The sequence below is a fragment of the Paraburkholderia sp. BR10937 genome (genome assembly GCF_040965695.1).
Taxonomy (GTDB): domain Bacteria; phylum Pseudomonadota; class Gammaproteobacteria; order Burkholderiales; family Burkholderiaceae; genus Paraburkholderia.
The window spans coordinates 1-112,712 of sequence record NZ_JBFRCL010000025.1 but is presented as its reverse complement, the minus strand read 5'-3'; the positions used below and the strand labels follow the sequence as shown (position 1 = coordinate 112,712).

The following is a 112,712-nucleotide window of genomic DNA, read 5'->3' as shown; positions in this document are numbered from 1 at the left end:
CGATTTTCCGCACGACCGAATCGGGATCGTTGACGGTGCCCACCCGAATCGCGAGGTCGATTCGATCCTCCACCATATCGCGGACGAAATCCGACAACACGAGATCGACCCGAAGCCCAGGATGCTGCGACAGCAGGTCGGGAATGAGCGGGAGAACGTGCAGGCGGCCGAACGTCGAGGCGGCGGCGATGCGGACAAGGCCCGAGACATCGAGCGTGCTGCTGCTCAGTTCGTTGTCGGCTACCTCGAACTCGTCGAGCAGCGGCTTGGTGCGCTCGTAGTATTTCTGCCCCTGATCCGTCAGGGTCACGCTGCGTGTGCTGCGATTCAATAGCTGCACGCCGAGGCGTTTTTCCAGCGCACCGATCGCCTTGCTGATGGCGGACTGCGAATCGCCGGTTCTACGCGCGGCGGCGGAAAAGCCGCCCGCTTCGACAACGGCGATGAAGGCGTTCAATTCGTGAAACCGGTCCATTGCATGTCTCTCGTGAGACCCATTCCCTCGAAGAATAGATCTCATGATAACTCCGCTAATTATCATTCGTCGGGGCGGCAATTACGATGTCTCTACCATTCACCACGAGGCAGAAAATTCCCATGTCCACTCTCACAGGCAAGGTTGCCGTCATCAGCGGCGCAACGACGGGTATCGGCTTGGCGATCGCCCAGCGGTTCGTCGCCGAAGGCGCGCACGTCTTTATCTTCGGCCGTCGGCAAGGCCAGCTCGACGAGGCCGCCAAACTGATCGGACGCAACGTGACTGCGATCCAGGCCGACGCCGCGAATCTCGATGACCTCGACCGCGTCGCCGCGGCAGTCAGGGACGAAAAGGGTGTCGTCGACATCATCGTGTCGAACGCGGGCTTTACCGAGCAGGCTTCGATCGACACCATCACGCCAGCGCATTTCGACAAGGCATTCAACCTGATGGCGCGCGGCCCCGTCTTTCTGGTGCAGAAGCTGCTGCCGATGATGACGGGCGGTGGATCGATCATCCTGGTTTCTTCGGCCATGCACGTGATGGGCATTCCCGGGCACACCGCCTACGCCGCGACCAAGGCCGCGTTGCGTTCCTATGCGCGCACCTGGGCTGCCGAATTCAAGGATCGCGGCATTCGCGTCAACATGCTCAGCCCTGGCGTTACCGACACGCCGATCCTCGACGCCCAGTCGGCGACGCGCGACGATCTGGTGAGCATGTACCAGAGCATGGTCCCGCTCGGTCGACTCGCCCGGGCCGAGGAGATGGCCAGCGCCGCGCTCTTTCTCGCCTCCGAACAGAGTTCCTATATGACGGGCGCGGATCTGATGAATGACGGCGGCATCGGCCAGGTCTGAGGCCGAGCGCACCGTCCGCCAAAGTGATTTTTGGGTTACTTAGGAAAACGAATGGAGAGTTCAGTGAGCTACGCAATCATCGGGCTTGGGAAGATCGGCACGGCCATCGCGCAGGCATTCGCCGGCCAGGGCATCAAGGTCGCCGTGGCAGGCCGGCGGCCGGTCGACGCGCTCGCCGCGCAGATCGGGCCGTCGCTGGTTCCGCAGCGGATCGAGGACGCGGTCGAGGCTGACGTTGTCATCCTGGCTGTGCCGTTCGGCGCTCACGAGGACGTCGCACGGGCCGCCGAAAGCTGGCAGGGGAAGATCGTGATCGACGCCATGAACGCTTACGGCGTGCCTGTGAAGGAGCTGGACGGTCTGCCTTCTAGCGCGGCCGTTGCAACGGCGTTTCCGGGCGCGAAGCTGGTGAAGGCTTTCAACCACCTGCCCGCAGGCACACTGGCACAGGGGCCAACGACGCCGCATGGCGGCCGGCGCGTCGTGTTCGTCTCTAGCGACGACGAGGCGGCAAGCGCTTCGGTGTCAGGCCTCGTCGAGCGGCTCGGGTTCGCGCCGGTCGAACTCGGGAAGATCGGCGAGGGCGGTCTCCTCGTCCAGGCACGCGGCAGCAGGTGGGCCCAGCTGGTTTTCCAGGATCTGGTCAAGTTCGACTGACCGGCCGCGCGGTACTCGCTTGCGGCGAGAGCGCTTTCATGGCGGGCATGGCGTAGCTGGTGGACGTACGCTGCCCGTTCGCCATGCGGGAGTATGGCTCACTGTACCGGCGCGGGCTGGGCCCGAAGCTTGTCCTTGATTGCCGTGAGGCAGTTCGTGAACTGGGTGCGAAGCCCCACGGAGTTGCCGCTCGGTGCGGAAAGACTGTCGGTTGTCACAGTCCATCCGTCAGACGTGCGCGAAACATCGAGTTCGAAGTACTCGGCCGATTCGCTATCGAGGACCACCGACTCGCGAAAACTGCCCTTCGCCGCACGAACGACCGCCTCGCAGCCCTGCTGGAGCCGGGCTGGCGCATGAGCGGACAAACCGGGTGAGCCGTCGCGAAAGGGGACCGCGCCGTACATGCGGAACGCCTCGAACTGCGACGGCATGGCGGCCGTGACGAACTGGATGTCCGAATCCGAAACGGCATTTCCGCATCCCGCGAGGATGGCGACATAAGCTGCGAGCGTGATGCGGGCGCAATGACTCCGGAAAGTGAGTTCGTGGTTCCTGCCTGCTCGTAGTCTCTGCGCAAACGTTAGCGTTCTCATCTCCAAGGGGCAGCCTCGATGTAAGAATTAGTATTACGGCGTGCGTTATGCATATATTTATCGAGGTTAACCCTGGGATGGCACGTGTCGAATCGGCGAGTGGGCGTCAACGGAGTACTTTGTCCAGTCGACGCCGGTGCCGGCTGCTGCGCGATCTCTTGGAGCCAGTCCCGCAGTAGACCTTCCGCCAACAACGCTCCCCGTACATGCGGACGCTCACCCACGCGTTGCTGAAACGCCGATATGGCGGGCAACCGTGATATATCCAGGCCAGCATGCGGGGCCCGGCTTGTCACTGTGAAAAGATAGGCGTCCGCTACCGAGAAGCGCTCCCTCAGCAACCATGGCTGAGTCGTCAGCAACTTCTCCAGCAATCCATAGTATCTAGAAAGCGCCCCTTGTCTTTCTCGGCGGACCAATTCGGGCGTCGCGGAATTGAAAAGCGGGGAATAGCCTTTGTGCAAATCTGAATTAACGAAGCCGAGCCACTCCTGCAGGCGGTAGCGCGCCATCGTCCCGTTCGGAGGCGCGAGTTCGCATTCTGGCTTCAGGTCTGCCAGGTACTGCATGATTGCAGGGCTTTCCGTAAGCAAATCCTTGTCGTCCAGTTCGAGTACGGGTACGTTTCCTTTTGGATTGACTGTGAGAAAGTCGACTCCGGTTTGTGTGCGCTTTGACGCTATGTCCACCCGTTCGAGTTCGATGGCGATACCGGCTTACCCGATGAATTTGAGCGCAATATCTGGAGTGCTGAGCGCAGGCCACATCCGTCATAGTTGGGCTTCCTCACTCAGGAGTCGACATGTTGCGCTTATACGACTGTCTGCCCTCCCAGAACGCCTGGAAGATCCGGGTTCTGCTTCGCCTTCTCGGCATTCCCTATGAGACCCAGGAGGTCTCCATTTTCGAGGGCGCGGGGCAGACCGACGCCTTCCTCAAGCTCAACCCCTCAGGCGCAGTGCCAGCGCTCGAACTGGAAGACGGGCGCGCTCTGTCCGAGTCGAATGCGATCCTTCAGTTTCTTGCTGATGGAACCGACTTCCTGCCTTCTGATCGCTTCGGGCGCGCCAAGGTTGCTCAATGGCTCAGCTTCGAGCAGTACTACATCGAACCGGTCATCGGCTCCTTGCGTTTCTGGACATTGACGGGGCGCTTAAAGCGTAATGCTGCGATGGTCCCAGACAAACAGGAGACCGCCGCGAAGGCGCTGCGAGCCCTCGATCGGTCCCTGACGGATGCGACCTTCCTGGTCGGTGATTGCCTGTCCATTGCCGACATATCGATCTACGCATACACCCACCTCGCAGGCGACGTCGGTATCGACCTGGCAACCTACCCTGCACTCGCTGCCTGGCTGTCGCGCGTCGCTGCCGGGATTGGTCCCAACCATCCCGTGCATCCTTACACCATCGATCCGCACGCCATCGTGCGTGACTAGCGGGCGCTCGAGGTGACATCCGCGGCTGTGTCTGCCTTGAATTGTCGGAGCTGGGCGGAGCCCGGGGTTGGGAGCGAACAAGGTAGGCGTTCAGTGGCGCCATGCTTGCGAGCGGACGAATCGCCCGACCAGCGATTGAGCGTCTGGTCTGCCTCCGGAGTCGGCCAGCAGCGGTCAGTCGTGATTTGCTTCAGAATACCGGTGGATGAAGCGACTCCACGGTTTGTACAACCACAATTCACTGAGGCTACAAATGGTTAATGCGTCTGCGATTGCGACAGTCTTTTCTGTCTATGCGGCAGCTGTCGTCATACCCGGGCCGAACTTCGTCGCAATCACCCAGAAGGCGGTAGCCGGCAGACGCTCCGATGCGCTCGCGCTTGTCGCCGGGATCGTGACGGTGAATCTGTTCTGGGCGACTTGCGCCATCCTTGGTATCGGCATGGTGTTCGCTATTTTCCCGTGGCTCGCTGTCGGTATCAGGCTTGCTGGCGCGGCCTATCTGATCTGGTTCGGGCTGCGGCTCATTGTGTCGGCACGGGCAACCCCGTCAGAAGCACGTCACCCAACGAAGGCGCCTCTGTTTCGTGCCGCGTTCCTGCAAGGTATCGCGACAAATATCGCGAATCCGAAGTCCATCGCCTTTTATGCGGCGGTGTTTTCCTCAGCGGTGCCCAGCCACGTTTCCACGCCGACGTTCTTCGCGATGCTTGCTACTGTCGGTGTATCAGCGACGTGCTGGTACGGAGCAGTCGCGCTCGTTCTATCGCACGCGGCGATTGCGACGGCGTATCGTCGCGCGAAGGCATGGATCGACCTCACATGTGGAGGGCTCATGATTGCGCTGGGAATCCGGCAGGCATTGCGATAACAAAGCGCCGGGCGGCGCCTGGCTGAACGGCACACGGCTTGCGCGCTTTGAACATTACAGGTCTTGCAGACGGATTTTCTGAAACCGCCTTGCCGAAACAAGGCGCCTCAAGTGCAGTCCGACAGGGACCGTCTCTAGTAAAGGATTGTCCCTTGTGGTCTCTACGCCATGGACACCCCCAATGCGGTGTCGGAAGAGGACTTCCAGCTCCTCTTCGAATCCACGCCCACACCCTTGCTCCAGGACCTCCAGAATGTTCTGAATCACAGCGGCCATTAGCTCCGGGGGCACGGCATCCTGTCGACTGCGCCCGCTTCGGCTCGAGGTTGACGGATTCGATATCTCTGACTAAAGTCAGAGATATGAGTGCGTCCTCCATTCCCCAGATTCGTCGCTTTAACCGCATAGTCGCCGAAAGCATCGGCGCTATCGACGATCATTTCCTCGGACGAGGCCGCCCGATGGGCGAATCGCGCCTGCTCTGGGAGATCGGTGTCGAAGGCGCGGATATTCGTACGCTTCGCGCGCGGCTAAGTCTTGATTCGGGTTATGTCAGCCGTACCCTGGCGTCGCTTGAGCGGCAAAAACTTGTCGCTGTCCTCACTGATTCGAACGACCGCCGGGTTCGCCGGGCTTGCCTGACTGAAGCAGGTCTCATCGAGAGGGCCGAACTCGAACGGCTTTCCGACGCGGTCGCGTTACGCGTGCTCGAACCGCTCGGCGACAAGCAGCGTCGGCGACTGATCGAAGCCATGTCCGAGGTCGAACATCTGCTGCAGGCATCGCTTGTGCATTTTGCGCTTGAGGACCCTGAGACCGAGGATGCGCGCTGGTGTTTTGAGCAGTACTTCAGCGAACTCGACCAGCGCTTCGAAGCCGGATTCGACCCGTCCATAAGTCTGTCGGCAGATGCGCTCGAACTGACGGCGCCGGCGGGCGCGTTAATCGTCGCGAGACTCCATGCAAGCCCGATCGGCTGCGTCGCGCTGAAGTTTCACAAGAAGTCCCCGGCCGAACTCAAGAGAATGTGGGTGAGTCCTTCCGCGCGCGGTATGGGCGTTGGCCGCCGGTTGATCGTCGAGGCGGAGAAGCGTGCCCGGCAGGCCAAAGCGCGCGTGATTCGTCTAGAGACTAACCAGACTTTGCGTGAAGCGATATCGCTATACAGGCAATCCGGATTCGTTGAAGTCGATGCCTTCAATTCCGAACCGTATGCCCATCACTGGTTTGAAAAGCGCCTGGACTGAAAGGCCGCCCCCGGCAACGCTTTGCACACGTATCGGACCTTGGTCCAATAGAACGAACACGCCCAGCCCGCTAATCTAAGAGAGGCCAGTCGTTTCAATCGAGAACAATCCCGGAAGGCCACAGGGGAGTTCGTTATGAAACGTCATCCTCTAGTAACTGCACGTGCAACGCGACATCACTATCCCGCGCGGACTGCATTCGCTGAGCTTCGCGGCGAACTCGCGCGGCCGGCGTCTCCCACGCGACGCACCGTGGTGGCCGTGATTTCCGCAGTACTGCTTGGCGGCTGTGGCGGCGGTAGCAACAACACGAGTACAGCATCCGCACAGCCTGTTTCAGTGCCGTTGCAGGCGGCTTTCGCCAATGAGGTCGATAACGGCGACACCGCGAGCTTCTCTGTCTCCGGCACGATAGACAACGTTTCCGTCACCGGGTCGGGGACGCTGACGGACTCGCCACCCGTTGTGGCCACATTCAACGGTGCGACTGTCCTTGAAACCAGGCAGACCATCACCGACACCGTGGTCGAGAACGGTGTGCCCATTACCGTGACAGAGACGAAAGCGATCTTCAGCGATCCCGGGACATCCGCTGAAGTCGGTCAGATCAATGATGACGGGTCGGTCGATGTCATCACTCAAATCGATCCCATTCCCGCTTCCGCACCGGTGGGCAGTTCCGGGGTGCTTGGCGAGGGCATAGAGTACTCAAACTCGAGCGAGCAGACGACGGTCGGTACTGTCGAGGAAACCTATGCCGTGGGATCCGGCGCAGGGAGCGCCGGAGGTTCCAGCACCGCGACCTGTGACGTGGTGGACGTCGTGAAGGAAGTGAAAGACAACAACAAAAACCAGATCAGGAAGTCTGAAAAGAAGACCTGCGTCGACGATAGAGGTAATTCCAGGTTCGTGTCGGGGGAAGAGCATGAGCGCGACAACGGGCGCGACGACGACCTCAACGAAACCGGACATTAGGCGGCGAACTACAGCACTCAACCCGCGCGCCGCCCCTCCACCACACGCGTTGCGGGCGCAACATCCATCACCGCGAGCCGGATCGCGTCGATCAGCGCGCGTGCCGCAGGCGAGGGAGAACCCTGTGCGCGCAGCGTGAGCCCGATATCGCGGCGCGTGTGCTGCAGCGGCACGTCGAGAATCACCAGTTGCCCCGACTCGATTTCGTAGTGCAACTGCTGCGCCGAGAGCGCCGTGATCATGTCCGTGCCGAGCAGCAGCCCGCGAATCACGGCGAGATCGGCGGTTTCGACGGTGGGCAGGGGCGGCTTGAGCTTCACGCGGCGGAACTGCGCTTCGAGCAGACCGCGCGAGGGCGAATGCGTGCGCGAAAGTATCCATTGCGCATCACGCAGATCGTTCAGCGTGAGGCCATGCTTTTTCGCGAGCGGATGGTCGCGCCGCGCGAGCACGATCATGTCTTCCGACATCAATCGTTCGTTGCCGAGGCCGCTCGCCGCATCGTTTTCGCGCAGTGCGCCGAGCACGAAGTCCACGTCGCCGGCGCGCAGGCCTGCCACGAGCAGTTCATAGGCGCTTTCGTCGGTCACCACGCGCACGCCCGGATGCTGCGCGGAAAGGCGCGCGATGGCGGCCGGCAGGATCAGCGTGCGGCCCAATGGCAGCGCGCCGACCGTCACCGCGCCCTGGATATTGCCGTGCAGCGCCGCGATATCGTCGGGCACGTGACGCAGTTCGTTGAGCGCGCGGCGCACGTGCAGCAGGAAAGTTTCGCCCTCGGCCGTGAGCAGCACGCCGCGCGGCCCGCGATGGAAGAGCGTGACACCCGAGCCGCTTTCGAGCACGCGCATGGCGCTGCTCACGGCGGGCTGGCTGATGCCGAATGCATTGGCCGTGCTCGGCATATGGCGGTGCCGCGCGAGAGCAACGAACAGCTGCAGCCGCCGCGTGTTGAGCAGATACGCGGGCAGCGTGCCTTCGCTCAACGCGCGCCGGCGCGCCTGGCGCGCGGCGCACCACTGCGCGAGTTCTTCCAGTTCGCCGAAAATGCGCGCGCAGCGCTCGAGCACCACGCGGCCCACGGCCGTGGGCAGCATGCCCGACGGCTTGCGCTCGAAGAGCGGTGCGCCCAGCGCAGTCTCCAGTTCCTGCACCGAGCGTGTGACGGCCGACTGGGCGCGATACAGGGCCGAAGCGGCGCGCGTGGCGCTGCCCGTGTCGGCAACGAGGCGAAAAGCGCGCAGGTGCGCGAGGTTCAGGAGTTCGGGCTGGCTCACGGCTCGATCATGTCTTTTTGGGTGGGATACGCGCCGTGTCTCATGCGGCGACCGTGGCAACCGTGCCAACTGCGGCGGCGTCGCCGACCGTGCTCAGATGCAGCCGGTCGACCGAGAGATTGAGGCTCTCCTTCGAAATATGCGTGTGCTCTTTCATCAGCGCCTCGACGCGCGCGCCTTCGCCGTTCACGAGCGCGCCGACAATGGCGTGATGCTGGCGGTGCGCATACGAGAGCATCATGAACTGACGCTGCTGCGCGGCCTTGTCGAACACCACCGTGCCCGGCGAGACGAATGGAATCTTGTCGTTGAGCCCGAGCGCGGCGCTCACCGCAAGATTGTGCGCCGCTTCCACAATCAGTGCGTGGAAGCGGCCGTTCATCGTGGCGTAGCGCGTTTCCGCTTCGCTGTCGAGCACGCCGGCCGCGAAAATCGCGTCGCCTTCGCGCAGGCAGTCTTCGAGCGCGCGCGCGAGCGCTGCGTCCACGCCGCGCTCGGCGACCGTGCGTGCGGCGAGCCCTTCGAGCACGCCGCGCACGTCGATGGCGTTGAGCACGTCGGTCACCGAAAAGCGCCGCACGGTGTAGCCGCGCGCGCCCGAACGCTCGACGAGGCCTTCGGTGGCGAGCACACTCAGCGCATAGCGCAGCGGCGTGCGCGAAATGCCGAGGCGCTCGGCGAGCTGCGCCTCGACGAGCCGCTCGCCGGGCTCGAGGTCGCCGGAGAGGATGCGCGTGCGCAGCGCCTGCACGATGGTTTGCTGGGTCGTCCCGTTCATGTCATGTGTGAATCGCAGCGGGCGCGGCGCGCGGCGCATGGCGCGCGCGGCCCTTGCGAGTTCGTTCTTTTGATATCTGTTTCGCTTATGAGGGGGTTGCCGGGGCGGATCGGCCGCAGTTCCCGCAACAGGGTTTCAGGATACCAAAATCCTTTGCGGCGCGCGGGTTTGCGCGATCGGCCAAGTGTGCGCAAGCGCGCACAAGCCTTGAATTCAAGAGGGAAAGAGAAAAATTCGTGGTTAACCCTTGCTTACGGTTTGGGCGGCGTTTTTGTAATTTCGTATCCCAAGTGATGGATCGAAGGCGTCTGCCGACGCATCCGGTCCAGCGCGGCGCGAGTGCGCCGCATGAACAGCAGCAGAGGGCAAGATCATGGCAAGAATAGTGGGCGGCATCGGCACATCGCACGTGCCGACAATCGGCATGGCATACGACAAGGGCAAGCAGAACGAACCCGCGTGGGCGCCGCTCTTCCAGGGGTACGAACCGGTCGCGCAGTGGCTCGCCGAACGCAAGCCGGACGCGCTCGTGATGTTCTACAACGACCACGCCAACAGTTTCTTCTTCGACTGCTACCCGACGTTCGCGCTGGGCGTTTCCGCCAGGCACGAGTTCGCCGACGAAGGCGCGGGCAAGCGCGCGCTGCCGGACATCGCGGGCCACCCCGATCTCGCGATCCATATCGCCGAGCAGCTCGTCAACGACGAGTTCGATCTCACGATCTTCCAGGACAAGCCGCTCGACCACGGCTGCAACTCGCCGCTCTCGCTCATGCTGCCGCACGAAGGCGGCTGGCCCGCGGCGCTGGTGCCGATCCAGGTGAACGTGCTCCAGTATCCGCTGCCCACGGCCAACCGCTGCTACCGGATCGGCCAGGCGCTGCGCCGCGCGATCGAATCGTTCGAGCAGGATCTCGACGTGGTGGTGGTCGGCACGGGCGGCCTTTCGCACCAGGTGCACGGCGAACGCAGCGGTTACAACAACACCGAATGGGACATGGAGTTCCTCGATCTGATCGTGAACGATCCGGAGCGCCTCGCACGCATGAAGCACGTGGACTACGTGCGCCTTGGCGGCGCGGAAAGCGTGGAGACGATCATGTGGCTCGCCATGCGCGGGGCGCTGGGCGGCAAGATCCGCGAAGTCCATCGCAACTACTATCTCGCGACCAGCACGGCGATGGCGGTCACGGTGTACGAAGAAGAGGGCCGGCAATGAATCCGCAACTGGTTGGCATCGAGGAACTGACGGGCACGTACCCCTTCGACATTCGCCAGAGCATGAAGGCCATGCGCCTGAATCGCTTCTTCTGGGAAATGCGCCTGCCGCAGGCGCGCGACCTGTGGCTGCGCGACCGCACGGCCGCCTACGACGCCGCCGCGCTCACCAGCGAGGAGCGCGCGCTCGTCGATGCGACAGACTGGCTCGGCCTCATTCAATACGGCGTGTGCTTCTTCGTGCTCGAGAAGTTCGCGCGCGTGGTGAAGATCACGAATCTCGGCATGTACGCGAGCATGCGCGGCGAAACCCTCGAAGCGTTCCTGAAGACGCGCAAGGTGCCCGACGCGGTCTGAGCGTTTGCCTGGCCGTTTGATTTCCTGAATCGCTTTTGCGTTCGGGCGGGCGCTTCGCCCACCCGAACGCGTTTGACCCGCGCGGCCCCACACGCCGCGCGCTTCTCTTGCGTCTCGCCGGATCTCGGGGCGGCGAGAGCGCTACCCTTCGATGCTCGAAAAACAGGTTTGTTCAAAACAGGAGACTTGGAGAATGCAGGATCATAAGCAGTACAAAAAAATTGCATTGGCGATTACGGGGGCCATCGGTGTGATGGCGTGTGCCGCACCGGCGTTCGCGCAAAGCAGCGTGACGCTCTACGGCATGATGGACACGGGCATTACCTACGTGAGCAACCAGGGCGGCAAGCACAACGTCAAGATGGACGACGGCGTGAACGGCCCGAACCTCTGGGGCATGACCGGCACGGAAGACCTGGGCGGCGGCACGAAGGCCTTCTTCCAGCTCGTCAACCAGTTCCAGGTGGACAACGGCGCGTTCATGCCGAACAAGAGTCTCTTCAGCCGTACGTCGATTCTGGGTCTGAGCAACGACAAGCTGGGCAAGCTCACGCTCGGTAACCAGTACGACTTCATGACGGACTCGCTGTATTTCGCGGGCAACGATCCGGCGGAGCTCTCGGGCCACTTCTACGATTTCCGCGCGGGTCCGTTCCAGAAGCTCGCGCTGCCGAACAACCCGACTGGTTCGTTCGACTGGGACCGCATGGCTGGCGAAACCGTCAACAACTCGGTGAAGTATCTGTCGCCGACGTTCGGCGGCTTCAGCGCGGGCGCGATGTACAGCTTCGGCGGCGTGGCCGGTTCGATCGGCACGGCCAATGGCACGAGCTTCGCGCTGAACTACTCGGCACATGATTTCGGCGTGAACGCGGCCTATACGAACCTCAAGACCGTCGTGACGGGCGAAGGCGACGTGAGCGTGCGCAACTGGGGTATCGGCGCGCACTACCGTTTCGGCGGCTGGATCACGAACGCGCTCTTTACCACCGTGCATAACTCAGCCAACGGCGGCTCGGTGTATCAGGGCTCGGTGGGCGCGCACTACAACTTCACGCCTGCACTCAGCGCCGGCGCGTCGTACATGTACATGAAGGGCAACGAGGTGGTCGACAACAATCACGCGCACCAGGTCGCAGCGATCGTCGATTACGCGCTTTCCAAGCGCACCAGCGTGTACGTGCTGGGCGTGTACCAGCGCGCCAGCTCGGGCGGTCTTGCGCAGATCAACGGCATGAACTCCTCGGATGGTGCTTCGAGCGGTCAGAGCCAGGCGGTTGCTCGCGTGGGCCTGCATACGCACTTCTGATGCCCCTCTAGTTTCATCATCTCCGGTAGTTGTTTGACGCCGCCCGATCGGCTGATCGGGCGGCGTTTTTTCATGGTGCGCATCCTTTCACGAAAGGCTCGCGAATTGGGCAAAATAATGCCAGTCGCAACAGCACTCGCGTGACGAGGAAGGAAGTCTCATGACGGATACCGTGGATTGCGTCGTAATCGGCGCGGGTGTGGTCGGGCTCGCGGTTGCGCGCGCGTGCGCCCAGCAGGGCTGGGAAACCGTCCTCGTCGAGGCGGAAAACGCCATCGGCACGGGCACCAGCTCGCGCAACAGCGAAGTGATACACGCGGGCATTTACTACCCGCAAGGCTCACTCAAGGCGCGCTTGTGCGTGCAAGGAAAGCACAAGCTGTACGCGTATTGCGAAGAGAAGAGCGTGGAGTTCAGCCGTTGCGGCAAGTTCATCGTCGCGACGCACGAAGGGCAACTCGACGCGCTGCGAGCGATTCGCGCGGCGGCCGCCGCCAACGGCGTGAACGACCTGCGCTGGCTCGACCGTGGCGAGGCGCGCGCACGGGAACCCGCGCTCAATTGCGTGGCGGCGCTCGAATCGCCCTCCACGGGCATCGTCGACAGCCACGGTTTGATGCTCGCGCTACAGGGCGACTTCGAAGCGGCGGGCGGCATGCTCGCGTTTTGCTCGCCGGTCACGGGGGGCCTCGTGCGGCCGGGCCAGCCGACGCTCCTCAAGGTAGGCGGCGACGAGCCGATGGAGTTGCTCGCCACGCGCGTCGTGAACAGTGCGGGCCTCTACGCGCAGCAGATCGCGGCATGCATCGAAGGCGTGCCGGCGCGATCGATTCCGCCGGGGCGCTACGCGAAGGGCAATTACTACTCGCTGGCGGGCGCGGCGCCGTTTTCGCGGCTCATCTATCCGGTGCCGGAGGAAGGGGGCCTGGGCGTGCACCTGACGATCGACCTTGGCGGCCAGGCGCGCTTCGGTCCCGACGTGGAGTGGATCGACACGATCGACTACACCGTGGACCCGGGCCGCGCGGCGAAATTCTACGAGGCAATTCGCACCTACTGGCCCGCGCTGCCTGACGACGCGCTGCAACCGGGTTATGCTGGCATTCGCCCGAAGCTGGCCGAGGGCAAGCATGGCGGCGACTTCGTGATCCAGGGCGCGCGCGAGCACGGCGTGAGCGGGCTCGTGAACCTCTACGGCATCGAGTCGCCGGGGCTGACGGCTTCGCTCGCGATTGCGGACGAAGTGATCGAACGCCTGAACACACATTGACTGCAGTGGCGGATCAAACGCGAACCAACGCGAATCAACGCGAATCACAAGGAGAACAGGATGGTCTATGAGATGGCGCACATCACGGTGAGCGCAGGCAAGAACGCCGAATTCGAGGCAGCCGTGGCGCAGGCGCTGCCGCTCTTTCACCGCGCACGCGGCTGCCACGGCGTGGAACTGCAGCGCGGCGTGGAAGAGCCGAACCAGTATGTGCTCGTCGTGCAGTGGGATACCGTCGAGGATCACATGGTGCACTTTCGCGAGTCGGACGACTTTCAGGAATGGCGCCGCCTCGTCGGCCCGTACTTCGAGAAGCCGCCTGTCGTGGGGCATACGCAGGTCGTCGTGAAGTAAGCGGCTGAGCGCGGCCAGCCGCGCTTACGCCTTGATGCCGAACCCTTCCACATACCCCACCGCGTCTTCTCCGTCCCAGACGCGTCCATCGACGAACGGCGCGGTGGCCGTCTCTGCCGGCAGCGCGATTCCCATCGCCGCCGCCGCTTGCCCGTACAGCGCCGTCTGGTTCAAGCCGCGCGCGATCTCGCGATAGTCGCTTCGGCGCGCGATCATGCCCCATCGTTCGAACTGCGTCAGAAACCACACGCCTTCGGATTCGTGCGGATAATTCACGCGGCCTTCCTCGAAGAACTTCATGCCTGGCGCGCGCAATGCCGCGTCCGCTTCGAGCCGTGCCGCGATCAGCGCGGCGTCCACATCCAGCATCTCCGGGCGTGCGAGCCACTGCGCAATCTCGCGTCGATTGCCTTCGCCGTCCAGCCAGCGGCACGCTTCGAGCATCGTCTGCACGAGCGCGCGCGCGGTGTTCGGATGGCGTTGCACGAAATCGCGCCGGCAGGCGAGCACCTTCTCGGGATGATCCGGCCAGATCGCCCCGCTCGCGATGAGCGTGCGCCCCACGCCGCGCTGCTGCGCGAGCCCTGGCCAAGGTTCGCCCACGCACAGGCCGTCGAGGCGATCTTCGGCGAGTGCCGCCACCATCTGCGGCGGCGGTATCACCACGCTCTCGATGTCACGCAGCGGATGCACGCCCTGCGAAGCGAGCCAGTAGTACAGCCACATCGCGTGCGTGCCGGTGGGGAAGGTCTGCGCGAACACGGGCTTGCGCGCCAGCGTGGCGAGCGCGCGAGGCAGCGAGCCGTGTTCGGCGAGCGCATCCGCGAGACGGTTCGAGAGCGTAATGGCCTGGCCGTTGCGGTTGAGTACCATCAGCACGGCCATGTCGGTCTGCGGGCCACCCAGGCCGAGCTGCACGCCGTAGACGAGCCCGTAGAGCGAATGCGCGGCGTCGAGTTCGCCGGACAGCAGCTTGTCGCGCAGCGCGGCCCACGAGGGCTGGCGCGAGAGCTCGAGCGTGAGGCCGTGCGCGTGGCCGAACTCCAGCAGCTTCGCGGCGACGAGCGGCGCGGCGTCGGCGAGCGGCACGAAGCCGATCTTCAGATGGGTTTTCTCGGGCGCGGCGAGGGTAGGGGTGGCGTTCATGGGCGAGCTTCGTTCCTGCTCAATCGGGTCGTTCCTGCGCTTGCGCGAGCGCGACGATCTGGCGGGCGACTTCGGCGAGCTTCACGCTCTGGTTCATCGCGCGCTTGCGCAGCGCCGCGTAGGCAGCGGGCTCGGTCAGTTTCTGTTGCTCCATCAGGATGCGCTTCGCGCGGTCGATCAGCTTGCGCTCGGCCAGCTCGTTTTCGGCCTGCGTGAGACGCTCGCGCAACTGCGCTTCCTGGGCGAAGCGCGCGAGCGCGACTTCGAGGATCGGCGCAAGGCGCTCGCTCGCGAGCCCTTCCACGAGATAGGCGGTCACGCCCGCGTTCACGGCCGAGCGGATCAGCTGCTGGTTGGCGTCGTGGCTGAACATCAGTACCGGGCGCGGCGCGGTGGCGTTCATCACCGCGAGCTGTTCGAGCGTGTCGCGCGAGGGCGACTCGGTGTCGATGATGATGACGTCGGGCCGCTCGCGCTCGACGACGCGATGCAGCGCCTGCGGCGTCGCGGGCTCGGCGAGCATGTCGTAGCCGAGCCTGGCGAGCGCGTCGCGCAGGTCGCCGATTGGCTTGTCGGTGTCGGTTACGAGCAGTACGCGCAGCATGGAGATTCGGTGATCGTCGGCATGAAGTCTTCGACGGTTAATCGGTGCATTGCGCGCCATCGCTGGGCGCGCTGGAAAGTTCAGCAAGGTGCGTGCCAGTTTGTCAGCTGGCCGCAAAGCCTTGCTGGATGGGGTTTTGGGCGCGCCGCGCGGAAACGCGGCGCGCAACCCGTTGTGCACCGCAGCAGTGCAGAAGCGATACGTCGCACCCGGTTGGCACAGTGGCTGCGGGCGATGCCCGAAAAAGTGCGGGAAGGCGGTGTGAAACCGTGTTCAGGATTCCCGAGTCGGGACGGGCGAACGCGGCTTCTTTTGTGACACGCATATTTCACCTATTCTTTTTAGCGCACGCCGTCGGCTCCACGATTCCCAGCGCCAGCATTCTCATGACAATTAACCGGCCAATGGAAATGGAAAGACCTGCCTCTCCCAACGCACAGCCTGCCAGTGCGACCGCAAGCCAGCCCTGGCTGCGCTGGCTGCCCGGCGTCACGTTGCTCAAGACTTATCAACGCGGCTGGTTGCTCAACGATCTCGCTGCGGGACTCGTGCTGACCACCATGCTCGTGCCGGTCGGCATTGCTTATGCGGCGGCGTCCGGTGTGCCCGGTGTCTATGGCCTCTATGCCACGATCATTCCGTTGCTGGCCTATGCCATTTTCGGGCCCAGCCGCATTCTCGTGCTCGGCCCCGACTCCGCGCTTGCCGCGCCGATACTCGCCGTGGTGGTGCAGGTCGCGGGCGGCGACCCCGCACGCGCCATTGGCGTGGCGAGCATGATGGCGATCGTTTCGGGTCTCGTCTGCGTCGTCATGGGGCTGTTGCGCCTCGGCTTCATCACGGAGCTGTTGTCCAAGCCCATTCGATACGGCTACATGAACGGCATCGCGCTCGCCGTGCTGATCAGCCAGTTGCCGAAGCTCTTTGCCGTTTCCATCGACGAGCAGGGCCCGATGAGAGACCTGCTCAGCCTCGCCCAGGCGCTCGCGCGCGGCGAGGCAAACTGGTACAGCTTCGCCGTGGGCGCGGGAAGCCTCGTGCTGATCCTCGTGCTCAAGCGCTTCGACAAGGTGCCCGGCATCCTGATCGCCGTGATCGTGGCCACGCTCTCGGTCAGTCTGCTTCATCTCGACACCCTGGGCGTGAAAGTGCTGGGCACGATTCCCCAGGGCTTGCCTGGACTTTCGCTGCCGTGGGTCGCCAACGCGGACTTCGTCAAGATCGTGCTGGGCGGCGCGGCCGTCGCGTTGATCGCCTTCGCCGATACGAGCGTGCTTTCGCGCACCTATGCGGCGCGCTTTCATGCGCGCGTCGACCCGAACCAGGAGATGGTGGGCCTCGGCGTGGCGAACTTCGCGGCCGGCTTGTTCCAGGGCTTTCCGATCAGCAGCAGCGCCTCGCGCACGCCGGTTGCCGAAGCCGCGGGTGCCCGCACACAGCTAACCGGCGTAGTCGGCGCGCTCGCCGTGGCGGCGCTGCTCATGGTCGCGCCCAACCTGTTGCGCTATTTGCCCAATAGCGCGCTCGCCGCCGTGGTGATCGCCGCCGCGCTCGGGCTGTTCGAAATCGCGGATCTCAAACGCATCTACCGGATTCAGCAGTGGGAGTTCTGGCTGTCGATCGGTTGCTTCGTGGCAGTCGCGGTTTTCGGGGCGATTCCCGGCATTGGCCTCGCCGTCCTGATCGCCGTGATCGAATTCCTCTGGGACGGCTGGCGGCCTCATTTCGCGGTGCTCGGCCGCGTGGAAGGGTTGCGCGGCTATCACGACATCGAGCGCTATCCCGAAGCCGTGCGCACGCCGGGTCTCGTGCTGTTTCGCTGGGACGCGCCGCTGTTCTTCGCGAATGCCGAGTTGTTCCAGCAGCGCCTGATGGAAGCGGTGGAAGCGTCGCCCACGCCGGTGCGCCGGGTCGTGGTGGCGGCGGAGCCCGTGACGAGCGTGGACGTCACGTCCGCCGACATGCTGCGCGAACTGACCCATGCGCTGCGCGAGCGCGGCATCGTGCTGCATTTCGCGGAGATGAAGGACCCGGTGCGCGACAAGCTCAAGCGCTTCGATTTGCTCGAAGACATCGGCCCGGACCGCTTCGATCCGACCGTCAGCAGTGCTGTCGATCGCTATGTCGACGAGACCGGCCTCGCAAAGGACGAAGCCGGGCCGCAAGCGGGACGGTAGCGCAAAGCCGATGCGGTGCCGGCCTCGCAGCGCCGCATCGCAACGCACTTCGCCTCGATGCGCGTCAGGCGCCGGGCTTGAGCACCACGCGAAAGCGCGCCTTGCCGCTCATCATCCGCTCATAGGCTTCTGCCGCGCGCGACAGCGGATATTCCTCGATCATCGGCTTCACGCCCGAGAGCGCGCTGAATGCCAGGGTCTCCTGAGAATCGGCGGCGGTGCCCGAGGGCCAGCCCTGCACCGAGTGGCGGCCCATGATGAACTGCGTGATCGGCACTTCCACGGGTTCCTCCGACACGCCGATCATGATCAGCTTGCCGTTCAGGCCGAGCCCGCCCAGCGCAGCGCTCATGGCTTTGCCGCTCGTGGCCGTGGCGAGGATCACGCGCGCGCCGCCCAGCGCAAGCAGGGCTTGCGCAACGTCCTGCGAGGAACTGTCGATGTAGTGATGCGCGCCGAGTTGTTTCGCGAGCGGCGCCTTGTCCTGCCCGCGCGCGATGGCGACGGTGACGAAGCCCATTTTGCGGGCGTACTGCACGCCGAGATGGCCGAGACCGCCAATGCCGAGAATCGCCACGACATCGCCCGCGCGTGCGCCGCTGTGGCGCAGCGCGTTGAAGGTGGTGATGCCCGCGCACAGGAGCGGCGCGGCGTCGACGTCGGCGAGGTCGTCGGGCATGCGTGCGAGCGCTTCCTGCGGCGCCACCATGTAGTCAGCATAGCCGCCGTCGTAGCTGATGCCGGGAATCTGGCCGTTCTTGCAGAGCACGAAGTCGCCGTGGCGGCAGTGTTCGCAATGGCCGCAGTGGCCACCGTGCCAGCCCACGCCGATGCGCTGCCCGACCTTCCATTCGTCGACGCGCGCGCCGAGCTTTTCGATCACGCCTGCAATCTCGTGGCCGGGCACGCGAGGAAACTGCAGGCCGGGCCACTGGCCTTCCTTCGTGAGCGAATCGCTGTGGCAGATCCCGCAGGCCTGCACCTTGACGAGGACGTGTCCCTCGGGCGGCTCGGGAATATCGCGCTCGACCAGTTCGAGAGGGGCACCCGGTTTTGCTACCTGCACTACGTGCATCTTTGGCATCGTCTGCTCCTTGGATAGTGAGGTTTCCGCCGATGATGTCGTGGCGACGTGTGGCTACTGCGACATTGTAGGACGATGGTGCGGGCGCTTCGCGCTGCGCGGCGTGGGGGAAGTTTGTTAGCGTTTGGCGCCCGCTTTTACGCGAACTTTTCCATCGCCCGCCGTGCGGCTCTTCATATGATCGATGAACGCCCGCAGTTTCGGCATGACCTGGCGGCGGCCCGGATAGCAGAGAAACACCCCCGGCCTCACCGGCGCGTAGGCCTCCAGCACCTCGATCAGTTCACCCGCTCTCAACCCGACAGCGGCCAGCGGCTCGGGTACCTGGGCGAGGCCCAGGCCTTCCAGTGCGGCGCCGAGCACGGTGGGAAAGTCACTGGCGATGAGGGGGCCGGATACGGCGATCTCGAGCGGCTGGTCTTCGTCGTTGAACGACCATAGGGCGAGCGCGCCATTGGACCGCCGCCATCGCAAGCAGGCATGCTGGCGCAGGTCGTTCGGGTGAGCGGGCGGACTGAAGCCGGCGAAGTAGCCAGGGCTGCCGACGACGATGAGGCGGAATGGCGGCGTCATCGGCACCGCGACCATATCGGGAGCAACGAGATGCCCCTGCCGGATGGCGGCGTCGAATCCTTCGGCAGCAAGGTCGGTCACCTCCTTGCTCGCGGCAAGCTCCACCTCGACCTCGGGATAAGCCTTGCAGAACGATGTGACCAGCTCCAGCAGCGTGGGGATCACCGCGCGCGGCGCCGAGAGCCGCAGCAATCCAGCCGGGCGCTGGCCGAGTCCACGCGCAACCTCACTGGCGGCGACCAGTTCCTCGAAGGCGGGCCTGGCGCGCGCGAAAAACTGTTCGCCGGCTTCGGTCAAGCCGACACTGCGCGAGTTGCGGATGAAGAGCGCTGCGCCAATGCGCGCTTCGAGGACACGCACCGTCTGGCTGATCGCCGAGGGCGTCACACCGAGTTCCGCGGCCGCCTTGCGAAAACTGCGATGCTGGGCCACGCGCAGGAACACCTCCACGCCGTCCAGCGCGCCCTGCCTGACTGTGAAGTTCTGCTTCATGGCCCGTCAACAATGTGATGAATAGGCGCTTGCGAATAGCGATGATACCTTGGCACCAGCCATTGGGCCGGAGCATCAGCGGCTCACACCACAGTCACTGGACGCGGAATGAAACGCCTTCTTCCCAATTTGACCATAGCCTCTGTGCTGGTCGCTTCTGCTGGAGTTTCCATGTCGCAAACCACGCCTATGCCTGCCACGCCAACCACGAAGATTCTGGCGATTGGCACTTTTCCGCCGGGCACGGACATGCAACTTGCCCAGCACACGCTTCCGACCGAAGTGCGCGAGACGGCGCAGCTCTACCTCGAGGGCAAGATTGACCAGTGGTATTCACTGCAAGACCGGGCCGGGGTGGCGTTCATCCTGAACGTAACGGACGTCGATCAAGCGCATGACATGCTCGAGGCACTGCCCTTGGGGAAAGCGCATTTGATGACGTTTTCGCTCTTCCCGATTGGCCCCCTCAAGCCGTTGAGCAAGCTCTTGAATCCGCCTTCGCCCCAGTAGCAAGCGCTTGAGCGTGCCGGGCTGCAGCGCCGTTGGTTAATGATTTAACTCGTTGTCGGGATCGAACATGAAGCTTTATTACTCGCCGGGAGCATGCTCGCTTGTGTCGCATATCGTCGCACGCGAAGCGGGGATCGCAATTGAACTCGAGAAGGTGGACATGGCGTCGAAGCGCACGCAAGGCGGAATCGACTTTCTCACCATCAATCCAAAGGGAAACGTGCCGGTGCTCGAACTCGACGACGGAGCATGGCTTACGGAAGGTCCCGCCATCATGCAGTTTCTCGCGGATCTGAAGCCGGAACGCGATCTCGTTCCCCGTAACGGGACGATGGCGCGGTACCGTCTGCAGGAATGGCTTGGCTTCATCAATTCCGACTTGCACACGAGTTACGCGCCGCTCTTCAATCCAGCGATGCCCGGCCAGCACAGGCGTGGCCCCGACGGTGTATGGGAACTGGACGAAACGCTCGTGGATGAACGATATGTTGCCGTGCATATCGCTAACAAGGGTTTGTTCGTGTTTACAGCCTGTTCACACGCAGGTCTCATCAACGATTTGACTCACGCGGGCAATCGCTTTCCTGATGTGCCGATCTACGGGGTGCTGGGCGGCTTCCATTTGTCAGGTGCAACGGAAAGCATCATTCCGGACACTGTCGAAGCGCTGGAACCGTTCAATCCTGCTTTGATCGCCCCTGCGCATTGCACCGGCTGGCGGGCAATCGGCGCACTGGCAACACGGTTCAAGGATCGAGTCGTCTCGTCGGCGGTGGGCAAGCGCTTCGTCCTTTGACTAACGATCTATTCAACCTATTCCACTCATGACTGGACACGCCTTCATCTCGACCAACCTGCTGCTTGCCTACACAGCGTATTTCGTCGGCACGGCGAGTCCCGGGCCGAGCAACCTTGCAATCTTGTCCATCGCGGCCAGTCACGGCCGTAAAGCGGCGATGACGTTCGCGCTCGGTGTCATCTCGGGATCGATGTTCTGGGCGACGGTGGCGGCGCTGGGCGTGTCGGCAGCCTTGATTGCCTGGTCTCAATTCATCGTTGCAATCAAGATCTTCGGTGGTTTCTATCTCCTGTGGCTCGCCTTCAAATCCGGACGCAATGCGCTTTCGAGCGCCGCCACCTCGGCAGTGGAAGTGGAACGCGCACCGACACTGACGAGCGTCTACCTCCGCGGCGTGACGCTCCACCTCACCAATCCCAAAGCGATCCTCGTCTGGGTTTCCATTGTCGCGCTGTCGTCGAACGGCACGGGGTCTGCCCATAGTGCGGTCATTGCAGGCTGTGCGGCCATCGGATGCCTGGTGTTCGGCGGTTATGCGGTCGTGTTTTCGACGGCTTCGGCTCGCAGGCTGTACGTGCGGACCCGTCGCGCGCTGGAAGGATGCCTGGCCGTGGTATTCGGGATCGCCGGGATCAAGCTTCTCGCGACGCGGGTCTAGCTTCCGGTGTCGCTCGGGCCATTCGCGTTCGCGTTGAACTGGCGTTCGCTCTTCGGAGCGCGCCAGCTACCCACGCAACGTCGCCACGGGAAGTCTGGCGACCAGCTCGTCGAATACGACACGCACTCGCCTCGATACCGGGCCGCGTTGGGGACGGTAGACGGTTAGCTTCCAGGGCTCGGGATCGAGGCGGGGTAGAAGCCGGACGAGTTGACCTCGCTGAACATAAGGCCGAATCAGGTATTCGGTGCATTGGCTGAAGCCAATGCCCGCGCAAGCCGCTTCGATCTCCACGGAAGTGTCGTTGGTTACGAATGCGGGCGCGGCGGGCTGGAAGTGACGTTCTCCGCGGAACATCCATGGCCACGGTCGACCGCTCGCGGGGTCGATCAGGCACGTCACTGGTAGTGCTTCCAGGTCCTTCAGGTTCTTCGGTTCTCCCACCCGTTCGATCAATGCAGGTGAGGCGACGGTCCATACCGGTAGCGGACCGATCGCGCGCGCGACAAACCGGTTGTCGCCAATGGCGCCCACGCGCACGCCTACGTCGATCTGCTCGTCCACGACGGCCGAGGGGGCGTCCGAAAGTCTGAGGTCGGCAATCAGACCGGGATGGCGGGCCATCAATTCCATCAGGATCGGCTGTACGTAGCAGCGACCCAGCGCCGACGGCGCAGTAATGCGCACAATGCCCATGGCGTCGTCGCTCATGCTTGCCTCGCCGAACAGACCGTCGACGCCGGCTAACGCAGCCTGAGCGCGTGCGACGAACGACTGGCCGAACGTCGTGATCTGCACGCGCCGCGTATTCCGGTGGAACAGGGTTTCCCTCAGTTGTTCCTCGAGTTCACGCACCGCGCGCGTGACGACTTGCGGCGAAACGCCGAGTCGCGCGGCGGCTTCGCGAAAGCTCGTACACGACGAGGCGGCGAGGAAGATCCTCAGGAGATCAAGGCGATTGAGCATGATGATTCCTGCGCTGAGAATGATGCGTCATTGTCGTGGAAAATTCCCAAACCAGGAATTGTGAATGCGCGATTATTCCATTCACCTTCGAGCGCTCGATATCCATACTTCGTTCCAGGCGTGAGGCAACGTAGCCGTGAACAGCGCGCCGGACTCTGCGCAATATCCACTGGAACAAAGGACGACATCGTGAACACCATCAGCACACAACGGCAGCTCGAAGGAAAGATTGCACTCGTGACCGGCGCCAGCTCCGGCATCGGCCGCGCTTCGGCGGTCGAACTCGCCCGCCGCGGCGCAAAGGTCGTCGTGGCGGCCCGCCGCAAGGACGAACTCGACCAGCTCGTGCAGCAAATTTCGGCCGAGGGCGGCGAAGCGTCGGCCTTCGTGGCGGACGTTTCGAAAGAAGCCGACATCAAGCGACTCGTCGACTACACGGTGCAGACCTATGGGCGGCTCGACATCGCCTTCAACAATGCGGGAACCGAGGGCGTCTTCGCACCGCTCGTCGAACAGGATTCCGAAAGATTCGACATGGTCTTCGAGCTGAACGTGCGCGGCGTGTTGAACTCGATGAAATACGAAGCGGAAGTCATGCTCGCGCAAGGCTCGGGCAGCATCATCAACAACGCCTCGATGGGCGGCCTGATCGGCTTCGCGAACGCGTCGGTGTATATCGCCAGCAAGCACGCGGTAGTCGGCATGACCAAATCGGCGTCGATCGAATGGTTCCGCCAAGGCATACGCGTGAACGCACTGTGCCCGGGGTTGATCGAGACGCCGTTCCATCATCGCGGCATCTGGCCATCGGCCGAAGTGCAGCAGCAGTTCGCCGCCGGCACGCCCGCTGGCCGCTGGGGCACCGCCCAGGAGATGGCGACGATCGTGGCGTTCCTCGCCTCCGGCGACTCGAGCTACGTGTCGGGCCACGCCCTGGTGGCCGACGGCGGCTACTCGGTCGCCTGACCGGTGGAGCGTGCGCGTTTGCGCGGCTTCACCAGGCTTTCGACCGCACCCTCGGTCACCTGCTTGAACAGCTCGACGTTCGCATACGCGCGCGCAGCGAGCATGGCGCCGTACACCAGCGAGACGAGCGTGGCCGCTTCGGCGTGAACCGACGACTCCAGTTTGAGGAGATCGCCCTTCACGCCGGCTTCGAGCACCCGTTCAAGCCACGCAGTCAGATGATCGAAGAACGTCTTCACCCCTTGAGCCACTTCTTCGGGCAGCGAAGGGAGCTCGGCGCCCAGCATGCCCGCGACACAGAACGGAGCCGTGTCGTCGGCAATGCAGCGCTCCCAATGGCCGATGTAGGCGCGCAGCTGTGCGATGGCGTCCGCGCCGCTCGCCTCCAGTGCCGCCACGTCGGCGTCGAGCGCTTCCTGCCATTCGTTGAGCACAGCGACGACGAGATCGGTCTTGGCGGGGAAATGGTGGTGAATGCTGGCCTTGCGAATGTCGATCGCATCCGCGATGTCGGCATAGCTAAACCCGTTGTAGCCGCGCCGCATGATGAGCTGCCGTCCCGCCGCAATGATCCTGTCGGCCGTCTGCTCTCCACTCACTGTCATTTTGCCTACCATCTAGTCGGTTGAATTACCGACAGCTTACGCGCAGCGGGAACCAATTGCCACCCCAGGCCACTCCCAAAAATTCTTCTTGTCTCTCAGCCATCCTACTAGTAGGATGGCTACATCGAACAGGCAATGCCCTGTCGAGTTCTCAGATCACCTCACTCCCTGGAGCATGAAAATGAAGATTTCCTCATACGTAACCCGCATCGCCGCCGCCGTTGCTCTTTCCGCCGCCGCGCTCGGCTCGCAGGCCGCCACGGCCGCGCCGGTCAAGAACATCGTGCTCGTGCACGGCTACTTCGCCGACGGTTCGGGCTGGCAGGCCGTGTCGAAGATCCTCACGCGCGACGGCTACAAGGTGTCCGTGGTGCAGGAGCCGGAGACCTCGTTCGACGACGACGTGAAGGCGACGACCCGTGTCGTCGATGCCCAGGACGGCCCGAGCATCCTCGTCGGCCATAGCTACGGCGGCGCGGTCGTGACCGAGGCCGGCAACGACGACAAGGTCGCGGGTCTCGTCTACGTGGCCGCGTTCCAGCCCGACACGGGAGAATCGCCGCTCGAACTGACGAAGAAGACACCGCCGGCCACCCAGGCGATCAAGGCCACCGCTGACGGCCACCTGTATATCGACCCGGCCAATTTTCACGAGGATTTCGCCGCCGACCTGCCGGCCGCCGAGGCCCGCTTCATGGCCATCTCGCAGGTGACGCCCGCCGTGCAATCGTTCGGCGTTCCGATCACGCACGCCGCCTGGAGAACGAAGCCGAGCTGGGCCGTCGTGGCGACGGCGGACCGCGCGATCAATCCCGATCTGGAACGCTTCATGACCCACCGCGCAGGCAGCAAGACGGTCGAGATCAATTCGAGCCACGTGGTCTACATGTCGCATCCGGCGGAAGTGGCGAAGGTCATCGAGCAAGCCGCAGCGCAGTCGGGCAAAGAGTGATGCAGCGTGACGAGCCGCCTCCAGCCGCGCTACCGGCCGCGGCGGCTCAGTTGTCGCCGCCAGACTTTTTTCGCCCCAATGTCACACGCGGCCCAGGCTGTCTCGTCATGTCATGGCAACCCAACCAAAAGGAGATGAAACCATGACTGCCAAGCTCGACCTGTTCGCCGCCGCTCCGACCCTGATGAAGTCCTGGATGGGCACTTCGCTCGCCGTGTCCGGGAGCCTCGAGCCGAGCCTCGTTGCGCTGGTGGAGGTGCGCGCGTCGCAAATCAACGGCTGCGCGAATTGTCTTAACATGCATACCGCCTACGCACGCGAGGAGGGCGAGACCGAACAGCGCCTCTACCTGCTGTCCGCGTGGAAAGAAGCGCCTTGCTACACCGACCGCGAACGCGCGGCGCTCGGCTGGACCGAGGCCCTCACGCGCCTGTGCGAAGGTCATGCGCTGGAAGAAGCGCGCGCGGCGCTCGCCGGCCACTTTACCGAGGAGGAGCAGGTGAAGCTCACGCTGATGATCAATGTGATCAACGGCTGGAACCGCCTTGCGGTCGGCTTCGGCCTGTGGGTCGATCCGGCGGCGGCGAGGGCCATGGCCAAAAAGATGGTCGCCGCATGACGGACCCGGGCCTGAGGGACGCCGCAGCGAGTTTCGACCCGCTGCGGCGCAAGCTGATCCGCGTGGCGTACCGCATGCTCGGCTCGGTCGCCGACGCCGAGGACATCGTGCAGGACGCGTTCATCCGCTGGGCGGACGTGGAGCGCGACGACGTGCGCGTGCCCGAGGCCTTCCTGCGCCGCATGGTGATGCGCATGTGCCTCGACCAGCTCAAGTCGGCGCGGCATCAGCGCGAAACCTATGTCGGTCCGTGGCTGCCCGACCCGGTCGTCGAAGAGGACGAGCAGGAGGACGTCACGCTGCCGCTCATGCTCGCGCTCGAACGTCTTTCGCCACTGGAGCGCGCGGCGTTCCTGCTGCACGACGTGTTCGGTCTCGAGTTCGACGAAGTCGCGGCCACGATCGGACGCGAGGGCGCCGCCTGCCGCCAGCTCGCGGCGCGCGCCCGCGCTCACGTGAGAGAAGCGCGCCCGCGTTTTCATGTGGAGAAAGCGCGCGGTCTCGAACTGGCGCAGGCGTTCTTCGCGGCGTCGCGCAGCGGCGACATGAGCGCGCTGGGCGCCATGCTCGCCGACGACGTGAGCCTGCACGCGGACGGCGGCGGCAAGCGCCCGGCGCTCGGCCACCCGGTGTTCGGCTTCGAGAGTGTGATGAAGCTGCACGCGCAACTGGCCGACCTGTTTCGCACGAATGGCTCGACGTTCGTGCGCGCGGGTTTCATCAACGGGCTGCCCGGCTTCGTCACGCGCGAGGCCGATGGCGAGTTGCAGACCACCGCGCTCGAGATCGAAGGTGGCAAGGTCACGGCCATTTACGTGATGCGCAATCCGGACAAGCTGCGGCATCTGCACTGAGGTGCGCACTTTGCGGGCGCCGCCGTGCACAAACGTTCCAGACTTGCAGCGGCGTCTCGCGGATCATGACTGCCTCGAAAAAGGAGGCAGCATGTTCGATACGAAAGTCGCACTGGTCGTGCGGGAAAACCTCGCGGTCTGGCAAAAGCTCAATGTGACCGCGTTTCTCGCCACGGGCATTGCGGCGGCGGTGCCCGAAGCGCTTGGCGAACCCTACGAAGACGCGCGCGGGCAACGCTACGGCAGGATGCTGGGCCAGCCGATGATGATCTATTGCGCCGATGTCGAGGGTCTGCAGGCGGCGCTGCGGCGCGGCGTGTCGCGCGAACTCACGATCGTGCCATATGTGCACGCGATGTTTTCGACGGGCCACGACGCGGCGAACCGCGAGGTCTTTCGCGCCGAGGACCCGGAGAATCCCGATCTGGTGGGAATCGCGCTATACGGCCCGAAAAACGCGGTCGACAAGGCCGTGAAGGGGCTGGCGCTGCACCAGTAGACGCACGCCATTTTCATCACCCAGCCTTGCGCACCGGCGGAAAGCGCCGCTTGCTGTTGCCCATGGGAATGCGGCGGAAGCGCTCCTTCTTGTGCTCTTCCTCGAAGTGCGAGAGCGAGAGCTTGACGAGGTCGCTGCGCGAGACGATGCCCACGAGTTGCCGCGATTCGCGGTCGGCCACCACGGGCAGGCGCTCGAGCCCATGAATCGCGAGGCGCGTGGCGATCTGCCGGCAGGTCTCCGCGGGCAGCGCCATGTCGGGGGAACGTTGTGCGAGCAACGAGCCGAGCGGCGTGTCGAGGGCTTCGGTCGCGGCGCTCGCGCGCACGGCGTCGAGCATCGCGCGATCCACCACGCCGAGCACCGCGCCGTCGCGCAGCACCGGGAAGGCGCGGCGCTGCTGCGTCGAACCGAAATGGCGGTCCAGGGCTTCGCGCACGGTGACGTTCGCGTCGATCGTATCGACGGTGCGGGTCATCACTTCATCGACGTAGTGGCGCTCGAGCGGATCGACGCCGTACTCGCGATAGATGTGATAGCCGCGTCGCGCGATCTTTTCGGTCATGATCGAGCGCTTCATGACGACCGTCGCGAAGCCGTGCGCGATCAGCGTGGCCGTGAGCAGCGGCAGCAGCGCATTGGTGTCGTGCGTGAGGCCGAACGCGAACACGATGGCCGTGAGCGGCGCGCCGAGCGTGGCGCCGAGCGTCGCCGCCATGCACACGAGCGGCCACAGCGCCGGGTCGCTGCCGGGCAGCACGTGGCTCAGTACCGAGCCGAGCCCCGCGCCGAGCATGAGCAGCGGGGCGAGCACGCCACCCGAGGTGCCGGAGCCGAGCGCCACGACCCAGATCACGGCTTTCACCACCAGAATCGCGATGGCGACCTGAAGAACGATGTGCTGATGCAGCAGATCGCCGATCACGTCGTAGCCCACGCCGAGTGCGCGCGGCTCGATGAAGCCGCCGATGCCCACCACCAGCCCGCCGATGGCCGGCCACCACGACCAGTGCAGCGGCAGATGGCCGAACAGGTCCTCGACCTTGTAGAGCGCCGCCGACAGCCCCGACGCGAGCGCGCCCGCCAGCAGCCCGGCGATGATGCACGAGAAGAGCGCAACGGCGTGCGGCGGCAGGGTCTGCATGGGAAACAGCGGCGCCGTGCCGAAGAACACGGAGCGCGCGAAGCCGGCCACCGCGCACGCGAGCGCCACGGGCAGGAAACTGCGCGGGCGCCATTCGAACAGCAGCAGTTCGACGGCGAGCAGCACGGCCGCGACCGGCGTGCCGAACACGGCGGTCATGCCCGCGGCCGCGCCCGCCACGAGCAGCGTCTTGCGCTCGGCGGAAGTGACCCGCACGCATTGCGCGAGCAGCGAGCCGAGCGCGCCGCCCGTCATGATGATCGGACCTTCCGCGCCGAACGGGCCGCCGCTGCCGATCACGATGCCCGACGAAAGCGGCTTGAGCACGGCGACCTTCGGCGACATCTTGCTCTTGCCGAACAGGATGGCTTCGATGGCTTCGGGAATGCCGTGGCCGCGAATTTTCTCGGAGCCGAAGCGCGCCATCATCCCGACGATCAGCCCGCCAGTCACAGGCACGACGATGACCCACGGCCCCAGCGTGTTAAGCGCTGGCGAGCGGTCGGCGAACGAGAACTGGCCGAAGAAGAACAGGTTCGTGAACCAGTGGATCAGGCTCAGCAGCACGAACGCCGCGAGCGTGGCCAGTACGCCGATCACGGCGGCCAGCACGCTGATGCCGGGCAGGCGTGCGTTCGCCGAAAAGTCGCGCTTGTGGGAATCGTCGGAATGCATGGTTTCCAGGGCCTGCTCACATGAATAACGGGCTTGCGCTGGCCGCCAGAAGGGCCGAACGCAAGGATTGCGACGAAACGAATACTCGACGTATTCGTGAGGAGCATGACGCAGCGATCGGCCCTTCTGGCGGCCAGCCCCTGCAATGAAATTGTTTAGTTTGGGGAACGTACCTTGCCGGCCGCATTGCGGCGTCGCGCGTCGCTTGTTTGGCTCGGCCAAACGGCGCGTCGCGCTCCTTGCACTGCAGCCGGCAAGGTATGTTCGCAAGCCCGTTATTCATGTGAGCAGGCCCTATAGATCGATATGCGGAATGGTGAATGCGCCGTCGAGCGATCTCAGCTCGGCGCGATGCAGTTCGGCCAGGCGCGCGAGCAGCTTTTCGCCTGCGGCGAGCAGATGCACTTCCACCTGGCGGCGGTCGCGCTCGCTCACGCGGCGCTCGACGAGCTCGATCGCCTCGCAGCGCGAGACGAGCGCCACCACGCCGTGATGCTGCGCCTGCAAACGCTCGGCCAGCTCGCCGATGGTCGCCCACGCGCGGCCCGGGTAGCCTTTCACATGCAGCAGCAGCAGGTATTGCAGCGGCGTGATGCCCTCGGCCTGCGCGGCCTGCTCCGAGAAGCGCTCGAAGCGGCGCATCTGGTAGCGAAATTCGGACAGCTGTTCAAAGTCGACCTTGTCGAGGTCGCGCGCGCTTTTTTTCATCGGGAGTCCCTGGAACGGTTTAATCTCCTAATATATCACGATGTGATATTTTTCTCCGAAAACGCCCGTCACATCAGCATCGCGGCCAGGTGTATGACCGCGAACCGGCTCAGGCCGGCGCCTGCTGCGGCGTCTTCGCCTGGTGATAGAGCCCCGAGATCAAGTCGGCCTGCGTGATGATGCCCGCGAGCCGGTGTTCGTGATCGACCACCGGCACATGATGGTGCCCGTGGCCCGCAAAAATGCGCACGAGTTCGACGATCGGCGTCGTGTTCGCGACGGTCAGCACATGCGTGGTCATCAGCGTGGCGACGTTCTGGCCGGCCTCGGCGTGCGGCCGGAACAGGCGCGCGATCGCGTAGAGCATGAGACGCAGCGGATGCCGCTCGCGCCCGTCGTCGGCGAGGTCGGCGCGCGTGACGATGCCCTTCACCTGGCGATGCGCGTCCACCACGGGCAGCGCCTTCACGTCGTGGCGCTTGAGCAGCGAGCGTGCTTCGCCCACGGTCGTCGCGGGCGTGATGCTCACCACATTGGCCGACATGACGTCCGCGCAGGTCAGTTCGCCGAAGCTGCGCGCGTAGGCGCGGATCTCGGCGTCCTGCAGCACGGCTTCGAGGTCGTCGGTGTCGATGTCGAGCATTTCGTCGCGCTCTCGCAGGACCGCTTCGAGGTCGGCGCGCGTGAATCCGGCCTGCGCGGGGACGGGACCGGCCACCCGCGGGCGCCGCGCGGCGTGCGGGTAGCGATGCCCCGTGGCGGCGTGATAGACGAGCGCGCCGCCGAGCAGCAGGAACGACTGCAGCGCGACGGGCACGAACACGAATTCATAGCCCAGCGCATGCACTGCCGGGCCGCCCAGCACCGCGGTCAGCGCGACCGCGCCCGAAGGTGGATGCACGCAGCGCAGCGTAAACATCGCGACGATCGCCACGGCGATGGCCACGGCGGCGGCCGGCACAGGGTCATGGATCCACATCGCCGCGCTCACGCCCACGGTGGCGGAAACGAGGTTGCCGCCGATGATCGACCAGGGCTGCGCGAGCGGGCTGGCGGGCACGCCGAACAGCAGCACGGCGGAGGCGCCCATCGGGGCGATCAGGTACGCGATGCCCGGATTGCCGCCAGGCAGCCGGTGCGCGAGCGCGCCCGTCAGCGCGATGCCGACCAGCGCGCCGCCGCCCGAGCGCAGGCGCTCGCGCCATGTAATGGTGACCCTGGAAGGGGTGAAGCGGGTGAGCCAGCGAAGGACTTTGAAGCGTGACACGATTCGGACCGGATCTGGAACGGATGGACCGCAGACGGCTCGGCGCCGCCCAAAGAAAAGGGATTATATCGCGATGTGATATATATCGCGACACTTAGTCGCGGCGGTGTTGTACCGAGGATGCGCTTCAGGCGGCAATTTTGGGGACGCAACTGTAGCCGCGCGGCGAGTGGCGGCAGGTGAGGCAAGGGAGGAAGCGCCGCCGCAGGCGGGCGGCGACGCCTTCGAGGCCGGCCAGCGAACGCTGGCGGACGGTTCGAACTTCAGGCCTTAGCTGGCGCTAGCCAGTTTTAGCCAGCCTTAGCCGGCATGCGGCGGCTGGCCCGCGAAACGCGGCGCGGGCGCGGCGTTGGGACGGCCATCGGGGTGGCGATGATGGCCGGCATTGGCATTGGCATTGGCATTGGCATTGGCGCTGGCGCTGGCGTTGCGGTTCGGCGCGGGTGCCGGGCGATGCTGGGCGGTGTGCGCCGGCGGGCGCCCGCCCGGCTGCGGCCGGTAGCCATGCGGCGGCGTGCCGTGCGGCTGCATCGTCACGCGCACGCGCTGGGGCTCGGGCATGCGCGCGTGCTGCATCGGCAGATGGCCTTCGTTGTGCGCCATCACCACGCGCAGTTCCGCGCGGCGGTGCAGGACTTCGCCGCGCAGGTCGCCGCGGCCGTAGTAGCGGCGCTGGCGGTGGCCGTCCGGCCCCACGATCCAGATATAGGTGCTGCCGCCGGCGTAGACCACGTCGCGGTCGAGCACGACCGAAACATAGGCGTCGTACGGCTGCGGCACATAAACGGGTTGCGCGACGACGACAGGCGGGGGCGGCGGCGGGGGAGCGGCAACCACGGTCGTGGCGCGCGCGGGGGCGGTGGCGACGCGGGGGCTCGAGACGCAGCCGCTGATCAGCAGGGTTGCGGCCAGGGTTCCGAACAGGACAAATGCAGATGGCAGAGCGCGTGGTTTCGCGTGCAAGCGGGACTCCGGAATGAGTGGTTGCTGGTCCCGTGTGTTAACGGCAAATGCCTGAAGCGCTTGAGCAAGCGCCCCCAATACATGGTTTTCCACGCACCCAGCCATCCGTTTTTCGCATACCCGTGTTCCCAATTTGTGATTTTACGATGGCATATCGGCTTCCTATACTCGCCCGGAAAACGTACCGATGAAGTACCGATTCCGGAGACAGCCCCGCCATGAACGCCCCAGACCGTGCCGCCGTAGACGCCGCATCGCTAGCCGCATCCGTTTCGCTCGACGACAAATACACGCTGGAAAAAGGCCGCGTGTACATCAGCGGCACCCAGGCGCTGGTGCGCCTGCCCATGCTGCAAAAGGCGCGCGACCGCAAGGCCGGCCTGAACACCGCGGGCTTCGTCTCCGGCTATCGCGGCTCGCCGCTCGGCGCGCTCGACCAGTCGCTCTGGAAGGCGAAAAAACATCTCCAGGCCCACGACGTCGTGTTCCAGCCCGGCGTCAACGAAGACCTCGCCGCGACCGCGGTGTGGGGCACGCAGCAGATCAATCTCTGGCCCGGCGCGCAGCGCGACGGCGTGTTCGGCATGTGGTACGGCAAGGGCCCCGGCGTCGACCGCACCGGCGACGTGTTCAAGCACGCCAACTCCGCGGGCAGCGACGCGCGCGGTGGCGTGCTCGTGCTCGCGGGCGACGACCACGCGGCGAAGTCGTCATCGGTCGCGCACCAGTCCGAGCACGCGCTCATCGCGGCGGGCATTCCCGTGCTCTATCCCGCGAACGTGCAGGAATATCTCGACTACGGTTTGCACGGCTGGGCCATGAGCCGCTACTCGGGCCTGTGGGTCGCCATGAAGTGCGTGACCGACGTGATTGAGTCGACGGCGTCGATCGACCTCGACCCGGATCGCGTGGCAATCGTCACGCCCGCCGACTACACCATGCCCGAAGGCGGCCTCAACATCCGCTGGCCCGACACGCCGCTCGCTCAGGAAGCGCGCCTGCTCGACGAGAAGTGGTACGCCGCGCTCGCCTATGTGCGCGCGAACCGCCTGAACCGCGTGGTGATCGATTCGCCGCGCGCACGCTTTGGCATCATGACCGCGGGCAAGGCGTATCTCGACGTGCGCCAGGCGCTCACCGACCTCGGCCTCGACGACGAAACCTGCGCGCAGATCGGCGTGCGCGTGCTCAAGGTGGGCTGTGTGTGGCCGCTCGACGCGCAGGACGCGCGCGGCTTCGCCACCGGGCTCGAAGAGATTCTCGTGGTGGAGGAAAAGCGCCAGATCCTCGAATACGCGCTCAAGGAAGAGCTGTACAACTGGCGCGAAGACGTGCGCCCCAAGATCTACGGCAAATTCGACGAGCGCGACAACGAGGGCGGCGAATGGTCGGTGCCGCGCGGCAACTGGCTGCTGCCCGCGCACTACGAACTCTCGCCCGCGCTGATCGCCAAGGCCATTGCGCGGCGTCTCGCGCGCGCCGACGTGCCCGAGGAAGTGCGTGCGCGCATGCTCGCGCGCGTGGCGATCATCGAGGCGAAGGAGCGCGAGGCGGCGAAGCCGCGCGTGACGGTGGAGCGCAAGCCGTGGTTCTGCTCGGGCTGTCCGCACAACACCTCGACGAACGTGCCCGAAGGCTCGCGTGCGCTGGCGGGCATTGGCTGCCACTACATGTCGATGTGGATGGACCGCAAGACCGAAACGTTCAGCCAGATGGGCGGCGAGGGCGTGGCGTGGCTCGGCCAGATGCACTTCTCGGGCGACAAACACGTGTTCGTCAATCTCGGCGACGGCACCTACTTTCACTCAGGACTGCTGGCGATTCGCGCGGCTATCGCATCGAACGCCAACATCACCTACAAGATTCTCTACAACGACGCGGTGGCGATGACGGGCGGCCAGCCCGTGGACGGCGTGCTCACGGTGCCGCAGATCGCGCACCAGGTGCATGCCGAAGGGGCGAAGCGCATCGTCATCGTCACGGACGAGCCGCAGAAATACGACGCGAAGATCGTATTGCCGCCGGGCGTAGACGTTCACCATCGCGACCAGCTCGATAGCGTGCAGCGCACGTTGCGCGAAATCGCCGGCACCACCGTGCTGATCTACGACCAGACCTGCGCCACCGAAAAGCGCCGTCGCCGCAAGCGCGGCGCCTATCCCGACCCGGCGCGCCGCGCGTTCATCAACGACGCCGTGTGCGAGGGCTGCGGCGACTGCTCGGTGCAATCGAACTGCCTTTCTGTCGAGCCGCTCGATACGCCGCTCGGCACGAAGCGCAAGATCAACCAGTCGTCGTGCAACAAGGACTTTTCGTGCGTGAAGGGCTTTTGCCCGAGCTTCGTGACGGCCGAAGGCGCGCAATTGCGCAAGCCGCGCGCGGCAAATATGTCCAGCGCCGCCTCGATCGATTTCGACGCGCTGCCCATGCCCGTGCTTCCGCAACTGGCGAAGCCTTACGGCATTCTCGTGACGGGTGTGGGCGGCACGGGTGTCGTGACCATCGGTGGCCTGATCGGCATGGCCGCGCATCTCGCGGGCAAGGGCGTGACGGTGCTCGACATGGCCGGGCTCGCGCAAAAGGGCGGCGCCGTGCTGAGCCACGTGCAGGTGGCGGCGACGCCCGCTGCCTTGCACGCCACGCGCATCGCCACGGGCGAGGCCCGCCTCGTGATCGGCTGCGATGCGATCGTCTCCGCTTCGGGCGACGTGCTCTCGCGCACCCAGCATGGCGTGACGGTCGCGGCGATCAACAGCGGCGCGACGCCGACTGCGGAATTCGTCAAGAATCCGAAGTGGACGTTCCCGGGCGCGCAAACCGAGTCTGAACTGCGCGCGAGCATCGGCGAGGGCTGTGCGTTCGTGGACGCCAATGCGCTCGCGCTGGCCTTGCTCGGCGACACGATCTACAGCAATCCGCTGCTGCTGGGCTATGCATGGCAAAAGGGCTGGCTGCCGCTCGAACTCGCGCATCTGCGTCGCGCGATCGAACTCAACGCCGTGGCCGTGGAGAAGAACCAGCAGGCGTTCAACTGGGGGCGCTACGTCGCGCATCATGGCGAAGCGGTCGTGCGCGCGCTCACCAGAACGCCGGCGGAACCGCAGGCCATCGTCCTGCGCATGCCCGAATCGCTCGACAAGGTGGTTGCCGCGCGCGCAGCGTTGCTCACCGCGTATCAGAACGCCGCCTATGCTCAGCAATATCGCCGCGTGGTCGAGCGTATTCGCGTGAAAGAGACGGCGCTCGGCGGCGACGCGAAGCTGCCGCTCACGCGAGCCGTCGCCGTGAATCTCGCGAAGCTGATGGCCTACAAGGACGAGTACGAGGTCGCGCGTCTGTATGCCGATCCTGCGTATCTGCAGAAGCTGCGCGAGCAGTTCGAAGGCGAGCCGGGACGCGACTACAAGCTGAACTTCTGGCTCGCGCCGCCGCTGCTCGCGAAGCGCGACGAGCACGGTCATCTCGTGAAGCGCCGTTTCGGTCCGTGGGTGCTGCCGGTCTTGCGCACGCTGGCCCGCATGAAGGGGCTGCGCGGCACCGCGTTCGACGTGTTCGGCAAGACCGAAGAGCGTCGCGACGAACGCCGCTCGATTGCGCAATACGTGGCGCTCGTGGACGAATTCTGCGCGAGCCTCGACGCGCAGCGCCTGCCGCTCGCGCTGCAGTTGGCGGCGCTGCCCGACGAGATCCGCGGCTTCGGCCACGTCAAGGCGCGCAATCTCGCGGCGGCCGGCAAAAAGCAGGAGCGCTTGCTGGCCGACTACCGCACGCCTGCTGCGCAGCGCGCCACGGCGTAACACGCCAGCGATCAGGGCAACAGGCGCCTGCCGAGCAAGCGCGGCAGGCGCAGCGCGAACCCGCCGACGAGCCGCAGATGCATGCCGGCGAGCAGCAGGTTGTCGCGCACGTAGTTGAAGTGCGAGACGCCGCCCTCATCGGCGCCGAAGTAGCGCACCGGCGCCTCGATCTGGATGGGCTGCACGCCGGCCCAGCACAGGCGCACGGCCGCTTCGGGATCGAAGTCGAAGCGTCGCATCCACGTCTGGCGGTGCATGATCGCCTTGAGCGGCGCGATCGGGTACACGCGAAAGCCGTACAGCGAATCGCCGATGCCGGCCCACAGCGTCTCGAAGTCGGCGAAGAAGTTCGACAGGCGTCGTCCCTGCACGCGCAGTTGCGGCGCGCTCGCGTCGAACTTCGGCCGGCCCAGCACCATGGCTTCGGGCGCGGCCTGCGAGGCGGCCATGAATTCGGGGATCAGCGCGGCGGGGTGCTGCCCGTCGGAGTCCATCGTCAGCACGTGGGTGAATCCGCGCGCCGCGGCGGCTTCGAGCCCCGCGAGCACCGCGCCGCCCTTGCCCCGGTTGTCGGGCAGCACGATGACATGCAGGCCGGGGTCGTCGTTGGCCATGGCCTGCAGGCGCGCGGCGCTACCGTCCGTGCTGCCGTCCACCACGACCCACACGGGGTTCCATTGCGCGCGTGCGCCGCGCACGGTCTCGTCGAGCTTGGCGCCCGGGTTGTAGCTCGGGATCAGGACGAGATGCGTGGACGAAGGCGTGGCCATGGCAGCGGGGGCTTCGACAGCGTGAGACCCTGAGAAAATTCTAGGTCGCGCCGCTGCGCGCGCATAACCGCCTGGGCGGACGTCCAGCGCATCGTGCGCGGGGACGTCGCATCCGGATGCTTCGGCGCTTGCGCCCGTGCTGGTGCCGGGCGCGGAGCGCGACTGCCGCTTTGCGTCGAAGGGTTGCACAGACACTCGTATTTCCTCAGAGGATGCAGCAGCGGAAAACGCGCCGCGTGTTCAGGCCAGGCCGCCGTTGATCGAGAGCACTTGCCCTGTCACGTAGGCGGCCGCGTCGGACACCAGGTATGCCACCATGCCCGCGACTTCCGCGGGCTGGCCGGCGCGCTGCGCGGGCACGAGCTGCTTGATGCGCTCGGCGGGAAACGCGTGCTCCGCCATCGGCGACGCGATGATGCCGGGCGCCACGGCGTTCACGGTGATGCCGCGCGAAGCCAGTTCCAGCGAGAGCGATTTCGTCGCGCCGATCAGCCCGGCCTTCGCGGCCGCGTAGTTCGCCTGGCCGCGATTGCCCATCACGCCCGCGAGCGAGGCGATGTTGACGATGCGCCCGTGGCGCGTGCGGATCATCGGCATGAGCAGCGGCTGCGTCACGTTGAAAAAGCCGTTGAGCGAGACGTCGATCACGCGGCGCCATTGCTCCCGCCGCATGCCGACTAGCGGCGCGTCGTCGTGAATGCCCGCGTTGTTCACCAGGATCTGCACGGGCGCGTCTTCCACGAGCCGTGCGAGCGCGGTTTCGGCCGCGTCGGCGTCGGTCACGTCGAAGGCAATGGCGTGTGCGCTGCCGCCCGCCGCGGCGATGCGCTGCGCGACGGCCTCGGCCTCGGCCAGACGCCGGTTCGCGTGCACCCAGACCTCGTGGCCCGCCTGCGCGAGCGCCACGCTGATGGCCTGCCCGAGTGCGCCGCTGCCGCCTGTCACGAGTGCACGCATGGGTGTTCCTCCCTCAATCCTGGCCAGGTTCTGGCCGGCGCCGGCAGTCATGGCACCGTGCGTCGCGCACGTCAACGCACGCGGTGCGCCGCGACGTAGGCGGCCAGAGTGCCGAGCGTCGCGAAGATCTTCTCGTTGTCCGGATTGTCCGAGCGCAGCTCGAAGCCGTACTTCTTCGAGATCAGCAGCGCAATTTCCAGAATGTCGATCGAGTCGAGCCCGAAGCCTTCGCCGTAGAGCGGAGTGTCGGCGCTCACTTCGTCGAGCGAGACATCTTCGAGATTCAGCTCTTTCACGATCTGCGTGGCGAGCTCTTGTTCCAGTGCGTTCATCATGCGTGGGCTCTCCGGGCGTGCGGGCCGAAAGCGCCGGCCACCCGTTTTTAGGGTTCGTTTGATGTAAAAGTTACCAGGATTCTAAGTGAAGGGTATCGGTGCGTATACCGTGCTCCCAGGCGAAAGGGTTACAGAGGGTCGGTGCCAGGCGGCGCGCATTTTTGGGATCGGAACGCGCGAGACGCTTGCACGGCTTCGGGCCTGTCTGGATCGGACAAAAGCCCTGCCTGGCGTGATTCCGAACATTCAGTTACAAACCGGCGTCCGGGAGGACAGGTGATCGGGTCCCGCCAATCTTAAAATGTGCGTGCCCGAACGAGCTTGCAAGAAACCGGCCCGATATTTGCGTTTCTTACAATGTTTCGTGGCGCTTGCCGAACCCTACGATTTACTTACGGCTGTATTTACGATATTTGCCAGATGCCTTCTTCGCTCAGCCAGACCGCCCTGGGTCGCACCGGGGCCAACCGCCCGCCGGCGCCGTGCTCACGGCACCCCGGCGCGCGCGTGCGCGGAGGCGGGCGATGAGCGCCGTGGCCGCGGCGGCGCGTGCGGCGCTGGGCGTGGCGGCGGTGGCCGCCTGGCAAATCGGCGCGCATTACGCGGTAGCGACGCCGGGCGCGCACGGCTTCGGCCTGGCGATGGCGCTCGTGCCCCCGCTCGCGATCGCCCTGGCCGCCGCCGCGCGCTCGCCGCGCCGGGTGTGGCTGCTGCCGCTGTGGACGCTCGTGGTGCTCGCGCTGTGGTACATGCGCACGCCGCTTGCTTTGCACTTTGAATGGGGACTGTATCTGGAGCATGTGAGCTTCAACCTCGCGATGGCGCTGCTGTTCGGGCGCACGCTCGCGGCGGGGCGCGTGCCGCTTTGCACGCAGTTCGCGTCGATGATCCACGGCGGCGCGCTAGCGCCGGCCGTCGTGCGCTATACGCGCCAGATCACGCTCGCATGGACGCTCTTTTTCATCGCAATTGCCGGCGTTTCGACGTTGATGTTCGCGGTTGCACCGATCGTCGCGTGGTCGACGTTCGCCAACTATCTGGCGTTGCCGCTGGTGGCGGTGATGTTCGTCGCCGAGCACGCATGCCGGCGTTTCGTGCTGCCGGGCGAGCCGAATGCCGGCATGCTCGACGCGATTCGCGCATACCGGCAGACGACCCAGGCGCACGCGGAGCATTCCTGATCATGGATGCCGCTCGCCAGCCTGAATCAAAGCAGGGAACAACGCAGGAATCCGTATTGACTGAAGTTATGCAGACTCATCCGCTCGTTTTTCATACGTCGCCCGACCAGGTCATGGCCTGGCGCGACGGCGCGCCCGTTACGGTGCGCACGTTCCTCGCCGAGGTCACGCGTGTGGCCGCGGCACTGCCGGCGGGCGGCCACGTATTCAACGTCTGCCGCGACCGCTACCGCTTCACCGTGGGCCTGTGCGCGGCGCTCGTGTCCGGGCGCATCAGCCTGCTGCCCTCGACGCAGACGCCGGAAACGGTGCGCCAGCTCGCCTCGTTCGCCCCCGACGCGTTCTGCCTGCACGACGCGCCCGATTGCGCGATCGACCTGCCGCGTTTCGCGTATCCCGAAGCCCGGCAGGAAGCCGATGCGGATGCGCCGTTCGTCGTCCCGCAGATCGACGCCTCGCGCGTCGCGGCCTACGTGTTCACGTCGGGGTCCACCGGCGCGCCGGTGCCGCATGGCAAGACGTGGGGCGTGCTGGTGGCGGGTGTGCGCGCGTCGGCCGAGCGGCACGGCCTGCTGGGCGCGCCAGACTGCACGATCGTCGGCACGGTGCCCCCGCAGCACATGTACGGCTTCGAAGTGACCGTGCTGCTGCCGCTGATCGGCGGCTTCGCGTTCAGCAACCGGCTGCCGTTCTATCCCGTCGATATCCGCGACGAACTCGAAGCCGTGCCGCACCCGCGCGTGCTCGTGACCTCGCCGATCCATCTGCGCGCGCTGCTTGCCACCGATCATGCGCTGCCGCCGGCCGAGCTGGTGCTCTCCGCCACCGCGCCGCTTTCGGAAAAGCTCGCGCTCGAAGCGGAAGCGCGCCTGAAGGCGCCGCTCGTCGAGATTTACGGCAGCACCGAAACCGGCCAGATCGCGACGCGCCGCACCGCGAAGGGCGCAACGTGGCAACTGTTCCCGAAGGTTCGCTTCGAAGCGCGTGCAAGCGCAGCACCGGACGACGAAGGCCCGACGATGTGGGTCTCGGGCGGCCACGTGGAAGAACCGGTGCCGATGGGCGACGCCATCGAACTGCTCGATGCGCAGCGTTTCCTGCTGCACGGGCGCAAGGCGGACCTCATCAACATCGCGGGCAAGCGGACCTCGCTCGCCTACCTCAACCATCAGCTCAACGCGATTCCGGGCGTGGCGGACGGCGTGTTCTTCATGCCCGCCCACCTCGAGCACGATGCGCACACGGGCCACGACGTCGTGCAGCGCCTCGTCGCGCTCGTGGTCGCGCCGACGCTTACGCTCGCCGATCTGCAGCGCGCGCTGCGCGAGCGCATCGATCGCGCGTTTCTGCCGCGTCCGCTCCTGTTCGTCGATTCGCTGCCGCGCAACGACACTGGCAAGCTGCCGCATGACGTGCTCGCGGCGTGCGTCGCGCGGCAGATGCGCGGCGGCCTCGCTCCGGCCACGAAGGAAGCGGGCGACGCTCTGTCCGAACCCGCAACCACGCTTTCGTTCACGATTCCCGCCGATCATCCCGCGCTGCCTGGCCACTTCCCGGGTCACCCGATCGTGCCCGGCGTCGTGCTGCTCGATCACGCCATCGACGCGATCGGCGATGCGCTGAACCGGCCGTTCGAATCGTTCAAGCTCAGCACCGCGAAATTCCTGAGCCCGGCCGCGCCTGGCGAAACGCTCGACCTCGCCTGGGACGCGGCGACGAGCGGCGCGATCCGCTTCACGCTGCGCGCGGGCGCGCGCGATGTCGCGAGCGGCGTCATCAGCGACGAAAAAACCGGAGCGCAGCCATGACCAGGCGCACCGACTGGGCGAACCAGCAGGAGCGCAGCAACACGCTGCTCCTGCGCATCATGACGTGGCTCTCGCTGCGCCTCGGCCGTCGCGCGGGCCGCGCGCTGCTGCATTTGATCGCGCTGTATTTCGTGCTGTTTTCGCCGCGCGCGTGCGCCGCCTCGCGCGACTACCTGCGCCGCGTGCTGGGCCGTCCGGCGCATTGGCGCGACATCTATCGCCACGTGTTTACGTTCGCCTCGACGATCCACGACCGCATCTATCTGGCGAACGCGCGCTTCGACATGTTCGATATCCGCCCGCACGGCCATACGCTCGTGGACGAGACGCTCGCCAAGGGGCGCGGCGTGTTCCTGATGGGCGCGCACCTCGGCAGCTTCGAGATCGTGCGCGCGCTCGGCCGCACGCGGCCCGACCTGCGCGTGGTCGTGACGATGTACGAAGAGAACGCGCAGAAGATCAACGCGACGCTCGCCGCCGTGAATCCTGCGGCGAAGCCCGAAGTGATCGGGCTCGGCCAGGTCGGCTCGATGCTGAAGGTGCACGAGCGTCTCGACCAGAACTGCATGGTGGGTATGCTCGCGGACCGCACGCTGCTCGCCGACGACGCCGCCACCATGCGGCGCATGGCGTTTCTCGGCGAGCCGGCGGCGTTCCCGCTCGGGCCGCTCTACATGGCCGCGATGCTCAAGCGCCCGGTGCTCTTTATGACGGGCCTGTATCGCGGCGGCAATCGCTACGACGTGCACTTCGAGACGCTGGCGGACTTTACCGACGTGCCGCGCGAGTCGCGCCAGCGCGCCATCGACGCGGCGCTCGTGCGTTACGTCACGCTGCTCGACCGCTATTGCCGCATGGCGCCGTACAACTGGTTCAACTACTACGACTTCTGGCAGGGCGGCAAGCAGGGCGCGATGGCTGGCGCACCGGCATCGACTGCGGCGGCGGGCGCCGCGGCCCGCGCGTCGGCGCCGGCGACCGTGCGCCGGCGCGAGACGCGCCCCCATGCCGAGCTTCCCGTGCACGAGGTGACCGACGCATGAGCGCGATCCGCCGTTGCACAACCTTGCGCACACGCTGCCAGCGTGCGCTGGCGAGCGCCGCTTTCATCGCCGCGTCCATCATGACGGCGGCCGCGCCTGCCGCGCCGGCACAGGCTGCCGAAACCGCGCAGCCCGCCTGGACGCTCGACCGCCTGATGTCCACGCTCGCGCAGCACAAGTCCGGCCGCGCGAGCTTCACCGAAACGAAGTACCTCTCGATCGCCACGCAGCCCGTCGAGTCTTCGGGCGAACTCGTGTTCGTCGCGCCCGATCATCTGGAAAAGATCACGCAGAACCCCAAGCCCGAGCACCTCGTGGTGGACGGCGACATGCTGACCGTGCAGCGCGAGAACCACAAATACACGCTGGCGCTCGCGCGCTATCCCGAGCTGGGCGCGTTCATCGAGAGCATTCGTGCGACGCTCGCGGGCAATCGCTTCGCGTTGGAGCAGGTGTACAAGGTCGCGCTCACGGGTGAGGGCGACGACTGGACGCTCACGCTCACGCCGCTCGACTCGCGCATGCGCAAGGTGGTGAACACCATCACGATAGACGGCACGCGCGACGCGATGCGCAGCGTCGCGATCCAGCAGGCGGACGGCGATCATTCGGTGATGCGCCTGCACGCCCTTTCCGGGGACGCGAACTGATGGACCCGCGCGCCCATCCGGTCCTTGCGCGCGGCTTCGCGCTCGTGCAGCGCCGCGCCGTCGCGGTGTGGCTGCTGTGCCTCTTCGCGTGCGCGGTGGCGATCGGCCGCGCGAACTTCACCGCCGATCTCTCGGCGTTTCTGCCGCGCTCGCCGAGTCCCACGCAGCAAGTTCTCGTCGATCAACTGCGCGACGGCCTGGCGTCCCGGCTCATTCTGATCGGCATCGACGGCGGCTACGAGAGCACGCGCGCAGAGCTTTCGCGCCGCGTGGCGGCGAGCCTGCGCGCCGACCCGCAATTCGTGGCGATTCACAACGGCTCGGGCGAGAACGACGCGCGCGACGAGCGGTTCATGTTCGCGCACCGCTATGTGCTGAGTCCGGCGGTCACGCCACAACACTTCTCGGAACAGGGGTTGCACGAAGCGCTGGGCGAGAGCCTCGATCTGCTGACGTCATCGGCGGGCCTCGTTGCCAAGGACCTGCTGCCGCGCGACCCGACGGGCGAAGTGGCCGCGATGGTCGGCCAGCTCGACAGCGCGGCGCAGCCTGCGAGCCGCGGCGGCGTATGGGCCTCGCGCGACGGCCGGCGCGCCGTGCTGGTGGCGCAAACGGCGGCGGCCGGTTCCGACACCGACGCCCAGTCGCACGCCATCGACGCCGTGCGCGCCGCCTTTGCCGCCGCCACGCGCAGCTTGCCCAATGCTTCGGCCTACCAGGTGTCGCTGACGGGGCCCGGCGTGTTCGGGGTCGCCACGCGCGACGCCATTCGCCACGACGTGGAACGCCTCTCCACCCTGAGCCTCGTGCTGATCGTCGCGCTGCTGCTCACGCTGTACCGCTCGCCGCGCACGCTGGGGCTCGGGCTCTTGCCGGTGTTCTCGGGCGTGGCGGCGGGCATCGCCACGGTTTCGCTCGTGTTCGGCACGGTGCATGGCTTGACGCTCGGCTTCGGCACGACGCTGATGGGCGAGGCGGTGGACTACTCGATCTACCTGTTCGTGCAGTCGTCGCAGGGCGGTCCCCGCGGTGCGCCGCAGGGCCGCGAGTCGATGCGCGCCTGGCTCGCTGCTTACTGGCCGACCATCCGCCTTGGCGTGCTGACCTCGGTGTGCGGCTTCGCGACGATGCTGTTCTCGGGCTTCCCCGGCCTCGTGCAACTCGGGCTCTATTCGATCGCGGGCCTCGCGAGCGCCGCGCTCGTCACGCGCTTCGTGCTGCCGCAGCTGTGCGGCGGCGCAGTCGCGATTCGCGATGTGTCGCGCATCGGCGCGGCGCTCGCGCGTCTGGCGCACGCGGCGCCGCGCCTGCGCTGGCCGCTCGCGGCGCTCGTGCTCGCCGCGCTGGCGTCCCTCTGGCTGCATCGCGACGACCTCTGGAGCCACGAGCTTGCTTCCTTGAGTCCCGTGCCCGCCGCGAGCCAGGCGCTCGACACGCGCCTGCGCGCGGACGTGGGTGCGCCCGACGTGCGCTATCTCGTGGTGATTCCGGCTGCGAGCGAGCAGGCCGCGCTCGAAGGCGCGGAGAAGGTCGGCGCGCAGTTGCAGCCGCTCGTCGAGCGTGGCGTGCTGGGCGGCTTCGAGAGCCCCGCGCGCTATCTGCCGAGCGACGCCACCCAACGCGCGCGCCTCGCGAGCCTGCCCGCCAAGGACGTGCTCGCGGCGCGCCTGCAGGAGGCGATCAGGAACCAGCCGGTGGACGTGAGGCCCGACGCCTTCGCACCGTTCCTCGCCGACGTCGAGGCGGCGCGCAACGCGCCGCTCGTCACGCGTGCGGACCTCAAGGGCACGTCGATGGCGCTTGCCGTCGATGCGCTCCTGACCCAGCGCGACGGCCAATGGAGCGCCATGCTCGCCCTGCGCGCGCCGCGCAATGCACAGAGCGCACAGGCCGCAAATACGCCGAGCCTCAACGCCGGTTCCGTGAGCGACGCCGTTGCCCGTGCGGACGTGCCGGGCGCACTCTTCGTCGACCTGAAGGCCGAAGCCGACCGCATGTACGTGGACTACGTGCACGAAGACATTCGCCTCTCGCTCGCGGGTTTCGTCGTCATCGTCGTGCTGCTGGTGATCTCGCTGCGCTCGTTCTCGCGCGCGGCGCGGGCGCTCGCGCCGCTCGTCGCGGCGGTGCTGGTCGTGGCGGCGGGATTCGCGCTGGCGGGCGTATCGCTCACCATCCTGCACCTGGTCGGCATGCTGCTGATCGTGGCGGTGGGCTCGAACTATGCGTTGTTCTTCTGCAAGCGCGACGACGCAGCGGGCATCACGCCGCGCACGCTCGTCTCGCTGCTCGTCGCCAATCTCGCGACGGTGGCGGGCTTCGGCCTGCTCTCGCTGTCTCATGTGCCGCTGCTCGAAACGTTCGGGCTGACGGTCGGTCCGGGCGCGATGCTCGCGCTCGTGTTCGCGGCGATTCTCGCGCCGCCGGTCGTGCACAGCAGCGCCGAGGCGCACGTGAGCGCCGATACCCGCGACGAGCGGCGGCCCGCTCGCCCGCGCCCCGAACGCGCGCAGATGACCCACCCGCACGGAGGCCGCGCATGAACTCGGCTTCGTTGCCCACTACGCGCGTGAACACCGCTTCTGCCGCGGCGCGCCGCTGGAGGCCATCGCCGTTCATGAGCGGCGCGGCGGTGCTGCACGCGGGAGCGGCCGCCGCCGTGGTCGCGCAGCCGCACGCGTGGCCGTGGGCCGCGGGCAGCGTAATCGCGTCGCATCTCGCGCTGACCGCTGCGGGATTGTGGCCGCGCAGCGCGTTGCTCGGCCCGAACTGGACGCGCCTGCCCGAACACGCGGCGCGGCGCATCGCGCTCACCGTCGACGATGGTCCGGACCCCGAAGTGACGCCGCGCGTGCTCGACTTGCTGGATAGTTTCGATGCGCGCGCAACGTTCTTCTGCATCGGCGAGCTGGCGCGACGCCACCCGCATCTGGTCGAAGCGATCGTGGCGCGCGGCCATGCCGTCGAGAACCATAGCCAGCGCCATCGGCATACGTTTTCAGTCTCGGGGCCGCTCGTGATGAAGCGCGAGATCGCGGCGGCGCAGCGCACGCTCACCGAAATCGCGGGGACGCCGCCGCGCTTTTTCCGCGCACCGGCTGGTCTGCGCAATCCGTTCCTCGAGCCGGTGCTGTGCGGCCTCGGCCTGCACCTCGCGAGCTGGACCCGGCGCGGCTTCGACACCCGCGCGAAAGAGGCCGGCACGGTCACGCACCGATTGCTCGATGGCCTGGCTGCGCGCGACATCCTGCTCGTGCACGACGGCCACGCGGCGCGCGACGCAAGCGGCAAGCCGCTCGTGCTCGACGTGCTGCCGCCGCTCCTGCGCGCCGCCGCCGAACGCCAGCTGCAGTGGACCACACTGCGCGCGTGCCTCGACGGCGAAGCCGGTCAACCCTGATTCCACCGCTGCGCAAACGGAACGACTGACGTGAAGCCACTGATCCTTTCGCATTTCACCGCTACCAGCTGCCTCGGGCGCGGGCTCGACGCGACGCTCGACGCGCTGCGCGGCAAGCGCGGGGGCCTCGCGCGCTGCGACTTCGAACGCGCGGACCTCGATACGTGGATAGGCGAAGTGGCGGGCCTCGAGAGCGAGACGCTGCGCGCCGATCTCGCGGACTACGCGTGCCGCAACCACCGTCTCGCGCAAATCGGCTTCACGCAGGACGGTTTCGCCGAGCACATTCAGGCCGCCGTCGCGCGCTATGGCGCCGAGCGCGTGGGCGTGTTCGTCGGCACCAGCACCTCGGGCATTCTCGAAACTGAAAACGCCTACCGGCAGCGGGACCTGGAAAGCGGCGCGCTCAAGCCGGGCTTTCATTACGCGCAGACGCACAACCCGTTCGCGCTGGCCTCGTTCGTGCGCGCGTACTTCGGACTGCGTGGGCCGGCCACGTCGATTTCTTCGGCCTGTTCTTCGGGCGCGAAGGTGTTCGGCTCCGCGCGCCGCATGATCGAAGCGGGGCTGATCGACGCGGCCGTGGTGGGCGGCGTCGATTCGCTGTGCCTGACGACGTTGTACGGTTTCAACTCGCTCGAACTGCTGTCGCGCGATCCGTGCCGCCCGTTCGACGTGAACCGCAATGGCATTTCGATCGGCGAGGCCGCGGCGTTCGCCTTCCTCGAGCGCACGCCGGACACGCTGGACGACGACGCGATCCTGCTGCTCGGCGTGGGCGAGTCGAGCGACGCGCATCACATGTCGTCGCCGCATCCCGACGGGCTCGGTGCGCGCGCCGCGATGGCGCAGGCGCTTTCCACCGCGGGCGTGGCCCCAGGCGAAATCGGCTACATCAATCTGCATGGCACGGCCACGCCGAGCAACGACGTCGCCGAAAGCCGCGCGATCAACGCGCTGTTCGAGCGCACGCCATGCAGTTCGACCAAGGGCGCGACGGGGCATACGCTCGGCGCGGCGGGCGCGCTCGAGGCCGTGATCGCGGCGCTCGCGCTGCGCCATCGCTTCGTGCCCGCCGGCGTCAACACCACGCAGCCCGACGCCGCGCTCGGCCTCGACTATGTGCTGGAAAGCCGCGAGGCGCAAGTCGGCGCCGCGCTCAGCAATTCATTCGGGTTTGGCGGCACGAACTGCAGCCTCCTGTTTGGCCGCGCGGACCGCGCACATCACGGATGACCGCCATGAGACTTTCCGCATTCATCGAAAGCGTCGGCGTGATCGGCCCGGGTCTCGCCAACTGGCCGCAGACGGCCGACGTGCTCGCCGCGCGCACGCCCTACGCGAGCGCACGAACGGTGCTGCCGCCGCCGGAAGGGCTGCCGGCGGCAGAGCGCCGCCGCACCGGGGCCGTCGTCAAGACCGCGCTCGCCGTGGGCCACGAAGCCGTCGCGGCGAGCGGCCGCGACGCGACGACGCTCGCCGCCGTGTTCGCGGCCTCGGGTGGAGATGGTCAGAACTGCCACATAATCTGCGACGCGCTGGCCGGCGACGACCGCCTGCTTTCGCCCACGCGATTTCACAACTCGGTGCACAACGCGCCCGCGGGCTACTGGAGCATCGCGACGCGCGACCGGGCCGCATCGAACGTGCTGTGTGCGCACGACGGCAGCTTCGCGGCGGGGCTGCTCGAAAGCGCGTGCCAGGTGGCCGTGGATGGCGTGCCCACCTTGCTGATCGCCTACGACGCCGACTATCCCGAGCCGCTGCACGCATTGCGGCCCGTGGCCGATGCATTCGGCGTGGCGCTCGTGCTCGCGCCGCAGGCGAGCGCGACGACGCTTGCGCGCTTGGACATGACGCTCACCGAAGCGCTGGCGACGCCGCTCGCCTCGCCCGAACTCGAGGCGCTGCGCACGAACAATCCCGCCGCGCGCGTGCTGCCGCTGCTCGAAGCGCTCGCGCGCATGGACACATGCGGCCGGCCTGCGAGCGTGGTCATCGACTACATGCCCGAACTGCGCGTGCAAATCGACGTCTCGCCCCTGGACGCCTCTGGAGAGGGGGCATGACGACGCAAGCCACCCTGCCGGCTACGCTCGCGGACGTGATCGCTAACGCCGCGCCGGGCGCGCCGCTCGACCGCGCATGGATCGCGGCGCGCATCCCGCACAGCGGCGCGATGTGCCTGCTCGACGCGGTGCAGGCGTGGGACGAAACGCGCATCCGCTGCGTGGCGACCAGCCATCGCGATCCGCACAACCCGCTACGCTCGCGCGGGCGCCTCGCGGCGGTGTGCGGCGTGGAGTACGCGGCGCAGGCCATGGCAGTGCATGGCGCGTTGCTCGGCGCACTGGATGGCGCAACTGCGGGCCGCCCGCGCGTGGGTTTTCTGGCGAGCGTGCGCAGCGTGGTGGCGCATGTCGAGCGCCTCGACACGCTCGCCTCGCCGCTCGCGATCGAAGCCGAGCGCGTGAGCGGCAGCGGCAATACGATACTCTATGGCTTTACGGTGCGCGGCGCGGGCCGCGTGCTGCTTACGGGACGCGCGGCGGTCATGCTCGACGCGTCCGCAGTCATTCGATGACAATAGAAAAGGGAGCCCGATGATGAAATCCAAACGGTTCATACTTGCCGCGCTCGTGCTGGGCATGGCCAGCACGATGGCGCACGCCGACCTTCACGAAGTGAAGGAGAACATCAAGCACGACTCGAAGGAAGCGGCCACGAAAACCGGCCACGCCGCACGCGACTTCGGCCACGCCACCGCGCACGCGGCGAAGACGGTGGGCCACGGCATCGCGCATGCGTCGCGCGAAGGTTACGAGGCCACCAAGCGCGCGACCAAGCGCGTGTTCCATAAGGACGGCAGCGGCGAAAGCAGCGAAAAGAGCCAGGCGTAAGCCTTACCTTCGCCGGGCGTCGGCGTTGGTCGGCGCCCGTGTTCCTGCAATGCAGTACGGCGGCATCGTTTCCTGTACGGTGTCGCTCGCAAGTGCTTCGGGTATCGAAGTCCCATAGCGTTTGTGAACAGAAAGGCCGCTCATTGATGGGCGGCCTTTTCTTTTTGGTGCTTGTGGCCCGTTCCTTCGCGATTGAGCACACCTTACGCCCGGTCGGACTTGCCGAGCTGTCTTATTCAACGACCACAAGTTAGATGGCTTCTCAATTGATCTGGGCAAATTTAGGCATTCCAATTTGGTTGCGTTATTGGTCACGATTTGGCGAACGTCAAATCAATGTTGCGCGATGATGCGTATTGAATCGTTGCGTCCCCATGAAAGTATTTTTTCGGATGAATCCCATATCCCGCTAGTGGCTCCAGCCTGAACCTAGCTTGAGCGGGCATGCATGTTCCCCCGTTTAGCTCGCCGGTCGTATCGCGGCGCCGGTCGTTTTCACTCAGTTCATTAGGCGAGGCTGTATGGAGCGCTCATTTCTAGGGATTGGCGACAAGGCCGATAACGGCGCGTTCGTTACGGAAGGGCTGGATTCAATTAGCTGTTCCAATCCGCCGCCGTGCGTGCAGATTTCAACGATCGGCATGCGGACATATTGTCCCGTTTGCGAGCAGGAAGGCCGCATTGCTCCGCGCGGTCCGCGCTGGCCCGGCAACGGGCCAAACGGCAGTCAATGGGCGTTGAGCGGCGATATCAACCTTTGCGGTTGTAGTCCGCCGCCCGTGTTCCGCGCCGAGCGCAACATGACGATGGGTTTCACGTCAGAGGAAGCAGCCGCGCTAATGGGGCAACGCACGAAAACCACGACATCGAGCGCGCGAGTCGATGCCTTCGACCAGCACTTCCGTTTGACTGATGAACGAACCGGAAAGCCTCTAAAGGGGGTTTCGTATCGGATCGTCACACCAGACGGCGACGAACACGAAGGCATAACGGATGCGCGTGGCCATACGCTGCGCGTGTCGAGCGATCGGGATGCGTCGGCAACCTTGCACGTTCTTGAAGAGTACACCCCGATCAATCCAGAGTGGGACAAATTCCTATGAGCGCCGCAAAAAAGGTAATCAAGAGGCAGACGGCAAGACTTACGCCGAAGTCCGACACGACGCCCGTAACGGTAATGGTTGACGATTCGGCGCGCTTGCGCGAAATTCGGAAACTTGTACAGACTAACAACAGATCAACGCTCGATGAGAATCTGGTCATCTGCCAAATCTATATGGAATCGCGTTTCGATTCTACTGCAGCCCCAAGCGGCAGCACCGCAAGAGGACTAATGCAAATCACAAGAGGCGCTGTTCAACAGGTCTACAAATATCGCGCGCAGAAAGGCTTGGGCCATATGCCGAGCGACGCGCAGACACATCAATTGTTCGCCGAAGCTGCGGCGGTGCATGCCTCCTCTCAGCTTACCGATGATGCAACGAACATTGGGCTAGGAACCGAGTACATGCAATATTGGATAGACAAGGCACGTTCGGTCGATGGCGCTTACAAACTCTATCGCGGTCTATCTAACGGAATTTACTATCTAAAGATCAAGGCGTGTGCGGACGAGTTGAGCGCTGATCCTGATTCAATGCAACCATTGCGCGATATGGTGAAATGAAGACAAGCGTATTTATACCGGTCATGTGCATTGGCGTTTTCTCCGCTTCGCAGTCCGCTATTGGAATAGAACCGGTCGCGCGTTGCACACTTGGAAGCGACGGACGTCATACGCTTATGTTGCTTCGCGACCATCCCATAGAAGGCACGGCGGTTTACTATCTCAGCAAAGACGGAGCCTCGCCCGTGAGGCTCTATCCAGGGGATGAGGGTCAATCGCGGGGCGACGAAATACAAGCAGTTTGCGTAGGAGAGAGGGAGCGCGCATTCGTTTTATCTGGCGAATTCACTTCGAACTTCCTGCAGGGTGTCGCCGTTCGCTACAACGCCAGGGCGAAGCGATGGGAACGTATCGACTTCGCAGAGCGAACCCGCCCGGCAAGCGTCTATTTCGACGCTAAGGGGTTATCCGTCCTGTTGCCGAACACCAGTCGCAACGAGTCGCCCGAGCGATACATTATTTACCGATACGACGCTAGCACGGGAAATGCCGAACAGACCTATTCGGATCGTGTTCCAAAGCTACGCGCGACACGTATTCCAGAATACAAACTGAAAACTGGTCGAATAGCGCGCCCTGATGATGTGCGTCGTTGATTCGATCGAAAGGGCTTTCGAAATACGCGGGGTTTGTACCAGCGCATCGCGGCCGGAGAAATGCGGTTGTACGGGAAGTGCGTCCGCGTTGTTGCACGTTCCCGCGCCGACCGAAACGGGCGCGCTTACATCTGCGGCTCTTGAACAAGCTCGTGAATCGAGCCAGGCACGGCGCGCATTTGGCCAGGACGAGCCGAACTCCCTCGGTGTTTACCCTCACGCCCACCCACGCGCCGCGCATCCCCGTCCACCCGGCGCGCCTTTCCCCGCCCCAACGCTTCAAGAATCGCGCCGCCCCTGCCGTTAACGCAGGGGCGGCGCAATCGCTCGCCTGTCAGCGAGCGGTTTGCCGCGCACCACACTAAAGATCGAGCCGGCCGCGGGCGCTACCTGCACCACACGCACCGCGGCAACAAGAGGGGAAGAAGGTATGGTCTATTCCCAAGCGGCGGGAGCGTTCGGCGCAGCGGGATCACGGGGCGGTCAGTCGGAGGTGTCGAAGGAATCGGACGAGGCAACCAGCGGGGCCGCGAACGGAACAGATGCGGCGCTCGCACAGGAGCGCAGCGTATTGCGGCTGGTGTCGCGCAGCATGCCGCTGCCGGAACTGCTGGCGGAAGTCTGCTGCCGCGCGGGGCGGCTGCTGGGCGCGGGCGCGAACTGCGCGGTCCTGCAACTCGATGCCGACGGCCAGCGCCTGCGCATCGGCAGCGCGCCGTCCTTGCCGGCGCAGTATCACGCCGCGTTCGACGGCACGCCGGTCGGTTCCGGCACGAGCCCGTCCGGCACAGCGATCGCCGAGCGGCGCACGATATGCGTGGAGGACTACGAACTCGCGCACGAGTGGGGAGATTACCGCCGCATCGCGCTCGACAGCGGCCTGCGCGCGGTCTGGACCATGCCCCTCGACGACGGCAACGGCGGCGTGCTGGGCGCGCTCGCCGTGTACCAGAGCCGGCCCTGGCGGCCTGGCGCGGCCGAGGAGGCGCTGCTGTGCGACATCGCCCGCAGCGTCGCGGCCATGCTCAACCAGCAGACCATTGCCGAGCGTCTTGCGCTCAGCGAAGAGCACCATCGCCTCGTGGTGGACCACCTCAACGAAGGCATCGTAATGCAGGCCCGCGACGATACCGTGCTCGCCTGCAACCGCAGCGCGCGGCGCCTCCTGCGCCTGCCCGAGGACGCCATCGGCCAGAGCATCATGCAGGTGATTCCGCGCGTGCTCGACGAAAGCGGCAAGCCTCTGCCCACCTCGAAGCGCCCGAGCATGAAAGCCCTCGAAACGGGCGAGCCGGTGCTCGGCGAGACGGTCGGCCTCGAGCTTGCGGACGGCGAGATCGTCTGGGTGAGCGAGAACGTGCTGCCGATCTTCCGGCCCGGGGAAAGCGAACCGGTCTCCGTGGTGGTCTCGTTTACGGATATCGGACCCGTGCGCGAGGCGCAGCAGCAATTGCGCTATCTCGCCACGCGCGACGCGCTCACAGGCCTTTACAACCGCACCTTCCTCGCCGAGCGCATGCACGCGATGCTGGAGCGCGCCACGTGTTCGGCGAAGCCGGCGCTGCTCTTCGTCGATCTCGACGGGTTCAAGAAGGTCAACGACACGGGCGGCCACGAAGCCGGCGACTCGCTGCTGCTCGACGTGGGGCGGCGCCTCACCGGCTGCGTAAGCGAGGCGGACACGCTCGCGCGCGTGGGCGGCGACGAGTTCGTGATCGCGGTGTGCTGCTACAAAAGCGTGGACGAACTCGTCGCGCTCGCGCAGCGCGTGCTCGGCGCGCTTGCCGCGCCGTTCGCGGTGGCGGGCAACGAGTACTACCTGGGCGCCTCGATCGGCATCAGCCTCTATCCCGACGATGGCCGCAGCGCCGCCGCGCTCATGCGCAACGCCGACTCGGCCATGTACGCGGCCAAGCAGCGCGGCACCAACCAGTTCCAGTTCTTCACGACCGAGTTGCGCCAGCGCCTGCAGCGCCGCTTGCAGATCGAGCGGGGGCTGCGCCGCGCGCTCGCTTCGGGCGAACTGCGCCTCGTCTATCAGCCGATCGTGGATGGCGAAAGCGGCCGCATGATCGGCGCCGAGGCGCTGCTGCGCTGGGAGAGCGAGGAGCTCGGCCAGGTCTCGCCGGTGGAGTTCATCCCCGTGGCCGAGGACACCGACATGATCATCCCGATCGGCCAGTGGGTGCTCGAGCACGCGTGCCGCCAGGCCGCGCAGTGGCGGCGCCTCTTGGCGCCCGACTTCGTCATGGCGGTCAACTTCTCGCCGCGCCAGATCGCGGACGGGCTGGTCGAACAGGTGGAGGGGTGCCTCGCGCGCACGGGCCTCGCGCCCGACGCGCTCGAAGTGGAGATCACCGAAGGCATTCTGATGAGCGACAGCCAGAGCGTGCTGCCTCTCCTGCACGCGCTGAACGCGATTGGCGTGCGCATTTCAGTGGACGACTTCGGCACCGGCTACTCGTCGCTTTCGTATCTGAAGCGCTTTCCGCTGCACCACCTGAAAGTCGATCGCACGTTCGTGGCGGGCCTGCCCGACAACCGCGACTCCGTGGCGATCACCTCGGCCGTCGTGGCGATGGCGCATTCGCTCGGCATGCGCGTGACCGCCGAAGGCGTGGAAACGCCCGAGCAGGCGTCGTTTCTGCGCTCGCTGCACTGCGAGCGGCAGCAGGGCTACCTGTTCGGCAGGCCGGTGAGCGCGCAGGTCTGCGCGGCGCTGCTGCGCGAGCATGCCGCCGACCGCGTGCGCGAGGGCGTGTGAGCGCGTCCTGATCCGGCACGGTCGTGCGGGAGCGGCAGGCTCAAGATTTCCCGCGCCAGGCCGTAGACGTTGGCAGGGAGCGGATGCCGGACGCATCGCGCCACACGTAAAGGACACGAGAGAATCATGGATAGCGGCTTCGCAATCGACGAACGAACCCGCCTGACGAGCACGAACCAGTTCGAGCTGCTGCTTTTCCGTCTCGGCGCGGCGCCGGGCAGCGAGGTTGGCGAAGTCTTCGGCATCAACGTTTTCAAGGTACGGGAAATCCTGAGCATGCCGGCGATCACGCCGATCGCGGCGTCGTCTCCCTACGTGCTGGGCGCGGCGAACATCCGCGGCCAGGTAATGCCCGTGATCGACCTGCCGCGGCTCATGGGCTGCGAGCCGGCCACGGGCCTGAAAATCCTGCTCGTGACCGAATTCGCGCGCTCTACCCAGGGCTTCGCGCTCGAAAGCGTGGACGAGATCGTGCGGCTCGAATGGAGCCAGGTGCTGACCGCCGACGTCACGATGGGCAACCGCGTGACGAGTATCGCGCGGCTCGAGAACGACCCCGAGAGCAAGAAGCTCGTGCAGGTGGTGGACGTGGAGCAGGTGCTGCGCGACGTGTTCCCGGCGCAGCACGGCGCGGTCGTGCCGGAAGACGTGGGCGAGCCCGCGATGATTCCGCCGGGCGCAAAGGTGCTGGCTGCCGACGACTCGGGTTTCGCGCGCGAGCTGATCGGCCAGAGCCTCAAGGCGCTCGGCGTGGAATATACGATGGCGAAGACGGGCCTCGAAGCGTGGAAACAGCTCGACGCGATTGCGACGAGCGCGGAACGCGACGGCGTGCGCGCGAAGGATCGCATCGCGCTCGTGCTGACCGACCTCGAAATGCCGGAAATGGATGGCTTCACGCTGACGCGCAAGATCAAGGCGGACCCGCGCACCGTGGATATTCCCGTGGTGATTCATTCATCGCTCACGGGCACCGCGAATGAAGCGCACGTGAAGAACGCAGGCGCGAGCGGCTATGTGGCGAAATTCGCCGCTGGCGACCTCGCGGGTGCGATTCGCAGCGCGCTCGCCGGCAAGCCGATTTACGCCTGATTTCATCAGCTTATGTTCGCGCCGGTGCGCAATGTGCCGGCGCGTCTTCCAGCCCGATTCCTCATACCTGTGGCTGCCAGGCATGCCCTATGCGCGCTATCGAGCGCCATATTGTCGGCATAAATATCACGTTGTGACATGTTGCCTATAATGACCTGGCGGCTGCACTTATTTTGCGCGCTTGTGGTCATGTCGATGGCCGACTGTCTGCGCGAGGAGGAGGGATCGTGGGTGGCAATCTTTCCAACCCGGCACCGCCAGGCCTTGCCGGATTTGCATTCACCACGTGGATGCTAGGCATGATCAACGCGGGCTGGTACAGCGCCGATTCGATGGGCCTCGTGCTCGCGCTTGCGTTCTACGCCTCCGCGGCCATGGTGATCAACGAGAGTTTTGGGCGTATCGTGCTGCCCACGCATCCTTACGTCGCGCCGCAGCCGCGTGCGGCTTGAGCGTTCCCGACGCCGCCGCGCCGTTGAGGCGCGGCGGCGCCTCATCCCGAGGAGTGAATCATGGATGAGCATCGGGTCTTTCCGCCGCCCGCGGAATGGACCGCAAAAGCATGGGTCGATCAGGCCGGATACGAAGCGATGTACCGCCGCTCGACCGAGGACCCCGAAGCATTCTGGGGCGAGCAGGGCAAACGGCTCGACTGGATCAAGCCCTATACCCAGGTGAAAGACGTGTCGTTCGCGAGCCGCGATCTGCACATCCGCTGGTTCTACGACGGCACGCTGAACGCCAGCAGCAATTGCCTCGACCGGCATCTGGCGACGCGCGGCGATCGTCCCGCCATCATCTGGGAAGGCGACGATCCCAAGGTGAGTCGCACGCTCACGTATCGCGAGCTGCATGCACAGGTCTGCAAATTCGCCAACGCGTTGAAGTCGCTGGGCGTAAAGCGCGGCGAGCGCGTGACCATCTACATGCCGATGATTCCCGAGGCCGCCGTGGCCATGCTCGCCTGCGCGCGCATCGGTGCGATCCATTCGGTCGTGTTCGGCGGCTTCTCGCCCGAGGCGCTCGCCAACCGCATTCAGGACTGCGCCTCGACCATCCTCATCACCGCGGACGAAGGCGTGCGCGGCGGCCGCACGATCGCGATGAAGGCCAGCGCCGACGACGCCATGGCGAAATGTCCCGACGTGACGACGTGCGTGGTGGTGCGGCGCACCGGCGGCAAGGTCGACTGGCGCGAAGGGCGCGACCACTGGTATCACGATCTGATCGATCGGAGTCCTGCGGATTGTCCACCGGAAGCAATGAACGCGGAGGATGCGCTCTACATCCTCTATACCTCCGGATCGACGGGCAAGCCCAAGGGCGTCGTGCATACCACGGGCGGCTATCTGACTTACGTGTCGCTCACGCATCAGTACGTGTTCGACTATCACGACGGCGACATCTACTGGTGCACGGCGGACGTCGGCTGGGTGACGGGGCACAGCTATATCGTGTACGGGCCGCTCGCCAACGGCGCGACCACGCTCATGTTCGAAGGCGTGCCGAACTATCCGGACAGCTCGCGCTTCTGGCAGGTCTGCGACAAGCACAACGTGCAGATCATCTACACGGCGCCTACCGCGATCCGCGCGCTCGTGCGCGATGGGGAAGGACCGGTCAAGCGCACGTCACGCAAGTCGCTGCGACTGCTCGGCACGGTGGGCGAGCCGATCAACCCGGCGGCGTGGCTCTGGTATTACGAGGTGGTGGGCGACAAGCGCTGCCCGGTGGTCGACACATGGTGGCAAACCGAAACGGGCGGCATCATGCTCACGCCGCTGCCCGGCGCGACCACGCTCAAACCCGGTTCGGCCACGCGGCCGTTCTTCGGCATCCGTCCGGCCATCGTCGATGAAAAGGGCGCCGTGCTCGAAGGCGCGGCGGCGGGCAGCCTTTGCATGCTCGACTCGTGGCCGGGGCAGATGCGCTACGTCTATGGCGACGCGGACCGCATGCGCCAGGTCTACTTCAGCCAGTTCGAAGGCAAGTACTACACGGGCGACGGCTGCTATCGCGACGCCGACGGCGACTACTGGATCACGGGCCGCATCGACGACGTGGTGAACGTCTCCGGCCACCGGCTCGGCACGGCCGAGGTGGAGAGCGCGCTGGTCTCGCATGCCGACGTGGCCGAGGCGGCCGTGGTGGGCTTCCCGCATTCGCTCAAGGGGCAGGGCATCTATGCCTATGTGACGCTCAAGGCGGGCGTGGAGCCCAACGAAACGCTGCGTGCCGATCTGGTCGCGCTGGTGCGCAAGGAGATCGGGCCGATTGCCAGCCCGGACTGCATCCAGTGGGCGCCGGTGCTGCCGAAGACGCGCTCGGGCAAGATCATGCGCCGCATTCTGCGCAAGATCGCCGATGGCGATTACGACAATCTCGGGGACGTTTCAACGCTTGCCGACCCGCGGGTCGTGAAGGAGTTGATCGAGCATCGCGTTGCGCATTGAAGTCACTGGCGCGTGAACAGGCGCCCCAGTTGCGGCTCGCTATCCTGCACCCCCGCGAGCCGCAGCGCGTGCCACGCCATCGCATAGTTGCTCGACAGCACGGGCTTGCCGGTCTGCGCTTCGATCTGCGGCACGAGCGCGGCCACGCGCAGGCTCGTGCACGACACGAACACCGCATCGGCATCGTCGTGGCGCGCCAGCGTTTCTATCGCACTGCGAATCGAACTCGCATCGATGCGCGCCACCTCGTTGTCGTCCGCGTGCTCGAACGAAGCCATGCGTGTGACGGCCACGCCGCGCGCCTCGATGTAGTCGCGCATGAAGTCGTTGATGGTGCGCACGTAGGGCGTCAGCAGCGCCACGCGGCGTACCTCGAGCGCCATTAGTGCGGCGAGCGCGGCCGTGATCGGCGTGGTGCAGGCAATCTCGGGCCGCGCCTCGCGGATGCGCGCCGCGACCTTGTCTTCGCCTATCACCATCGAAGCCGACGTGCAGCCGAACGCCACCACGTCGAGGCGCTCGCCGGGCAGCATGAGGCTCACGGCGGGGGCGATGCGCGCCTCGATTTCCGCGAGGCGAGGCGGCGTGATGTCCGGTGAATTCTCGAGCCGGCTCTCGTAGAACGCCACGCCCGGCTGTCGCAACAGATCGCGCCATTCGTATTCGATCGTGTGATCGGTGGCCAGCACGACGAGGCCGATCGCGGCGCGGCGGGCAATGCCGCCGTCGAGCGAGAAGTCGAGTTTCGTGTAGGCATCCTCGTGATCTTGCGGCGGTGCGGTATTGGTCATCTCAGCGTCAATCCCGTCATGTCGAGTTCGGGCTCGCGCCCGGCCATGATGTCGGCGAGCAGTTTTGCGGTGCCGCACGACATGGTCCAGCCCATGTGTCCGTGACCCGTGTTCAGAAAGAGGTTGCGATGGCGCGTGCGGCCGATCAGCGGCGTGCCTTCGGGCGTCATCGGCCGCAGCCCGGCCCAGTACGCCGGCTGCGTGTAATCGGCGCCCTGGGGAAAGAGTTCGCGCGCCGCCTGCATCATGGAAGTGAAATCGGCGGGCGTGTGGCGCGTGTCGTAGCCCGCGAAATCCGCAGTCGCCGTGAAGCGCAGGCGCGCGCCAAAACGCGCCCATGCCACGAGGTGATTCTCGTCCACGCCACCCATCTCGGGCGGTCGATGCCCGGGCCCGCAGGGGAACGTGGCCGAATAGCCCTTCACAGGATAGACCGCGATGCGGTAGCCGAGCGGCCGCGCGAGGATCGGCGACCAGGAGCCGAGCGCGAGCACGTAGTCGTCGCCCTGAATTACGCCGGCGCTCGTGCGCACGCCGGCAATGCGGTCGCCAGCGGCTTCGATGGCCTCGATCGGGGCGTCGAACACGAAGCGCACGCCCATACGTTCGCAAACCTCCTTGAGCCCGCGCGTGAAGCGGTGCGCGTCGCCGCTTGCGTCGCTGGGGCAGTAGATCGCGCCCGCAATGCGTTCGCGCGCGTGGGCGAGCGCGGGCTCGCGTACCGCGACCGCGGCGGCGTCGAGCGTTTCGAGCGGCAGTCCGTTTTCCACGAGGATCGACATGTGGGCGCGGCCGCGCTCGAACGAGGCGGCGTCGCGATAGAGATAGAGCAGGCCGCGGCTGATGAGGTCGTACTCGAGCTGCTCGCGCGCCGTGACCTCCTGCAGTTGATGCTGCGAATAACGGCACAGCCGCACCTTGCGCGAGGTGTTTTCGCGCGAGCGCGCCTCGGTGCAGTTGAGCAGGAATTGCGCGCACCAGGCCCACATATGCGGATCGGCCTTCAGGCGCAGGCGCAACGCCTGGCCCTCGACGAACAGCGATTTGAGCAGGATTTTCGGCGCGCGGGGCGAGGCCCACGTGTACGAGTGGCCCGGGGCGACGAGCCCCGCGTTGGCGAAACTGGTTTCGAGCGCAACGCCTGCGCGTCGCTCGATCACGGTGACGTCGCGGCCGTCGCGCGCGAGGTAATACGCGCTCGTGACGCCCGCGATGCCGCCGCCCAGTACGATGGTCTTCATTCGCGCCCCTCCGTGCGTGTATACAAAGTACCTTCACGCTGCCGCGAGCGCACGCAATTTGTATACGCGCATACCCTATGGCAGCTAAACGGTTGCATGCATCTATCATGGATAAGTCGTTATGCGCCGGTACCCATGCAAGCCGCGCGCCATGAGCGCGCGAGACCTGCAGGGCATCGCACCGGACGAATTATTTCGTTTCGCTAACTGACCGCGCGGGCTCGCCTGCGTTGCGGCATCGCCCGGTCGGGTCCACGCTCAGGAGCCGCTCATATGAATCCTCAGAACAATGGCGCGCTGCACGCAACTCTCGCGCTCACGCTCTTTTCGCTCGCCGCGCTGGCGCCTGGACTCGCCCAGGCGCAGACCATCAAGATCGGCGTGCCGGTGCCGCTTTCGGGCAGCAGCGCCGCAGCAGGCACGGATATCCTGAACGGCGCGAAGCTCGCGGCCGCGAAGATCAACGCGGCGGGTGGCGTGCTCGGCAAGCAGATCGAACTCGTACCCGAAGACGACGCGTGCGACGCACAAACGGCGGTTCAGGCCGCGCAGAAACTCGTGGACGCGGGCGTGGTTGCCGTGGCGGGCGGCTACTGCTCGAGCGCGGCACTGCCCGAGTTGACCGCCTTCCACCGCGCCGGCATTCCCTACGTGCTCGATGCCTCGACCAATCCGAAGCTCACGGAAATGGGCTACGACAACGTGTTCCGCACGATTGGCCGTGACGACGAGCAAGGGCCGTTCGCGGCCAGCTTCATGAAGAATTCGCTGCACGTGAAGCGCGCGGCGGTGATCGACGACAACACGACCTATGCCAAGGGTCTCGCGCAGAACACCGTGGAGTCGCTCAAGAAGATGGGCGTGGACGTCGTCTACGCCGACTCGATCACGCCGGGCCAGATGGACTATTCGCCGACGCTCACCAAGGTTTCCTCGCTCAAGCCGGACGTGATCTACTACACGGGTTATTTCTCCGAAGCGGGTCTGCTCGTGAAGGAAGCGCGCCAGGTGGGCCTCAAGATGACCTTCATGGGCGGCGACGGCACCAATGACCCCACGCTCATGAAGACGGCAGGGCCGGCCGCCGACGGCATGATCATCACGACGGCACCGCTCGCGCAGTTCCTGCCAGGCGCGCACGACTACCTCGATCAGTACACCAAGACCTATGGACAGGGGCCGGGGCCTTACTCGGTGTACGAGTACGACGCCGTGGGCGTGACCGCCAAGGCCATCGCCGACGGCAAGTCGGCCAAGCCCGCCGACATCAGCGCCGCGCTGCACAAGATCACCAACTACCAGGGCGCCACGGGGACGATCGGCTTCAATCCGAAGGGCGACCGCAGCCGCGCCGTGTACATCACGGTCGTCGTGCATAACGATCAGTTCGAGCCTTACCAGCGCCAGGATGCCAACGGCAAGTGGGTGGCAATGAAGTAAGCGCCCCGGGCCGCTCATGAGCACCTTTTTCCAGTTCGTCATCGAGGGGCTGACGATCGGCTCGTTCTACGCGCTCGTCGCCCTCGGCTACACGATGGTCTACGGCATCATCCGGCTCATCAACTTCGCACACGGGGATCTCTTCATGGTGGGCGCGTTCGTGGGCTGGACCGCGCTCGCAGTGCTCGCGGCCGCTCGCCTGCCGCTCGCCCTCGCGCTGTTCGTGGCCTTCGCGGCGGCCATGCTCGCGACCGGCGTGCTCGGCGTGGCGATCGCGCGCGTGGCCTATCAGCCGTTGCTGCGCGCGCCGCGCCTGTCCATTCTAATTACGGCGCTGGCCGTTTCGCTGCTGCTGGAGAACGGCGTGCTGATCGCCTATGGCGCGGGCTTTCGCACCTACCCGCACCTGCTCACGCATACCGGCTTCGACGTTGCGCAAGTGCACATCACGTTTGCGCAGATCGGCATTATCGCGGCCAGCTTCGCGCTGATGATCGCGCTGTATTTGTTCGTACACCATACGTTCGTCGGCACGGCGATGCGCGCACTCGCCATCGACCAGGATGCGGCGCGGCTCATGGGCATCGACGTCGAGCGGCTCATCCAGCTCACGTTTTTCATCGGCTCGGCGCTCGCCGCGGTCGCCGGCGTGATGGAAGGGCTCTTCTACACGCAGATCAACTTCTTCATGGGCTTCGTGCTCGGGCTGCGCGCGTTCACGGCGGCCGTGCTCGGCGGCATCGGCAATATTCCGGGGGCGATGGTCGGCGGCTTCCTGATCGGTTTGCTGGAGGCGTTCGGCGCAGGGTATGTGTCCTCCCAATGGACCGACGTGTTCGTGTTCGGTGTGCTGATCGCCGTGCTCGTGGTGAAGCCCACCGGGCTGTTCGGCGAACGCGTGGTCGAGAGGATGTGAGCCATGCGCGCGCGGGCCACGGACACCTCATGGGTCGTTTCCGGCGTGCTGATCGCGCTGGCGATCGCGCTGCCCAAGTTCGCGAGCGGCTATATCGTCGACGTCGGGCTCACCATCCTCACCTACGCGATTCTGGGCCTCGGCTTGAACATCGTCGTGGGCTATGCCGGGTTGCTCGATCTCGGCTACGCGGCGTTTTTCGCCATCGGCGCCTATACGACGGCGCTGCTCGAAACGCTGCTGCACTTCTCTTTCTGGGCGACGCTGCCGTTCAGCCTGGTGTTCGCGGGCGCTTCCGGTGTCGTGATCGGCTATCCCACCTTGCGTCTGCGCAGCGACTATCTCGCCATCGTCACGCTCGGCTTCGGCGAGATCACGCGCATCGTCGCCACCAATCTCGACATTACCGGTGGGCCGAACGGCATTTACGGCATCGAGCCGCCGAACCTGTTCGGCTTCGAGTTCAGTTCGCCGCGCTCGGTGTACGTGCTGGGCATGGCGTTTTTCATCGTCGTGCTGGTGTTCGCCGTGCGGCTCGGCCGCTCGCGCCTCGGGCGCGCGTGGACCAGCATCCGCGAGGACGAAGCCGCCGCCGAGGCGGTGGGCGTCGCGACCTTGCGCGTGAAGATGCTCGCGTATGTGATCGGCGCGCTGATCGGCGGTCTCGCGGGCAGTCTGTTCGCCGCGCGCTTCGGCACGATCGATCCCACGGCGTTCACCTATCTGCAATCGGTGACGATCCTCATCGTCGTCGTGATGGGCGGACGCGGCAGCATTCCTGGCGTGATACTCGGCGCGCTGATCGTCGCGGGGCTGCCGGAAATGCTGCGCTTCCTGAACCTGTGGCGTATTTTTGGCTTTGCCGTGGCGCTCGTCGTGCTCATGTTGTTGCGCCCGCAAGGACTGTGGCCCGCGCGCGTGAGACGGGCCGCGCCGCGGCCCGAGGAAGAGACGGTGGCGCACGAAGCGGAGGCGGCGGAAGCGGCGGGCAAGGAAACCGAGGCGGCCGTCTCGATCGCCGATAGTGGCGGCCTCGAAGCCGCCGCCGCGCGCGAAACCCTGCTCGAGGTGCATGACCTCGAACGCCGCTTCGGCGGTGTGCGCGCGATCGGCGGCATCACCTTCCAGGTGCGCAGCGGCGAAATTCTCGCGTTGATCGGCCCGAACGGCGCGGGCAAGACCACGGTGTTCAACTGCCTGACGGGCGTGATTCGCCCGAGCGGCGGCCGCCTCGTCTGGCGCGGCGAGCCGCTTGGCGGCGGTGCGCCCCATCGCAACGTGCATCGCGGCATCGCGCGCACGTTTCAGGGCATCCGCCTGTTCAACCATATGAGCGCGTTCGAGAACGTGCTGATCGGCATGGATCATCGCCTGCACACGGCGCTCGTGGCGGAACTGGTGGGCACGCGCGCCGCGCGCGCCGAGGCCGCCGAGCACGGCGCGCTCGGGCAGCGCTGGCTCGATCTCGTGGGGCTCGGCGCGCGCGCGAGCGAATATGCCTCGGACTTGCCGTATGGCGATCAGCGCAGGCTGGAAATCGCCCGCGCGCTGGCGAGCCAGCCACGCCTGTTGCTGCTCGACGAACCCGCCGCCGGCATGAACCCGACCGAAAAGCACGCGTTGATGGCGCAGATCCGCGGCATCCGCGATCTGGGCGTGACGGTGCTGCTGATCGAGCACGACATGGCGCTCGTGATGGGCGTATCCGACCGCATCATCGTGATGGATCATGGCGAGATCATTGCTCAGGGCACGCCCGCGCAGATCCAGAACGACCCCGTGGTGATCGACGCCTACCTGGGCACGGCCGAGGAAGACGACGGGCCCGACGCCACGGACGGGGAGAAGTCGCTATGGGGGTAGACACGGCCGGCAAGCTCCTCGACGTTCGCGACCTGCGCGTGAACTACGGCAACATCGAAGCGCTGCACGGCGTTTCGCTCGACGTCGGGCCGGGCGAGATCGTCGCGCTGCTCGGGGCCAATGGCGCGGGCAAGACCACGACGCTGCGCACCATCTCCGGGCTGCTGCGTCCGCGCGGCGGCAGCATCGCGTTCGAGGGGCAGGCGCTCGTCGGTCTGCCGTCGCATCGCATCGTGGCGCTCGGGATCGGGCACGTGCCGGAGGGGCGCCGTATTTTCGGCGGGTTGACGGTCGAGGAGAACCTGCGCCTGGGCGGCTACCTGTTGCGGCGCGACGCCAGCGTGCTCGACCAGGGTATTGCTCAGGCTTACGAAACGTTTGGCCGGCTGCGCGAACGCAAGGACCAGCTCGCCGGCACGCTGAGCGGCGGCGAGCAGCAGATGCTCGCGATTGCGCGCGCGCTCATGCTCAAGCCCAAACTCGTGCTGCTCGACGAGCCTTCCATGGGGCTCGCGCCCAAGCTCGTGCGCGCGATCTTCGAAGTGATTGCACGCATCAGCCACGCGGGCACGGCGGTGCTGCTAGTGGAGCAGAACGCGCGTCAGGCGCTGCGCATCGCGAACCGCGCCTTTGTGCTGGAAGGCGGCCGCGTGGCGCTCGCGGGTTCGGCCCATGAACTGGCCGACGACAACCGGGTGCGCGCCACCTATCTCGGCGGCAGTGCAGCGGCGCAGGAGGGAGGCGCCGTCTAGGCAGCGGAATCGGTTCTCTGGAATATTCATTCAGCTTATACAGAATCATTATCGTTCGTATTAGCAATTAATCGACATCCGATGCAAAATACGAGGCATGGCGTGGCGCGACGCGCAGGGTATAAATTGCGCAAAACAGCTATTTTTCTGAAAAATCAGCGAAGGAATTTCCTATTCGTGGATCAGATCTGGCGGCAACGACCTGAAATCCCGCACCGCAAGCTCGAACGGCCAGTCATGGCGGCACGCTACGAATACGACGCTGCCCATCGGGGATCGTGGCTTTCGCACGACCAGGGGCGGTTCGTCTTTACGGAGAGCGGGGTGCTGCGGGTGACGACGCCCATCGGCATGTGGACGCTCGGGCCACAGCGCGGAATGTGGATCGCGCCGCGCGTGCGCCACGAAATGATCGCGACGAGCGCGGTGAGCCTGCATAGCGTGTCGTTCGAGCCGGAGGCGTCGCCGTGGCCGGAATCCGCATGCCATGCGGTGCGGGTTTCGCCGCTGTTGCGCGAACTGGTGGCGGCGCTGGTCGAAGACCGCGAGCGCGGCCCCGGGTGCCGCTACGCGCTCATTACGCCGCTGTTGCTCAGCGAAATGCGCGATGCGCGCGCGGCCTCGGGCGGCGGGTTGCCGCTGCCGCTCGACCGGCGTTTGCGGCAGATCTGCGATTTCCTGCTGGCGGCGCCGGCCAACGGCGACTCGCTCGCGACCTGGGGCGAGCGCGTGGGGGCGAGCGAGCGCACGCTCGCGAGGCGCTTCAAGGACGAGACCGGCTTGACGTTCGGCCACTGGCGCCAGCAACTGCGCATCGTCGAGGCCGTGTCGAGGCTCGCCCAGGGCGTGCGCGTGGCGGAGATCGCAGCCGAACTCGGCTATGCGAATTCGAGCGCGTTCATCTCGATGTTCCGCAAGACGATGGGCGAGCCGCCCCAGCGGTATCTGAAAAGCGAGCCGCGTTGAAGGCGTGTGCCGCTGTCGCGGCGCGCGTCACATCTGCTTGAAGAGGTGCGCGTACTGGCGGCTCACGTCGAGGGCGCCCGCGTGGCCGCGCAGCCTCAACGTCATCTTCCCGATCGCGCTGACCGAGGCGCATTCCACCTGGTCCACGTTGACCACCGTGCCGCGATGAACCTGCCAGAAGCGCGCCGGGTCCAGTTGCGCGCATAACTCCCGCAGGCTCGTGCGGATCAGCAGTTCGCCGCTGCGGGTCGTGACCACGACATATTTGTCGGCGGCTTCGAAGTACAACACATCTTCTACCGGCACCATGCGGATGTCGTTGCCGCTGGAGGCGCGCAGATAACGCAGCGGCGTCCCGCGCGGGGCGCCATCGGCATTGCCCGCTCGCGCACCGGCGCGTGCTTCGCGAACGTCCTGGGTGATCGTTTCCAGCTGGCGCAGCACGCGTTGCAGATCGGCCTGCATCTGCGGCGCCTCGGCGTCGTTCGCCGGCGAGCGCGCGAGCCGGGCGCGCAGGCGCTCCACCGTGCGCGCGAGCCGCGCTGTCTCCACGGGCTTGAGCAGATAGTCGATGGCCGCGGCCTCGAAGGCTTCGAGCGCATAGGCGTCGTAGGCGGTCACGAACACGATTTGGGGCGGCGCGGCGAGATTCGCGCAGGCGCGAGCGACATCGAGGCCGGTCGCGCCGGGCATGGCGATGTCGAGAAACGCGACGTCGGGCGCGAGCGCGCCGATGCGCTCGATGGCTTGCTGGCCGTTGCTGGCCGTCGCCACGATGCGCAGTTCCGGCCACACGGCGGCGAGTTCGCGCTCCAGGGCGGCGGCGATCAGCGGCTCGTCCTCCGCGATCAGCGCGGTCGGGGTGTCGGGCGAGCGGTGCGGGGCGTCGCCGTGTTGCGCCGTATCGGCGGGCGCGTGGCGTTTCATGATCCGGACTCCTGCACGCGCACGCCAACGGTATCGCGCAGCGGCAGCCGGACCCGTGCAACGAGGCCATGCGGAACGTTCTCGATCAGCGTGAGCGACGCCTGCTCGCCGTAGAGCGCCGCAAGCCGCTCGCGCACGTTCACGAGCCCGACGCCGGCGCCCTGGGTGCCCGGCGACGCGCCGAAGCCCGGGCCCGTATCGGTCACGCTCAGCTCGACATGCTCACCGGCGCGCCGTGCGGCGACGTCGATTCTGCCGCCCTCGAGCGCACCCTGGATGCCATGCTTGAGCGCGTTCTCCACGAGCGGCTGCAGCAGCATGGGCGGCACCGGGAGGTCGGCGCAATCGCGCGGCAGGTCGAGCGCGTAGGCGAGGCGCGGGCCGATGCGCATGGCGTGCACGGCGAGCATCGAGTCGAGCACCTTGAACTGCACCGCGAGCGTTTCGCTTTGCGCGCGCGAGGCCTCCAGCGTCGCGCGCAGGAAGCGGTTGAGGCTCGCGAGCAGCTCGCGCGCACGCGGCGGGTCGGACGCGATCAGGCTGTCGAGCGTCGCCAGCGTGTTGAAGAGGAAGTGCGGCTCGATCTGCGCCTGCAGCGCCTGCAGGCGCGCACTGAGCGCCGTGCGTTCGGCCGCTTCCTTCTGCCATGCCGTGCGCGCGACCTGTTCGCTCAACTCGGCAATGCGCGTGCGCGACCAGCCGTACCAGGTGACGAGCAGCGTGGCGGTCAGCGCGATCCAGCCGGTGAGCGCGAGATCCTTCGTCGCGAACGCGTTGTGCAAGCCGATGCCGAGCACCACGCTCGCGATGCCGCGCCCGAGCGACGCGCCGAGCACGATGGCGAGCACCATCGCGAGGGCGAGCCGCGGGCCCGTGAGCGCATTGTGGCGTTGCAGGAAAAAGCGGCCGACGTCGAGCAGCAGCATGATCGAAAGGCCGATCGCCTGGCTGAAGACGAGGTTGTCGATGAATCGCTCGTGCACGCCCGCGGCGGTGAGCGCGACCGCAATCAGCGCGTTGCCGATCACGACGATCACGGCCTCACGCGCGAATCCGGCGATCAGGACATTGGCCGCCGGCGCGGGGAGGCGGGCGGCGGCATTCGGAAACTCGACGTGCGTGCCAGGAATCATGCGATCCAGCTCGTGACGATGAGGTTGAGCAGCCGGTGCGGCGTCGCAACGGCGGCGAGGCCGGCCGCGATGAGACTGAAGTACGAACCGCGCATGGCGAGGCGATGGCCGCGGACGTTGCCGTGGCGGATCGCCCAGATGGCGCGCCCGACGCTCGCGAACGTCAGCAGCGACAGGCCGTGCACCCAGGACAGATGCCCCGGATGCAGCTCGCGGATGTCGAACGAGCTGAGCGCGGCGGCGAACATCGTCAGCGCCCAGAGGCGGCCGAGCCACTTGTGCCGCGCGCTGCCCTTTTCGGCCAGCATGACGGCGGTTCCGAGTATGACAGAAAGCGTTGCAGCGACGACGTGCGCGGCAATGATGGCAGACATGCTGGCTCTCCTTGGCGAGTCGAGCGGGGGCGATGTCTGCAGTGTGGTGAGTGGGGGCGGGGCGGGCGAGGGGGATGCGACGAAGCGCAGGGAAACGGGCGCGAACGGGAATTCGGTGGCGCGAACGGTCGGCAGGCGGAGCGCACGGCGTCACTCAACCCGGTGGCGCGCTTTCGATTTCCCGCAAAATCTCGTCGTACGGCGCCGGCTTGACCAGATGCCGGTCGAAGCCCGCATCGCTCGCCGCCTGGCGGTCGCGCTCCTGGCCGTAGCCCGTGAGCGCGATCAATTGCACGTGGGCGGTGGCCGGCTCGGCGCGCAGCGCCTTCGCCAGCGCGTGCCCATCCATGCCGGGCAAGCCGATGTCGAGAATCGCCACGTGGGGCAGGAAGCTCTGCGCGAGCGCGAGCGCGCTCGGACCGTCGTGCGCGACGCGCACCTCATGGCCTTCGAGTTCCAGCAGCATGAGCAGCGAGGAAGCGGAATCGATGTTGTCGTCGGCGATCAGCACGCGGCGGCGCGCCGGCGCAGACTGGTGCCCCGCGCCTTGCGATTTGCCGGGCGGCGCTTCGCATTGCGGCACCCGCGCGAGCGGCAGACGCACGACGAATTCCGAGCCGTGACCTAGCCCGTCCGAATGCGCGCTCACCGAGCCGCCATGCAGTTCCGCGAGTTCGCGCACGAGGGCGAGGCCGATGCCGAGGCCGCCGTCCGCACGCTTCACGGCTTCGCGCGACTGCATGAAGAGCTCGAACACATAGGGCAGCTCGTCGGGGGCGATGCCGATGCCGTTGTCGCGCACGCGAATCAGGATCTCGTAGACATCCGCTTCGAGCCGCAGCGCGATCTGGCCGCCTTCGGCCGTGTACTTGGCGGCGTTGGAAAGCAGGTTGCTGATGATCTGCGCCACGCGTATCGCGTCGCCGGTCACGTGGCACGGCTCGCAGTCGATCTCGACCGAGAGCGTTTGCGATTTCGCGTCGAGGAAGGGCCGGCTCGTTTCCACGGCGATCTGGACGATCTCGCGCAGGTCGAGCGTGCTCATCTGCAGCGCGATCTTGCCGTGCGAGATGCGCGAGACGTCGAGCAGGTCGTCGACGAGGCGGCCGAGATGCTCGACCTGGCGGCTCGCGATCTGCCGCGCGTCGGCGCGCATGGTGTCGTTCGCGCCGTGGCGCGGGTCGAGCAGTTCGATGGCGTTGCGAATCGGCGCGAGCGGATTGCGCAGTTCGTGCGCGAGCGTCGCGAGGAAGCGGTCCTTGCGGCGGTCGGCGTCGCGCAGCGCCTTTTCGGCAGCGTAGAGGCGCAGGAGCGCGCGCACGTTCGCCACCAGCTCGGCGGGCTCGACGGGCTCGGTGAGATAGCTGTCGGCGCCACCGTCGAGCGCGAGAATCTTGTCGCGCGTCTGCACCGCGGCGGCGGAGGTCTGCAGCACGAGCGTGGAGTTCGTCTCCGGGTCCGCCTTGATGAGGCGGCACACCTCGATGCCGCTGATGTCGGGCAGCTTCACGTCGAGCAGGACGATCGCAGGCTGCTGTCCGCGCACGGCTTCGAGCGCGGCCTGGCCCGTCGCGGCTTCGATCACGGCGTAGCCGGCGTGGCGCAGCACGCGCGACTTCACGTAGCGCGCGCCTTCGTTGTCGTCGACGTTGAGGATGAGTGTGGCTTGCGCGTTCATGGCGCCGCGTCCCCGGAGATCTCGGGTTCGTTCTCGACGGACATGGCGAGGCGCACCGGCAGGTTCAGGCGGAACGTCGAGCCCACGCCGGGCTCGCTTTCCACGCCCACTTCTCCGCCCAGCAGCGCCGCCAGCTTGCGGCACAGCGGCAGGCCAAGACCCGTGCCCTTCGCGCGCTGCTGCAGGCGGTTCTGCACCTGGCCGAACTCCTCGAAAATGATCTGGTGGTGCTCGGGAGCAATTCCGATGCCCGTGTCCGCGACGAAGAAGGTGATGCGCGCTTCGTCGCCGTCGCCGGGCACGCACTGGGCGCCCACGCGAATCTGCCCGCGCTCGGTGTACTTCAGCGCGTTCGAAACGAAATTACGCAGGATCTGCGTGAGTTTGGGTTCGTCGGTGTAAAGCTGCGGCAGGCCTGCCGTGGAGCCGAATTCGAGCGTGACCTCCGGCGTGTCGAGCAGCGGCACGAGCATCGTGCGCAGCGCGGCGAAGAGGTCGGCGGGCTCGAACCACGCGGGCACGACTTCGGTCTTGCCGGCTTCGATCTTCGCGAGGTCGAGCAGGTCGTTCACGGTCTCGCCGAGGCTTTCCGCAGACGAAAGAATCAGCTTGACCTGGCGCTCCTGCTCCACGCTCAGGTCGCCGTCGAGCCGGTTGAGCAGCAGGTTGGCGAGCGCGCGGATCGAACTGAGCGGCGTGCGCAGCTCGTGGCTCATGTTCGAGAGAAAGCGCGTCTTCATCAAGTCGGCGCGGCGCAGTTCCTCCGCGCGCTCGTCGAGTTCGGCGTAGAGCGCCACCACGCCGCGGTTGGTCGCCTCCAGTTCCTGCGTGAGGCGCGAGAGTTCATCCTGACGTTCGCGCAGTTCGTCGAGCGCGGTGACGAGTTCGCGGTTCTGCTGCTGCAGTTCTTCGAGCGAGTCGCCGTGCGCGCCTTCCTGCGGACTGCGCGCGGCCAGTTCGCGCGCGATGCGCTCGAGTTCCGCGCCGCTCGCCTCGCTGCGCTCGTGCGGCAAGTCGCGCGCCATGGTGACGGTCGTGCCGACAGCCGACGAGCGAATCTCGAAGCGGTCCATGAGACGGCGGCTGCCCGTGATGCCGAGGCCCATGCCGCCGGGCGAGCGCCAGGTGCCGTCGAGCCCGGCTTCGAGCTCGCGCACGCCGGGGCCCCGGTCGCTTACCTGCACGGCGAGCGCTTCCCGTGGCCGCTCGCCTTCCAGCGCGAAGGCGACTTCGCCGCCGCCTGCATATTCGCACGCGTTGCGTGCGATTTCGGAGACGGCGCTCGCGATGCGCGTCTGGTCGAGCGGCGAGAAGCCGAGGCCGGCGGCCAGCTCGCGCGCGCGGCGGCGCGCGGCAACGACGTCCTGGGCGGTTTCCAGCCGGATGCGCAGCAGGGGCTTATTCATGGTTCAACTGTACTCCGGGGCGTGCGCGCACGACGACGACGGTGGCGTCGTCGCGCCGGCGCGCGAAGTCTCGGTAGAGGACGGCCGCGATCACGACGGCGGGCTGGTTGGCGAGTCCGGGCCAGGCCGCGAGGTCCCAGCGGGTGCCGATGCCGTCCGAATGCAGGACGAGCAGGGCGTTCTCGCTCCACGTCAGTTCGAACTCCTGGATGCCGCGCATCGTGTGGCCCACGATGCCGTTGCGCGAGACGAGCTGGTAGCACTCGCGCGCGGACGGTGCTGCGCTGGCGGGCCGATGCGTGTGGCCGCCTGAAGCGCGGTTATCGATGGGACGGCCCGCGCCATACGCGACCGCCGAGATGTTGCCCGTGCCGCAGAACGCGAGCGCGCCGCGTGCCAGATCGATGCGCACGAGCGCGAGCGCTGCGCCGCGCGTGGGGCGCAGGGCCGCGTGCGAGAGTTCCATCAGCGCGGCGGGCGCGAGGCCGGCGCGGCGGCGCAGCACGTCGAGCGCGGCCACGGCGGCCACGTGGGCTTCGGCGCCGTGGCCGAGGCCGTCGGCGAGTGCGAGCGTGAGGCCGCTCTGGTCGACCTGCGCCTGCCAGCCGTCGCCGCTGACTTCCTCGCCGGGGTGGGGCACGCACACGGCGCCGATCTCGGGTCCGGTGAGCGCCGCGTGCGCCGCGTTGCCGCCGTTTTTCTGCACCAGCGCGCGCAACACGGTGCCCACGCCCGGCTGCGAGTAAATGGCGAACTGGTTCGAGAGCCGCCGGATCGCGCCGAGCCCGGTGCCGGGCGTGCCGGCCGTGGAGTGGCCATCGGCGAGCGCGGTGCCCACGTCGGACATGCCGGGGCCGCTGTCGAGCGCGATCAGTTCCACCGCGCCCTCCAGCGCGCGCACGAGCAGCTCGCCGTGGCCGGCATGCTTGAGGATGTTGGTGGCCGCTTCCGTGAGCACGATCGCGAGGCGGCCGGCGTCGGTCTCGCTGAGCGCGGCAATGCGCGCGGCTTCGCTGGCGCCGCGGCGTGCAAAGGCGACGCCGCTGGCGTCGCCGATCTCGAAGGAGCGGTGGGTGCCGCCGGCAGAACCGGCCGCGCCGTCTAGCGTACTTTCCATTTCGTGATGGTGACCGTCGTGCCGCCACCCGGAGTCGATTCGATCGTGAAGTCGTCGCACAGGCGCCGCGAGCCGCCCAGGCCGAGGCCCAGGCCATTGCCGCTCGTGAAGCCGTCCTGCAGCGCGCGCTCGATGTCAGCAATCCCCGGACCCTGATCGACGAACGAGAGCTGCAGTCCCACGCGCACGCCGTTTTCCAGCACTTCGAGGCGCGCATCGCCGCCGCCGCCATGCTGCAGCGTGTTGCGTGCGAGCTCGCTCGCCGCCGTCACGAACTTGGTCTGTTCGATGAGCGAGAAACCCTGTGCGATGGCGGCGTCGCGCACGATCTGTCGTAGCCGGACGATTTCCTCGTCCGATCTCAGGCTCACCTGGGCCGCAAGTCTTCCGGTCGTGTCGTTGCTATTCATGATCGAACGCAAGAGACGTGCTAGCTAACGGAGTAATGGGACTCAACGGGATGGGACTCAACGGAGCTGGCACTGCTTGAGCAGCGCCATGCCTTTTTCGACGTTCAGTGCGGTGCGCACGCCCGACAACGTGAGGCCGAGTTCGACCAGCGTGATCGCCACGGACGGCTGCATGCCGACCACCACGGTCTGCGCGTCGAGCACCATCGCCATGGCGGCCGTGTTGCTGATCATGCGGCCGATGAACGAGTCGACCACGTCGAGCGTCGAGATGTCGATCAGCACGCCCTTGGCCGACTCTTTGACGATGCGCTCGGTGAGGTCGTCCTGCAGTGCGATCGCGAGTCGGTCGTGCATGTCCACCTGGATCGTGACGATCAGGCAGTCGCCGAGGCGCAGGATCGGAATGCGTTCCATCGTGTGCGGTTCCCGTGCTTCAGTGGCGCTGCGTGGCGCTCAGGCCGTGGCCTTCGGCGAGAGGATGGTTGCGCCGATGCGCTGCAGCGCGATGACGAAGGCGTCGGCGAGCGTGGACTTGGTCGTGACGTTGGTGAGATCGACGCCCAGGTGCACGATGGTCTGCGCGATCTGCGGGCGGATGCCGCTGATGATGCAGTCCGCGCCCATGAGGCGCGCCGCGGCCACGGTCTTGAGCAGATGCTGCGCGACGAGCGTGTCGACGGTGGGCACGCCCGTGATGTCGATGATCGCGAGGCCCGCGCCCGTGTCGACGATCTTCTGCAGCAGGCTCTCCATGACGACCTGGGTGCGCGCGGAATCGAGGGTGCCGATGAGCGGCAGCGCGAGGATGCCTTCCCAAAGCTGCACGACGGGTGTGGAAAGCTCGAGCAGCTCTTCCTGCTGGCGCGCGATGATCGCTTCGCGGCTCTTCTGGAAAATGTCGGTGGTATAGAGGCCGAAGCCGTCGAGCAGCAGGTTCACCTGCCAGCTCAGCTGGGCGAGTTCGACGGGATCGTGCGCATAGGCCGAGCGCAGGCGCGCGTAGAGCGGCTCCTTGAACGAGAACACGAAGGTGGCCGTCTCGACCGGCGTATAGCCCTGACGCGCGCGGTGCGCCGACATTTCCGCGAGGAACGCGCGCACCGGCTCCCACTCCGGGCGGCCCGGGTCGTAGGTTTCGGTGTTCGGCAGCGTGTCGAGAAAGACGTTGAGGAACGCGGAGAACTGTTCGCGAATTTCCCCTTCCATCGCGAGGCCGCGGCGCAGCGCGATCGGCAGATGCAGGCGCAGCCATTCGGCGAGCAGCGTGTCGCGATGCTGGCCGAGGATGTCCGCAATGCGAACCTGTTCCGGTGTGTTCATGCGATCTCCTGAGCGATGGGGCGCGCCTCGTCGTCGAGACGAACCGCTGAACCTTACACGTTCGTATCGAGTCGATCCCGATTGCATTGCAATTGAACCGATTACGCGGGCAGGCAAGGCGAGCGAACAGGCGGGCGTGCGGCTGCATGCGTTTTTCGTGCCCGCTTGCCCGCGCAACGACTGCTGGGCCTGACGCGCGCGGGCCCCTCCGCTTTGCCGTGACGCGCGTGTAGTTTTTACAGGGCGGAAGTGGCGTGCGGGTGCGCGAGCGTGGCTGCGGGCGGGGCCGGGCGCAATGCCACGACATGGTATGTGTCTTGCTTCATCGTAGCGCCAATCACAATCCGGTCCGCACCGAGGAGCACCGCAGCCATGGAGCCCGAAGCCATTTCTCGCCAGCAATCGCCGTTATCGACGACGTCCGCGCCACTGTCAGGCGCGCCCGCTTCTGGCGAGACCGTGTTGGAGGAGGGCGCCGGGGATAGCGAAGGCGACCCGATGCCGGCCGTGCTATCGCGCCTCTCATTTTGCGTGGCCTGGCTTTTCGGGCTCGAGGCGTTTCTCGCGGAGTCCGACGCGCGTGCACGCGCGTCGCGCGCGTGAATGCACGAGCGCACGCGCGGCACAACGAGCCGACCTGAGTGCGCCCGACCCGCTAGACTGAGCGCTGGCGTGCGCTCGCGCGATGCGTGCGGCTTGTCGATTTCGCGCCCGCTCGCCGCTCCCGCCATTGCCCAGAGATATCGATGACCAGGTTATTCCGCATGACCGCGCTGCTCGCGTGGTGTCTGTCGTTCGTGCCCGCTACGGCGGCGTTTGCTCAATCGTCCCAGGTGGACCAGTCGGACCCGCAGGCGCTCATCAAGACCGCCACGCAGCAGATCCTCGACGAAGTCCGCACGAAGGCCGTCGCGCCCGACGACATCGCGCGCATCCAGGATATCGTCAACCGCGACATTCTTCCGTACGTCGATTTTCGCCGCACCACGCGCCTCGCCATGGGGCCGCACTGGCGCACCACCACGCCTGAGCAGCAGGCGCAGATCGAGCAGCAGTTCCAGTTGCTGCTGATCCATCTCTACTCGGGCGCCATCGTGCAACTCAAACCTGACCAGAAGATCGAGTACCCGCCCATGCGCAGCTCGCCAGGCGACACCGACGTCGTCGTGCGCACGCTCGCGCAGACCAGCAGCAATCCGATCGAAATCGATTACCGCCTGTACAAGACGCCGCAGGGCTGGCGCCTTTACGACCTGAACGTGCTCGGCGCGTGGCTGATCCAGACCTATCGCCAGCAGTTCAACGAGAAGATCCAGCAGGGCGGCGTGGACGGGCTCATCCAGTTCCTGACCGCGCGCAACCAGGAGCTCGTCACGGGCAAGACGCAGACGCAGTGACGCGCGGTTTTTGCGTCCCGCCCTCGCGACCTGCGAAAATCTGGACGGCTGGGCCCCGCGCGTGTGGGCGCGGTACCATTTCGAGGCGCGCTTCGTGCGTATAGGGGGCCGTGCGCTTGCCCGAGGGGGGCCGTGCGCTTGCCCGAGCCAGCGCGGCCCCGATGTTTCTTTTTTTTGCCGATCCGATCCGACATGAATTTCCCGCTGCCGCCGCAGGGCCGACGCAACCGGGTGTTTCCGCCGAGCCCGCCTACGCTGCACAGCCTCGCCTCCGTCATTACCGGTGTGGTCGTGGTGTGCGGCCTGTACTTCGGGCGCGCGGTGCTGATTCCCATTACGCTCTCGGTGCTGCTGAGCTTTCTGCTGGCGCCGCTCGTGACCACGCTGCGGCGCTTTCATCTGCCGCAGTTCCTCGCCATTCTCGTTGCGGTACTGTCCACCGTGCTCGCGCTCGCCGGCGTGGGCGCGCTGATCGCCGCGCAGGTCTACCAGCTTTCCGCCTCCCTGCCGCAGTACCAGGAAGAGATCGAGCAGAAAGTGCAAACGGTGCAGGAAAAAACCGTGGGCCGCGCCGATTCGCTGATGTCGCGGGCCGCCACCGCGCTGCAGCGCGTGACGCCCACGCCGCCGCCCGCGCCGCCGCAGCCGCGCGGGCGCGCGGCGCGCAACCAGCCGCAGCAGCCCATGCCCGTGGAGATCCATAATCCCGCGCCCACGCCGCTTACGCTCGCGCAAAAGGCGCTCGCCCCGGCTATCGCGCCGCTCGAGACGACCTTCATCGTGCTCGTGGTGACGATCTTCATCCTGTTCCAGCGCGAGGATCTGCGCGACCGGCTCATCAGCGTGTTCGGCTCCGACGACCTGCACCGCACCACGACCGCCATCAACGACGCCTCGCAGCGGCTCTCGCGCTACTTCGTCGCGCAAGTCGGCGTGAACGTCACGGTGGGCGGGGTGATCGCGCTGGGGCTGGCGGGCATCGGCGTGCCGGGCGCGCTGCTGTTCGGCGCGGTGGCGGCGCTCATGCGCTTCGTGCCGTACATCGGCATCTGGATCGCGGCGATCATGGCGACGATCGTGGCCGCGGCCACGCAGCCGCAATGGACCATGGGCGTGACGACGCTGATCTTCTTCATCGTCGTGGACGTGGTGGCGGGGCAGTTCGCCGAGCCGATGGTCTATGGCAAGCGCTCGGGCCTCTCGCCGCTTGCCGTGGTGGTGGCGGCGATCTTCTGGAGCTGGCTGTGGGGGCCCGTGGGGCTCGTGCTTTCCACGCCGCTCACGCTGTGCATCGTCACGCTGGGCCGCTACGTGGACCGGCTGAACTTCCTCACGATCCTGCTCGGCGACCAGCCCGCGCTCACGCCCGCGCAAACCTGCTACCAGCGCCTGCTCGCCGACGATCCCCATGAAGCGCTGCTGCAGGCGGACCGGCTGCTCACGAGCATGCCGCTCATCGACTACTACGAGCAGGTGGCGTTCGAGGGCCTGCGCTTCGCGCGCAACGACGCCATGCGCGGCGTGCTGCCCGGCGAGCAGGTCGCGCGCATCAACCAGGCGCTGCTCGATATCGTCGAGGACCTCGAATCCGTGGACGATTCGCGCCACGCCGCAGTCGGGGACGAGAGCGCAAAGAAGTCCGCCGAGGGTGCGGACGAAGGCGCGAGGGTGATCGAATTCACGCTCTCGCCCGACGCGGGCGAGGTGCTCTGCGTGCCCGGACGCGGCGCGTTCGACGACGTGGCGGTGGCGATCGTCGGCCAGTTGCTCATGCGGCGCAACATTCCCTGCACGGCCACCACCTACGACGAAGTGCGCGCCACCCGCGGGGCCATGATCGACGAGCGCTCGCCGGCCATCTGCGTGGTCTCGCTCGATGCGCCCGAGTCGGCGCCGTACCTGCGCAATCTCGTGCGGCGCCTGCGCGAGCGTGCGCCCGACGCGACCATCGTGGTGGGCATCGGCGCGGCGCTGCGCGACGACGGCGCAGGCATTGCCGACGACCCCGGCACGCTCTTCCCAACCTCGCTGCGCAACCTCGTTGAGGAATGCGGCGCGGCGCTCGTGCCGGCACAGACGCCGCTGTCCGAAAAGAGGGCAGCAACGCCGGATATGCAGGATCAATATAGTGCGGGAGCGAAATTGTGACAGTCATGCCCGTGTCACATTGAGGCTCGAATATATGCGGCCCTGTGCCCCTGGTTGCGGCATGAAAGTTACTGGGAGACAACGTTGCTGAGCCCGAAAGAATTCGCCACGCTGATGCTGGTCCGCCATTCGCCGGACCAGATCGACATGAACCGCCAGGAACTGGACACGCTGCTCGAGCGTCAGCTGGTTGCGCTCGAGCAATGGACGGAAGGCCACCGCCGGCTGTCGCTCACGATTGCCGGCCGCTCGCTGCTCGAAGCGGTGGGGCGGCTGGAATACGTGACCGGTTTGCCCGACGGGTATGGCAACGAGCGCCTCGCCGCCGGCCTTTGACGCTCATTTGATGCTTGCGCAGTGAGGCTGCGTGCGGCCCGGTCTCGAATGGAGCCGGGCCGTATTTTTATGCAAAACACATTTTCCCCGCAGGCATTTATTGAGGCATGCCAGGTAATTGTGTGCTTTTGCCCACGTCCGAGGGCGTGATCGTCTTGTGTCCCCCAAAGGACGCTGCTACGCTGATCCGGTTCTCCGGCGGGTTCAAGCAAAGGCCGGCGCACGCTGCCTTACGGAAGGATTGCGGCAGGCGTTTTCCTGTACGGGTATTTCCCCATCGCCCGGCTTGGTGGCGCTCGTCAAACTGACTCCATCCTCCAGAGTCTTTCCCAACTCACCTACCCCCTAAAGCAAAAGGAGGATCTATGGCAAAGCGTATTGCCTACGTGACCGGCGGCATGGGCGGCATCGGAACGGCCATCTGCCAGCGTCTGCACAAGGATGGCTACACGGTGGTCGCGGGCTGCGGTCCGAACTCGCAGCGCAAGGCGCGCTGGCTCGACGAGCAGAAGGCGCTTGGCTACGAGTTCGTCGCGTCCGAAGGCAACGTGGCCGACTGGGACTCCACGGCTGCTGCGTTCGAGAAGGTGAAGAAGGACGTCGGCGAGATCGACATCCTGGTCAACAACGCCGGCATCACGCGCGACGTCGTGTTCCGCAAGATGACGCACGAAGACTGGATCGCGGTGATCGACACCAATCTCACGAGCCTCTTCAACGTGACCAAGCAGGTGATCGACGGCATGATCGAGCGGGGCTTTGGGCGGGTGATCAATATTTCGTCGGTGAACGGGCAGAAAGGCCAGTTCGGTCAGACGAATTACTCCACGGCCAAGGCCGGCATTCACGGCTTCACCATGGCGCTCGCGCAGGAAGTGGCGACCAAGGGCATAACGGTCAACACCGTTTCGCCCGGCTATATCGGCACGGACATGGTGAAGGCGGTGAAGCCCGAAGTGCTCTCGAAGATCGTCGACAGCATCCCGGTGCGGCGCCTCGGCGAACCGCAGGAAATCGCCTCGATCGTGGCGTGGCTCGCGTCCGACGAAGCGGGCTTTTCGACCGGCGCGGACTTCTCGCTCAATGGCGGTCTGCACATGAGTTGAGCGTTGCCGCGGCTTCTGGCGCGGTGCTTGTGAGCACAACGAAATGATCTGGCGGGAGCGGCGAGAGCCGGCTCCCGCTTTGTATTTTGGGTGTGGCCGCTTCGCCAGCACCAGCACCAGCACCAGCACTGAAGCCCACGAGGCTGTCGACATAGATATGGCAAACGGGTCGAAATCGCCCATAATCCTGGCAGTTTGCCACGCGCAGCGAGCAGTCTGACCAGTTCGCGTGGCGCCGCTGCCCGCCTCACGGCATATTCGCGGCTCTCAGGTTTCAGCCAGGAAATATCCATATGATCAGCCGCGCGACGCCGGTGTGCACGTGCACGACTTCGACGACTTCGGCGAGCGCAGCACGCCGGATTCGGTGTTCCCGAACAACTGGTTCTCGACGCATCCCGGCGGCCATGTCGCGCTGTATCCGATGTATAGCGGCAATCGTCGGCGCGAACGGCGCACGGACGTGATCGACATGCTCAAGTCCGAGTATCGGGTGCAGGACGTAATCGACTTTTCCGGGCTCGAATACGATGATCTCTTTCTCGAAGGCACCGGGGCGATGGTGCTCGATCATGTCGCGCGCGTGGCTTACACGGCGCGCTCGAGCGCTTCTGCACGCACTTCAATTTCGAGCCGATGTGCTTCGATACGGCGGGCAGCGACGGCACGCCCATCTATCACACCAACGTGATGATGAGCGTCGCGACCGACTTTGTGCTGATCGGCCTCGACGTGATCCGCGAGGGCGCGCGCCGCGATGCGATTCATCGCCGTCTCGCGCAAACGGGGCGTATGGTCATCGGGCTCGAGAACGCGCAGATCGACAACTATGCCGGCAACGGCATCGAATTGTCCGGACGCGACGGGCGCGTGCTGGCGCTCTCGCGACGCGCGCTCGACAGCCTTTCACTGCGCCAGCGCCGCTTGATCGAGCGTTCGGCGCAACTGTTGCCGCTCGACGTGCCGACGATCGAGATGGCCGGCGGATCGGCGCGCTGCATGCTTGCCGGCATTCATCTCTCGAAGCGGGATTGACCCTGCTCGCCGCGGCGCCAGCGCATTGTGCGCCGCCGGTCCATTGCAAATCTCAACATACATCGCGGCTCGCGCCTGCAAAGCCTGCACGGCGCGCAAAGCCATGGAACGAGACGCCATGCCGGAACGACAGCCTGCGCTTCATCGCGGACTCGAAGAGCGTCACATCAACCTGATGGCCTTGGGCGCAGCCGCCACGCGTTCCATTTGCGCGGCACCAGGCGAGAGTTCTTCCTAGACTATCGTCATGGCCTCAACCCGCGACCGCAATCCGTCATCACCGCCGCTGTCCCGCTACGGAAAAAAGCGGGATTTCCGTGTCACACCTGAACCGGCGCCGCCGGCTGCCAGCCGGCCCGCTGAAAATGGACATCTGGGCTTCGTTGTGCAGAAGCACTGGGCGAGCCGGCTGCACTACGACTTTCGACTCGAACTCGACGGGGTGCTGCTGTCCTGGGCCGTACCCAAAGGCCCGTGTTACGACCCGAAGGAAAAACGGATGGCCATACACGTGGAGGACCATCCTGCCGACTACGCGGGCTTCGAAGGCACGATTCCGGCAAAGCAATACGGCGCCGGCGACGTGATTGTCTGGGACCGTGGCAATTGGGAACCCGTCGGCGATCCGCGGGAGGGAATGACTGCCGGCAAGCTGGTCTTCCGGCTCCACGGCGAAAAGCTTGCCGGACTCTGGGAACTGGTCCGCATATCGAAGCCCGGCGACAGGCAAGACCAGTGGATGTTGTTCAAGAAGCGCGATGCCTGGGCGCAGCCGCTTGCCGAATACGATGTCATCAAGGCGCTTCCCGATAGCGTCACGGCGAAGCCGCTCGGGCTCATCGAGGAACGTGCGCCGAGGGTCGCGAGGCCTGCGCGCGGCGAGTCGTCGCAGATAGACCTTTCCGCGGCGGTGTCTGCCCCGTTGCCTGCCAGACTCGAGCCCCAACTCGCGACCCTGGCGCCTTCACTTCCTGCAAGTGGTGACTGGATCACCGAAGCCAAGCTCGACGGCTATCGCATGCTGTCCCGTGTCGCCAAAGGACGAGTGCGACTCATCACGCGAGGCGGTCACGACTGGACCGCCAGTTTTCCCGCGCTTGCTGCAGAGGTCGACGCGCTTGCGCTCGACAGTGCGTGGCTGGATGGCGAAATCACGGTCCTCAAAAATGGTCTTCCCAGTTTCGCTGCGCTGCAGGATGCCATCGACGGCAACGCGAATCAGGACATCGTCTACTTCCTGTTCGACCTGATGTACCTCGACGGGAAAGACCTCAGGAAGGTGCCGCTTTGGTCGAGGCGCATGCTGCTCGCGCGGGTTCTTGCCAATGCCGGTGAGCACATCCGGTTCAGCTAGGACTTCGAGGCGCCCCCGGCCCAATTGTTCGAGGCCGCCTCGGGCCTGGGCCTGGAAGGCCTCATGCTCAAGCGTCGCGACGCGCCCTATGAGTCGGGGCGGACCCAGACGTGGCTCAAGGCGAAGTCCCGCCTGCGGCAGGAACTGGTCATCTGCGGCTTCACGGGCCGAGGCGGCAAAGACGGCGAGGTCGGCAGCCTGCTGCTGGGTTACTACGCAGACGGCAGGCTTCGCGACGCCGGAAGCGTCGGCACCGGCTGGGACGCCCGGACTGCGCGGGACCTGTGGGCGCGGCTGACGCCGCTCGAAGTCGATGCAGCACCATTTGAAGTCGACGTCGCGAGGCCGCGCCGGTGGGCCCGGCGCTCGGCCGGCAGCGAGCGGTGGGTTCGCCCCGAACTCGTCGCAGAGGTCGAATTCGCGGACTGGACCGTCGATGGCGTCATCCGCCAGGCCTCGTTCAGAGGCCTGCGCGTCGACAAGCCGCCGAGCGGCGTCGTCCGGGAGGGCGGAAAGACACAGGCGCCGGAGCCGCAACCGAAGCTGAAAATCACGCATCCGGAACGCGTCGTCGACCCATCGACGGGTGTCACGAAGGCGGACCTCGTGCGCTACTACGCGAGTATCGCCGAGCGGATGCTGCCTCACCTGAAGGCCCGGCCCATTGCGCTGGTCCGCGCGCCTGCGGGCATCGCCGAAGACCTGTTCTTCCAGAAGCATGCCGAGAGAACAGGCATGCCAGGATTGACGGCTCACGACCGCAGTCTCTGGCCGAATCATCCGCCCCTCTTGACCGTCGACACGGTTGACGCACTGCTGTCGGCGGCACAGATGAACACCGTCGAGTTTCATACCTGGAATTCGATCGTGCGACGGCTCGACAAGCCCGACCGGGTCATCTTCGACCTGGACCCAGGCGAGGGCGTGAAATGGGGACGCGTTCAGGAAGCGGCGCTGCTGGTTCAAACGTTGTTGTCGGAACTGGGCCTGCAAGCCTGGCTGAAGACGAGTGGCGGGAAGGGCTTGCACGTCGTCGTGCCGCTCGCGCCGCGACTGGACTACGATGCGGTCAAGTCGTTCTCGCAGGCATTCGTGCGGCACCTGGCGAAGACGATTCCCGAGCGCTTTTCGGCAACCGCCGGGGCTTCGAACCGGGTCGGAAAGGTCTATGTCGACTACCTGCGCAACGGCAAGGCGCAGACCACCGCTGCGGCATTTTCCGCGCGGGCGCGACCCGGAATGGGCGTTTCGATGCCGGTCGCCTGGGCGCAATTGAACGACCTCAAGAGCGGGGCGCAGTGGACCGTACAAACGGCCCGCGAGTATCTCAGCTTCCAGCAGCAGGACCCGTGGGCAGATTACTGGTCGGGGGCGCAATCGTTGGCATCGGCGATAAAGCTCCTAAAATGAAACGACCGCCGGTCGGCGGCGGCACGCGCTTTGCGTGAGCGACGTGCCGAACGTGCAAATCCGCGAGGAGAAGTCCATGCCCGCCCGCTCAATCGCTTCCCTGACGCTGTCCTTCGGGCTCGTTTCGATTCCGGTGAAGCTCTATACCGCCACCGAGAGTTCGTCCGACGTCCGCTTTCACATGCTGGCGCCCGACGGCTCGCGCGTGAAGCAGCAATACGTTTCCGAGAAGACGGGCGACGTGGTCGAGCGTTCGAGCATGAACAAGGGCTACGAATTCGAAAAGGACCGCTTCGTGGTCTTCACCACCGACGAGCTAAAGGCACTGGAAGATGCGGCGAGCCATGTCGTCGAAATCATCGCTTTCATCCCGGAAAAGGCGATCAACCCGGTCTTCTACGACAAGGCCTACTACATTGCGCCCGACAAGCGAGGCGGCAAGCCTTACAGCCTGTTGCAGCAGGCGCTCGTGCAGAGCGGCCGCTGCGCGTTGGCGAAATGGGCATCAAAAGGACGGACGCGGATCGTGCAGGTGCGCCCCGAAGAAGACGGGCTCGTCTTTCAGCAATTGCTGTATGCCGACGAGGTCCGCTCGCTGGCCGACCTGCATGTCGAACGTGTCGACGTATCCGATACCGAGATGAAACTCGCGCTGCAAATTATCGAGCAGGGCGCCGAAGACAATTACGACCCGACTGCGTACGAAGACGAAGAGAAGAAGCGCATCCTCGCGGCCATCGACGAAAAGATCGCGGGCAAGCAGGTCGTCGTTCACGAGGCCGACGAAGAGCTGGCTGGCGGCGGACAGGTTATCGACCTGATGGATGCCTTGCGTGCGAGTTTGAAGGGTGGCGCGAAAGTGAAAGCCGCTCCGGCGCCGAAACGCAGCAAGAGCGCGGAGCCCGTTAGCGAGTTGCCTGTCGCGCCCAAAACGCGCAAGCCGCCGGCGCGTGCCGCCAAGGCACCCGCTGAAGCGCCTGCCAAGGTCCGGGCACGCAAGTGACGCCACAAGTCGCCGCGCGCGAGATATCGATGCGCGAATTGCAGGCCATGCTGGGCGTCTCCCGGAGGGTGGTGTCGGGTCTCGTTGCCGCAGGATTCGTGAAGCCGTCACGGGGACCGCGAAACGCATACCGCTTCACGTTCCAGGACGTCGTGCTGCTGCGTACGGCATTGCAGTTGCGCGATGCGCGCATTGCGCCGCGCAAGATCATCATGGCGCTCACGCGGCTCAGAGACGAGTTGCCCGATGAATTGCCGCTTACGGGGATTCGCGTATCGGCAGTCGGCAACGACGTGGCCGTGCGAACCGGTCCTTCGCAATGGGATGCCGCCACCGGTCAGTTCCTGCTGGATTTCGAAGTGGCGGAAATCAGGGGCGATGTCGTGTTTCTCGACTCCGCGCCGGCGCAGAAGAATCTCGCGCATCAGGCGCACGAGTGGTACGACCTCGGCGAGCAGTTGAGAGCATCCGATGTAAACGGTGCCGAGCGGGCGTACAGGAAGGCCATAGCGCTATCGCCGCAACCTTTTTATGCTGCCTACGTTGATTTGGGTGCGCTGCTGTGTGAACTCGAATCCCGGTGCGAGGATGCGCTGCGTGTATTCGATGAGGCCTTGACTCACTTTCCCGACGACGCCGTGTTGCACTTCAATCGCGCGATTGCATTCGAGGAGCTGGGCCGCTTCGAAGATGCTGAGCGAAGCTATATGCGCTGCCTCGAACTCGATCCGACGTACGCGGATGCACACCACAATCTGGCAATGCTGCTCGAAAGACGGGGCGATCCGCAGGGTTTGGTTCGTCATTTGAGCGCGTATCGACGGTTGACTACCTGAAGCGTGCAGGAGGTGGCAAGTTGGCCAGGTTGCGCGCAAAAAACCTGCTTTCCGCAAACAACCTTCGACAACCCCGCCTCAAACCGTTGCCACCAGAATCGACTCCCCGCTAGCCGGCTTCAGCCCATCGCTTCGTCCTGCGAAGTAACGCGCGGTGAGATCCGCGGTCGAAACATGGCGCGCCTCGCGCAACCCCGCTTCGCTTGCCAGCGCAAGCATCTCGTCCGGCGCAAAAAAGCTCACGAACGGCGTACCCGCCGCCTTCGCGCGTTCATACACGGCGGCATGCTGCGAGCGCTCGGGCTCGTCGATGAGTTCGAGCGGCAAAAGGAACGTCATGACGAGCGTCGAGCCCGGTGCGAGCTGCGCGATCTGCCGCAGCGTCGCGAGGTTCGCTTCGCGCGTGAGATACATCGAAACGCCCGTCGAGGCGATCACCGCGGGACTCGCGGCATCGAAACCGGCCGCGGCGAGCCGATCCCACCACGTTTCGCCGCCTTCGAAATCCACCGGCACGAAGCGCAGCCACGCCTGCTCGCGATACCCCAGTTCCATGAGCCGCTGCCGCTTCCATGCCTGCGTGCCCGGCTTGTCCACCTCGTACACGTGCAGACGCGAGGCGACTTCGGGGTGGCGCTGCGCGAACGTGTCGAGTCCCGCGCCGAGAATCGCGTACTGCCGCGCGAGCCCCTTCGCGGTCTGCTCGGCCACGAGGTCCTCGACAAAGCGCGCCCGCCCGACGATCGAAGCACGATAGCCGCGCGTCCCTTCCGGGTGCATATCGGGCCGCTCGCGCCAGTTCGTTTCCGGCGCGGCGATCTGCATGCCGGTTTCGTCTTCGAGCACGTGGGGCGCATCGTCGACCTGGACGTGCAGCGCGCGCCACAGCGCGACGCGAATGGCGGTGCTGTCGGGAGCGGCGGGATGGCTGGCGGGCATGGTTCGGTTCTCGTGCAGGTTTCGTCGCACGATTATCGCGCGCCTTGCTCGCCGCCGTGCGTGCCGTAAATGTCGGCGCTCACCTGCCGCAACGCCTCGATCATCACGCTCGCCGCCGGCGTGAGGAGGCCGTCCGCGCGCGTGATGATGCCGAAGTCGTCCATCTGGCAATCCATGGGCACGGGCAGGATCGCGACCATGCCGTGCGCCGCGTAGTAGCGCGCCACGTCTTCGGTGAGCACGGCGATCATGTCGCTTTGCTCCAGCACGCGCGTGATGAACAGCAGCGCGGGTGTTTCGACCACGTTCGATGGGGGCGCGAGGCTCGCACGCTGGAACATCAGTTCGAAGCGATGGCGCAGCACGCTGCCGACCGGCGGCACGACCCAGGTGGCGCGCGCGATGTCGGCGAGCGCGATCGGCCGGGCTTCGTCCTGTGCCGCCACGAGCATGGGATGCCCCGGCCGCACCACGGCGCACACGGGCTCGCCCGCGAGCGGCTCGTAACGCAGCTGGAGCTTGTCGTGTTCGGCGGCAAGGCGGCCCAGCACCACGTCGAGCTTGTCTTGCGCCAGGTGTTCGAGCAGCACGTTGCTGGCGTCGATCTCCACGGAGACGCGCAGGTTCGCATGCGTACGCTTGACCGCCGCAACGGCCGCCGGCAGCACGCGCACGCCCGGCGAGGTGATCGCGCCGACCGCCACGTGGCCGAGCCGCCCCGCCTTGAGCGCGCTCAGCTCCTCCTGCGCCTGGTCGAGGCTGCCGAGCACGGCGCGCGCGTGGCGGATCAGCGCGTCGCCGTACAGCGTGGGCCGCATGCCGCGCGGCATGCGCTCGAACAACACCGCGCCGAGCATGTCCTCGAGTTCGCGCAGGAGCTTCGAGGCGGCGGGCTGCGTCATGTTCAGCGCCGCCGCCGCGCGGTGAATGTTACCTTCCTCCGCCAGCGCCACGACGAGGAGCAGTTGCCGCGTTTTCAGCCGCGTGCGCACGTACCAGGGGCTTGTATCCAGCATGTCTCCGCCTGACTTCCCAAATAGTTTTAGGTGTTTATACCAATGCCGATATCGATATCGGAAGCGTCCATTATTTCATTAGAAGGTTATCAGACTTCTCCCTAGACTGTCCCGAATCCATCGCTCGAAGCACTCGGCGAACTACCCGCTCCACAAGACGAACACGATGTCGGATACCAAACCCAAACTGCGCTCCCAACAGTGGTTCGGCACCACGGACAAGAACGGCTTCATGTACCGAAGCTGGATGAAGAATCAAGGCATTCCCGATCACGAATTCGATGGTCGCCCGATCATCGGCATCTGCAACACCTGGTCGGAACTCACGCCCTGCAATGCGCATTTTCGCAAGCTCGCCGAGCACGTGAAGCGCGGCATTTATGAAGCGGGCGGCTTCCCGGTCGAGTTCCCGGTGTTCTCGAACGGCGAATCGAACCTGCGCCCCTCGGCCATGCTCACGCGCAATCTCGCTTCCATGGACGTGGAAGAGGCGATTCGCGGCAACCCCATCGACGCCGTCGTGCTGCTGTGCGGCTGCGACAAGACCACGCCCGCGCTGCTGATGGGCGCGGCGAGCGTGGACGTGCCCGCCATCGTCGTGACCGGCGGCCCGATGCTCAACGGCAAGCACGAAGGCCGTGACATCGGCTCCGGCACGGTGGTCTGGAGGCTGCACGAGGAGCTGAAGGCGGGCGAGGTCAATCTGCACCAGTTCCTTTCGGCCGAAGCGGGCATGTCGCGCTCGGCGGGCACCTGCAACACCATGGGCACTGCCTCGACGATGGCCTGCATGGCCGAATCGCTCGGCGTCTCGCTGCCGCACAACGCCGCGATTCCCGCCGTCGATTCGCGCCGCTACGTGCTCGCGCACATGTCGGGCATCCGCATCGTGCAGATGGCGCTCGAAGACCTGAAGCTCTCGAAGGTCCTCACGCGTGAAGCGTTCGAGAACGCCATTCGCACCAACGCCGCCATTGGCGGCTCGACCAACGCCGTGATTCACCTGAAGGCGATTGCCGGGCGCATCGGCGTCGATCTCGAACTGGAAGACTGGCAGCGCATTGGCCGCAACACGCCGACCATCGTCGATCTGCAGCCGTCGGGCCGCTTCCTGATGGAGGAGTTCTACTACGCGGGAGGCCTGCCGGCGGTGCTGCGCCGGCTCGGCGAGGCGAACCTCCTGCCGCATCCCAATGCGCTCACGGTCAATGGCAAGTCCATCTGGGACAACGTGCGCGAGGCGCCCAACTACAACGACGAAGTGATCCGTCCGCTCGACAACCCATTGATTGCAGACGGCGGCATCTGTATCCTGCGCGGCAATCTCGCGCCGCGCGGCGCCGTGCTCAAGCCTTCGGCGGCCACGCCCGAATTGCTCAAGCATCGCGGCCGCGCCGTGGTGTTCGAGAACTTCGACCACTACAAGGCGACGATCGGCGACGAGTCGCTCGACGTCGACAAGGACTCCATCCTCGTGATGAAGAACTGCGGCCCGCGCGGCTACCCCGGCATGGCCGAGGTGGGCAACATGGGCCTGCCGCCCAAGCTGCTGCGCCAGGGCGTGAAGGACATGGTGCGCATTTCCGATGCACGCATGAGCGGCACGGCTTACGGCACGGTGGTCCTGCACGTGGCGCCCGAAGCGGCGGCGGGCGGGCCGCTCGCGGCGGTGCGCAACGGCGACTGGATCGAGCTGGACTGCGAATCGGGTCGCCTGCATCTGGACATCAGCGATGAGGAACTCGCGCGCCGTCTGAGCGATGTCGATCCGGCGGCCGCGCCCGGCGTGGCGGAGCAGCTGGGTAAGGGCGGCTATGCGCGCCTTTACGTCGATCACGTGCTGCAGGCCGACGAGGGTTGCGACCTCGACTTCCTCGTGGGCAAGCGCGGGGCGGCGGTGCCGCGGCATTCACACTGAGCGGTTGATGCAATGAGTCAGGGCGCGCAGGCGCCCTGAGCGCGGCAAACGAGAAGAAGCGAGCTTGGAGACACGATGACGAACCCGCAGGTGCTGCAACACGAAAGCCCGACTGCACTGGCAAGCGCCAGCAGCGAGGAAAGGCACATCGTCGGCCATATCGCGCGCCGGCTGCTGCCTTTTCTCGCGCTGATCTACGTGGTGGCGTACGTCGATCGCACCGTGGTCGGCTTCGCGAAGCTGCACATGAACGCGGCCGTGGGCCTGTCCGATGCCGCCTACGGGCTGGGCGCCGGCCTCTTCTTCATCGGTTATTTCCTCTGCGAAGTGCCGAGCAATCTCGCGCTCGCACGCTTCGGCGCGCGCGTGTGGTTCGCGCGCATCCTCTTCACGTGGGGCGTGATCACGATGCTGATGGCGCTCGTGAGCGGCCCGAAGAGCTTCTACGTGCTGCGCTTCCTGCTGGGCGCGGCCGAAGCGGGTCTCTATCCCGGCATTCTGTATTTCCTCACGCAGTGGTTTCCCATGCGCCACCGCGCGCGCGTGATCGGCATGCTCGTGCTCGCGCAGCCCGTCGCCGGCATCGTCACCGGCCCGATCGCGGGCGCGCTGCTCGAAACGCACGGCTTTTTCGGCATGTCGAACTGGCAGACGCTATTCGTCGTGAGCGGCCTGCCCGCCGTGCTGCTGTGCATTCCCACGCTGCGTCTGTTGCCCGAATCGCCCGCGCATGCACGCTGGCTCGACGACGCCGAGCGCCGCTGGATCGCACGCGAACTCGCCGCCGACCAGCGCGCCTACCGGCTCGACACGCATCGCAACCCGTTTAGCGCGCTCAAGGACCGCCGCGTGCTGCTGCTTGCGCTGCTGTTCCTGCCGTTTCCGTTGTGCATCTATGGTTTGTCGCTCTGGTTGCCTACCATTATCAAGGCGTTCGGCGTGAGCGATTCCACGGCGGGCCTGCTTTCCGCGGTGCCGTATCTGTTCGCGGTAGCGGGCCTGTTGATCGTGCCGCGCCATTCGGACAAGCGTCGCGAACGCTACGGTCACATCGTCGTGGTCTCGGGCGTCGCGGCGCTGACGATGGCCGCGAGCGCGTGGTTTCGCGCGCCGGCGCTGCAACTGCTGTTCATCTGCCTGACCGCTTTTTCGATCTACTCGATTCAGGCCGTGGTCTGGGCGCTGCCCGGCGAGTTCCTCACCGGCGCGAGCGCGGCCGTGGGGATCGCGACGATCAACTCGCTCGCGAATCTCGGCGGCTATCTCGGCCCCTATGGCATCGGGCTCATCAAGGACGCGACGGGCAGCCTGGCGGTCGGGCTTTACTTTCTCGCGGCCACGCTGGTGTTCGCGGTGCTCGTGACGTTCGCCGTGCGCGCGGTGCTGCGCACGCCTGGGCGCGGCACTGCAGAGCTGGCGAGCGAATCGTGAAGGCGCGGCCTGACACCCTTTCTCAAGCAGGACTGAAGACATGACTACGAGCCGTACGCCCCGCTTCCGGGGCATTTTCCCCGTCGTGCCGACCACGTTCACCGAAACGGGCGAACTGGATCTGGCAAGCCAGAAGCGCGCCGTCGATTTCATGATCGACGCCGGTTCCGATGGCCTGTGCATTCTCGCGAACTTCTCGGAGCAGTTCTCGCTCTCCGACGACGAGCGCGAAGTCATCACGCGCACCGTGCTCGAGCACGTGGCGGGCCGCGTGCCCGTGATCGTGACGACCACGCATTACGGCACGCCGGTTGCCGCCGCACGCAGCAAGCGCGCGCAGGAGCAGGGCGCGGCGATGGTGATGCTCATGCCGCCGTATCACGGCGCGACCTTCCGCGTGCCCGAGCAGCAGATTTACGACTTCTACGCACGCGTGTCCGACGCGATCGACATTCCGATCATGATCCAGGACGCGCCCGCGAGCGGCACGGTGCTCTCCGCCGCGTTCCTCGCGCGCATGGCGCGTGAGATCGAGCAGGTCTCGTACTTCAAGATCGAAACGCCGGGCGCGGCGAACAAGCTGCGCGAGCTGATCAAGCTGGCGGGCGAGGCCGTCGAAGGCCCGTGGGACGGCGAAGAAGCCATTACGTTGCTCGCGGACCTGAACGCCGGCGCGACCGGCTCGATGACGGGCGGCGGCTTCCCGGACGGCATTCGCCAGATTATCGTAGCCCACCGCGAAGGCCGCGCCGACGACGCATTCGCGCTTTACCAGAAGTGGCTGCCGCTCATCAATCACGAAAACCGCCAGGCGGGCATGCTCGCCTGCAAGTCGCTGATGAAGGAAGGCGGCGTGATCGAGTGCGAACTGCCGCGCCACCCGCTGCCCGCGATGCATCCCGCGACGCGCGCCGAGCTGATCGACATTGCGCGACGCCTCGATCCGCTCGTGCTGCGCTGGGGCAAGTAAATCATTCGTCATGCAGAATAAAAAATCTCCCTGAAAAGAAGGGGCGGAGATACGTCATGAAAGCGTCCTATACGTTGGGTATCGTCGGCGTCGGCAAGATTGCGCGCGACCAGCATCTGCCCGCCATCGCGGGCAATCCGGGCTTCGAACTCGTCGCGGGCGCGAGCCGCAACGCGCAGGTCGAGAACGTGCGCAACTACAAGGACATCGGTGCGCTGCTGGCCGCCGAGTCCGATCTCGACGCCGTCTCGCTGTGCGCGCCGCCGCAGGTGCGCTACGCGCAGGCGCGCGCCGCGCTCGAAGCGGGCAAGCACGTCATGCTCGAAAAGCCGCCGGGCGCGAGCGTGAGCGAGGTCGAGGCGCTGCGCGAACTCGCGCAAAAGCGCGGCCGCACGCTGTTCACCACGTGGCATTCGCGCTGCGCGAGCGCCGTCGAGCCCGCGCGCGCGTGGCTCGCCGAGCGCACCATTCGCGCCGTGCACGTGCGCTGGAAGGAAGACGTGCGCCGCTGGCATCCGGGTCAGCAGTGGATCTGGGAACCGGGCGGCCTCGGCGTGTTCGATCCGGGCATCAACGCGCTTTCCATCGTCACGCGCATCCTGCCGCGCGAAGTGCTATTGCAGGGCGCGACGCTGCATGTGCCGAGCGATTGCTCGACGCCCATCGCGGCGGAACTCGATTGCATCGACACCGATGGCGTGCCCGTGCGCGCGGAGTTCGACTGGCGCCACGGTCCGGTCGAGCAATGGGAAATCGATGTGGAAACGACGGACGGCCTGCTCTCGATCGCGGAGGGCGGCAAGCGCCTCGCGATTGCGGGCGAGCCGGTCGCGCTCGACGCGGAACGGGAATATGCGGCGCTCTATGAGCGTTTTCACTGGTTGATCGCCCACGGCACCGACGACGTGGACGTGCGCCCGCTGCGGCTCGTGGCGGACGCGTTCCTGCTCGGCAGGCACGTCGAAGTCGAGGCCTTCGGCCATTGATGACACTTCTTTCAAGCAATACACACGCAGCACACCACACCTGAGGAGACAGGAGCATGACCAGCAAGATCCGCCGTTTGACCCTTCGTGCCGCATTCGCGGCGATGTGCATTGCCCCGCTCGGCATGAACGTGGCGGCGCACGCCGACTCGCCCGTGAAGATCGGCTTCCTCGTGAAGATGCCGGAACAGGCATGGTTCATCAACGAGCAGAAGGCCGCCACGGCGCTCGGCCAGAAGGAGAACTTCTCGGTGGTGAACATCGGCACGCCGGACGGCGAGAAGGTGCTCGCCGCCATCGACAACCTCGGCGCGCAAGGCGCACAAGGCTTCGTGATCTGCGCGCCGGACGTGCGTCTCGGACCGGCCATCCAGGCGCGCGCCAAGCGCTACAACATGAAGTTCGTGACGGTGGACGACCAGCTCGTCGACTCGTCGGGCAAGCCGATCGCCAGCGTGCCGCACCTCGGCATGTCGGCGTTCAAGATCGGCAATCAGGTCGGCCAGGCGATCACCGACGAAATGAAGCGCCGCGGCTGGAAGCCGGAAGAAGTGGGTGCGCTGCGTATCACCGACTATGAACTGCCCACGGCGAAGCTGCGCACGGACGGCGCGACGCAATCGCTGCTGGCCGGCGGCTTCAAGAAGGAAAACATCTTCGACGCGCCGCAAAAGACCACCGACGACGAAGGCGGCTTCAACGCAGCATCGCCGGTGCTCGCCCAGCATCCGAACATCAAGAGGTGGGTGGTGTTCGCGCTCAACGAAGAAAGCGTGCTGGGCGCCGTGCGCGCGACCGAACAGCTGCACATCCCGTCGGCTGACGTGATCGGCGTGGGCATCAACGGCGCAGGCGAAGCGTTCGCCGAGTTCCAGAAGAAGCAGCCTACGGGCTTCTACGGCACGATCGCCGTGAGCTCGACGAACCACGGCAAGGAAAGCGCCGAGAACCTCGTCGAGTGGATCCGCGACGGCAAGCAGCCGGCCGCCGACACGCAGACCACCGGCAAGCTGATGACGCGCGACAACTGGACGGCCGTGCGCAGCGAGCTGGGTATCTAAGCACTGCGTAGAAGACTGAGGCGAAGCAAAGGGCAGGGATGCAATGACTGAAACCATGACTGACGCGAACGTGCAGGCGAACGCGGTGAAGGGCGCTCAACAGGGGAATCGCGCGTATCTGGAGCTCGACGGCATTACCGTGAGCTTCCCGGGCGTGCGCGCGCTCGATCGCGTGGCGCTGGAAGTGCGTGCCGGCGAAGTGCACGGCTTGATGGGCGAGAACGGCGCGGGTAAATCCACGCTGCTCAAGGTGCTCTCGGGCGTGAACCAGCCGCAGGAAGGCACGCTCAAGCTGGGTGGCGTGGAGCACCGTTTCACGACCACCAAGGCGGCGCTCGAAGCGGGTATCGCGATCATCTATCAGGAACTGCATCTCGTGCCCGAGCTGACGGTGGCGGAAAACCTGATGCTCGGGCAGTTGCCCAACCGCCTGGGCGTGCTCGACGAAGGCACGCTCGTCAAGCGCGCGATGGATGAACTCAAGCGGCTTGGCGAGCGCATCGATCCGCGCACGCCGGTGAAGAATCTCTCCATCGGCCAGCGCCAGATGATCGAAATCGGCAAGGCGCTCATGCGCGACGCGCGCGTGATCGCCTTCGACGAACCGACCAGCTCGCTCTCGGCGCGCGAGACGGAGAACCTCTTTCGCATCATCAACGCGCTGCGCGCGGACGGCCGCGCGATCATCTACGTCACGCACCGCATGGACGAGGTCTATGAGCTCTGCGACCGCGTGACGGTGTTCCGTGACGGCAAGCGCATCGAAACGTTCGACTCGGTGGCCGATCTCGACCGCAATCGCCTGATCGCGGCGATGGTGGGCCGCTCGATCGAGGACGTGTACGGCTATCGTCCGCGCGAAGCGGGAAACGTGCTGCTCGAAGCGAAGGGCCTGCTGGGTCCTGGGCTGGCCGAGCCGGTGTCGTTCACGGCGCGGCGCGGCGAGATCGTCGGCTTCTTCGGGCTCGTGGGCGCGGGGCGCTCGGAACTCATGAAGCTGATTTACGGCGCGACGCGCGCCAGCGCAGGCCACGTCGAACTCGACGGCAAGCGCGTCAATTTCGCAAGCCCACGCGACGCCGTGCGCGCGGGCCTCGCGCTATGCCCCGAAGACCGCAAGCAGGAAGGCATCGTCGCGATCGCCTCGGTGGCCGACAACCTCAACATCAGCGCGCGCCGCCACTTCAGCCCCGCGCGCTTCCTGCTCGACGCGCGGCGCGAGCGCGATCTCGCGCTGGACTACATCAAGAAACTCGCGATCAAGACGCGCAACGGCGACACGGCCATCGGCACGCTCTCGGGCGGCAACCAGCAGAAGGTGATTCTGTCGCGCTGGCTCGCCGAGCGCATCGAGGTGTTCCTGATGGACGAGCCCACGCGCGGCATCGACGTGGGCGCGCGCGCCGAGATCTACAACCTGCTGTACGAGCTCGCCGAAGCGGGCAAGACCGTGATCATGGTGTCGAGCGACCTGGCCGAAGTGATCGGCGTGTCGGACCGCATCATCGTCATGCGCGAAGGCCGGATCGCGGGCAGCCTGCCGAAGGCCGAAGCCTCGCCCGACGAACTGATCAAGATGGCGCTGCCGCGCTGAAATCCCTTTTGTAACGATGAACCAGAAATGAGTGAAGCCATGCAGCCACAGGGCACGCCTACCGTCAACGAAGCCGCCGCGCCGATTACCCCCCAGCGCGCGCGGGCGTGGGACATGATCAACAAATCGGGCATCGCGGTGGTGTTCGTGGTGCTGTTCGCGGTGCTATCCGCCACGGTGCCCGACTTCCTCACGACCCGCAACATCCAGGGCCTGCTGCTCTCCGTCACGCTGATCGGCTCGATCGCCGTCACGATGATGTTCGTGCTCGCGCTCGGCGAGGTCGATCTTTCGGTCGCCTCGATCGTGGCGTTCGCGGGCGTGGTGGCCTCCACGGTCATCACGCAGTCGCATAGCGTGCTGCTCGGCATTGCGGCGGGCGTGCTCGCGGGCGGCGCGGTCGGGCTCGTGAACGGCGTGCTGATCGCGCGCTTCAAGATCAACTCGCTGATCGCCACGCTCGCAATGATGGAAGCGGTGCGCGGCCTCGCGTTCCTCACCTCGAACGGCGACGCCGTGATGATCTCCGAAGAGCGCTTCTTCGATCTGGGCGGCGGCTCGTTCCTCGGCATCTCGTACCCGATCTGGAGCAACATCATCGGCTTCGTGGTGTTCGGCTTCCTGCTCAAGAAAACCGTGTTCGGCAAGAACGTGCTCGCGGTGGGCGGCAATAGCGAAGCTGCGCGCCTGGCCGGCCTGCCGGTCACGCGCATCAAGATCACGGTGTTCGTGCTGCAAGGGCTCATTACGGGCTTTGCGGGCGTGATGCTGGCCTCGCGCATGAGCCTCGGCGACCCGAAGACCTCGGTGGGTCTCGAGCTCGGCGTGATCTCGGCCTGCGTGCTGGGTGGCGTGTCGCTCACGGGCGGCGTAGCGACGATCTCGGGCGTGCTGGTGGGCGTGCTCATCATGGGCTCGGTGCAGGACGCCATGAGCCTCATGAACGTGCCGACGTTCTATCAGTACCTGATTCGCGGCGGCATTCTGCTGCTCGCCGTGCTGTTCGACCAGTTCCGCCGCAGCAAGCGGGCGGTGTGAGGCAAGCGCACGTCGATGGGCCGCGCAATGCGGCCCTGGCGCGGCGGTGCTTCAGTCTGCGAGCCTCAAGTTTCCAGCCCCGCCCCGCCCAGAATCGACTTGGCGTCGGCGCGCGCATTATCGAGCTGCACGACGCTCGCCTGCCGTGCCGCGAGCGCGTCGCCGTGCTCGATCGCCGTGAGAATCGCCTTGTGGCGCGGCAACGAAAGGGCGTGCGTGTTGGGATGGCGGCTCGTGAGCTTGATCGACTCGGAAAGCGCGAGCGAGAGCATGTTGCCGATGTACGCCAGCATGTTGTTATGCGTGGCGGCCATGATCGCGCGGTGGAATTCCAGATCGGGCTCGAGCAGGTCGGCGGCGGTCTGCGCCTGTTCCATGCGCGCGTAAGCCGCGGTAATGCGGGCGCGGTCTTCGTCGTTTGCTGAAATCGCGGCGAGTGCCGCGGCGGCGGGTTCGATGATCTGCCGCACGGTCATGAGCGAGCGGAAGAACTCGCCTTCGGGAATGCTGTTGACGGTCCAGTACAGCACGTCGGGGTCGAGCATGTGCCATTCTTCGCGCGGGCGTACGACACTGCCCACGCGCGGCTTCGAAACCACGAGGCCCTTGGCGACCAGCACGCGCGTGGCCTCGCGCAGCACGGGGCGGCTCACGCCGTAGGTCTCGCACAGCGTGGGTTCGGGCGGCAGGCGCTGCCCGGGGGCGAGCGTGCCGCCTACGATCTGCATGCCGAGCTCCTGCACGATGCGCGCGTGCATGCTCTTGCGTTTCTCTAGATTGCGGTAATCCATGATTGTCCGGCCGGGGGCTACCCGATCGGAGCGTCCCCCCTGTTTGTAGGGCCGATTACGCGCTGGTGGCGCGCATGGCCCGATATTCCCGCCGCACGATATCCATCAGCTCAGCCACCGATGTATTGGCGCTGTGCTGCTCGTATGTCACGCGGCCTCGCTGCATCAACATGATGCGATCCGCAATATCGAGCGTCTGCGCATAGTTGTGCATGATCATGATAATCGATAGGCCGCCTTTTTCCTTCAAACGCATGATGAGATCGATGATGAGACCCGCTTCGCGCGCTCCCATCGCGGCGAGCGGCTCGTCGAGCAGGAGGATCTTTGCGTTCGAATGCACGGCGCGCGCCACCGCGATCGCCTGGCGCTGACCGCCCGAAAGCCGCTCCACCGGCAGGTCCACGGAGGGCACGTGCACGCCGATGTCGTCGAGCAGCTGCGCCGCGCGCTGGCGCATCTGCTTGTGATCGAGCAGTCTGAAGGGCCCGCGCCGCACGATCTCGCGGTTCAGGAACATGTTGTGGTAAATGCTCAGCGAATTGGCGAGCGCGAGGTCCTGATAAACGCATTCGATGCCGAGCGAGCGCGCATGGTCCACCGAGCGCAGCAGCGTTTCGCTGCCGTCGATCTGCAGCGTGCCGCTCGTCTGCTGGTGAAAACCCGTGAGGATTTTCACGAGCGTGGACTTGCCCGCGCCGTTGTCGCCGAGAATGCCGAGGATTTCGCCGCGGCCGAGCGTGAGCGACACGCCGTCGAGCGCCGTCACCGCACCGAACCGCTTGACGATGTTGTCGCCCCGCACCGCGAGCGGCGCGTTGGCCGTGGCGCTAGCTCCGCCGGGGGAGGCTTGCGATTCGTCCATCATCGGCTCCCTTTGCGGCGCAGGCGCCCAACGTGGATGTTGAAGACCATGGCGGCGAGAATCGCGGCGCCGAGGATGATGTTGAAGGTGAACGCGTTGATGCCGATGAGCGTGAAGCCGTCGTTCAGAATGCCGAGCACCGCTGCGCCGATCAGGCCGCCCACGATCGTGCCCGAACCGCCCGTGAGCGGCGTGCCGCCGATCACGGCCGAAGCCACGGCGAGGAACATGATCTGGTTGCCGCCCGCCTGCGGGTCGATCGAGGTGATGCGAAAGCCTTCCAGAATGCCGGTGAAGCCCGCGAGCACGGCGGCAATGATGAAGTTGCCGAGGCGCAGCCGGTTCACATGAATACCGGCCTCGCTCGCGCCCAGCGGATTCGCGCCGGCCGCCTGCGTATGCAGGCCCCAGCGCGTGTGGCGCAGCAGCACGTGCATGGCAAACGCGATCACGATCGTCCAGAGGATCTCGCTATAGCCCCACGCGCCCATGAAGGCCGCGAATGCGGGCGAGCCCGGCGTCTGCACCGGCGTGCCGCGCGAAATGGTGAGCGTGATGCCGTTGATGAGGAAGAGCGTGCCGAGCGTCGTGACGAACGAGGGCAGGCGCAGCCACACGGTCACGGCCCCGTTCACGAAGCCGACGATGCCCGCGGCCACGAGCCCCGCGATCACGGCGAGCCACATGGGCGCGCCCGCGTCGTTGGCGAACACCATCATGAACGGCGCGAAGGCGAACACCATGCCTGCCGACAGATCGATGTCGCCGCCGATCATCAGCATGATTTCGCCGAACGCGATGATCGCCACCGGCGCGATGAACTGCGAGAGGTTGACGAGACTCGCGTTGGTGAGCAGGAAATCCCGGTTGGAAAATTCGAAGTACGCCGCGAGGATCATCGCCACGAGCAGAATGCGCAGCTCGGGCGCCCACGCGGAGAGCCATTGCCCGCGCGGGCGGGCAACGGCCCGCGCGGAGACTTCAGCCTTGCCAGTTTCGTTCACGGAGTTCATCACTCGTTCGTTACGCGCTGTTTGTTAAGACTTGATCGCGCCGCTCATCGGAACGATTTGCGGCTTGGTGGTCTTGCCTTCGAAACGCGTCGAGGTATTGAGGTACGGCTCGACCGTTTCCTTCGTCACGAACTTCAGACCCGTGTTGGTGTCGGCGGGGCCGACCAGACCGCCCGAGGCGAGCGTCACGAACGCCTGCATCACCGTGTAGAAGCCCTGCACGTACGGCTGCTGGTCGATCGTGAAGTCGAGATAGCCTTCGTGGATGAGCTGGACCGTGGTCGGCAGCAGGTCGAAGCCGCCGCCGTGCACGCCCTTCGAAGGCAGGTTGTTTTCCTTCATCACCTGCGCGACGCCCTGCGTGCTGCCCGCATCCACGGCGAACATGCCTTTCAGGTCCTGGTGGCCCAGGTAGAACGACTTGATCTTCGAAAGCTCTTCGTTGACGGTCGCGCCCGTGGCGACGGTCTGGATCTCGATCTTCTTGCCGGACTTCTTGATGGCGTCGCTCGCGCCGTCCAGACGCGGCTGGATGTTGAGCTGGCCCGGCGTGGCGATGAACAGGCCGACCAGGCCGCTGTCGATCAGGCTCACGATGCGCTCGCCCATCTGGTAGCCCGAGAGATACAGGTCCTGGCCGATATAGGCGAGGCGCGGATTCTTCTTGCCGCGCGGCGCGTCGGCGTTATAGGCGAACACCGGAATGCCCGCGTCGAGCGCCGCCTGAATGGGCTTGTCGAAGGCGGTGGGATCGACGATCGGCACCGCGATCGCATCGGCCTTCGCGGCGATGGCCGCATTCACGGCGCGCACCATTTCGCCCGCGTCGGACGTGGCCGAGCCGGTCCACTGATAGTCCATGTTGAGCAGCGAGCACGCGTCCTGAATACCGTATTGCGTCGGCACGAAGAACGGATTCGTGGTGACGTGATTGACGAACACGATCTTCCACTTCTTGTGCGAAGGAAAGCCCGATTCGGCGGCCTGCGCCGTGGAAATGAAGCCGCCGCCGCCCACCGCACCGAGCAGCGAAAGCGCCGCGCCCAGTCCCGCACCCTGCATCAGGCCGCGCCGGCCCGTGTCGATCAAGCTCTTACCGTCGTTTGCGTCATCCCGATCCTGCGCCATGTTTTCCTCCGGTCTTGTCATCGTGGTCGATGTAGGCGACTTTTCGTCGAAAAGCGTGCAGATACTGGCCAGTACCGGGGGAACGCGCGAGACATCCGCAGCGAACATGAGTTCGCCAGGCGCCGACGGTACCGCAAAAAGCTTAGTGCAGCGTGATGAGGCCTCCTAATCCATGTATACCCCTAACTACTCCATAAGCCCTGCCGTGGCGAGGATCGTCCATGACAAGCGGCTTACGCACCGCCTTTCGCCTCCTGCATATGCGGCGGCGGGCTGGCGAGCTTGGCCTGATCCATCGGCGCGGCGGCTTGCGGCCGCGTGGTGCGCGGCGCACCGCGTCCCGTGCCGGTGGACTTGCGGCGCGCGGCGTGGCGCTCGGTGGCGCGCTGCATGAGGCAGAACGCGCAGAGCAGCGCGCCGATCACGATACGCGTCCACCACGAGCTGAGCGTGCCGTCGAAGGTAATGAGCGTCTGGATCGTGCCCAGAATGCCCACGCCGAACACCGAGCCGATCACATAGCCCACGCCGCCCGTGAGCAGCGTGCCGCCGATCACGGTCGCGGCGATGGCGTCGAGTTCCATGCCTTGCGCCTGCAGCCCGTAGCCCGAGAGCACGTAGAGCGTAAACACCACGCCGCCGAGCGCCGAGCAAAAGCCCGAGAGCGCGTACACGCCGATCTTGGTGCGCGCCACCGGCAGGCCCATGAGCAGCGCGGAGCGCTCGTTGCCGCCGATCGCATAGACGTTGCGCCCAAAGCGCGTGAAGTGCGCGATGACGATGCCGGCAGCGAGCATGGCGATGGCCGTGAGCGAGCCCGTGGTGAGCGAGCCGCTGCCCACGGGAATGTTGAATTCGGACAGCGCGTGGAAACCGGGGTCGTTGATCTGGATGGATTCGGTGGTGATGAGAAAGCAGGTGCCGCGCGCGAGGAACATGCCCGCGAGCGTGATGATGAAGGGCTGCAGCCGGAAGAAGTGGATCAGCGCACCCATTGCCGCGCCATAGAGCGCGCCGCAGAGCAACACGAGCGGCACGACGACGAGCACGGGCCAGTGCAGCTTCTCGGTGCCCACGGCGCAGAGAATCGTCGTGAGCGCGACCACGGCGCCCACCGAAAGATCGATGCCGCCCGAGATGATCACGAATGTCATGCCGATGGCGACGATCAGCAGGAACGCGTTGTCGACCAGCAGCCCGAAGGCCACCTGAAGCGAGAAGAAGCCGGTGTACATGACCGAGCCGAAGCCGAACAGTACGGCAAACAGCACGACGGTCACGACGATGGGCAGCACGCGCGGATCGACGAAGCGGGTGGCGCCGCGCCGGCACGCTGCGAGCGTGTTCGAAAAGGACAGGGCAGGGCGGTTCATGCTCGGCTTCCCCCGAATGGGTGCATGGCGACTCAGGCGCGCGCGCGGCGCGCGAGCGCGATGCGTTTGAGTTGTTGAAAAGCGAAGGTGCGCGCGGCGGGCGACTGGATCAGGCACACGAGCAGCACGACCACGGCCTTCACGACGAGCGTGGCCTCGGGCGGCACGCCGATCGAATAGGTGGTGTAGGTGAGCGTCTGGATGATGAGCGCGCCGAGCACCGTGCCCGCGAGGCTGAAGCGCCCGCCCAGCAGCGACGTGCCGCCGAGCGTCACGGCGAGAATGGCGTCGAGTTCGAGCAGCAGGCCCGCGTTGTTGCCGTCCGCGCTGCGCACGTTCGAGCTGATGAGAATGCCTGCGATCGCGGCGGTCACGCCGCAGAACGCGTACGCGCCGAACACCACGGCCTGCGACGACAGGCCCGCTAGTCGCGCGGCCACCGGATTCACGCCGATCGAGCGGATGAACAGGCCGAGCGCGGTGCGGTTGACGATGAGGGCAGTGAGCACGGTCACGGCGAGTGCGATCCACACGGCGCACGGGATCAGTGCGAAATAGCCGCCGCCCGCGAACAGATAGCCCGGCGCGCCGATGGGGATGATCTGGCCGCCCGTGAGCAGCTGCGCCACGCCGCGGCCCGCCACCATCAGGATGAGCGTGGCGATGATAGGCTGCATGCCGACGAAGGCAACGAGCAGCCCGTTCCAGATGCCGGCGAGCAGGCCCACCGCGAGCGCCGCGCCGAACGCCAGGCCCACGCGTGAAGGATCGGCGGCGAGCACCGTGGCGGCCGCCGCACCCGCGATCGCCACGACGGCGCCCACGGAAATATCGATGCCGCGCGTGGCGATCACGAGCGTCATGCCGAGCGACACCACGACGAGCGGCGCGGCGCGCATGAGAATGTCGATGGGCGCGCCGAACAGGTGGCCGCCCAGCATCGTGATCGAGAGGAAATTGCCGCGATGCACGACATCGACGACGAACAGCGCGATGAGCGTCACCGCGGGCCACACCAGCGGATGCCGGATGACGAGCGAAAGCCAGGCGGGGAGGGCGGGGCGCGTCATCGACGGTCTCCGGCAATCAGGTCGTAGACTTCGTGCTCCGAGCGCGCCGCGCCCGACAGCTCGGCCACCTTGCGCCGGTCGCGCAGCACGGCGATGCGGTCGGAGACACGCACCACCTCGCTGATCTCCGACGAGATGAACAGAATGCCCAGGCCCTTCGCGCAGAGCGCGCGCACGCGGTCCATGATTTCGAACTTGGCGGCCACGTCGATGCCGCGCGTCGGTTCGTCGAGGATCAGCAAACGCGGTTTGGTTGCGAGCCAGCGCGCGAGCAAAACCTTCTGCTGGTTGCCGCCCGAGAGCAGGCCAATGGGCTGCTCGGCGTCGCGCGCCTTGATGCCGAGCTGCTCGATATATTCGTTGGCCAGTTCGCGCTGGCGTGAGCGGCGGATCATGCGCCACCAGCCGAGTTGCGCCTGCAGCGCGAGCACGATGTTTTCGCGGATCGACAGATCGGCGACGATGCCTTCCTTCTTGCGGTCTTCGGGACAATAGGCCATGCCGTGGCGCACGGCGTCGCGTGGCGAAGAAAGCTTCACGGCCTTGCCGTTGATGTGCACCGTGCCCGCATCGGCCTTGTCCGCGCCGAACAGCAGCCGCGCCGTTTCCGTGCGGCCCGAGCCGAGCAGGCCGGCGAGGCCCAGAATCTGGCCCGGCTGTACTTCCAGATCGAGCGGATTGAGTACGCCGCGGCGCGCCACGCCTTGCGCCGCGAGATACGGCTCGGCGTTCGTTACCAACGTTTCGCCGTGCGCCTCTTCGGCTTGCGTGAGCCGCTCGCCCGCGTTCTGCAGGCCCACCATCTTCGCGACCAGCGTTTGCACCGGCAGATCGGCGGCGAGATATTCGCCCTCGCGCTCGCCGTTGCGCATCACCGTGATGCGATCGGAGATCGCATAGGTCTGCTCGAGAAAATGCGTGACGAACAGGATCGCGATGCCCGACGCTTTCAGCTTGCGCAGCACCTCGAACAGGCGCGCGACTTCGCCCTCGTCGAGGCTCGAAGTCGGTTCGTCGAGAATCAGAATGCGCGCATCGACGGACACCGCGCGCGCAATCGCCACCATCTGCTGCATGGCGATGGGGTAGGTGTCGAGCGACTGCGTGACGTCGAGAGAGAGATTCAGTTCCGCGAGCGCTTCTTCTGCGCGGCGATGAATCGTTTTCCAGTCGATCAGGCCGAGGCCGCGCTTGCGCGGCTGGCGGCCTGCAAAAATGTTCTCCGCCACCGAGAGGTTCGGGCAGAGATTGACTTCCTGGTAGAGCGTCTGGATGCCGGCGGCTTCCGCCATCTGCGGCGTCGGGAAGTGCACCGCCTCGCCCGCGAGCCGTATCTCGCCGGCCTCGGGCTGGTGCACGCCGGTCAGCACGTTGATGAGCGTGGACTTGCCGGCGCCGTTCTGCCCCATCAGCGTATGGATTTCGCCGGGGTACAGACGAAAATCGACCCGGTCGAGCGCACGCACGCCGGGAAAGGTTCGGGTAAGACCGACGGTTTCGAGTATCGGGGAAACGCTCATGGGCAACCGTGAAAGAGGCCAGAGCGCGCGGGGTGCTATGTAAACCCTTTAAATACTAAGGGTTACGAAGCACACCGCGCCGCTTGCAGCGAAGTTTAGTACTTGCGCGACGGGAGCACCTGCGCCGCCACGTCCTCCGGGAACACCGTTTCGTTCGTCACGATGCGCTTGGGCAACTGCTTGCCCGCCACGACGTCCTTCACGGCGCTCATGAGTTGCGGCCCGAGCAGCGGGCTGCACTCCACATCGACGTTCATCTTGCCGGCGATCATCGCCTGGAAGCCGCCCTTGGTGGCGTCGAACGACACGACGCTGATGTCCTTGCCCGGCTTCATGCCCGCTTCTTCCATGGCCTGGATCGCGCCGAGCGCCATGTCGTCGTTATGCGCGTAGACGACGTTGATCTTGTTTCCATACGTCTTCGCGAACGCTTCCATGACCTGCTTGCCGCCGGCCAGCGTGAAGTCGCCGCTTTGCGACGCGATGATCTTGAACTTCGGATCGTTCTTGATCACTTCCATGAGGCCCGAGTGACGGTCATTGGCCGGCGCGGAGCCCACGGTGCCCTGCAGTTCGACGATATTGATCGGGCCGGGGTTGTCCTTGTAGTGATCTTCAAGCCACTTCCCCGCGCGGCGGCCTTCTTCCATGAAGTCCGAACCGATCATCGTCACGTAGAGCGACTGGTCCTTCACGTCGATGTTGCGGTCCGTGAGGATCACAGGAATCTTGGCGCGCTTGGCTTCCTGGAGCACCGGCTCCCAGCCCGATTCCACCACGGGCGAGAACGCGATCACGTCCACCTTCTGCGCGATGTACGAGCGGATCGCCTTGATCTGGTTTTCCTGCTTCTGCTGGGCGTCCGAGAACTTGAGGTTGATTCCGGCGTCTTTGGCGGCCTGTTTGACCGACACCGTGTTCGCCGTGCGCCAGGCGCTTTCCGCGCCGACCTGCGCAAAACCTAGCGTGATCTGTTTGTCTTCGGCGTGTGCGACACCCGCCGCCAACGAGAAAGCGGCCGCCGCAGCGACCAACCCGCTTACCATGCGTGTTGCCAGTTTCATGCGTGTCTCCGATGTAGCTCTGCGCGTTGTATTTCTTTAATTCATGGCGCTACACCCGCGTCCATCACGGCCGGACAGTATCACGAGAAGTATCGCGCCATCCCTGGCCTTCGGTTATATCCTCTCGGTATACCGTTAGCCGCCCCTGCTGACCACAATAGACAAACTATATGCAACGGCTGAAACGGATTCGATTAGCGTTTTCCCGATAATCGCAGTCCATATAGTCATGCTATTTATAGGACTTTCTCACTAAGTGGGCAAAGCCATGAACACCCGTAAGCCCAAGCTTCGCTCGGCCGCGTGGTTCGGCACCACGGATAAAAACGGCTTCATGTACCGGAGCTGGATGAAGAATCAGGGAATACCGGATCATGAGTTCGCCGGCAAGCCGATTATCGGCATCTGCAATACGTGGTCCGAACTCACGCCCTGTAACGCGCATTTTCGCAAGCTCGCCGAGCACGTCAAACGAGGCATCTACGAAGCCGGCGGATTTCCTGTCGAGTTTCCCGTGTTCTCGAACGGCGAGTCGAACCTGCGGCCCACGGCCATGTTCACACGCAACCTGGCTTCGATGGATGTTGAGGAATCCATACGAGGCAATCCGGTCGATGCCGTCGTGCTGCTGGTGGGCTGCGACAAGACCACGCCCGCCCTGCTGATGGGCGCAGCGAGCTGCGACGTGCCTGCGATTGCCGTGACCGGCGGCCCGATGCTCAACGGCAAGCACGAAGGGCGCGATATCGGTTCGGGCACCGTGGTGTGGCAACTGAGCGAGCAGGTGAAGGCGGGCAGGATTTCGATCCACGAGTTCATGTCGGCGGAATCGGGCATGTCGCGCTCGGCGGGCACCTGCAACACCATGGGCACGGCTTCGACCATGGCGTGCATGGCCGAAGCGCTGGGCGTCACGCTGCCGCACAACGCGGCGATTCCGGCGGTGGACGCGCGCCGCTACGTGCTCGCGCACATGTCGGGCATGCGCATCGTGGAGATGGCGCTCGAAGACCTGCGCCTCTCGAAGCTGCTTACGCGCGCGGCGTTCGAGAACGCCATTCGCACGAACGCGGCGATCGGCGGCTCGACCAATGCGGCGATCCACCTGAAGGCGATCGCGGGACGCATCGGCGTGCCGCTCGAACTCGACGACTGGACGCGCATCGGGCAAGGTACGCCGACCCTCGTCGACCTGCAGCCTTCGGGCCGCTTTCTGATGGAGGAGTTCTATTACGCCGGCGGCTTGCCCGCTGTGCTGCGGCGCCTCGGTGAAGCGAATCTGCTGCCGCATCCCGATGCGCTCACGGCCAACGGCAAAACGCTATGGGAAAACGTGCGCGAAGCCCCCATTCACAACGCCGAAGTCATTCGCCCGCTCGATAATCCGCTCGTGAAAGACGGCGCGCTGTGCGTGCTGCGCGGCAATCTCGCGCCGAACGGGGCGGTATTGAAGCCGTCGGCGGCCACGCAGAAGCTGTTGAAGCATCGCGGGCCTGCCGTGGTGTTCGAGAACTTCGACGACTACAAAGCGCGCATTGGCGACCCCGATCTCGACGTCACGGCCGATTCGGTGCTCGTCATGAAGAACTGCGGGCCCAAGGGTTATCCGGGCATGGCCGAAGTGGGCAACATGGGCCTGCCGCCCAAGCTGCTTGCGCAAGGCGTGACCGACATGGTCCGCGTGTCGGACGCGCGTATGAGCGGTACGGCGTACGGCACGGTGGTGCTGCACGTGGCCCCTGAAGCGCGCGCGGGCGGCCCGCTCGCGATCGTGCGCGACGGCGACTGGATCGAACTGGATTGCGAGAGTGGAGTGCTGCGCGTGGATATCAGCGACGAGGCGATCGTCGCGCGACTCGACGAATGGGCTGCGAACCAGCAGCCCATCCCCGCCGATCGCAGCGGTTATCGCAAGCTTTATGTCGAGCACGTGTTGCAGGCCGACGAGGGCTGCGATTTCGACTTCCTGGTGGGATGCCGCGGCTCGGACGTGCCTAGCCACTCGCATTGACATTCGGAATCCCTATCAAATCGCGCAGCGCCTAAAGGCGTAACCATCAAGCTGCCTTCGGCGCCCGCTCTTCTGCGCCGAGGCAGTTCAGGCCCATGAGCGTCGCCTCGACGGCTTCGTCGAGCGGCGTATGCGGCTCGCGCCCGAGTTCGCGGACGAGGCGGGCGTTGTCGAGCTGCAACGGCTCGCTCCACAAATAGCGCATCTCCATCAGTTCACGCAGCGTCGTCACGAAGGGCGAGATGGCGCGCATGAGGGCCCAGGCGAAGGGCTTGCTCTGCGGCTTCAGTCCGTGGCGCCGGGCGACGCGGCAGATCGCTTCGACGAACTGCGAGCCATCGGCATCCCAGTGGCCGGCCATGTGGAACACCGCGAACGCGGGCAGCGTGTCGCGCCGCTCGATCAGCTCGAGCATCGTGCGCGCGACGTCGGGCACGTACGACCACGCGTGGCCCACGCCGCGCGTACCCGGCTGGCGCACGACCTGCACCGGCTCGTCACGCTTCACGATCCCTTGCGCAAACCAGCTATTGCCCACGTGCGGCCCGAAAAAGTCGCCCGCGCGCACGACGATCGAGCGCACGCCATGCTCGCTCGCGGCCCGCATGCGCCGCTCCAGTTCCACGCGAATCGCGCCCTTGCGGGTGAGCGGCTGCTGTGGGGAATCTTCGCGCAGTACCGGGAAGGTGTCGGGCCCGAAGTTATAGACGGTGCCCGGCAGCACGACGGTCGCGCCCACGGCGGCCGCGGCGGCGAGCGTGTTGTCGATCATCGGCAGCACGACCTCGGCCCAGCGCCGGTACCCGGGCGGGTTCACGGCGTGCACGATCACCGCGCAACCCTGCGCTGCGCGTACCACCGCTTCGCGAGAGAGCGCATCGCCGTCGACCCACTCGATGGCGCCGGCGGCAGCCGTGTCCGGCGCACCGCCGCGCCGCAGCGCGCGGACTTGCCAGCCGGCGTCGAGCAACTGGTGCGCGACTTCGCTGCCGATTCCGCCGCTGGCGCCGAGTACGAGGGCGCGGTTCTGTCGATTGATGGGGGTGGCGTTCATGCGGGTTCTCCTGACGGGTGAGCTGTGATGAGGGGCATTCTGCGCCGCTTGCCGTCAATAGAAAATTGGCGAAAATAGACCATAAGCTATACATTTATGCATAGCCTGCGATCTGAATTGGGGACGAAGTATGGCCGACAAGGAACCGAACTGGGAGTGGTATCGGAGCTTTCTGCAGGTCCTGGAAAGCGGCTCGCTCTCGGCGGCCGCCCGCGCGCTGGGCATCACGCAGCCGACCGTTGGGCGCCACATCGAAAGTCTGGAGGCGGCGCTGGGACTCACGCTGTTTACGCGCTCGTCCGATGGTTTCTCGCCAACCGAGGCAGCGAATGAGTTGCGGCCGTACGCCGTCGGCCTTGCGATGACGACGGCCGCCTTGCGCCGAGCGGCGAGCGGTCACGGATCGGGCGTGCGCGGGACTGTGCGTTTGACGGCGAGCGAAGTCATCGGCGTCGAGGTCTTGCCGCCGATCCTGGCGGCGCTGCGCAACGACTATCCGGAGCTGAGGATCGAACTCGTGCTGTCAAACAGGGCGGACGACCTGCTGCGTCGTGAAGCGGACATCGCGATACGCATGTTCCGGCCAGTGCAGGAGGCGCTGATCGCCAGGCGTGTTGGCGCGATCGACGTCGGGCTGCATGCCCACGAACGCTATCTGGCGCTTCATGGCGTGCCGAAGTCGATGAAAGAGCTGACGCGCCATTCGATCATCGGCTTCGATCATGAGAACGCGTTCATTCGTTCGGTTCAGCCCAGGTTCGCAGCCTACAGCCGTCATAACTTTGCATTTCGCGCCGACAGCGACCTTGCCCAGTTGGCCGCGATACGCGCTGGATTCGGCATCGGCGGGTGCCAGTCGCCGTTGGCGGCAAGAGACCCGAAGCTGGTTCGCGTTCTACGCGACGAGTTCTCGCTGAGTCTGGATACGTGGGTCGCCATGCATGAGGATCTGCGCACGAGCACGCGTTGCACCGTAACTTTTGCGGCGCTGGCGTCTGGGCTTGGTGCTTATATACAAGGACAAGGCGCGTAACGATTGCCTCAACGCGGCGCACGGCCTGCCCGCGCATACGAAGCGAGCATCGTCGCGAGTTCCTGAGCGGCGGGCGTGAGGGGCACGGCCGCGCGCTGCAGCAAACAGACCTGCTGCGCCGCCGGCCGCTCGGCGATCCTGATGCGCGCGAGCCGCTCGGCAAACGGGCCGCGCGTGGCGACCACCGACGACTCCAGCGCGAGGCAATCTGTTTCGCTGACCCAATGCAGCGTTTCGAAGAGCCCCTCCACCGTTGCGACGATGCGCGGCGGCGGCAAGCCGTGGTCGGCGAAGAACGTCGTGAGCCGGCTCGAAGCGAAGGCGTCCGCGATATTGGGCGAGCGCGTCGCGAGCCAGTCGCAGTGCGTGAGCGAGCGCAGCGAGCGCGCCCCAGCCTTCGGATGGTCGCGGCGGCAGACGACCACCGGGTCCGACGGGTAAAGCTCCGTCACCGAGAGATCGGTCGTATCGGTCTGGTCAGAAACGAGTGCGAGCGCGAAATCGAGCGTGCCTTCGCGTATCCACGAAATCATCATGCGCGACGTTCCCGTGCGCAGACGCAGCGCCACGCGTGGAAACCGCGTGCTGTACTGCCCGAGCACGGGCACGAGCGCGTCCATGAGCGGATCGGTCGTCAGGCCGAACGCCACTTCGCCCGCGTAGTCGCCGCGCAGTTGCTGCGCCTCTTCGCTCGCGCGCTCGCACTCGCCGAGAATCGACGCCGCTCGTACCAGCATGCGCTGCCCGAGCACCGTGAGCGTCACGCCGCGATTCGTGCGTGTGAGCAGCGGGCCGCCCAGTTCGACTTCGAGATTCTGCAGCTGCTGCGTCACGCCGCTTTGCGCCACGCCGAGCGCGCGCGAAGCTGCCCGCACACTGCCGCGCTGGGCAACGGCGACGAAGACGCGCAACTGGGAAAGCGTGAGGCTCATGGGCGACGAATGGCTGTGATCGGTATGAGTGATCATGATAGACGAATTCGGGCTTTTCCCGAACGCAGCGTCGCCCTACCATCGGTCGGACAGGAGACCCCCACGTTCACTGATCGCTCATCATGAAAAAAATCCCGTCGATCCTTCTTTCGCTCGCGCTGGCCCTGAGCAGCAATGCCTTCGCGCGCGAGGGCGACATCGTGCGCCTCGGCATCGATCCGACCTATCCGCCCATGGACGCCAAGGCGCCCGACGGCTCGCTCAAAGGCTTCGACGTCGATCTCGGCAACGAGATCTGCCGCCGTATTCACGCACATTGCCAGTGGGTCGAGCTGGAGTTTTCGGGCATGATCCCGGCGCTGCAGGCGCGCAAGATCGACGCGATCATGTCGTCGATGGCGATCACCGCGAAGCGCGAGCAGCAAATCCTCTTCACGTCGAAGCTGTTCCAGTTCAAGTCGCGGCTCGTCGCACGCAAGGGCGCCCCGTTCGGCGCTACCGTGCAGTCGCTGGCCGGCAAGTCGGTGGGCGTGCAGGCGGGCACGCAGTTCGAGACCTACGCGCTCGCGAACTGGGCGCCGGCGGGCGTGCATGTCGTCACCTACAAGAGCCAGGACGAAGTGTTCGCCGACCTCGTCAACGGGAGGCTCGACGCCGCGCTGCTGGGCTACGTCGAAGCGGATTACGGCTTCCTGCGCACACCGCAGGGCAACGGTTTCGCGTTTGCCGGCGGCCCGATTTCGATGGGCGACCGTGGCACGGGCATCGGCATGCGCAAGGACGAAACGGCGCTGCAGGCGCAGATGAACGACGCGATCGCGTCCATGCTCAAGGACGGCACCTACGCGCAGATTGCGCATCGCTATTTCGACTTCGATCCGTACGGAAACTGAGCGGCAACTGCGCCGCTGCACACATTTTTGAAACCGCATTGAATTCATGAACCCGCAATCGATTCCGCTCCTGCGCGCCACGCCGGGCACGCACCGCGAACTGACCAGCTTCCATTTCGGCCCCACCGACGCACCCCAGAAGGTCTATATCCAGGCGTCGCTGCACGCCGACGAAACGCCCGCCATGCTGACGGCGGTGTTGTTGCGCACGCAACTGGCGGAGCTCGAAGCGCAGGGCGCGCTCGCCGCGCAGGTGGTGCTCGTGCCGCTCGCCAATCCCGTGGGCCTGAACCAGCATGTGCTCGGCCAGTTCATCGGCCGCTTCGATCTCGCGAGCGGCAAGAACTTCAACCGCCATTTCCACGCGTTTCCGAAGCTGCTCGCGCGCGCGAAAGAGACGCTCGGCGCGGACGTCGAGCGCAACCGCGAGCTGATCCGGCAACTGATGCGCGAAGCACTCGACGCGCAGGAGCCGCTCACGGAATTCGATTCGCTCCAGCTGGCGCTGCTCAGGCTCTCGCACGACGCCGATCTCATCATCGACCTGCATTGCTCGCTCGAGGCGGTCATGCACGTGTACACGAGCGAGGCCGGCTGGCCCGATGTCGAGCCGCTCGCCCGCTACCTCGGGTCGCGCGCGCAACTGCTCGCCACCGACTCGGGCGCGCAGGCGTTCGACGAGGCGCATAGCCTGCTGTGGTGGCAACTGCGTCAACAGATGCCGGCCACGCAGCCCGTGCCCGCCGGACCTACCGCCGTGACGATCGAGTGCCGCGGCCAGCGCGACGTGTCGTGGGAAGCCGCGCAGCAGGACGCCGACGCGCTGATCGATTATCTGCGCTGGCGCGGTGCGCTCACCGGCGGCGACGTGAAGCCGCTGCCGGAACTGCTGATGCCTGCCACGCCGCTGGCCGGCAGCGCGCAATTCTATGCGCCGTGCAGCGGCATTCTCGTGCACCGCGCGAAAATCGGCGCCTGGATCCGCGAGAACGACCCGCTCTTCGACATCGTCGATCCGATGACGGGCGCAACGACGACAGTGAAGAGCACCGCGGAAGGTGTTTTCTATATGCGCAGGGCGATTCGCTTCGTTACCGCCGGCGCGCCGCTCGGACGCGTAACGGGCACGCGGCCGATACGCAGTGGCGTGCTGCTGGGGGCTTGAGGGGAGGGTTTCGGGTCAGGAGTGCCGCGCTTTGTCCATCGGCACGATCACGCGCACCCAGAGGCCGCCCTCGGGATGATTGCCGATCTTGAGCTTCGCGTTGCACAGGCGCGCGAGGCGCCGCACGATCGACAGGCCCATGCCCCAATGCGAGTCGAGCCGCAGGCTCGCCGCGCGCGAGGCCGGCAACGGTGACGCCGGCGCGTCGCCCTCGGGCAGACTCGCGGCTACGCCTTCGCCGTGATCCCGCACGCTCAAGGTCCACGAGCGCGGCCCGCGTGCCGTGCAGATCTCGATGGGCGGCTTGCCGTGCGCCTGGGCGTTGCCCACGAGATTGTCGACGAGCCGCACGAGCGCGGAGCGCGGCAGCGCAAACGCCTTGCCGGCGTCCAGCCGGAGCACGATGCTCGCGTGCGCGTTCGCACCGTAGACGAAGCGGTCCTTCAGATACGCGTCCACGTTCACGGGCGCATGATTCGCGCCGCCCTGGCCGGCCGTGTCGACGAACTGGCGCGCGAGGTCCTGGAAGAGGTCGATGTCCTCGACGAGCGCCACGCGCAAGTTCCAGCGCGTGACGCTCATGGCATAGGCGCGCAACCGCGCAACGCGCGATTCGGTCTGCCGCAGGAACGCGGCGAAGGTGGCCGACTGGTCTTCGACCACGCCGCTGCGGCGGCACAACAGATCGCCGATCGCGCGGGCTGGGCCATGCAGCTTGCGCGGGCAATCCAGGGGCGCGAGCGCGGGTGCCGGCCCGGTTTCGCTCGTCGCGACGCGCAGGGTGGCGATCATGGCGAGCAGATCGTGGCGCACCGTCCGCAGCCACCAGGCGCGCAATGCGAACAGCAGCACGCAGAGCGCCAGCATGAGCGCCGCGAACCGCGCATCGAACCAGCGGATGACCCTCTTCAGGCGCGTGACGCCAGACGAACAGGCTTCGCGCAGATAGGAGGCGTTCGACGCCGTGCCGGCATTCGGCGCCCAGATGGCATCGCGCAGATGGGGCGCGACCTCGGGGCCGAGATTGACGATGTCCGGCCTGATCGACACCAGCGGGGCGATCCCACGGACGCTCGCACCTTGCGCGGCCAGTTCCAGTTCCAGTTCGGCCTCCTGCTGCTGGGCGGCCTGCGGCGGGGAAGCCGGTTCGAATGCCGTGTCGCCGAAATAGAGCAGTGACTCCGCATCGAGATATCGAAAACCGACTTGCACCAGCATCAGCGACGCTATCCACAGCAGGAATATCCGGGCAAACAAAACAATCACCTTTCTTTTTTTGACATCGAAGTTTGACTTGCGCCCGCGGGCGCACGGTTGAAATAGCCGCAAATTTGGCTATGACCGGCATTGTCCGCGAAGTGTGCGAATTTCTATTCGTGGAAAAGCGCCGGAATTTGCGCTAATGCCGTTCAGTTAAGGTCTTTTTTAAGGTACCGAACGGAGTAACGCGAGGGGCGGGACTTGACGACCCGGTCGCATGCGCGGCCGGGTCGTTTTTCGTTGGGAAGAGACTTCAGCCGCTCCCGC

Annotated in this window: 102 protein-coding genes and 3 pseudogenes (1 of these 105 running past the window's edge); 63 read left to right on the top strand and 42 right to left on the bottom strand. The window is 65.8% G+C overall.

The features are described 5' to 3' along the window. Positions 1 to 475 carry the 5' portion of a LysR family transcriptional regulator gene (locus AB4Y44_RS21580; protein WP_368700837.1) on the bottom strand. 416 nt of this gene lie to the left of the window's left edge, so only the first 475 of its 891 coding nucleotides appear in the window; its start codon is at positions 473 to 475; its stop codon lies beyond the left edge, outside the window. A gap of 122 nt (positions 476 to 597) precedes the next feature. Here AB4Y44_RS21580 and AB4Y44_RS21575 point away from each other — a divergent pair, with 122 nt between their 5' ends. Both AB4Y44_RS21575 and AB4Y44_RS21570 read left to right on the top strand, forming a co-directional pair. Then, on the top strand, positions 598 to 1,338 hold the full coding sequence (locus tag AB4Y44_RS21575) for an SDR family oxidoreductase (RefSeq protein WP_342923016.1): 741 nt from the start codon (positions 598 to 600) through the stop codon (positions 1,336 to 1,338). A 63-nt stretch (positions 1,339 to 1,401) separates the two neighbouring features. After that, positions 1,402 to 1,995: an NADPH-dependent F420 reductase gene (locus AB4Y44_RS21570; protein ID WP_368700836.1), complete on the top strand. Its 594-nt coding sequence runs from the start codon at positions 1,402 to 1,404 to the stop codon at positions 1,993 to 1,995. A 98-nt stretch (positions 1,996 to 2,093) separates the two neighbouring features. Here the strand turns inward: AB4Y44_RS21570 and AB4Y44_RS21565 are convergent, their stop codons facing one another. Next, the gene (locus tag AB4Y44_RS21565) at positions 2,094 to 2,591 is read right to left on the bottom strand and encodes a hypothetical protein (protein ID WP_342923014.1); all 498 of its coding nucleotides are present in this window, start codon (positions 2,589 to 2,591) and stop codon (positions 2,094 to 2,096) included. Continuing rightward, a complete protein-coding gene (locus tag AB4Y44_RS21560; RefSeq protein WP_368700854.1) occupies positions 2,588 to 3,295 on the bottom strand; it encodes a glutathione binding-like protein in 708 nt (235 codons plus the stop codon). The genes AB4Y44_RS21565 and AB4Y44_RS21560 overlap by 4 nt, the downstream gene beginning before the upstream one ends. Positions 3,296 to 3,393: 98 nt before the next feature. Between AB4Y44_RS21560 and AB4Y44_RS21555 the strand changes: the two genes are divergently transcribed. The 4 genes from AB4Y44_RS21555 to AB4Y44_RS21540 all read left to right on the top strand — a co-directional run bounded on the left by AB4Y44_RS21555 (position 3,394) and on the right by AB4Y44_RS21540 (position 7,122). Beyond that, positions 3,394 to 4,029 (top strand): glutathione S-transferase family protein, encoded by a 636-nt coding sequence (locus AB4Y44_RS21555; RefSeq protein WP_368700835.1) that lies wholly within the window; start codon positions 3,394 to 3,396, stop codon positions 4,027 to 4,029. A 253-nt stretch (positions 4,030 to 4,282) separates the two neighbouring features. Continuing rightward, the gene (locus AB4Y44_RS21550; RefSeq protein WP_342923049.1) at positions 4,283 to 4,900 is read left to right on the top strand and encodes a LysE family transporter; all 618 of its coding nucleotides are present in this window, start codon (positions 4,283 to 4,285) and stop codon (positions 4,898 to 4,900) included. 362 nt (positions 4,901 to 5,262) lie between these two features. Further along, positions 5,263 to 6,147, top strand: coding sequence for a helix-turn-helix domain-containing GNAT family N-acetyltransferase (locus AB4Y44_RS21545; protein ID WP_342923012.1), 885 nt, complete (start codon positions 5,263 to 5,265; stop codon positions 6,145 to 6,147). A 135-nt stretch (positions 6,148 to 6,282) separates the two neighbouring features. Then, positions 6,283 to 7,122, top strand: coding sequence for a hypothetical protein (locus AB4Y44_RS21540; RefSeq protein WP_368700834.1), 840 nt, complete (start codon positions 6,283 to 6,285; stop codon positions 7,120 to 7,122). Positions 7,123 to 7,139: 17 nt separating this feature from the next. On the opposite strand, the gene AB4Y44_RS21535 is transcribed toward AB4Y44_RS21540, so the two are convergent. Further along, a complete protein-coding gene (locus AB4Y44_RS21535) occupies positions 7,140 to 8,399 on the bottom strand; it encodes a LysR family transcriptional regulator (protein WP_342923010.1) in 1,260 nt (419 codons plus the stop codon). 40 nt (positions 8,400 to 8,439) lie between these two features. Beyond that, on the bottom strand, positions 8,440 to 9,177 hold the full coding sequence (locus AB4Y44_RS21530; RefSeq protein ID WP_368700833.1) for a GntR family transcriptional regulator: 738 nt from the start codon (positions 9,175 to 9,177) through the stop codon (positions 8,440 to 8,442). 373 nt (positions 9,178 to 9,550) lie between these two features. Between AB4Y44_RS21530 and AB4Y44_RS21525 the strand changes: the two genes are divergently transcribed. The 5 genes from AB4Y44_RS21525 to AB4Y44_RS21505 all read left to right on the top strand — a co-directional run bounded on the left by AB4Y44_RS21525 (position 9,551) and on the right by AB4Y44_RS21505 (position 13,685). After that, positions 9,551 to 10,396, top strand: coding sequence for a gallate dioxygenase (locus AB4Y44_RS21525; protein WP_342923008.1), 846 nt, complete (start codon positions 9,551 to 9,553; stop codon positions 10,394 to 10,396). Further along, a complete protein-coding gene (locus AB4Y44_RS21520) occupies positions 10,393 to 10,752 on the top strand; it encodes a protocatechuate 3,4-dioxygenase (RefSeq protein ID WP_324157852.1) in 360 nt (119 codons plus the stop codon). Before AB4Y44_RS21525 ends, AB4Y44_RS21520 begins: the two co-directional genes overlap by 4 nt. A 253-nt stretch (positions 10,753 to 11,005) precedes the next feature. Further along, a complete protein-coding gene (locus AB4Y44_RS21515) occupies positions 11,006 to 12,061 on the top strand; it encodes a porin (protein ID WP_368700853.1) in 1,056 nt (351 codons plus the stop codon). Positions 12,062 to 12,221: 160 nt separating this feature from the next. Further along, positions 12,222 to 13,331, top strand: coding sequence for an NAD(P)/FAD-dependent oxidoreductase (locus AB4Y44_RS21510; protein WP_368700832.1), 1,110 nt, complete (start codon positions 12,222 to 12,224; stop codon positions 13,329 to 13,331). 60 nt (positions 13,332 to 13,391) lie between these two features. After that, entirely contained in the window at positions 13,392 to 13,685 is a 294-nt protein-coding gene (locus tag AB4Y44_RS21505; RefSeq protein WP_342923006.1) for an antibiotic biosynthesis monooxygenase, read from the top strand. A 24-nt stretch (positions 13,686 to 13,709) separates the two neighbouring features. Here AB4Y44_RS21505 and AB4Y44_RS21500 read toward each other — a convergent pair whose 3' ends face one another. Both AB4Y44_RS21500 and AB4Y44_RS21495 read right to left on the bottom strand, forming a co-directional pair. After that, entirely contained in the window at positions 13,710 to 14,831 is a 1,122-nt protein-coding gene (locus tag AB4Y44_RS21500) for a CmpA/NrtA family ABC transporter substrate-binding protein (protein ID WP_368700831.1), read from the bottom strand. A 19-nt stretch (positions 14,832 to 14,850) separates the two neighbouring features. Then, the gene (locus AB4Y44_RS21495; RefSeq protein ID WP_342923004.1) at positions 14,851 to 15,435 is read right to left on the bottom strand and encodes an ANTAR domain-containing protein; all 585 of its coding nucleotides are present in this window, start codon (positions 15,433 to 15,435) and stop codon (positions 14,851 to 14,853) included. 410 nt (positions 15,436 to 15,845) lie between these two features. Between AB4Y44_RS21495 and AB4Y44_RS21490 the strand changes: the two genes are divergently transcribed. Then, a complete protein-coding gene (locus tag AB4Y44_RS21490) occupies positions 15,846 to 17,612 on the top strand; it encodes a sulfate permease (protein ID WP_342923003.1) in 1,767 nt (588 codons plus the stop codon). A 64-nt stretch (positions 17,613 to 17,676) separates the two neighbouring features. Here the strand turns inward: AB4Y44_RS21490 and AB4Y44_RS21485 are convergent, their stop codons facing one another. Both AB4Y44_RS21485 and AB4Y44_RS21480 read right to left on the bottom strand, forming a co-directional pair. Then, positions 17,677 to 18,696: an alcohol dehydrogenase gene (locus tag AB4Y44_RS21485; protein WP_368700830.1), complete on the bottom strand. Its 1,020-nt coding sequence runs from the start codon at positions 18,694 to 18,696 to the stop codon at positions 17,677 to 17,679. Positions 18,697 to 18,813: 117 nt separating this feature from the next. Continuing rightward, entirely contained in the window at positions 18,814 to 19,761 is a 948-nt protein-coding gene (locus AB4Y44_RS21480) for a LysR family transcriptional regulator (RefSeq protein ID WP_368700829.1), read from the bottom strand. A 108-nt stretch (positions 19,762 to 19,869) separates the two neighbouring features. Between AB4Y44_RS21480 and AB4Y44_RS21475 the strand changes: the two genes are divergently transcribed. The 3 genes from AB4Y44_RS21475 to AB4Y44_RS21465 all read left to right on the top strand — a co-directional run bounded on the left by AB4Y44_RS21475 (position 19,870) and on the right by AB4Y44_RS21465 (position 21,728). Continuing rightward, the gene (locus tag AB4Y44_RS21475; RefSeq protein WP_368700828.1) at positions 19,870 to 20,271 is read left to right on the top strand and encodes a hypothetical protein; all 402 of its coding nucleotides are present in this window, start codon (positions 19,870 to 19,872) and stop codon (positions 20,269 to 20,271) included. Positions 20,272 to 20,338: 67 nt separating this feature from the next. Beyond that, on the top strand, positions 20,339 to 21,067 hold the full coding sequence (locus AB4Y44_RS21470; RefSeq protein WP_368700827.1) for a glutathione S-transferase N-terminal domain-containing protein: 729 nt from the start codon (positions 20,339 to 20,341) through the stop codon (positions 21,065 to 21,067). A 28-nt stretch (positions 21,068 to 21,095) separates the two neighbouring features. Continuing rightward, positions 21,096 to 21,728, top strand: a complete 633-nt coding sequence (locus AB4Y44_RS21465) for a LysE family translocator (protein ID WP_368700826.1) — start codon at positions 21,096 to 21,098, stop codon at positions 21,726 to 21,728. A gap of 66 nt (positions 21,729 to 21,794) precedes the next feature. Here AB4Y44_RS21465 and AB4Y44_RS21460 read toward each other — a convergent pair whose 3' ends face one another. Next, a complete protein-coding gene (locus AB4Y44_RS21460) occupies positions 21,795 to 22,694 on the bottom strand; it encodes a LysR family transcriptional regulator (protein ID WP_368700825.1) in 900 nt (299 codons plus the stop codon). Between the two features lie 189 nt (positions 22,695 to 22,883). Between AB4Y44_RS21460 and AB4Y44_RS21455 the strand changes: the two genes are divergently transcribed. Then, on the top strand, positions 22,884 to 23,660 hold the full coding sequence (locus tag AB4Y44_RS21455) for an SDR family NAD(P)-dependent oxidoreductase (protein ID WP_368700824.1): 777 nt from the start codon (positions 22,884 to 22,886) through the stop codon (positions 23,658 to 23,660). On the opposite strand, the gene AB4Y44_RS21450 is transcribed toward AB4Y44_RS21455, so the two are convergent. Next, on the bottom strand, positions 23,645 to 24,265 hold the full coding sequence (locus AB4Y44_RS21450) for a TetR/AcrR family transcriptional regulator (protein ID WP_368700823.1): 621 nt from the start codon (positions 24,263 to 24,265) through the stop codon (positions 23,645 to 23,647). The two genes, AB4Y44_RS21455 and AB4Y44_RS21450, sit on opposite strands and share 16 nt — an antisense overlap. A gap of 181 nt (positions 24,266 to 24,446) precedes the next feature. Here AB4Y44_RS21450 and AB4Y44_RS21445 point away from each other — a divergent pair, with 181 nt between their 5' ends. The 4 genes from AB4Y44_RS21445 (at position 24,447) to AB4Y44_RS21430 (ending at position 27,189) form a co-directional block, all read left to right on the top strand. After that, positions 24,447 to 25,217 (top strand): alpha/beta hydrolase, encoded by a 771-nt coding sequence (locus AB4Y44_RS21445; protein ID WP_368700822.1) that lies wholly within the window; start codon positions 24,447 to 24,449, stop codon positions 25,215 to 25,217. A 142-nt stretch (positions 25,218 to 25,359) separates the two neighbouring features. Beyond that, on the top strand, positions 25,360 to 25,836 hold the full coding sequence (locus AB4Y44_RS21440) for a carboxymuconolactone decarboxylase family protein (RefSeq protein ID WP_368700821.1): 477 nt from the start codon (positions 25,360 to 25,362) through the stop codon (positions 25,834 to 25,836). Continuing rightward, the gene (locus tag AB4Y44_RS21435; RefSeq protein ID WP_342922992.1) at positions 25,833 to 26,690 is read left to right on the top strand and encodes a sigma-70 family RNA polymerase sigma factor; all 858 of its coding nucleotides are present in this window, start codon (positions 25,833 to 25,835) and stop codon (positions 26,688 to 26,690) included. Before AB4Y44_RS21440 ends, AB4Y44_RS21435 begins: the two co-directional genes overlap by 4 nt. Before the next feature lie 91 nt (positions 26,691 to 26,781). After that, complete coding sequence (locus AB4Y44_RS21430; RefSeq protein ID WP_368700820.1) at positions 26,782 to 27,189, top strand: DUF2000 family protein; 408 nt, start codon at positions 26,782 to 26,784, stop codon at positions 27,187 to 27,189. A 16-nt stretch (positions 27,190 to 27,205) separates the two neighbouring features. On the opposite strand, the gene AB4Y44_RS21425 is transcribed toward AB4Y44_RS21430, so the two are convergent. From AB4Y44_RS21425 to AB4Y44_RS21410, 4 genes are all read right to left on the bottom strand, one after another. Then, the gene (locus AB4Y44_RS21425; protein WP_368700819.1) at positions 27,206 to 29,008 is read right to left on the bottom strand and encodes a chloride channel protein; all 1,803 of its coding nucleotides are present in this window, start codon (positions 29,006 to 29,008) and stop codon (positions 27,206 to 27,208) included. A gap of 294 nt (positions 29,009 to 29,302) precedes the next feature. After that, complete coding sequence (locus AB4Y44_RS21420) at positions 29,303 to 29,716, bottom strand: MarR family transcriptional regulator (RefSeq protein WP_342922990.1); 414 nt, start codon at positions 29,714 to 29,716, stop codon at positions 29,303 to 29,305. A gap of 109 nt (positions 29,717 to 29,825) precedes the next feature. Continuing rightward, positions 29,826 to 30,983, bottom strand: a complete 1,158-nt coding sequence (locus AB4Y44_RS21415; RefSeq protein WP_368700818.1) for an HPP family protein — start codon at positions 30,981 to 30,983, stop codon at positions 29,826 to 29,828. Between the two features lie 300 nt (positions 30,984 to 31,283). Continuing rightward, entirely contained in the window at positions 31,284 to 31,946 is a 663-nt protein-coding gene (locus tag AB4Y44_RS21410) for a hypothetical protein (RefSeq protein ID WP_368700817.1), read from the bottom strand. A gap of 218 nt (positions 31,947 to 32,164) precedes the next feature. Here AB4Y44_RS21410 and AB4Y44_RS21405 point away from each other — a divergent pair, with 218 nt between their 5' ends. Beyond that, positions 32,165 to 35,743 carry an indolepyruvate ferredoxin oxidoreductase family protein gene (locus AB4Y44_RS21405; RefSeq protein ID WP_368700816.1) on the top strand — a complete coding sequence of 1,193 codons (3,579 nt, stop codon included), beginning with the start codon at positions 32,165 to 32,167 and terminating at the stop codon, positions 35,741 to 35,743. Between the two features lie 11 nt (positions 35,744 to 35,754). Here AB4Y44_RS21405 and AB4Y44_RS21400 read toward each other — a convergent pair whose 3' ends face one another. From AB4Y44_RS21400 to AB4Y44_RS21390, 3 genes are all read right to left on the bottom strand, one after another. Continuing rightward, entirely contained in the window at positions 35,755 to 36,513 is a 759-nt protein-coding gene (locus AB4Y44_RS21400) for a glycosyltransferase family 2 protein (protein ID WP_342922986.1), read from the bottom strand. 240 nt (positions 36,514 to 36,753) lie between these two features. Then, positions 36,754 to 37,470 carry a 3-oxoacyl-ACP reductase FabG gene (gene fabG / locus AB4Y44_RS21395; RefSeq protein WP_342922985.1) on the bottom strand — a complete coding sequence of 239 codons (717 nt, stop codon included), beginning with the start codon at positions 37,468 to 37,470 and terminating at the stop codon, positions 36,754 to 36,756. Between the two features lie 71 nt (positions 37,471 to 37,541). Next, entirely contained in the window at positions 37,542 to 37,802 is a 261-nt protein-coding gene (locus AB4Y44_RS21390) for a phosphopantetheine-binding protein (protein WP_342923047.1), read from the bottom strand. A gap of 527 nt (positions 37,803 to 38,329) precedes the next feature. Here AB4Y44_RS21390 and AB4Y44_RS21385 point away from each other — a divergent pair. From AB4Y44_RS21385 to acs, 17 genes and pseudogenes are all read left to right on the top strand, one after another. Then, the gene (locus AB4Y44_RS21385; RefSeq protein ID WP_368700815.1) at positions 38,330 to 38,986 is read left to right on the top strand and encodes a hypothetical protein; all 657 of its coding nucleotides are present in this window, start codon (positions 38,330 to 38,332) and stop codon (positions 38,984 to 38,986) included. A 68-nt stretch (positions 38,987 to 39,054) separates the two neighbouring features. Then, complete coding sequence (locus AB4Y44_RS21380) at positions 39,055 to 40,794, top strand: AMP-binding protein (protein WP_368700852.1); 1,740 nt, start codon at positions 39,055 to 39,057, stop codon at positions 40,792 to 40,794. Further along, a pseudogene (locus tag AB4Y44_RS21375) lies at positions 40,791 to 41,696 on the top strand (acyl-CoA synthetase); the annotation flags it as partial. The gene AB4Y44_RS21380 and the pseudogene AB4Y44_RS21375, both read left to right, overlap by 4 nt. Before the next feature lie 221 nt (positions 41,697 to 41,917). After that, positions 41,918 to 42,487, top strand: a complete 570-nt coding sequence (locus tag AB4Y44_RS21370) for an outer membrane lipoprotein carrier protein LolA (protein ID WP_368700851.1) — start codon at positions 41,918 to 41,920, stop codon at positions 42,485 to 42,487. Beyond that, complete coding sequence (locus tag AB4Y44_RS21365) at positions 42,487 to 45,030, top strand: MMPL family transporter (RefSeq protein WP_368700814.1); 2,544 nt, start codon at positions 42,487 to 42,489, stop codon at positions 45,028 to 45,030. The genes AB4Y44_RS21370 and AB4Y44_RS21365 overlap by 1 nt, the downstream gene beginning before the upstream one ends. Further along, positions 45,027 to 45,887 (top strand): polysaccharide deacetylase family protein, encoded by an 861-nt coding sequence (locus tag AB4Y44_RS21360; RefSeq protein WP_368700813.1) that lies wholly within the window; start codon positions 45,027 to 45,029, stop codon positions 45,885 to 45,887. Before AB4Y44_RS21365 ends, AB4Y44_RS21360 begins: the two co-directional genes overlap by 4 nt. Positions 45,888 to 45,917: 30 nt before the next feature. Next, positions 45,918 to 47,123: a beta-ketoacyl-[acyl-carrier-protein] synthase family protein gene (locus AB4Y44_RS21355; RefSeq protein ID WP_342922981.1), complete on the top strand. Its 1,206-nt coding sequence runs from the start codon at positions 45,918 to 45,920 to the stop codon at positions 47,121 to 47,123. 5 nt (positions 47,124 to 47,128) lie between these two features. Further along, positions 47,129 to 47,956, top strand: a complete 828-nt coding sequence (locus AB4Y44_RS21350) for a beta-ketoacyl synthase chain length factor (protein WP_368700812.1) — start codon at positions 47,129 to 47,131, stop codon at positions 47,954 to 47,956. A gap of 35 nt (positions 47,957 to 47,991) precedes the next feature. After that, positions 47,992 to 48,471, top strand: coding sequence for a hotdog family protein (locus AB4Y44_RS21345; RefSeq protein ID WP_368700850.1), 480 nt, complete (start codon positions 47,992 to 47,994; stop codon positions 48,469 to 48,471). Between the two features lie 22 nt (positions 48,472 to 48,493). Next, positions 48,494 to 48,787, top strand: a complete 294-nt coding sequence (locus AB4Y44_RS21340) for a hypothetical protein (RefSeq protein ID WP_028202427.1) — start codon at positions 48,494 to 48,496, stop codon at positions 48,785 to 48,787. Between the two features lie 521 nt (positions 48,788 to 49,308). Then, positions 49,309 to 49,890 carry a hypothetical protein gene (locus AB4Y44_RS21335; protein ID WP_368700811.1) on the top strand — a complete coding sequence of 194 codons (582 nt, stop codon included), beginning with the start codon at positions 49,309 to 49,311 and terminating at the stop codon, positions 49,888 to 49,890. Continuing rightward, positions 49,887 to 50,453 carry a transglycosylase SLT domain-containing protein gene (locus AB4Y44_RS21330; protein WP_368700810.1) on the top strand — a complete coding sequence of 189 codons (567 nt, stop codon included), beginning with the start codon at positions 49,887 to 49,889 and terminating at the stop codon, positions 50,451 to 50,453. The genes AB4Y44_RS21335 and AB4Y44_RS21330 overlap by 4 nt, the downstream gene beginning before the upstream one ends. A gap of 116 nt (positions 50,454 to 50,569) precedes the next feature. Beyond that, positions 50,570 to 51,049 carry a hypothetical protein gene (locus AB4Y44_RS21325; protein WP_368700809.1) on the top strand — a complete coding sequence of 160 codons (480 nt, stop codon included), beginning with the start codon at positions 50,570 to 50,572 and terminating at the stop codon, positions 51,047 to 51,049. Between the two features lie 430 nt (positions 51,050 to 51,479). After that, a complete protein-coding gene (locus AB4Y44_RS21320) occupies positions 51,480 to 53,813 on the top strand; it encodes a putative bifunctional diguanylate cyclase/phosphodiesterase (RefSeq protein WP_368700808.1) in 2,334 nt (777 codons plus the stop codon). Positions 53,814 to 53,939: 126 nt separating this feature from the next. Next, positions 53,940 to 54,905: a chemotaxis protein gene (locus tag AB4Y44_RS21315; protein WP_342922977.1), complete on the top strand. Its 966-nt coding sequence runs from the start codon at positions 53,940 to 53,942 to the stop codon at positions 54,903 to 54,905. Between the two features lie 227 nt (positions 54,906 to 55,132). Then, complete coding sequence (locus AB4Y44_RS21310; RefSeq protein WP_342922976.1) at positions 55,133 to 55,357, top strand: GPR1/FUN34/YaaH family transporter; 225 nt, start codon at positions 55,133 to 55,135, stop codon at positions 55,355 to 55,357. Between the two features lie 60 nt (positions 55,358 to 55,417). Further along, entirely contained in the window at positions 55,418 to 57,358 is a 1,941-nt protein-coding gene (gene acs, locus AB4Y44_RS21305) for an acetate--CoA ligase (RefSeq protein WP_368700807.1), read from the top strand. Positions 57,359 to 57,360: 2 nt separating this feature from the next. Here the strand turns inward: acs and AB4Y44_RS21300 are convergent, their stop codons facing one another. Then, positions 57,361 to 58,149 (bottom strand): aspartate/glutamate racemase family protein, encoded by a 789-nt coding sequence (locus AB4Y44_RS21300; RefSeq protein ID WP_368700806.1) that lies wholly within the window; start codon positions 58,147 to 58,149, stop codon positions 57,361 to 57,363. Then, positions 58,146 to 59,390 (bottom strand): D-amino acid dehydrogenase, encoded by a 1,245-nt coding sequence (locus AB4Y44_RS21295; protein ID WP_368700805.1) that lies wholly within the window; start codon positions 59,388 to 59,390, stop codon positions 58,146 to 58,148. The genes AB4Y44_RS21300 and AB4Y44_RS21295 overlap by 4 nt, the downstream gene beginning before the upstream one ends. 273 nt (positions 59,391 to 59,663) lie before the next feature. Here AB4Y44_RS21295 and AB4Y44_RS21290 point away from each other — a divergent pair, with 273 nt between their 5' ends. The 5 genes from AB4Y44_RS21290 (at position 59,664) to AB4Y44_RS21270 (ending at position 65,327) form a co-directional block, all read left to right on the top strand. Continuing rightward, complete coding sequence (locus AB4Y44_RS21290) at positions 59,664 to 60,830, top strand: branched-chain amino acid ABC transporter substrate-binding protein (protein WP_342922972.1); 1,167 nt, start codon at positions 59,664 to 59,666, stop codon at positions 60,828 to 60,830. A gap of 16 nt (positions 60,831 to 60,846) precedes the next feature. Then, a complete protein-coding gene (locus AB4Y44_RS21285; protein WP_342922971.1) occupies positions 60,847 to 61,746 on the top strand; it encodes a branched-chain amino acid ABC transporter permease in 900 nt (299 codons plus the stop codon). Between the two features lie 3 nt (positions 61,747 to 61,749). After that, a complete protein-coding gene (locus AB4Y44_RS21280) occupies positions 61,750 to 63,609 on the top strand; it encodes an ATP-binding cassette domain-containing protein (RefSeq protein ID WP_368700804.1) in 1,860 nt (619 codons plus the stop codon). Then, complete coding sequence (locus AB4Y44_RS21275) at positions 63,600 to 64,361, top strand: ABC transporter ATP-binding protein (protein ID WP_342922969.1); 762 nt, start codon at positions 63,600 to 63,602, stop codon at positions 64,359 to 64,361. Before AB4Y44_RS21280 ends, AB4Y44_RS21275 begins: the two co-directional genes overlap by 10 nt. A gap of 177 nt (positions 64,362 to 64,538) precedes the next feature. After that, positions 64,539 to 65,327 (top strand): helix-turn-helix domain-containing protein, encoded by a 789-nt coding sequence (locus tag AB4Y44_RS21270; protein WP_368700803.1) that lies wholly within the window; start codon positions 64,539 to 64,541, stop codon positions 65,325 to 65,327. Positions 65,328 to 65,354: 27 nt separating this feature from the next. Here AB4Y44_RS21270 and AB4Y44_RS21265 read toward each other — a convergent pair whose 3' ends face one another. From AB4Y44_RS21265 to AB4Y44_RS21225, 9 genes are all read right to left on the bottom strand, one after another. Beyond that, entirely contained in the window at positions 65,355 to 66,254 is a 900-nt protein-coding gene (locus tag AB4Y44_RS21265) for a LytTR family DNA-binding domain-containing protein (RefSeq protein WP_342922967.1), read from the bottom strand. After that, entirely contained in the window at positions 66,251 to 67,387 is a 1,137-nt protein-coding gene (locus AB4Y44_RS21260) for a histidine kinase (protein WP_342922966.1), read from the bottom strand. Before AB4Y44_RS21260 ends, AB4Y44_RS21265 begins: the two co-directional genes overlap by 4 nt. Beyond that, positions 67,384 to 67,761 (bottom strand): DUF2306 domain-containing protein, encoded by a 378-nt coding sequence (locus AB4Y44_RS21255; RefSeq protein ID WP_368700802.1) that lies wholly within the window; start codon positions 67,759 to 67,761, stop codon positions 67,384 to 67,386. Before AB4Y44_RS21255 ends, AB4Y44_RS21260 begins: the two co-directional genes overlap by 4 nt. 154 nt (positions 67,762 to 67,915) lie before the next feature. After that, positions 67,916 to 69,439, bottom strand: coding sequence for a response regulator (locus tag AB4Y44_RS21250; protein ID WP_342922964.1), 1,524 nt, complete (start codon positions 69,437 to 69,439; stop codon positions 67,916 to 67,918). After that, complete coding sequence (locus AB4Y44_RS21245) at positions 69,436 to 70,845, bottom strand: sensor histidine kinase (protein WP_368700801.1); 1,410 nt, start codon at positions 70,843 to 70,845, stop codon at positions 69,436 to 69,438. Before AB4Y44_RS21245 ends, AB4Y44_RS21250 begins: the two co-directional genes overlap by 4 nt. Next, positions 70,838 to 71,962, bottom strand: coding sequence for an ATP-binding protein (locus AB4Y44_RS21240; protein ID WP_368700800.1), 1,125 nt, complete (start codon positions 71,960 to 71,962; stop codon positions 70,838 to 70,840). The genes AB4Y44_RS21245 and AB4Y44_RS21240 overlap by 8 nt, the downstream gene beginning before the upstream one ends. Continuing rightward, positions 71,947 to 72,372: an anti-sigma regulatory factor gene (locus AB4Y44_RS21235; protein WP_368700799.1), complete on the bottom strand. Its 426-nt coding sequence runs from the start codon at positions 72,370 to 72,372 to the stop codon at positions 71,947 to 71,949. Before AB4Y44_RS21235 ends, AB4Y44_RS21240 begins: the two co-directional genes overlap by 16 nt. Positions 72,373 to 72,429: 57 nt before the next feature. Beyond that, positions 72,430 to 72,789, bottom strand: a complete 360-nt coding sequence (locus AB4Y44_RS21230; protein WP_342922960.1) for an STAS domain-containing protein — start codon at positions 72,787 to 72,789, stop codon at positions 72,430 to 72,432. A gap of 39 nt (positions 72,790 to 72,828) precedes the next feature. Next, on the bottom strand, positions 72,829 to 73,695 hold the full coding sequence (locus AB4Y44_RS21225; RefSeq protein ID WP_368700798.1) for an STAS domain-containing protein: 867 nt from the start codon (positions 73,693 to 73,695) through the stop codon (positions 72,829 to 72,831). A gap of 372 nt (positions 73,696 to 74,067) precedes the next feature. Between AB4Y44_RS21225 and AB4Y44_RS21220 the strand changes: the two genes are divergently transcribed. The 9 genes and pseudogenes from AB4Y44_RS21220 (at position 74,068) to AB4Y44_RS21180 (ending at position 84,320) form a co-directional block, all read left to right on the top strand. Then, positions 74,068 to 74,298, top strand: coding sequence for a hypothetical protein (locus tag AB4Y44_RS21220; RefSeq protein ID WP_368700797.1), 231 nt, complete (start codon positions 74,068 to 74,070; stop codon positions 74,296 to 74,298). A 143-nt stretch (positions 74,299 to 74,441) separates the two neighbouring features. Continuing rightward, complete coding sequence (locus tag AB4Y44_RS21215; protein ID WP_368700796.1) at positions 74,442 to 75,092, top strand: phospholipid-binding protein MlaC; 651 nt, start codon at positions 74,442 to 74,444, stop codon at positions 75,090 to 75,092. 192 nt (positions 75,093 to 75,284) lie between these two features. Then, positions 75,285 to 77,240, top strand: coding sequence for an AI-2E family transporter (locus AB4Y44_RS21210; protein WP_342922956.1), 1,956 nt, complete (start codon positions 75,285 to 75,287; stop codon positions 77,238 to 77,240). A gap of 84 nt (positions 77,241 to 77,324) precedes the next feature. Further along, complete coding sequence (locus AB4Y44_RS21205) at positions 77,325 to 77,576, top strand: hypothetical protein (RefSeq protein WP_342922955.1); 252 nt, start codon at positions 77,325 to 77,327, stop codon at positions 77,574 to 77,576. Between the two features lie 365 nt (positions 77,577 to 77,941). Next, the gene (locus tag AB4Y44_RS21200) at positions 77,942 to 78,682 is read left to right on the top strand and encodes a 3-ketoacyl-ACP reductase (protein WP_342922954.1); all 741 of its coding nucleotides are present in this window, start codon (positions 77,942 to 77,944) and stop codon (positions 78,680 to 78,682) included. A 229-nt stretch (positions 78,683 to 78,911) separates the two neighbouring features. Further along, positions 78,912 to 79,717, top strand: a pseudogene (locus AB4Y44_RS21195) (arginine deiminase-related protein). Positions 79,718 to 79,964: 247 nt separating this feature from the next. After that, positions 79,965 to 82,481: pseudogene (gene ligD, locus AB4Y44_RS21190) on the top strand (DNA ligase D). Between the two features lie 76 nt (positions 82,482 to 82,557). Next, positions 82,558 to 83,484 (top strand): Ku protein, encoded by a 927-nt coding sequence (locus AB4Y44_RS21185; RefSeq protein WP_342922952.1) that lies wholly within the window; start codon positions 82,558 to 82,560, stop codon positions 83,482 to 83,484. 29 nt (positions 83,485 to 83,513) lie between these two features. After that, positions 83,514 to 84,320 (top strand): tetratricopeptide repeat protein, encoded by an 807-nt coding sequence (locus tag AB4Y44_RS21180; protein WP_342922951.1) that lies wholly within the window; start codon positions 83,514 to 83,516, stop codon positions 84,318 to 84,320. 78 nt (positions 84,321 to 84,398) lie between these two features. On the opposite strand, the gene AB4Y44_RS21175 is transcribed toward AB4Y44_RS21180, so the two are convergent. Then, the gene (locus AB4Y44_RS21175; RefSeq protein WP_368700795.1) at positions 84,399 to 85,259 is read right to left on the bottom strand and encodes a class I SAM-dependent methyltransferase; all 861 of its coding nucleotides are present in this window, start codon (positions 85,257 to 85,259) and stop codon (positions 84,399 to 84,401) included. 32 nt (positions 85,260 to 85,291) lie between these two features. Continuing rightward, positions 85,292 to 86,275 (bottom strand): LysR substrate-binding domain-containing protein, encoded by a 984-nt coding sequence (locus tag AB4Y44_RS21170; protein ID WP_368700794.1) that lies wholly within the window; start codon positions 86,273 to 86,275, stop codon positions 85,292 to 85,294. A 166-nt stretch (positions 86,276 to 86,441) separates the two neighbouring features. Here AB4Y44_RS21170 and AB4Y44_RS21165 point away from each other — a divergent pair, with 166 nt between their 5' ends. From AB4Y44_RS21165 to araH, 7 genes are all read left to right on the top strand, one after another. After that, a complete protein-coding gene (locus AB4Y44_RS21165) occupies positions 86,442 to 88,193 on the top strand; it encodes an IlvD/Edd family dehydratase (RefSeq protein ID WP_368700793.1) in 1,752 nt (583 codons plus the stop codon). Positions 88,194 to 88,268: 75 nt separating this feature from the next. Beyond that, complete coding sequence (locus AB4Y44_RS21160; RefSeq protein ID WP_368700792.1) at positions 88,269 to 89,624, top strand: MFS transporter; 1,356 nt, start codon at positions 88,269 to 88,271, stop codon at positions 89,622 to 89,624. 40 nt (positions 89,625 to 89,664) lie between these two features. After that, the gene (locus tag AB4Y44_RS21155; RefSeq protein WP_342922946.1) at positions 89,665 to 90,594 is read left to right on the top strand and encodes a dihydrodipicolinate synthase family protein; all 930 of its coding nucleotides are present in this window, start codon (positions 89,665 to 89,667) and stop codon (positions 90,592 to 90,594) included. Between the two features lie 56 nt (positions 90,595 to 90,650). Next, positions 90,651 to 91,580 carry a Gfo/Idh/MocA family oxidoreductase gene (locus AB4Y44_RS21150; RefSeq protein ID WP_342922945.1) on the top strand — a complete coding sequence of 310 codons (930 nt, stop codon included), beginning with the start codon at positions 90,651 to 90,653 and terminating at the stop codon, positions 91,578 to 91,580. 56 nt (positions 91,581 to 91,636) lie between these two features. Next, positions 91,637 to 92,641, top strand: a complete 1,005-nt coding sequence (locus tag AB4Y44_RS21145; protein WP_368700791.1) for an arabinose ABC transporter substrate-binding protein — start codon at positions 91,637 to 91,639, stop codon at positions 92,639 to 92,641. A 55-nt stretch (positions 92,642 to 92,696) separates the two neighbouring features. Then, positions 92,697 to 94,235 (top strand): L-arabinose ABC transporter ATP-binding protein AraG, encoded by a 1,539-nt coding sequence (gene araG, locus AB4Y44_RS21140; protein WP_368700790.1) that lies wholly within the window; start codon positions 92,697 to 92,699, stop codon positions 94,233 to 94,235. A 27-nt stretch (positions 94,236 to 94,262) separates the two neighbouring features. Then, positions 94,263 to 95,273 carry an L-arabinose ABC transporter permease AraH gene (gene araH, locus AB4Y44_RS21135; RefSeq protein ID WP_368700789.1) on the top strand — a complete coding sequence of 337 codons (1,011 nt, stop codon included), beginning with the start codon at positions 94,263 to 94,265 and terminating at the stop codon, positions 95,271 to 95,273. A gap of 65 nt (positions 95,274 to 95,338) precedes the next feature. On the opposite strand, the gene AB4Y44_RS21130 is transcribed toward araH, so the two are convergent. The 8 genes from AB4Y44_RS21130 to AB4Y44_RS21095 form a co-directional block, all read right to left on the bottom strand. Then, positions 95,339 to 96,064, bottom strand: a complete 726-nt coding sequence (locus AB4Y44_RS21130) for a FadR/GntR family transcriptional regulator (RefSeq protein WP_110854758.1) — start codon at positions 96,062 to 96,064, stop codon at positions 95,339 to 95,341. Positions 96,065 to 96,119: 55 nt separating this feature from the next. Further along, the gene (locus AB4Y44_RS21125; protein WP_342923044.1) at positions 96,120 to 96,929 is read right to left on the bottom strand and encodes an ATP-binding cassette domain-containing protein; all 810 of its coding nucleotides are present in this window, start codon (positions 96,927 to 96,929) and stop codon (positions 96,120 to 96,122) included. Further along, the gene (locus AB4Y44_RS21120; protein WP_342922941.1) at positions 96,929 to 97,942 is read right to left on the bottom strand and encodes an ABC transporter permease; all 1,014 of its coding nucleotides are present in this window, start codon (positions 97,940 to 97,942) and stop codon (positions 96,929 to 96,931) included. The genes AB4Y44_RS21125 and AB4Y44_RS21120 overlap by 1 nt, the downstream gene beginning before the upstream one ends. Positions 97,943 to 97,966: 24 nt before the next feature. Next, complete coding sequence (locus AB4Y44_RS21115; RefSeq protein ID WP_368700788.1) at positions 97,967 to 99,070, bottom strand: sugar ABC transporter substrate-binding protein; 1,104 nt, start codon at positions 99,068 to 99,070, stop codon at positions 97,967 to 97,969. Between the two features lie 233 nt (positions 99,071 to 99,303). After that, positions 99,304 to 100,443, bottom strand: coding sequence for a galactofuranose ABC transporter, permease protein YjfF (gene yjfF / locus AB4Y44_RS21110; RefSeq protein ID WP_133179089.1), 1,140 nt, complete (start codon positions 100,441 to 100,443; stop codon positions 99,304 to 99,306). A 32-nt stretch (positions 100,444 to 100,475) separates the two neighbouring features. Further along, positions 100,476 to 101,513, bottom strand: coding sequence for an ABC transporter permease (locus AB4Y44_RS21105; protein ID WP_342922938.1), 1,038 nt, complete (start codon positions 101,511 to 101,513; stop codon positions 100,476 to 100,478). Further along, positions 101,510 to 103,033 carry a sugar ABC transporter ATP-binding protein gene (locus AB4Y44_RS21100; protein ID WP_342922937.1) on the bottom strand — a complete coding sequence of 508 codons (1,524 nt, stop codon included), beginning with the start codon at positions 103,031 to 103,033 and terminating at the stop codon, positions 101,510 to 101,512. Before AB4Y44_RS21100 ends, AB4Y44_RS21105 begins: the two co-directional genes overlap by 4 nt. 95 nt (positions 103,034 to 103,128) lie before the next feature. Continuing rightward, positions 103,129 to 104,079 (bottom strand): ABC transporter substrate-binding protein, encoded by a 951-nt coding sequence (locus AB4Y44_RS21095; protein WP_246088916.1) that lies wholly within the window; start codon positions 104,077 to 104,079, stop codon positions 103,129 to 103,131. A gap of 286 nt (positions 104,080 to 104,365) precedes the next feature. Between AB4Y44_RS21095 and AB4Y44_RS21090 the strand changes: the two genes are divergently transcribed. After that, the gene (locus AB4Y44_RS21090; protein WP_342922936.1) at positions 104,366 to 106,108 is read left to right on the top strand and encodes an IlvD/Edd family dehydratase; all 1,743 of its coding nucleotides are present in this window, start codon (positions 104,366 to 104,368) and stop codon (positions 106,106 to 106,108) included. Positions 106,109 to 106,154: 46 nt separating this feature from the next. On the opposite strand, the gene AB4Y44_RS21085 is transcribed toward AB4Y44_RS21090, so the two are convergent. Then, a complete protein-coding gene (locus AB4Y44_RS21085) occupies positions 106,155 to 107,162 on the bottom strand; it encodes an NAD-dependent epimerase/dehydratase family protein (RefSeq protein WP_342922935.1) in 1,008 nt (335 codons plus the stop codon). Positions 107,163 to 107,292: 130 nt separating this feature from the next. Between AB4Y44_RS21085 and AB4Y44_RS21080 the strand changes: the two genes are divergently transcribed. Next, complete coding sequence (locus AB4Y44_RS21080) at positions 107,293 to 108,195, top strand: LysR family transcriptional regulator (protein WP_368700787.1); 903 nt, start codon at positions 107,293 to 107,295, stop codon at positions 108,193 to 108,195. A gap of 8 nt (positions 108,196 to 108,203) precedes the next feature. Here AB4Y44_RS21080 and AB4Y44_RS21075 read toward each other — a convergent pair whose 3' ends face one another. Continuing rightward, on the bottom strand, positions 108,204 to 109,127 hold the full coding sequence (locus AB4Y44_RS21075; RefSeq protein ID WP_368700849.1) for a LysR family transcriptional regulator: 924 nt from the start codon (positions 109,125 to 109,127) through the stop codon (positions 108,204 to 108,206). A 122-nt stretch (positions 109,128 to 109,249) separates the two neighbouring features. Between AB4Y44_RS21075 and AB4Y44_RS21070 the strand changes: the two genes are divergently transcribed. Both AB4Y44_RS21070 and AB4Y44_RS21065 read left to right on the top strand, forming a co-directional pair. Beyond that, positions 109,250 to 110,020, top strand: coding sequence for a transporter substrate-binding domain-containing protein (locus tag AB4Y44_RS21070; RefSeq protein WP_368700786.1), 771 nt, complete (start codon positions 109,250 to 109,252; stop codon positions 110,018 to 110,020). 46 nt (positions 110,021 to 110,066) lie between these two features. Next, entirely contained in the window at positions 110,067 to 111,185 is a 1,119-nt protein-coding gene (locus AB4Y44_RS21065; RefSeq protein WP_368700785.1) for a succinylglutamate desuccinylase/aspartoacylase family protein, read from the top strand. Between the two features lie 15 nt (positions 111,186 to 111,200). Here the strand turns inward: AB4Y44_RS21065 and AB4Y44_RS21060 are convergent, their stop codons facing one another. After that, positions 111,201 to 112,403 carry a sensor histidine kinase gene (locus AB4Y44_RS21060; RefSeq protein ID WP_368700784.1) on the bottom strand — a complete coding sequence of 401 codons (1,203 nt, stop codon included), beginning with the start codon at positions 112,401 to 112,403 and terminating at the stop codon, positions 111,201 to 111,203. Positions 112,404 to 112,712: the final 309 nt, after the last annotated feature.

Coding starts and splice junctions, on each gene's coding strand:
- AB4Y44_RS21575 (WP_342923016.1), top strand. CDS start 598: ATGTCCACTCTCACAGGCAAGGTTGCCGTCATCAGCGGCGCAACGACG.
- AB4Y44_RS21565 (WP_342923014.1), bottom strand. CDS start 2,591: ATGAGAACGCTAACGTTTGCGCAGAGACTACGAGCAGGCAGGAACCAC.
- AB4Y44_RS21555 (WP_368700835.1), top strand. CDS start 3,394: ATGTTGCGCTTATACGACTGTCTGCCCTCCCAGAACGCCTGGAAGATC.
- AB4Y44_RS21550 (WP_342923049.1), top strand. CDS start 4,283: ATGGTTAATGCGTCTGCGATTGCGACAGTCTTTTCTGTCTATGCGGCA.
- AB4Y44_RS21545 (WP_342923012.1), top strand. CDS start 5,263: ATGAGTGCGTCCTCCATTCCCCAGATTCGTCGCTTTAACCGCATAGTC.
- AB4Y44_RS21540 (WP_368700834.1), top strand. CDS start 6,283: ATGAAACGTCATCCTCTAGTAACTGCACGTGCAACGCGACATCACTAT.
- AB4Y44_RS21530 (WP_368700833.1), bottom strand. CDS start 9,177: ATGAACGGGACGACCCAGCAAACCATCGTGCAGGCGCTGCGCACGCGC.
- AB4Y44_RS21525 (WP_342923008.1), top strand. CDS start 9,551: ATGGCAAGAATAGTGGGCGGCATCGGCACATCGCACGTGCCGACAATC.
- AB4Y44_RS21520 (WP_324157852.1), top strand. CDS start 10,393: ATGAATCCGCAACTGGTTGGCATCGAGGAACTGACGGGCACGTACCCC.
- AB4Y44_RS21515 (WP_368700853.1), top strand. CDS start 11,006: ATGGCGTGTGCCGCACCGGCGTTCGCGCAAAGCAGCGTGACGCTCTAC.
- AB4Y44_RS21510 (WP_368700832.1), top strand. CDS start 12,222: ATGACGGATACCGTGGATTGCGTCGTAATCGGCGCGGGTGTGGTCGGG.
- AB4Y44_RS21505 (WP_342923006.1), top strand. CDS start 13,392: ATGGTCTATGAGATGGCGCACATCACGGTGAGCGCAGGCAAGAACGCC.
- AB4Y44_RS21500 (WP_368700831.1), bottom strand. CDS start 14,831: ATGAACGCCACCCCTACCCTCGCCGCGCCCGAGAAAACCCATCTGAAG.
- AB4Y44_RS21495 (WP_342923004.1), bottom strand. CDS start 15,435: ATGCTGCGCGTACTGCTCGTAACCGACACCGACAAGCCAATCGGCGAC.
- AB4Y44_RS21490 (WP_342923003.1), top strand. CDS start 15,846: ATGGAAAGACCTGCCTCTCCCAACGCACAGCCTGCCAGTGCGACCGCA.
- AB4Y44_RS21485 (WP_368700830.1), bottom strand. CDS start 18,696: ATGCCAAAGATGCACGTAGTGCAGGTAGCAAAACCGGGTGCCCCTCTC.
- AB4Y44_RS21480 (WP_368700829.1), bottom strand. CDS start 19,761: ATGAAGCAGAACTTCACAGTCAGGCAGGGCGCGCTGGACGGCGTGGAG.
- AB4Y44_RS21475 (WP_368700828.1), top strand. CDS start 19,870: ATGAAACGCCTTCTTCCCAATTTGACCATAGCCTCTGTGCTGGTCGCT.
- AB4Y44_RS21470 (WP_368700827.1), top strand. CDS start 20,339: ATGAAGCTTTATTACTCGCCGGGAGCATGCTCGCTTGTGTCGCATATC.
- AB4Y44_RS21465 (WP_368700826.1), top strand. CDS start 21,096: ATGACTGGACACGCCTTCATCTCGACCAACCTGCTGCTTGCCTACACA.
- AB4Y44_RS21460 (WP_368700825.1), bottom strand. CDS start 22,694: ATGCTCAATCGCCTTGATCTCCTGAGGATCTTCCTCGCCGCCTCGTCG.
- AB4Y44_RS21450 (WP_368700823.1), bottom strand. CDS start 24,265: ATGACAGTGAGTGGAGAGCAGACGGCCGACAGGATCATTGCGGCGGGA.
- AB4Y44_RS21445 (WP_368700822.1), top strand. CDS start 24,447: ATGAAGATTTCCTCATACGTAACCCGCATCGCCGCCGCCGTTGCTCTT.
- AB4Y44_RS21440 (WP_368700821.1), top strand. CDS start 25,360: ATGACTGCCAAGCTCGACCTGTTCGCCGCCGCTCCGACCCTGATGAAG.
- AB4Y44_RS21435 (WP_342922992.1), top strand. CDS start 25,833: ATGACGGACCCGGGCCTGAGGGACGCCGCAGCGAGTTTCGACCCGCTG.
- AB4Y44_RS21430 (WP_368700820.1), top strand. CDS start 26,782: ATGTTCGATACGAAAGTCGCACTGGTCGTGCGGGAAAACCTCGCGGTC.
- AB4Y44_RS21425 (WP_368700819.1), bottom strand. CDS start 29,008: ATGCATTCCGACGATTCCCACAAGCGCGACTTTTCGGCGAACGCACGC.
- AB4Y44_RS21420 (WP_342922990.1), bottom strand. CDS start 29,716: ATGAAAAAAAGCGCGCGCGACCTCGACAAGGTCGACTTTGAACAGCTG.
- AB4Y44_RS21405 (WP_368700816.1), top strand. CDS start 32,165: ATGAACGCCCCAGACCGTGCCGCCGTAGACGCCGCATCGCTAGCCGCA.
- AB4Y44_RS21400 (WP_342922986.1), bottom strand. CDS start 36,513: ATGGCCACGCCTTCGTCCACGCATCTCGTCCTGATCCCGAGCTACAAC.
- fabG (WP_342922985.1), bottom strand. CDS start 37,470: ATGCGTGCACTCGTGACAGGCGGCAGCGGCGCACTCGGGCAGGCCATC.
- AB4Y44_RS21390 (WP_342923047.1), bottom strand. CDS start 37,802: ATGAACGCACTGGAACAAGAGCTCGCCACGCAGATCGTGAAAGAGCTG.
- AB4Y44_RS21385 (WP_368700815.1), top strand. CDS start 38,330: ATGAGCGCCGTGGCCGCGGCGGCGCGTGCGGCGCTGGGCGTGGCGGCG.
- AB4Y44_RS21380 (WP_368700852.1), top strand. CDS start 39,055: ATGCAGACTCATCCGCTCGTTTTTCATACGTCGCCCGACCAGGTCATG.
- AB4Y44_RS21370 (WP_368700851.1), top strand. CDS start 41,918: ATGACGGCGGCCGCGCCTGCCGCGCCGGCACAGGCTGCCGAAACCGCG.
- AB4Y44_RS21365 (WP_368700814.1), top strand. CDS start 42,487: ATGGACCCGCGCGCCCATCCGGTCCTTGCGCGCGGCTTCGCGCTCGTG.
- AB4Y44_RS21360 (WP_368700813.1), top strand. CDS start 45,027: ATGAACTCGGCTTCGTTGCCCACTACGCGCGTGAACACCGCTTCTGCC.
- AB4Y44_RS21350 (WP_368700812.1), top strand. CDS start 47,129: ATGAGACTTTCCGCATTCATCGAAAGCGTCGGCGTGATCGGCCCGGGT.
- AB4Y44_RS21340 (WP_028202427.1), top strand. CDS start 48,494: ATGAAATCCAAACGGTTCATACTTGCCGCGCTCGTGCTGGGCATGGCC.
- AB4Y44_RS21335 (WP_368700811.1), top strand. CDS start 49,309: ATGGAGCGCTCATTTCTAGGGATTGGCGACAAGGCCGATAACGGCGCG.
- AB4Y44_RS21330 (WP_368700810.1), top strand. CDS start 49,887: ATGAGCGCCGCAAAAAAGGTAATCAAGAGGCAGACGGCAAGACTTACG.
- AB4Y44_RS21325 (WP_368700809.1), top strand. CDS start 50,570: ATGTTGCTTCGCGACCATCCCATAGAAGGCACGGCGGTTTACTATCTC.
- AB4Y44_RS21320 (WP_368700808.1), top strand. CDS start 51,480: ATGGTCTATTCCCAAGCGGCGGGAGCGTTCGGCGCAGCGGGATCACGG.
- AB4Y44_RS21315 (WP_342922977.1), top strand. CDS start 53,940: ATGGATAGCGGCTTCGCAATCGACGAACGAACCCGCCTGACGAGCACG.
- acs (WP_368700807.1), top strand. CDS start 55,418: ATGGATGAGCATCGGGTCTTTCCGCCGCCCGCGGAATGGACCGCAAAA.
- AB4Y44_RS21300 (WP_368700806.1), bottom strand. CDS start 58,149: ATGACCAATACCGCACCGCCGCAAGATCACGAGGATGCCTACACGAAA.
- AB4Y44_RS21295 (WP_368700805.1), bottom strand. CDS start 59,390: ATGAAGACCATCGTACTGGGCGGCGGCATCGCGGGCGTCACGAGCGCG.
- AB4Y44_RS21290 (WP_342922972.1), top strand. CDS start 59,664: ATGAATCCTCAGAACAATGGCGCGCTGCACGCAACTCTCGCGCTCACG.
- AB4Y44_RS21285 (WP_342922971.1), top strand. CDS start 60,847: ATGAGCACCTTTTTCCAGTTCGTCATCGAGGGGCTGACGATCGGCTCG.
- AB4Y44_RS21280 (WP_368700804.1), top strand. CDS start 61,750: ATGCGCGCGCGGGCCACGGACACCTCATGGGTCGTTTCCGGCGTGCTG.
- AB4Y44_RS21275 (WP_342922969.1), top strand. CDS start 63,600: ATGGGGGTAGACACGGCCGGCAAGCTCCTCGACGTTCGCGACCTGCGC.
- AB4Y44_RS21265 (WP_342922967.1), bottom strand. CDS start 66,254: ATGAAACGCCACGCGCCCGCCGATACGGCGCAACACGGCGACGCCCCG.
- AB4Y44_RS21260 (WP_342922966.1), bottom strand. CDS start 67,387: ATGATTCCTGGCACGCACGTCGAGTTTCCGAATGCCGCCGCCCGCCTC.
- AB4Y44_RS21255 (WP_368700802.1), bottom strand. CDS start 67,761: ATGTCTGCCATCATTGCCGCGCACGTCGTCGCTGCAACGCTTTCTGTC.
- AB4Y44_RS21250 (WP_342922964.1), bottom strand. CDS start 69,439: ATGAACGCGCAAGCCACACTCATCCTCAACGTCGACGACAACGAAGGC.
- AB4Y44_RS21245 (WP_368700801.1), bottom strand. CDS start 70,845: ATGAATAAGCCCCTGCTGCGCATCCGGCTGGAAACCGCCCAGGACGTC.
- AB4Y44_RS21240 (WP_368700800.1), bottom strand. CDS start 71,962: ATGGAAAGTACGCTAGACGGCGCGGCCGGTTCTGCCGGCGGCACCCAC.
- AB4Y44_RS21235 (WP_368700799.1), bottom strand. CDS start 72,372: ATGAATAGCAACGACACGACCGGAAGACTTGCGGCCCAGGTGAGCCTG.
- AB4Y44_RS21230 (WP_342922960.1), bottom strand. CDS start 72,789: ATGGAACGCATTCCGATCCTGCGCCTCGGCGACTGCCTGATCGTCACG.
- AB4Y44_RS21225 (WP_368700798.1), bottom strand. CDS start 73,695: ATGAACACACCGGAACAGGTTCGCATTGCGGACATCCTCGGCCAGCAT.
- AB4Y44_RS21220 (WP_368700797.1), top strand. CDS start 74,068: ATGGAGCCCGAAGCCATTTCTCGCCAGCAATCGCCGTTATCGACGACG.
- AB4Y44_RS21215 (WP_368700796.1), top strand. CDS start 74,442: ATGACCAGGTTATTCCGCATGACCGCGCTGCTCGCGTGGTGTCTGTCG.
- AB4Y44_RS21210 (WP_342922956.1), top strand. CDS start 75,285: ATGAATTTCCCGCTGCCGCCGCAGGGCCGACGCAACCGGGTGTTTCCG.
- AB4Y44_RS21200 (WP_342922954.1), top strand. CDS start 77,942: ATGGCAAAGCGTATTGCCTACGTGACCGGCGGCATGGGCGGCATCGGA.
- AB4Y44_RS21185 (WP_342922952.1), top strand. CDS start 82,558: ATGCCCGCCCGCTCAATCGCTTCCCTGACGCTGTCCTTCGGGCTCGTT.
- AB4Y44_RS21180 (WP_342922951.1), top strand. CDS start 83,514: ATGCGCGAATTGCAGGCCATGCTGGGCGTCTCCCGGAGGGTGGTGTCG.
- AB4Y44_RS21175 (WP_368700795.1), bottom strand. CDS start 85,259: ATGCCCGCCAGCCATCCCGCCGCTCCCGACAGCACCGCCATTCGCGTC.
- AB4Y44_RS21170 (WP_368700794.1), bottom strand. CDS start 86,275: ATGCTGGATACAAGCCCCTGGTACGTGCGCACGCGGCTGAAAACGCGG.
- AB4Y44_RS21165 (WP_368700793.1), top strand. CDS start 86,442: ATGTCGGATACCAAACCCAAACTGCGCTCCCAACAGTGGTTCGGCACC.
- AB4Y44_RS21160 (WP_368700792.1), top strand. CDS start 88,269: ATGACGAACCCGCAGGTGCTGCAACACGAAAGCCCGACTGCACTGGCA.
- AB4Y44_RS21155 (WP_342922946.1), top strand. CDS start 89,665: ATGACTACGAGCCGTACGCCCCGCTTCCGGGGCATTTTCCCCGTCGTG.
- AB4Y44_RS21150 (WP_342922945.1), top strand. CDS start 90,651: ATGAAAGCGTCCTATACGTTGGGTATCGTCGGCGTCGGCAAGATTGCG.
- AB4Y44_RS21145 (WP_368700791.1), top strand. CDS start 91,637: ATGACCAGCAAGATCCGCCGTTTGACCCTTCGTGCCGCATTCGCGGCG.
- araG (WP_368700790.1), top strand. CDS start 92,697: ATGACTGACGCGAACGTGCAGGCGAACGCGGTGAAGGGCGCTCAACAG.
- araH (WP_368700789.1), top strand. CDS start 94,263: ATGAGTGAAGCCATGCAGCCACAGGGCACGCCTACCGTCAACGAAGCC.
- AB4Y44_RS21130 (WP_110854758.1), bottom strand. CDS start 96,064: ATGGATTACCGCAATCTAGAGAAACGCAAGAGCATGCACGCGCGCATC.
- AB4Y44_RS21125 (WP_342923044.1), bottom strand. CDS start 96,929: ATGGACGAATCGCAAGCCTCCCCCGGCGGAGCTAGCGCCACGGCCAAC.
- AB4Y44_RS21120 (WP_342922941.1), bottom strand. CDS start 97,942: ATGAACTCCGTGAACGAAACTGGCAAGGCTGAAGTCTCCGCGCGGGCC.
- AB4Y44_RS21115 (WP_368700788.1), bottom strand. CDS start 99,070: ATGGCGCAGGATCGGGATGACGCAAACGACGGTAAGAGCTTGATCGAC.
- yjfF (WP_133179089.1), bottom strand. CDS start 100,443: ATGAACCGCCCTGCCCTGTCCTTTTCGAACACGCTCGCAGCGTGCCGG.
- AB4Y44_RS21105 (WP_342922938.1), bottom strand. CDS start 101,513: ATGACGCGCCCCGCCCTCCCCGCCTGGCTTTCGCTCGTCATCCGGCAT.
- AB4Y44_RS21100 (WP_342922937.1), bottom strand. CDS start 103,033: ATGAGCGTTTCCCCGATACTCGAAACCGTCGGTCTTACCCGAACCTTT.
- AB4Y44_RS21095 (WP_246088916.1), bottom strand. CDS start 104,079: ATGGTAAGCGGGTTGGTCGCTGCGGCGGCCGCTTTCTCGTTGGCGGCG.
- AB4Y44_RS21090 (WP_342922936.1), top strand. CDS start 104,366: ATGAACACCCGTAAGCCCAAGCTTCGCTCGGCCGCGTGGTTCGGCACC.
- AB4Y44_RS21085 (WP_342922935.1), bottom strand. CDS start 107,162: ATGAACGCCACCCCCATCAATCGACAGAACCGCGCCCTCGTACTCGGC.
- AB4Y44_RS21080 (WP_368700787.1), top strand. CDS start 107,293: ATGGCCGACAAGGAACCGAACTGGGAGTGGTATCGGAGCTTTCTGCAG.
- AB4Y44_RS21075 (WP_368700849.1), bottom strand. CDS start 109,127: ATGAGCCTCACGCTTTCCCAGTTGCGCGTCTTCGTCGCCGTTGCCCAG.
- AB4Y44_RS21070 (WP_368700786.1), top strand. CDS start 109,250: ATGAAAAAAATCCCGTCGATCCTTCTTTCGCTCGCGCTGGCCCTGAGC.
- AB4Y44_RS21065 (WP_368700785.1), top strand. CDS start 110,067: ATGAACCCGCAATCGATTCCGCTCCTGCGCGCCACGCCGGGCACGCAC.
- AB4Y44_RS21060 (WP_368700784.1), bottom strand. CDS start 112,403: ATGCTGGTGCAAGTCGGTTTTCGATATCTCGATGCGGAGTCACTGCTC.